Source organism: Mongoliibacter ruber, from assembly GCF_003003005.1.
In the GTDB taxonomy this organism is placed as follows: Bacteria; Bacteroidota; Bacteroidia; order Cytophagales; family Cyclobacteriaceae; genus Mongoliibacter; species Mongoliibacter ruber.
This window is the reverse complement of the sequence record NZ_PVTR01000011.1, coordinates 57672-159458: the sequence shown is the minus strand read 5'-3', so window position 1 is coordinate 159458 and position 101787 is coordinate 57672. Positions and strand designations below refer to the sequence as shown.

General features: G+C 40.0%; 66 protein-coding genes, 1 pseudogene and 1 riboswitch (1 of these 68 cut by a window edge). Of the genes and pseudogenes, 37 read left to right on the top strand and 30 right to left on the bottom strand.

Annotated features, from left to right (window positions below; genetic code table 11):
* A pseudogene (locus CLW00_RS17270) lies at nt 1-188 on the bottom strand (transketolase); the annotation flags it as partial.
* 190 nt (nt 189-378) lie between these two features.
* On the bottom strand, nt 379-2223 hold the full coding sequence (locus CLW00_RS17265; protein ID WP_170073242.1) for a 7TM-DISM domain-containing protein: 1845 nt from the start codon (nt 2221-2223) through the stop codon (nt 379-381).
* A gap of 856 nt (nt 2224-3079) precedes the next feature.
* Here CLW00_RS17265 and CLW00_RS17255 point away from each other — a divergent pair.
* The 15 genes from CLW00_RS17255 (at nt 3080) to CLW00_RS17185 (ending at nt 29630) form a co-directional block, all read left to right on the top strand.
* Nucleotides 3080-6151: a SusC/RagA family TonB-linked outer membrane protein gene (locus CLW00_RS17255; RefSeq protein WP_106134938.1), complete on the top strand. Its 3072-nt coding sequence runs from the start codon at nt 3080-3082 to the stop codon at nt 6149-6151.
* Between the two features lie 24 nt (nt 6152-6175).
* The gene (locus tag CLW00_RS17250; RefSeq protein ID WP_106134937.1) at nt 6176-7699 is read left to right on the top strand and encodes a RagB/SusD family nutrient uptake outer membrane protein; all 1524 of its coding nucleotides are present in this window, start codon (nt 6176-6178) and stop codon (nt 7697-7699) included.
* Nucleotides 7700-7907: 208 nt separating this feature from the next.
* On the top strand, nt 7908-11456 hold the full coding sequence (locus CLW00_RS17245) for a VCBS repeat-containing protein (protein ID WP_106134936.1): 3549 nt from the start codon (nt 7908-7910) through the stop codon (nt 11454-11456).
* 154 nt (nt 11457-11610) lie between these two features.
* A complete protein-coding gene (locus tag CLW00_RS21445; protein ID WP_106134935.1) occupies nt 11611-11832 on the top strand; it encodes a hypothetical protein in 222 nt (73 codons plus the stop codon).
* Between the two features lie 338 nt (nt 11833-12170).
* Entirely contained in the window at nt 12171-14096 is a 1926-nt protein-coding gene (locus CLW00_RS17235) for a 7TM diverse intracellular signaling domain-containing protein (protein WP_106134934.1), read from the top strand.
* A gap of 419 nt (nt 14097-14515) precedes the next feature.
* The gene (locus CLW00_RS17230) at nt 14516-17500 is read left to right on the top strand and encodes a SusC/RagA family TonB-linked outer membrane protein (RefSeq protein ID WP_245917353.1); all 2985 of its coding nucleotides are present in this window, start codon (nt 14516-14518) and stop codon (nt 17498-17500) included.
* Nucleotides 17501-17504: 4 nt separating this feature from the next.
* Entirely contained in the window at nt 17505-19049 is a 1545-nt protein-coding gene (locus tag CLW00_RS17225) for a RagB/SusD family nutrient uptake outer membrane protein (protein ID WP_106134933.1), read from the top strand.
* Between the two features lie 15 nt (nt 19050-19064).
* Complete coding sequence (locus tag CLW00_RS17220) at nt 19065-20150, top strand: LamG domain-containing protein (RefSeq protein WP_106134932.1); 1086 nt, start codon at nt 19065-19067, stop codon at nt 20148-20150.
* 45 nt (nt 20151-20195) lie between these two features.
* Nucleotides 20196-22154 carry a glucoamylase family protein gene (locus tag CLW00_RS17215; RefSeq protein ID WP_106134931.1) on the top strand — a complete coding sequence of 653 codons (1959 nt, stop codon included), beginning with the start codon at nt 20196-20198 and terminating at the stop codon, nt 22152-22154.
* A gap of 5 nt (nt 22155-22159) precedes the next feature.
* The gene (locus CLW00_RS17210) at nt 22160-23521 is read left to right on the top strand and encodes a glucoamylase family protein (RefSeq protein WP_106134930.1); all 1362 of its coding nucleotides are present in this window, start codon (nt 22160-22162) and stop codon (nt 23519-23521) included.
* A gap of 148 nt (nt 23522-23669) precedes the next feature.
* Nucleotides 23670-25964, top strand: coding sequence for a beta-glucosidase BglX (gene bglX / locus CLW00_RS17205; RefSeq protein ID WP_106134929.1), 2295 nt, complete (start codon nt 23670-23672; stop codon nt 25962-25964).
* A 6-nt stretch (nt 25965-25970) separates the two neighbouring features.
* On the top strand, nt 25971-26810 hold the full coding sequence (locus CLW00_RS17200; RefSeq protein ID WP_106134928.1) for an endonuclease/exonuclease/phosphatase family protein: 840 nt from the start codon (nt 25971-25973) through the stop codon (nt 26808-26810).
* Between the two features lie 204 nt (nt 26811-27014).
* Nucleotides 27015-28436 carry a tagaturonate reductase gene (locus CLW00_RS17195; protein ID WP_106134927.1) on the top strand — a complete coding sequence of 474 codons (1422 nt, stop codon included), beginning with the start codon at nt 27015-27017 and terminating at the stop codon, nt 28434-28436.
* Nucleotides 28437-28830: 394 nt separating this feature from the next.
* The gene (locus CLW00_RS17190; RefSeq protein WP_106134926.1) at nt 28831-29085 is read left to right on the top strand and encodes a hypothetical protein; all 255 of its coding nucleotides are present in this window, start codon (nt 28831-28833) and stop codon (nt 29083-29085) included.
* A gap of 107 nt (nt 29086-29192) precedes the next feature.
* Nucleotides 29193-29630 (top strand): CBS domain-containing protein, encoded by a 438-nt coding sequence (locus CLW00_RS17185; protein WP_106134925.1) that lies wholly within the window; start codon nt 29193-29195, stop codon nt 29628-29630.
* 336 nt (nt 29631-29966) lie between these two features.
* On the opposite strand, the gene CLW00_RS17175 is transcribed toward CLW00_RS17185, so the two are convergent.
* The 6 genes from CLW00_RS17175 to CLW00_RS17145 all read right to left on the bottom strand — a co-directional run bounded on the left by CLW00_RS17175 (nt 29967) and on the right by CLW00_RS17145 (nt 36897).
* A complete protein-coding gene (locus tag CLW00_RS17175) occupies nt 29967-30383 on the bottom strand; it encodes a DUF4174 domain-containing protein (RefSeq protein WP_106134923.1) in 417 nt (138 codons plus the stop codon).
* Between the two features lie 837 nt (nt 30384-31220).
* Nucleotides 31221-32474 carry a metallophosphoesterase gene (locus CLW00_RS17165; protein ID WP_106134921.1) on the bottom strand — a complete coding sequence of 418 codons (1254 nt, stop codon included), beginning with the start codon at nt 32472-32474 and terminating at the stop codon, nt 31221-31223.
* Between the two features lie 250 nt (nt 32475-32724).
* Nucleotides 32725-33561: a transglutaminase family protein gene (locus CLW00_RS17160; protein WP_106134920.1), complete on the bottom strand. Its 837-nt coding sequence runs from the start codon at nt 33559-33561 to the stop codon at nt 32725-32727.
* Nucleotides 33558-34304: a proteasome-type protease gene (locus CLW00_RS17155; RefSeq protein WP_106134919.1), complete on the bottom strand. Its 747-nt coding sequence runs from the start codon at nt 34302-34304 to the stop codon at nt 33558-33560. Before CLW00_RS17155 ends, CLW00_RS17160 begins: the two co-directional genes overlap by 4 nt.
* Nucleotides 34301-35278, bottom strand: coding sequence for an alpha-E domain-containing protein (locus tag CLW00_RS17150; RefSeq protein ID WP_106134918.1), 978 nt, complete (start codon nt 35276-35278; stop codon nt 34301-34303). Before CLW00_RS17150 ends, CLW00_RS17155 begins: the two co-directional genes overlap by 4 nt.
* Before the next feature lie 191 nt (nt 35279-35469).
* Entirely contained in the window at nt 35470-36897 is a 1428-nt protein-coding gene (locus CLW00_RS17145; protein ID WP_106134917.1) for a circularly permuted type 2 ATP-grasp protein, read from the bottom strand.
* 229 nt (nt 36898-37126) lie between these two features.
* Here CLW00_RS17145 and CLW00_RS17140 point away from each other — a divergent pair, with 229 nt between their 5' ends.
* The gene (locus CLW00_RS17140) at nt 37127-37642 is read left to right on the top strand and encodes a hypothetical protein (RefSeq protein WP_106134916.1); all 516 of its coding nucleotides are present in this window, start codon (nt 37127-37129) and stop codon (nt 37640-37642) included.
* Nucleotides 37643-37974: 332 nt separating this feature from the next.
* On the opposite strand, the gene metG is transcribed toward CLW00_RS17140, so the two are convergent.
* Together metG and CLW00_RS17130 are read right to left on the bottom strand one after the other, a co-directional pair.
* Nucleotides 37975-40035 carry a methionine--tRNA ligase gene (gene metG, locus CLW00_RS17135; RefSeq protein WP_106134915.1) on the bottom strand — a complete coding sequence of 687 codons (2061 nt, stop codon included), beginning with the start codon at nt 40033-40035 and terminating at the stop codon, nt 37975-37977.
* A gap of 43 nt (nt 40036-40078) precedes the next feature.
* The gene (locus tag CLW00_RS17130; RefSeq protein WP_106134914.1) at nt 40079-40711 is read right to left on the bottom strand and encodes a TetR/AcrR family transcriptional regulator; all 633 of its coding nucleotides are present in this window, start codon (nt 40709-40711) and stop codon (nt 40079-40081) included.
* 147 nt (nt 40712-40858) lie between these two features.
* On the opposite strand from CLW00_RS17130, the gene ligA reads away from it, so the two are divergent.
* The 6 genes from ligA (at nt 40859) to CLW00_RS17100 (ending at nt 47081) form a co-directional block, all read left to right on the top strand.
* Complete coding sequence (gene ligA / locus CLW00_RS17125) at nt 40859-43318, top strand: NAD-dependent DNA ligase LigA (protein WP_106134913.1); 2460 nt, start codon at nt 40859-40861, stop codon at nt 43316-43318.
* Complete coding sequence (locus CLW00_RS17120) at nt 43315-43821, top strand: DUF6913 domain-containing protein (RefSeq protein ID WP_245917351.1); 507 nt, start codon at nt 43315-43317, stop codon at nt 43819-43821. Before ligA ends, CLW00_RS17120 begins: the two co-directional genes overlap by 4 nt.
* Complete coding sequence (gene dapA, locus CLW00_RS17115) at nt 43815-44672, top strand: 4-hydroxy-tetrahydrodipicolinate synthase (RefSeq protein WP_106134912.1); 858 nt, start codon at nt 43815-43817, stop codon at nt 44670-44672. The genes CLW00_RS17120 and dapA overlap by 7 nt, the downstream gene beginning before the upstream one ends.
* Nucleotides 44673-44741: 69 nt before the next feature.
* On the top strand, nt 44742-46058 hold the full coding sequence (xseA, locus tag CLW00_RS17110; protein WP_106134911.1) for an exodeoxyribonuclease VII large subunit: 1317 nt from the start codon (nt 44742-44744) through the stop codon (nt 46056-46058).
* Complete coding sequence (xseB, locus tag CLW00_RS17105) at nt 46048-46242, top strand: exodeoxyribonuclease VII small subunit (protein WP_106134910.1); 195 nt, start codon at nt 46048-46050, stop codon at nt 46240-46242. The genes xseA and xseB overlap by 11 nt, the downstream gene beginning before the upstream one ends.
* A gap of 140 nt (nt 46243-46382) precedes the next feature.
* The gene (locus tag CLW00_RS17100; RefSeq protein ID WP_106134909.1) at nt 46383-47081 is read left to right on the top strand and encodes a hypothetical protein; all 699 of its coding nucleotides are present in this window, start codon (nt 46383-46385) and stop codon (nt 47079-47081) included.
* A gap of 576 nt (nt 47082-47657) precedes the next feature.
* On the opposite strand, the gene CLW00_RS17095 is transcribed toward CLW00_RS17100, so the two are convergent.
* From CLW00_RS17095 to CLW00_RS17070, 6 genes are all read right to left on the bottom strand, one after another.
* Complete coding sequence (locus tag CLW00_RS17095) at nt 47658-48074, bottom strand: hypothetical protein (protein WP_106134908.1); 417 nt, start codon at nt 48072-48074, stop codon at nt 47658-47660.
* A gap of 172 nt (nt 48075-48246) precedes the next feature.
* Nucleotides 48247-48747 (bottom strand): UpxY family transcription antiterminator, encoded by a 501-nt coding sequence (locus CLW00_RS17090; RefSeq protein ID WP_106134907.1) that lies wholly within the window; start codon nt 48745-48747, stop codon nt 48247-48249.
* Nucleotides 48748-48903: 156 nt separating this feature from the next.
* On the bottom strand, nt 48904-52311 hold the full coding sequence (locus CLW00_RS17085; RefSeq protein WP_106134906.1) for an efflux RND transporter permease subunit: 3408 nt from the start codon (nt 52309-52311) through the stop codon (nt 48904-48906).
* Between the two features lie 3 nt (nt 52312-52314).
* The gene (locus CLW00_RS17080; RefSeq protein WP_106134905.1) at nt 52315-53445 is read right to left on the bottom strand and encodes an efflux RND transporter periplasmic adaptor subunit; all 1131 of its coding nucleotides are present in this window, start codon (nt 53443-53445) and stop codon (nt 52315-52317) included.
* 31 nt (nt 53446-53476) lie between these two features.
* Nucleotides 53477-54862 (bottom strand): TolC family protein, encoded by a 1386-nt coding sequence (locus CLW00_RS17075; RefSeq protein ID WP_170073241.1) that lies wholly within the window; start codon nt 54860-54862, stop codon nt 53477-53479.
* Nucleotides 54846-55469, bottom strand: a complete 624-nt coding sequence (locus CLW00_RS17070; protein ID WP_106134904.1) for a TetR/AcrR family transcriptional regulator — start codon at nt 55467-55469, stop codon at nt 54846-54848. Before CLW00_RS17070 ends, CLW00_RS17075 begins: the two co-directional genes overlap by 17 nt.
* A gap of 250 nt (nt 55470-55719) precedes the next feature.
* Here CLW00_RS17070 and CLW00_RS17065 point away from each other — a divergent pair, with 250 nt between their 5' ends.
* Nucleotides 55720-56535, top strand: coding sequence for an alpha/beta fold hydrolase (locus CLW00_RS17065; protein WP_106134903.1), 816 nt, complete (start codon nt 55720-55722; stop codon nt 56533-56535).
* Between the two features lie 744 nt (nt 56536-57279).
* Here CLW00_RS17065 and CLW00_RS17060 read toward each other — a convergent pair.
* Entirely contained in the window at nt 57280-58620 is a 1341-nt protein-coding gene (locus CLW00_RS17060) for a S41 family peptidase (RefSeq protein WP_106134902.1), read from the bottom strand.
* Nucleotides 58621-58669: 49 nt separating this feature from the next.
* A complete protein-coding gene (locus tag CLW00_RS17055) occupies nt 58670-59059 on the bottom strand; it encodes a Dabb family protein (protein WP_106134901.1) in 390 nt (129 codons plus the stop codon).
* A gap of 71 nt (nt 59060-59130) precedes the next feature.
* Between CLW00_RS17055 and CLW00_RS17050 the strand changes: the two genes are divergently transcribed.
* The 4 genes from CLW00_RS17050 (at nt 59131) to CLW00_RS17035 (ending at nt 62697) form a co-directional block, all read left to right on the top strand.
* Nucleotides 59131-60117: an aldo/keto reductase gene (locus CLW00_RS17050; RefSeq protein ID WP_106134955.1), complete on the top strand. Its 987-nt coding sequence runs from the start codon at nt 59131-59133 to the stop codon at nt 60115-60117.
* Between the two features lie 44 nt (nt 60118-60161).
* Nucleotides 60162-61469, top strand: a complete 1308-nt coding sequence (locus CLW00_RS17045) for a glycosyltransferase family 4 protein (RefSeq protein ID WP_106134954.1) — start codon at nt 60162-60164, stop codon at nt 61467-61469.
* A gap of 343 nt (nt 61470-61812) precedes the next feature.
* On the top strand, nt 61813-62265 hold the full coding sequence (locus CLW00_RS17040; protein ID WP_106134900.1) for a hypothetical protein: 453 nt from the start codon (nt 61813-61815) through the stop codon (nt 62263-62265).
* 24 nt (nt 62266-62289) lie between these two features.
* The gene (locus tag CLW00_RS17035; RefSeq protein WP_106134899.1) at nt 62290-62697 is read left to right on the top strand and encodes a DUF4332 domain-containing protein; all 408 of its coding nucleotides are present in this window, start codon (nt 62290-62292) and stop codon (nt 62695-62697) included.
* A gap of 188 nt (nt 62698-62885) precedes the next feature.
* Here CLW00_RS17035 and metF read toward each other — a convergent pair whose 3' ends face one another.
* The 3 genes from metF to CLW00_RS17020 are packed head-to-tail and all read right to left on the bottom strand — an operon-like array spanning nt 62886 to nt 67589.
* A complete protein-coding gene (metF, locus tag CLW00_RS17030; RefSeq protein ID WP_106134898.1) occupies nt 62886-63839 on the bottom strand; it encodes a methylenetetrahydrofolate reductase [NAD(P)H] in 954 nt (317 codons plus the stop codon).
* A gap of 2 nt (nt 63840-63841) precedes the next feature.
* Entirely contained in the window at nt 63842-66553 is a 2712-nt protein-coding gene (metH, locus tag CLW00_RS17025; RefSeq protein ID WP_106134897.1) for a methionine synthase, read from the bottom strand.
* Nucleotides 66546-67589 carry a homocysteine S-methyltransferase family protein gene (locus CLW00_RS17020; RefSeq protein ID WP_106134953.1) on the bottom strand — a complete coding sequence of 348 codons (1044 nt, stop codon included), beginning with the start codon at nt 67587-67589 and terminating at the stop codon, nt 66546-66548. Before CLW00_RS17020 ends, metH begins: the two co-directional genes overlap by 8 nt.
* Before the next feature lie 58 nt (nt 67590-67647).
* Nucleotides 67648-67747: riboswitch (SAM riboswitch) on the bottom strand.
* A gap of 185 nt (nt 67748-67932) precedes the next feature.
* On the opposite strand from CLW00_RS17020, the gene CLW00_RS17015 reads away from it, so the two are divergent.
* Entirely contained in the window at nt 67933-68487 is a 555-nt protein-coding gene (locus tag CLW00_RS17015) for a RidA family protein (protein WP_245917349.1), read from the top strand.
* 4 nt (nt 68488-68491) lie between these two features.
* On the opposite strand, the gene CLW00_RS17010 is transcribed toward CLW00_RS17015, so the two are convergent.
* Nucleotides 68492-69799, bottom strand: coding sequence for a hypothetical protein (locus CLW00_RS17010; protein ID WP_245917347.1), 1308 nt, complete (start codon nt 69797-69799; stop codon nt 68492-68494).
* A 64-nt stretch (nt 69800-69863) separates the two neighbouring features.
* On the bottom strand, nt 69864-74192 hold the full coding sequence (locus tag CLW00_RS17005) for a PAS domain S-box protein (protein ID WP_106134895.1): 4329 nt from the start codon (nt 74190-74192) through the stop codon (nt 69864-69866).
* Nucleotides 74193-74308: 116 nt separating this feature from the next.
* On the opposite strand from CLW00_RS17005, the gene CLW00_RS17000 reads away from it, so the two are divergent.
* The 4 genes from CLW00_RS17000 (at nt 74309) to CLW00_RS16980 (ending at nt 84052) form a co-directional block, all read left to right on the top strand.
* Complete coding sequence (locus CLW00_RS17000; RefSeq protein ID WP_106134894.1) at nt 74309-76474, top strand: S9 family peptidase; 2166 nt, start codon at nt 74309-74311, stop codon at nt 76472-76474.
* Between the two features lie 5 nt (nt 76475-76479).
* Nucleotides 76480-79428 carry a S9 family peptidase gene (locus CLW00_RS16995; RefSeq protein WP_106134951.1) on the top strand — a complete coding sequence of 983 codons (2949 nt, stop codon included), beginning with the start codon at nt 76480-76482 and terminating at the stop codon, nt 79426-79428.
* Between the two features lie 425 nt (nt 79429-79853).
* The gene (locus CLW00_RS16985; protein ID WP_106134892.1) at nt 79854-81521 is read left to right on the top strand and encodes a sulfatase family protein; all 1668 of its coding nucleotides are present in this window, start codon (nt 79854-79856) and stop codon (nt 81519-81521) included.
* A gap of 80 nt (nt 81522-81601) precedes the next feature.
* Entirely contained in the window at nt 81602-84052 is a 2451-nt protein-coding gene (locus CLW00_RS16980; protein ID WP_106134891.1) for a TonB-dependent receptor plug domain-containing protein, read from the top strand.
* Between the two features lie 73 nt (nt 84053-84125).
* Here CLW00_RS16980 and CLW00_RS16975 read toward each other — a convergent pair whose 3' ends face one another.
* From CLW00_RS16975 to CLW00_RS16960, 4 genes are all read right to left on the bottom strand, one after another.
* Nucleotides 84126-85580 (bottom strand): TolC family protein, encoded by a 1455-nt coding sequence (locus tag CLW00_RS16975; protein ID WP_106134890.1) that lies wholly within the window; start codon nt 85578-85580, stop codon nt 84126-84128.
* A complete protein-coding gene (locus CLW00_RS16970; RefSeq protein WP_106134889.1) occupies nt 85577-88732 on the bottom strand; it encodes an efflux RND transporter permease subunit in 3156 nt (1051 codons plus the stop codon). The genes CLW00_RS16975 and CLW00_RS16970 overlap by 4 nt, the downstream gene beginning before the upstream one ends.
* A gap of 12 nt (nt 88733-88744) precedes the next feature.
* Entirely contained in the window at nt 88745-89836 is a 1092-nt protein-coding gene (locus CLW00_RS16965; RefSeq protein WP_106134950.1) for an efflux RND transporter periplasmic adaptor subunit, read from the bottom strand.
* Between the two features lie 159 nt (nt 89837-89995).
* Nucleotides 89996-90361, bottom strand: coding sequence for a hypothetical protein (locus CLW00_RS16960; RefSeq protein WP_245917345.1), 366 nt, complete (start codon nt 90359-90361; stop codon nt 89996-89998).
* A gap of 117 nt (nt 90362-90478) precedes the next feature.
* Here CLW00_RS16960 and fmt point away from each other — a divergent pair, with 117 nt between their 5' ends.
* From fmt to CLW00_RS16940, 4 genes are all read left to right on the top strand, one after another.
* Complete coding sequence (gene fmt / locus CLW00_RS16955; protein WP_106134888.1) at nt 90479-91411, top strand: methionyl-tRNA formyltransferase; 933 nt, start codon at nt 90479-90481, stop codon at nt 91409-91411.
* 132 nt (nt 91412-91543) lie between these two features.
* Nucleotides 91544-92491, top strand: a complete 948-nt coding sequence (locus tag CLW00_RS16950) for a DUF4412 domain-containing protein (RefSeq protein ID WP_106134887.1) — start codon at nt 91544-91546, stop codon at nt 92489-92491.
* Between the two features lie 129 nt (nt 92492-92620).
* Nucleotides 92621-93121, top strand: a complete 501-nt coding sequence (locus CLW00_RS16945; RefSeq protein WP_106134948.1) for a dihydrofolate reductase — start codon at nt 92621-92623, stop codon at nt 93119-93121.
* Nucleotides 93118-93903 carry an SDR family oxidoreductase gene (locus tag CLW00_RS16940; protein WP_106134886.1) on the top strand — a complete coding sequence of 262 codons (786 nt, stop codon included), beginning with the start codon at nt 93118-93120 and terminating at the stop codon, nt 93901-93903. The genes CLW00_RS16945 and CLW00_RS16940 overlap by 4 nt, the downstream gene beginning before the upstream one ends.
* Nucleotides 93904-94612: 709 nt before the next feature.
* Here the strand turns inward: CLW00_RS16940 and CLW00_RS16935 are convergent.
* The 3 genes from CLW00_RS16935 to CLW00_RS16925 form a co-directional block, all read right to left on the bottom strand.
* Nucleotides 94613-95023 carry an RrF2 family transcriptional regulator gene (locus CLW00_RS16935; RefSeq protein ID WP_106134947.1) on the bottom strand — a complete coding sequence of 137 codons (411 nt, stop codon included), beginning with the start codon at nt 95021-95023 and terminating at the stop codon, nt 94613-94615.
* Nucleotides 95024-95095: 72 nt separating this feature from the next.
* Nucleotides 95096-95962 (bottom strand): sulfite exporter TauE/SafE family protein, encoded by an 867-nt coding sequence (locus CLW00_RS16930; RefSeq protein ID WP_106134946.1) that lies wholly within the window; start codon nt 95960-95962, stop codon nt 95096-95098.
* A gap of 63 nt (nt 95963-96025) precedes the next feature.
* Complete coding sequence (locus tag CLW00_RS16925) at nt 96026-98584, bottom strand: TonB-dependent receptor (protein WP_106134885.1); 2559 nt, start codon at nt 98582-98584, stop codon at nt 96026-96028.
* A 317-nt stretch (nt 98585-98901) separates the two neighbouring features.
* On the opposite strand from CLW00_RS16925, the gene CLW00_RS16920 reads away from it, so the two are divergent.
* A protein-coding gene (locus tag CLW00_RS16920) for a TonB-dependent receptor (protein WP_106134884.1) crosses the window boundary here: on the top strand, nt 98902-101787 show its 5' portion. Its footprint extends 360 nt past the window's final position; the window shows 2886 of its 3246 coding nt (coding positions 1-2886); the start codon lies at nt 98902-98904; the stop codon falls past the right edge of the window.

Sequence of the window (101787 nt, the reverse complement as noted above, 5' to 3'; positions counted from 1 at the left end):
AGGTCTTCACCTTTGCCTTCCATTTTGAAATCACTGTTGTGCTCCATTTCATTGAAATAAAGCGCTACAACATATTCGCACATGCCAAGGGCTGCACCGGGATGGCCGGACTGTACGGCGTGGACCATACGCAGACAATCCCTCCTTACTTGGGAACTGATTTGTGCCAATTCATTTATTTGCATCATCCAAATAATTAGGTTTGTAAATATTCATTTTTAAAATCTCAATTTAAGTGTAAAAAATACATTTAAAAAGTTAATCACTTATATTTTAACAATTTGAGCCTATCCTTTTCAAGAAAAGCAGCCTAACCAAGTGATTGGAAACTACCTGACCTTTGCGCAATCGATTGGGATTATACTTTTTTGGGTAGGATCAGATTTCCTTGTCACTCTCCAAGTCTACCAAAGCCAAGGTTTCCCAGCCATTGAGTTCACCATTGAAATCGATTTTTTCTTTTGAAGCTTCAATCTTATTCTTAAACGCCCAACACGTTTCTCTCCTAAGCTCAATTATCTCAGACAATTCATTTAGAGTCAAGCTTACATCCTTTCTGTTGGATAAATACAACATGTAAAAAGCCTTTTCAATAGGAAATTTAATCTTGTGAAAAAGTGTATTGCTGGTTGCAGACTCATTGTAATTGCAATTTCTACACCTCCTCCCAAAAGCTTTTGTACTGGTAGCTTTATTGTAGCCACATTTCCGACAATGAAACCCATTGGCCCACTTCAACTCGGATAAAAATTTGCAACAAGCATCTCTATCAGGGAAAATCTTTTGGAACTCCCCGAAATCAAACCCTTTCATCAACACCATCGCTTGGGTGGTTTTTTCAAGCCCTTCTCTCAATTCAATGTTACTAAGGCTTAGGGTTTTATTTTCCGAAATTACCTGTTCGTTTAATTGCCTGAGCTTATTGTTTGCTGTAAGAAGCTGACGGTTTTTTAAAGACAATTCATTCGCCAAGTCATTGATTTTTTCGGTACGTTTCTTTACACGCTTCTTCAATTTGTTGTTGAGTTCATCCTGAAGCCTGTTTTTTTCCCTCAAAACAATGTTCAGGTCTCTATCCGCCTCTAAGCCCTTTTTCTGTAAGTATCCAATTTGATTAAAGATGGAGATTGAAAAGAATATCACTTCTGCAAAAATGACAGGGTTAGCGAAATACCAATTGACGATGGCATTGTCAAACAAGTCAAAATTTGCCTCGCTCGCATATGATTGAAGGATCACGATCAACATACAGACAAGCGCAAAAGAATGTGCCCAAGAGATTTGATTAATCCTGATTAAAGCTCTGACCATCAAAATTATGGGAACCAAAAGAACCAGCGTAATCAAAACCAACACAAGTTGATCATTGATCTTCATTCCTAATTCTTGGTTGATGGTTAGCAAAATGATCAAGACAATCGCTGACCAAGTAGAACACTTAACCCAGAGGTCCTTAGCGAGTTTCTGGACAAAATGATTGGCAAACAACAAAGCTGAAACCACCAAAAGAAGCTGTGTAAGGATTCTTTTGGTCAAAAGATTAACCTCTGGAATATTGGGCCATAAATATTGGAAGCCCAGTCCATCCCTCCCCAAAGAATACCAGATACAGGAAAAAAGAAAAAATGCAAAATATGCGTAAATAGGCTCTCTTTGCTTCATCAAGAGGTAAATCGTAAAAAACAACACTATTGAGAGCACACCATAATATATACCAAGGAAAAAATATTCATTTGTAGCATGAGAAATAAACTGATCGTGTTTTCTGACATGAAAGCTAAACCCCATCAAATAGTTTCTGTGCACCCTCAGGTAAAAAGTTTTGCTCTCCCCTGGCCTTACATTGATTAATTGATTCAAATTTTTATGCGGGAAGGCTCTGGTATCAAAAGGAAGTCCATAGCCGGCCTCATTTTCATAAAATACTCCATCCCTCTCAGGAATATAAAAAGTCACTTTTTCGATATCAAAGCCCCAGGATTCAAAAATCCAAGCCTCGTTTTGGACACTCCTGTCATTTTTAATTCTTACACGAACCCACAGTACAGCATCGACATTATCAAAATCGGTATATGGATTATCTGATTTTTGAAAACCACGCTGAATTGATTCGGTAAGAATGTTATCTATAGAAAGTTTTCCTGTTGGATCCTCCAAATATTCAACCTGATTGGTGATATAGTATTGCTCTTTTTCATTTGATAAAGTAATGGGTTCAGACACAGTAAAAAGGCTTTCCGCAGAAAATAAGGGAAAGATGCAATACATCTGTATGGTAAAAACTAAAAAGATATTTCGTATTAAGAATATATTCACAGGCCTAACAGTAAATTACAATTGGTTTGAAACTTATACAATATTAAATATAACATTATACTTACTAGGATTACTTATTTAGAATTAATAAATCAAATCTCTAAACTATAACCATTCTATTTTTTGCTTTTAATCAATTTTTAAAGATTTTAAAAAACACCTTTATCTACTTGTTTTTCATATACTTACATCTAAGCGCTATATGATTCAATTTGGGAATTATTATTTTTCAATTAAAGCACCTAAAAAAGCTCGTTTCTTTTCATAAATCAGTGTGTTAACTGCTATCTATTCATATTTTTCTTTGATCACTAAGCGAAATTAAATATATAAATAGCTGATTTTGAAGGTTTTTATAAGTGTATAAATAACATTTTTTTTATAGATTTAATTCCCATTCAAAGCAATGAAGCAAGCTTATTTGGTCATAGTCAGGTTAAGTACTTGATTTTTATGTCATGATAAACTTGCCTTACCATTTGATTTGATAGTATTCAATAAACCCAAAGAAAATGAAAACTTTCACTCTATTTTTCAAAAAGTCTGCACCCTACATTGCATTCTGCAGTTTTTCTCTTGGCCCATTTTTTCTTCATAATAAAGAAGTGAATGGTTTCCTTAAATCGACCTTTTCCCTGAGCAAGTATTTAATCTTATTAGCTCTATTTAAAAATAATTCACTTGGAGCCGGTTTTTCCGGAATCTGCCCTGAGTAAGGAAAACTCAAAATCAAATCTATTTAAATCTCAAACAATCAAACCCTATGTTAAAAACTATTTACAAAAAACAAAAAGGAAAATGGAGTCAAAGCGCAAGCTTGATCTGCTTGATTTTCCTTTGGCTGACCTTGTTTCCAATGGAATCAGGGGCCCAAACTGATAATCAACTCATCGATGTCTCTGGTACAGTGATGGCCTCCGATAGTGGAGAAAGCTTACCTGGAGTCAATGTATTGATCAAAGGTACTACTTCTGGTACAGCAACTGATATTGATGGGAATTTTACGCTTCGATCAGTGTCCCCAAATGATGTATTGGTGTTTTCCTTTATAGGATATGCACCCATAGAAAGACGGGTCGGCAATACCAGTACCTTCAACGTTACGATGGATCCTGATCAGAGCTCTCTTTCCGAGATTGTGATAGTGGGCTATGGTACTCAAGAAAGGGCCAAAGTGACAGGAGCAATATCCTCCATTACTTCTGAAAATATCAGAGAACTTCCTGTTCCTAACCTGGCTTCTGCAATACAAGGCCGTGCTGCTGGCGTAAATGTCACCAATACAGGAGCACCAGGAACCAATCCCGTAGTCAGAATACGAGGTGTAGGAACTGTAGGCAACAATGATCCTTTGTATGTCATAGACGGTGTTCCCGCAGGCGGTCTCAATCAAATCAATACCGCAGATATTGAATCTATAGAAGTATTGAAAGATGCATCCGCTGCGGCGATCTATGGTTCAAGAGCAGCCAATGGGGTTATCTTGGTCACCACCAAAAAGGGGACTAAAGGTAAACCTGTGGTCACAGTGGATTCTTATGTAGGTACTCAGGCAGCTTGGAGAACGCTGGATTTGCTAGGTAGAGAAGATTACCTGGCATTTGGCAGAGACTTGTTGGGAAATGCAGGTGATCCACCTCCTCAAAGGTTTGACAATCTTGGCGATTTGGCCAATGTAGAGACAAATTGGCAAAATGAAATGTTCAGAACCGCCAGCATACAAGACCACAACGTCGGAATATCAGGAGGGAATGACAACGTACTTTACAATGTTTCTGCAGGCTATTTTGCTCAAGAAGGTATCATGAGAGGTACAGATTTCGAGAGATTTTCATTCAGAAGCAATACAGAGTTTAAAATAAGCAACAGGGTGACAGTTGGACAAACCCTGACAATTGCATATTCCAACAGGAATAATGAACCATTCACGGGAGGAAGAACGCAGCTTGAACATATAGTAAAGCAAGTGCCTTATATTCCTGTGCGGGATGAAAGCCGACTTGGTGGATTTAGGTCTCCTGACAGAGTAGATGGATCAGATCCGGAAAACCCTGTATTGAATGCAGATCTGAGGACCAACAATACTCAGGATTATAAAATTCTGGGAACAGCCTATCTTAAGGTAAATATCCTTGATGGGTTGGATTATAAGTTTTTGGTTGGTACAGATCTGGCAATGGGAACCACCAATGAGTATACCCCGAGATTCAGATCAGGAGATTTCCATGAGCAACCTTTTGCTGTCATTGGTCAAAACAGGTTCAGTTTCTTTTCCCCACTTATTTCCAACCAACTGAATTATCAAAAAACTATCAATAAGCACAGTTTTGATGTACTGGCAGTTGCAGAACAACAGAGTTTCGTGAGCACTTCTTTGAGCGGCAGTGGTCAGAACTTCCTGACCAACGAAATCCGTGAATTGCAAGGAGTTCAGAATATGACGACAAGTAGCAATAGAATAGAATATGCAATCCTTTCATTTTTGGGAAGATTCAATTACGATTATGATCAGAAATACCTATTCAGCGCTTCTATCAGAAGAGATGGAGGCTCCCGTTTCGGACCTGCCAATAAGTGGGGTACTTTTCCTTCAATATCTGCAGGTTGGAGAATCAGTGAAGAGTCATTCATGCAAGGCTTGAGTGGTGTCAGTGATTTGAAAATCAGGGCTAGTTATGGGGAAACAGGAAATGATCAGATTGGTGACTATGTCTATCAAGCGACTATAAACAGCAACTTCTTCTATCCTGTAGCTGGTAGCCTGGAGTCTGGAAGTACAATATCAGCCTTGGCCAACACCGACCTGAGATGGGAAACTACCATCATGAAAAACATAGGGATTGATCTAGGCTTGTTCAACGACAGTTTCAATATGTCATTGGAGCTTTTTGACAACAGGACAGAAGGGATGATACTTGGAGTACCTATACCTCCATCACTTGGTTATGATGGCGCTCCAGTAGCCAATGTAGGAACTGTTTCCAACCGTGGTATAGAACTAGCGCTTGGATACAGAAAGTACAGTGGAGATTTTCAGTTCTCAGTTGATGGAAACATTGGTTTTGTTCAAAATGAGTTGGTTTCATTGGGATCAGGAAATACGATATTCGGCCCTGAATTCCAAGGTGATCCCTTGACATTTACCGAAGAAGGCAAGCCAATAGGCTATTTTTACGGATGGCAGACCGATGGACTTTTCCAACAAGGTCAAGAGTCCAGCCAACAGCCAAATGCATCTCCAGGTGATATTCGCTTTGTAGATGTGAATGGAGATGGAACCATAGATGCCAATGACAGGACTTTCTTGGGCCATTACTTACCTGACTTCACATATGGTCTAAACTTTAGTGCCAATTATAAGAATTTTGATTTCTCTATGTTTGTCCAAGGTGTCTACGGAAATCAAATATTCAACTTATTGAGATTCCATACCGAGGGAATGACGCGATTGTTCAATGCAAGTGAGGTAGTATTGGACAGATGGACTCCTGAAAATACCAACACGGATGTTCCTAGAGCGGTAAATGGTGATCCAAATAGAAATGCACGTGCTAGTTCGAGATGGATTGAGGACGGCTCATATTTGAGAATAAAGAATTTGAGCTTGGGATACAATGTGCCTACTCCATTATTAGATCAAATCAGTAAAGGATCAATCTCAAAAGTAAGATTATATGTAGCAGCCCAAAACTTATTAACAATTACCAATTACACTGGCTATGATCCAGAGATTGCGGCAAGAACAGGTATCAATACAACCCTAGGTTTAGGTATTGATTATGGACAGTACCCAGCACCAAGAACATTTACAGGTGGAATCCAGCTTTCGTTCTAATTCAAAAATTTAAAGTATAAAAAGATGAAGTACAGAATATTATTAACGGCAACTTTGATTTTGATTGGGTTCGTCTCTTGTGATGAAGAGAGACTAGAACCGGTTAACCCAAATGAATTGTCAGTGGAAACCTTTTTTGTTTCCGGACCGCAATTAGAAGCAGGTGTAAACTCAGTTTATGCAGCCCTGCAGGGCCTTGACTTATACATTAGAGAGTACTTCTTTTTACAAGACTTGCTTTCAGACGATGTTGAATCAGGAGGAGGACAACTGGAAGCCCATAGAAACCAGGTTGCCCAAGGAGTAATTGACCCTTCCAATCCATTGATCATTTCTAACTGGAGAGGATGGTACAGGGTAATTCATAGGGCAAATATCGTGATTGATAATGCAGACAATGCAACCGAGGAAATCACTGAAAACTTAAGAACCCGTATTTTAGGCGAAGCCTATTTCCTGCGTGGTTGGGCATATTATGAGTTGGGTTCCCTTTGGGGAGGTGTTCCGTTGATGACTGAAATGGCAACTTCTGTCAACAGTGCACTGCCAAGGTCTTCCCAGGAAGAAACTTACCAACAAGCCATATCAGATCTTAACGAAGCCATCAACCGACTTCCTTCCAAAAATGAATACAGCAATGCAGATTTAGGCAGAGCTACTTCAGGTGCGGCGCAGGCAATGCTTGCAAGGGTTCATATGTTTAAAGGTGACTTTGCAGCTGCAAAACCATTATTGGAAAACATTGTCAATTCCGGTCTGTATAGCCTTGTTGATCGTTATTTGGATAATTTTGAAGAAGAAAACGAAAACAATGCAGAATCTCTGTTTGAGGTTCAGTTTACAAGGGATTTTGGAGATGCTAATGTATGGGATGGAGACGGATCAGGTATTTCGTTTACCACATTCCGTGGACAGGAATATAGCCCTACTGCTTGGAGAAACTTAATTCCAAACACTTCACTGGTCAATGCTTTTGAAAAAGAAGCAAATGGCGCAGCGAAGGACGATCCTCGTTTTTCATACAATTTCTACGTAGTAGGTGATACCTACAACAATGGGAACAACGTACTTACCCCTGATGGTGTTCAAGGCGACAACTCCAAACCAAGCTGGAGAAAGTACACCATGATCTATAAGCAGAGTGCTGAAAACATGCAATCAGGAATCAACTTCAGGGTGATAAGATATGCGGAAGTTTTGTTGATGTTGGCTGAAGTTGAAAATGAACTGGGCAATACAGCCGGCGCACTTCCATACCTAAATGCGACCAGAGAAAGAGCGGATGTAAATATGCCCCTCTACCCTACCCTACAATACCCTGTAGGCACACAAGACGAAATGAGAAGGGCTATACAGCATGAAAAACGTGTGGAATTCCCTGGTGAGCAAATAAGAAACAGAGACATCAGAAGATGGAGAAGGATGAATGTATTGGATGGAGAACCATTGCCAAACTACAGTCCTCATCATGATTTGCTGCCTTTACCTTTTGCTGAAATTGATAACAATGCCGCTTTGACCAACTCTGACCAAAACCCAGGGTACTAATCAAGCTGTCATATCGAATGTTCTAAATACGGGGCTATCCTTCACAGGATAGCCTCTATTTTATAAAATCAGATACACCTTAATTGATTACCTTTCAAATCCGAAAACTCTATTCAAACATGGTCTTTGGGTTTCTTTTTAAGTATGTCTATATTTCAAAATAGCTGAAAACTAAATTACCAAGATCAATCACCCAAACTCCCACAGGATGAAAAGCCGTTTTTTCAACAGGAAGTCAAATTTCATTTTACTTCCAATCTTATCAATCCTTTTCTACTCTTGTAATCCTACCCAAGAGGAGAATACACTTTTTAAATTATTACAGTCAAAAGACACAGGTCTTGATTTCAATAACAAGGTAGATATTGACGAAAATTTCAACATTCTGGATTTTGACTACATCTATAATGGCGCAGGTGTTGCCGTTGGGGATTTTAACAATGATGGTTTACCTGATATTTTTTTCACAGGAAACCAAGTCTCGTGTAAGCTATACCTGAACCAAGGGGACTTAAAATTTACAGATATCAGTGTTCCTGCCAACATCAACACAAATTCTTGGACCGAAGGAGTGACCCTTGTAGATATCAACAACGATGGCCTTTTGGATATTTATGTCAGTGTTTCTAACAGGGAAGAAAATTATCCTGATGGAAACCTGTTATTTGTGCATCAAGGTATGGATGAAAATGGCATTCCTGTTTTCAAAGAAATGGCAGCTGACTATGGGATAGATGATAAAGGTTACAATACACAAGCTGCATTTTTCGATTATGATCAAGATGGATTTTTAGACCTCTATATTCTATCCAATGCTTTGGAAACATTCCAAAGAAATACATCAAGACCAAGGGAGACTACAGGAAAAGGAAAGAGCAATGATAAGCTGTACAAAAACAATGGTGATGGTACATTCAGCAATGTCACCCAAGAAGCAGGAATTCTTATTGAGGGTTATGGGCTTGGTCTTGCCATCAGCGACATTAATAGAGATGGCTTCCCTGATATCTATGTAGCGAATGATTTTATCACCAATGATGTGATCTACATCAATAACGGCGATGGTACATTTTCCAATGAGATTGACAATATGCTTAAGCATCAAAGCTTCAACGCCATGGGTGTGGATATTGCTGATTTCAATAATGATGGTTTGGTAGACATTTTGGTACTGGACATGTTTCCTCCTGACAATGAGAGGCAAAAAACCATGTTTTCACCTACCGAAAATTATGACCTTTACATGAGTAATTTGTCTAGAGGATATGAACCACAATATGTCAGGAATACCCTACAAGTAAACCGGGGCAATGGACTTTTTAGTGAAATTGGTTTCTTGGCAGGTGTGGCCCAGACAGACTGGAGCTGGTCACCTTTGATGGCTGACTTTGACAATGATGGCTTCAAAGATTTATTTATCAGCAATGGTTATGGCAAAGACGTAACAGACCTTGACCATATCAACTTTACCCAAAACCTTGGCCCTTTCTCAACTCCTGAAGACCGAAGGGCTCTATTGTATGAAGGAATTTCAAACCTCAAGGAGGTCAAAATGCCCAACTACCTCTATAAAAACAACAGGGATTTAACATTTTTGGATAAAAGTAAAGATTGGGGAATGATACATGCTTCAATTTCAAATGGAGCAGCCTATGCAGACTTAGACAATGATGGGGATTTGGATTTGGTAGTCAATAACCTAAACGAAATGGCCTTTTTGTATCAAAACCAGCTGAGGGAAAAATTTCCAGAACAGTCAAATTATTTGAAAATAAGTCTGACCGGTCCAGAAAACAATTCCATGGGTTTGGGCGCTATTGTAGAATTGGAGTATTCCCAACATGATGAGACATTCAAACAATTTTATGAACATTACCCCACTCGCGGATACAAATCTTTTGTCGAACCCATGGCCCATTTTGGGCTAGGTGCTGAATCACAAGATCTAAGATTAACTGTCACTTGGCCTGATGGAAAACAACAGCGCCTGAGGGATTTTCAAATCAATACCAAAATCAACGTAAGTTATACAGATGCAGAGTATCCCGAGTATATGGAAGAAACTGAGCATTTCTATTCATATTCAGAAATTTCACAGCTTTTGGGTTTGGAACACACGCATCAGCACAGGACATACAATGACTTCAACAGGCAGGTTCTTTTACCACACAAACACTCTGAAAACGGCCCAGGACTGGCAGTAGGCGATGTCAATGGAGATGGTCTTGATGATCTTTTTGTGGGGGGATCTGCTGGATTCCCAAGGGCTTTGTTCATCCAAAGAGCGGATGGGACTTTTATAAAAAAAGAAGTACTTGAAGGCGATCAAGCCGATGACATGGGATGTCTTCTTATTGATATTGACAATGATGGTGATCTGGACTTGTATATTGTAAGCGGAGGCAGTAGATACCCTGAAGGGGACGAATCTTATCAAGACCGAGTGTATTTAAATGATGGTAAAGGCAATTTTGAAATCTTAGAAGCTGCCCTGCCCTCAATGAATTTCAGCGGCTCAATTGTGACCGCTGCAGATATAGATGGAGATGGTGAAATGGAGATTTTTGTCGGTGGTAGAGTGAGACCTGGCAAGTACCCCCTACCCCCAACATCAGCCATCCTAAAGTTTGTCAATGGGAAATTTGAAGACCGGACAAGTGAATTCATGCCTGATTTAAACCATTTAGGCATGGTAACCGCAGCCTTGTGGACAGATTTCGATCAGGATGGTTTAGTGGATTTGATTGTGTTGGGTGAATGGATGCCAATAACCTTCCTAAAACAAGAAAGAGAAGGTAACAGCACGGCATTCAAAGACGTATCAAAAAAAATTGGGCCTGAAAATTCTACCGGATGGTGGAACAGTATAAGTGCTATAGGTACTGATGAACATGGAAAAGTACAATATGTAATGGGTAATGCAGGGTTGAATACACGCTGGAAAGTCAGCCCAAAGACGCCGCTTGTCCTGATTGCAGATGATTTTGATAAAAATGGCAGTATTGACCCTATCATGTTTACCCATCTTATAGACGGCTTGTATCCTGTTGCCGGTCGGGACAAATTGGTCAATCAAATTCCATCTTGGAAAAACCGCTTCTTAAAATATAATGTCTTTGCAAAATTCAAACTCGAAAACTTTTTTGATGACAATCAAAGACAGGAAGCACTTGAGCTTGAGGCCCGGGAATTTTCAAGTTCTATCATGAAAATGGATGATTCGGGCAAGTTTGTACTCACTCCACTTCCCATAGAGACTCAATTCTCTCCGATTTATGGAACTTCCTATGATTTTTCCCAAGATCAAATTTTGTTGATTGGGAATTTTTATGGCAATGAAACAGTAACTGGCCGATACGACGCTTCCATTGGAAGTGTACTCAGTCAAGATGGTAAAGGAGATTTTTCAATCCATTTGCAAAACACTGGATTTTTGCATGAAAGTGAGGGACGCGCTTTGGTAACTTTGACTACTGCAGAGGGAAAAGTATTGTTTATTTCAAGTTCTCATCAAAACGATTTAAAAGCCTTTTACTCAAGGGGAACTACTGCCAAACAAGGTGTTTTTGCCTTAGAAAAAGGAGATTTTAAGGTCACATTTGTACTAGAAAACAGGCAAAATAAAACATTTGAATTCCCTTATGGGTCAGGCTACTTATCACAATCTACCCGTAAAATCCCTATCCCTAAAGACTGCAAACTGATTGAAGTAACACAGTTTGATGGCAGTACAAGGTCAATAACTCTTGATGAATAGCATCAGAATTGCAATTTGGCATTGCCTGCCAAACCAAAGTGTAGCTTCTAAAAATGAGCTGTATACGTAATTGATTTTAACCCTCAAAAAAGCTTCTGGGAGAATTTCGGTCTGATAATTGGATAGTAATGGATATAAATCAAACACAAAATCCATGAAAACGAAATCTTCAAATTCGCAAAATGGGCAGATCCTTGATGCGCCAACAAAACCTAAAAAAAAATCCAACAATAATGAGTTTTCGATCTTCGCCAAAATCTTCCGTTTTTTGGTAAGAGGCTATATCAAAATTTTAAAGTACACAGTACTGGCAATTATAGAGATCTTTAAAGAAATACTAAGAATACCATTCGGTAAAAAGAGCAAGAAGTCATAGGGTTTTTGATGACATTCATTCATAGATTGGACTGCCCTAATTCAGAAAGTCATTGAATTTTTCGAAAATAAGCAATTATGTTAGGCTTTTTTTAGAATATCAACATGATTCCAAAGCGATATTTCCAAAGCTAGGTGAATTTCATTTGGTGTTCAAAATCAATTTTTAGACTTGTTGGAACCTTTGGTTTAAAATCAGGGCATGGTTCATTTTGAAATTCCTTGAACTTGGAAAAAATAATTCAAGCTTCGAATTAAAATGTAACTTTGATATTTCTAATACTGTTGCTATAACTGCAATTAAACTTTATTTTATTTAATAAATGTTATAAAATCAGAATGCTTTCCAGCGGTTACCTTGAATTTAAACCAGACGCCATCAAAAAATATATTCCCATATCGAAGCTTATTTATTTCACTTTCATTCTTTATTTTTTCAGCCCAAGCGTAAATGCAGAGAGTGAAAAAATTGATTTAACTCAAATAAGTGATGAGCTTATTATTTCCATTGCTGATCTGTCATTCATTGAGGACCGTGACAACAACCTGAAATTCGAAGATATCATAAGTGGAAAAGCTTCGGACAAATTTACAAGACAACCCGATTTCACAAAAAACAACTTCAACCCTGACTTTACTTATTGGGTAAAACTCTCTTTTGATCCTACCCTAAAGAGTGAGAAAATATGGCTTATTGAATTTTATGACCAAAGTATAAGCTTCATTGAAGCATATATTCCTAATGGAAACGGGACATACAAGCAATCTCAAATGGGAAGTTCTTTACCATTTCAACAAAGAACTTTCAGCCACAAGAACTTCCAGATATTAGTCCCATCAGACTTGAATGATGAGAATATGTTCTTTTTTAAAATAAAGTCCAACCAAAAAGCGGATGTCCGGATTGCAATAAGGTCTTATGATAGGTTTATTTATTATGCCCTGAATGAATACCTTTTTTACGGATTGTTTTACGGAATGATAAGTATAATTGCCTTTTATAATCTCATTGTTTTTTTGGCTGTAAGGGAGTTAAAGTATGTGTATTACATATTTTACTTAATTAGTGTAAGTCTATTTACAATGAGCCTAGATGGTGTGGGGTATCAGTTTCTGTGGCCTGACACTCCAGAATACAATCATATTTCAAATGGGGTGTTTAGCTTTTCACTTATATTCTGGGCAATCCTTTTTACCATTCGCTTTCTCAATACAGCCCGAAGAGCCAAAAAATTACATTTTGCCTTGATTGGTTCTCTTTTGATTAAAACAGGGTACTTTTTATCCGGTTTGTTTATCAATTTAAAGTATTTTGAGATTGGTTACTACGATGTTCTTCCGTTCTCTCTGATATTTATCACAGGTATCTATGTGTGGGTAAAAGGCCACAAAAGTGCAAGACTCTTTGTAATTGCGTATGGAGTGCTATTTCTAGGAGCATTGATAAAACTCTTGGCGAATTTGGCAATAATTGAACACAACACCCTTGTTTACTATAGCCTACATTTTGCTTTTTTACTCGAAATGATATTGCTGTCATTTGCATTGGGTGACCGAATAAGAATCATGAAAGAAATCCGTGACAGGGCCCTAAAAAGAAGTCTCAATCAATACAAAGAAAATATTGCGCTCAAAGAAAAAGTCAATAAAGAGCTGGAGTTAAAGGTAAGAGAAAGAACCTTAGAATTAGAGAAAAAAAACAACCTGTTAGAGACATACAATCAGCAACTCAAGGATATGGATCAACAGATTAAGAAAATGAATTCTTCACTGGATAAGGACAATTGGAAGTTAAAAAGCTCTATCAGAGCTTCATTAAAAGATCGTCTTCGCAAAAAATCCCTTACCTATGAGGAATTCAATAAGATATTCCCTGAGGCGTCTGCCTGTTACAGGTATTTAGAAGAACTCAAATGGGGCAAAGGTTTTACCTGTAGGCAATGTGAGGGCAAAAACTACAGCAATGGCCCTAAAATATTTACAAGAAGATGCTCAAAATGTGGCTTTATAGATTCGGTTACAGCTGGTACAATCTTTCACGGAATCCGATTCCCTATTGAAAAAGCTTTGTTTATTGCCTACTCAGTAATTTCCAACTCCGAACCAAAAACAATTGAAGAATTATCAAATATTTTGGATATAAGGAAAAATACAGTTTGGAGTTTCAGAAAGAAAGTAAATCAAAATTCAGAGTCAACAGAACATGAAATGACATTAGATGACTTGATTATTTTGGCTGAAAAAAGCAGCACCAAGAGCAACTAATATTTTATTTTAAAAAGAATTTGGTTAGCATATTTTCAAACAAATTTTAGATGAATTATAAACTTTGTTAAGAACTATTTAATTAATTAAAACATTGTTGTTCATGCGTTAAATCCACTTCATAAAAGCCTCCAGTTACACATACAAAGGGGTTTTTATTTAGTATTTAAGCGATAAAAAGTTCTAGAAATTTCAGTGATTTTTCAGGTAATATTTAGCCTTTTTCTAAGTGAAAGGAGCTTTACACTTTTTTAAATTTTAATTTTTCAGAGGGAATAACTACAAACGGTAGGCCTTACTAATCTTATTTCAAATTATTAACAATTATGCCTAAAAATTTACGAAAAAAGTTGACCACGCCAGTCATGCTTAAAAGGAGTTTTTTAATGATTAAAATCCTTTTATTAAATCTGGTATTCATGCAGCAGCTTACAGCGCAGCAATCCACTGTCACGGGAAATGTTACTGACCAAAATGGAGAATCTTTTCCCGGTGTCACCATACAAATTAATGGAACGACCAGAGGAACGGTTACCGATGTAGACGGGAATTATAGTATTGAAGCAGGTTCGGAGGAAGTACTTGTTTTCTCATTTGTTGGATTCACTAAGGTTCAGCGTGCAGTTGGTAACCAAAGTGTCATCAATGTATCAATGGAGGAAGACACCCAATCTTTGGATGAGGTGTTGGTAATTGGATATGGTACCCAAAGAGAGCGAGACCTAACGTCCGCAATTTCTACCGTAAAAGCCGACGATATCGCCAAGACTCCCAATGCCCAGGCCATGCAATCACTCCAAGGTAGAGTAGCGGGCGTACAAATTGTAAGTAACGGCGCCCCAGGTGCAGGCCCTACGGTGAGGGTAAGGGGAATCGGTTCCTTTGAAGGAGGTGCAGCTCCACTATACGTAGTTGACGGGATGTTCTTAGACAATATTGATTTTTTAAGTCCAAATGATATAGAAACAATCTCAGTACTAAAAGATGCTTCAGCCGCTGCAATTTATGGTGTAAGGGCTGCAAATGGAGTTGTATTGATTGAAACAAAAACTGGATCTTACAATCAAAAAGGGGAAATTGTATATGATGGATACTATGGCGTCCAAAATCCGCAAAATGTATTGCAAATGGCCAATACCCAGCAATACGTAAACTATGTAAATGAAACAGGTGCTGCAGCTGACATGCAGTTTGTTCAAAATGCCATACAGCGCTATGGAAGGAGCAGAATTGACCCTAATCTTCCTGATGTAAATACGGATTGGTTTTCAGAAATCATGAGCCCTGCAGCCATTCAAAACCATTCTTTGTCTTTTAATGGCGGCAATGAAACCACGCGATTTTCTTTAGGAGGAAGTTATTTTGACCAAAAGGGACTTCTCAACAATACCAGAAATGAGTATAAAAGATTGAACTTCAGGGTAAAATTAGATTCAGACATCAAAGATTGGTTAAATGTAGGCGGTAACCTAAATATCAGTACAGCCCAACAATTTAATGCTGATAACGGAGCATGGTTTACAGGATATTTCGCCGTTCCTATTCAGCCCGCTTTTGATCCAGGGAATGTTGGAGCATCACCAATTGGTTTATCAAATGCGCAACAACTCGGGTATAGAAGCCCACAAAACCCTTTTTACGCTCTGGAGTACAATGACAATCGAAATGATATCTCAAAAGTACTTGGTAACTTTTATGCTGAAGCCAGAATTCTTGATGACAAACTAACCTTTAGAACTCAATATAATTACAACATAACCAGTTTGAGGAACAGGTCGGTAAGTCTTCCTTATAACGATGGTGTCACCGAAAGGCTTTCTGCCCTGGGTAGGAGAAATTCATCCAGTTTCGATCAGATTTTAGACAACTTCCTTACCTACAGGAATAACTTCGGGAAACATAATATCACGGCGGTCCTTGGACAATCTTTCAGAAGCGAAACAGGAGAAAGCCTTTTTGCTAGAGGAGCAAACCTTAACCCATCTCCTGGAAGAGACAATGAACAATTTTGGTACTTGTCAAATTCAACGGACTTTGATTTAAATGGTATTGGAGACAGCGGTTACAATCTGTTTTTCTTATCTTATTTCTCAAGAGTTGCCTATAATTATGATGATAAATACTTGCTTTACGGTACTTTCAGAAGAGACGGAAATAACAAATTCCAAGAAAAATGGGGGAATTTTGCCACTTTCGGTGCAGGCTGGGTAATATCTGAAGAATCATTTTTCAATGTGCCTGCAATAAACTTCTTAAAATTAAGAGGATCATGGGGACAACTCGGAAATGACGGCATAAGGCAGGCTGTAGGTGCACCTACTCTGAATGAAACTACTGCCGCCATTGACAATACATTAAGGATTGGTAGAAGACTCAACCCGACATTTGACCTTATTGACAGGTGGGAAACTACCGTTGAAACCAATATTGGCTTCAATGCCAGGATGTTCAGAGATAGGTTAAGTATAGACGCTGACTACTTTGTCAGAGACACCCGAAACCTATCTGTGGTGATCATTCCACCTGTTATCAGAGCAAGCGAAAGACGTAGCGTCGGTTCTATAAGAAATGAAGGGCTTGAAATTTCACTTAATTGGAGAGATAATATCACTAATGATTTCTCCTACTATGTAGGCGGTAACATTGCAACTTTAAATAACAGCGTGCTTGGTCTTGGAGGTCCTGATGGATTAGATGGAGGATCAGCAGAATTCCGTCAGAGATCAATTATAGGTATGCCATTTCAAGCATTTTATGGTTATGAAGTGGTCGGAGTTTTCCAAAATCAGGCAGATATCGATAATTCAGGATATTCCTCAGAGTTTATACAAAACAATAACCTTCAGCCTGGCGACTTGATTTTCAAAGATCAAAATGGTGATGGAGTTATCAATGATGAAGACAGGGTCGTATTAGGGTCTTACCTACCCAAACTGACATTTGGAGCTAATTTCGGTTTTACCTACAAAAACTGGGATTTTTCAGCATTATTTCAAGGGCAGTCAGGCTTTAGTATTTTAAATAGGAAAAGAGGGGAAATCATCTTTACCAATGATACAAATATTGATGCTGATTTGGCAAATAACCTTTGGCGAGGTGAAGGAACTTCAAACGCATATCCTTCAGCTTCGGGATTGAGAAGAGGCTGGAATCAGAATATGAGTGACTTTTTTGTCGAAGATGGTTCTTATTGGAGAATCCAAAATGTCAGGTTGACTTATTCAATTATAGACAGAGAAATATTTGGCGTGAAAATGCCAAGGACTGCGGTTACAGTTACAGCTGAAAGGCCTTTAACTGTATTTGACTATAATGGATTTAATCCGGAAGTAGCCAATGGTATCGACCGTCAGGTATACCCTATTCCTGCGATTTACACTTTAGGTTTGAATATTAAATTATAATATAATGAATACCCAAAATATATTTCGAGTACTGGCCTTAGTGCCTATTTTATCCCTAATGATATCCTGTTCGGATATGTTAGATGAACCATTGGAAAATGAATTTCTAGTTGAGGGAACAGATTATACTCAATCTGGAAATATGATATTGATGCTATATGGTGCCTATTCGCAATTTTACTCAATGCAATGGGAAACACATCCAATTATCGGAGTAAGAGGTGACGATGTAAATTCTGCTGGCGACCAATTCCCTCTTCAGGAAACTGATATGTACCGATATGATCGTAACTTTTGGATGTATAATTCTGTTTGGTTAAACCTCTATTCTGATCTTCTTTTCTGGCATGGTGCTATCGAAGAAATCAAGAAATATGAAGAAGCTGGAGCAAATTCAGCCAATGCTCAGCAATTCATCGCCGAAATCAAAGTTCTACAAGGCTTTGAATTACTACAGTTAGCCAGACTTTGGGGTGGAATTTTAATCCCAAATCAATCTCAACCATCCCACCTGTTTGATGTACCAGTTTCAACTTTTGATGAAGTCATGGAATACATTTCCAACTCTATGGATGAAGCTATTCCATTATTACCAAGTGTTAGGCCAAATCAGAGGTCTGATGTAAGAGGAGGAGTAACACAGGCCACAGCATTAGCAGTCAAAGCAATGGCAAATTTGGAATTGAAAAATTATGCCGGAGTTGTTGAGGCTACCGATCAAATCATCTCAAGTAACCTATTCACTTTGAATAATGATTTCTATCAATTATTCAAAATTCCTGGCAAATTGGACAATGAGAATCTATTGGAAGCTCAGTATTCTGATTTCGGTCAAGCGAGTGGAACCAACATCAGCTTTAATTTCAGCCCCTATGGACCTGCAAGTTGGACACCTGCAGTTTCTGGAGCCGGTCAAGGATGGGGATTTTGGGAACCTTCTCAAAAATACATCAAGTTCATGTTGAGCAGAAATGAGCAAGTGAGATTGGAAACTTCAGTACTGTTTACCCCTGATGGTATAGCTGCCATTCAGGAAGACCCTGATTTTGCGGAATTGCCTGAATGGATTTCCAATACAACAAGAGATGGTGACAGATTCAATAACCATCCACGATATTTGTTTTTGAGTGGTAAGTTTTATTTACCATCTGTACAGCTTACCCCAGGCAGATTTGGTTATGGAACAAACAATAATTTCCAAGTTATCAGATATGCAGAAATACTGTTAATGCATGCTGAAGCTCTGGTAAATGGAGCTAGCAGTGGTGTGATGTCTGCCGCTGAAGCCGTCAATACCATAAGGCAGAGAGCTGGATTAAGCCCTTTGAGTTCAGTTGATTTGGATGTGGTATTGGACGAAAAATTTGCTGAATTCGGTACCGAGTGGGGCATTCGCTTTGCGGATCTTGTCAGACACGGCAAATATGAGGAGCTAAACTATGAGGGAAGAAATTTCGAGCCTTCCAGACACAGGTATTTGCTATATCCACTTGAACAACAAGACATCATCCCTCAAATCAGAGAAGCAGCCAATCAAAGAGGAGAATAAAAACAATTACAGATTATGAAAAAATTACAATTAATAGCTATAATGTTTGCTTTCAGCTTCACAGCATGTGAGCAATCCTATATTGATGATATTCAGGCAGTAGATCCTGGAGAGGATATGGAAGCACCTTCCATCAGTTTCAACTTCCCTTTGGAAGGTACACAGATTAGAGTAGTTGAAGATATCACCTCTATCAATATTGATTTGGAAGTAACTGATGATATTGAAATCGATTGGGTAGCTTTAACTCTCAATGGAACAGAAATAGCAAGGTTTGAGGAATTTTTAGATTTCAGAAGAGCCTTGCTGGAATTTGAATATGAAAATCTGGGAAATGGAGAACATGTTTTAGAAGCTAGAGCACAGGATTTATCTGGCAAGGAAACAGTTGAAACCGTTAATTTTACAAAAATAGAACCCTACCGTCCCATTTATGAAAATGAAGTTTTTTATGCTCCTTTCGATGGGGATTTCACTGAATTGGTAAGGATAAATAATCCCGATGTTAACGGTACTGGTGTGGGTTTTGCCGAAGGTAAAGTAGGTAGAGCCTATCGAGGTTCTGCTGATGGTTTTTTGGTTTATCCAGCTGATAACTTGACCAATGAAGAGTTTTCTGCTGTTTTTTGGTATAAATTGAATGGTGATCCTAATAGAGCTGGGATATTGGTCATGAGTGCTCCTGATGAGGACAATCCAACTAACCAGAATTATAGGGAAAAGGGATTCAGGTTATTCAGAGAAGCGGCTGGACCTAATCAAAGGTTTAAACTGAATGTAGGAAATGGAAGTGGTGATAACTGGTTCGATGGTGGTCCAGCGGCTGATATTGATCCTTCAGAAGACGATTGGTCACACATTGCCATCACCATCTCTCAGCAAACCTGCACAGTTTATATTGATGGAGAAGTTGTAAGTCATGGGACTTATCCTGGTATCGATTGGGAAAATTGTGATATAATCTCTGTTGGTTCCGGTGCACCACGATTCGTAGAATGGGGTCATCGATCTACACAAAGTCTTATAGATGAACTTCGAATTTTCGATGCTGTATTGAGTCAGGAACAAATCCAAAACATCATGCAAAACGAGATGAATTGATTTGATTATGAAGTTCATTTTTTTGAAAGTCATGAATCAATATGTATGAAATTAAAAACAGTTATTTGTTTATTAGGAATACTTTTCTTCCAGTCCTGTCAAGAGCTGGAGGAAGAGTATTCCTCTTTATATATCATTGCTGCAACCATTGGAATTGAAGAAATACCCCTACAAGGGGACACTTTACTAACAGCACCCATTGATAGACCTATACAATTGGAGTTTTCAAAGCCTCTTTCTTCAGTCACAATTGAAGATAATATAGTACTCAAAACTCAAGGAGAGGTGATCCCATACAATTTCAACTTGTTCTCGAATGGCACTTTAATATCTCTCAGTCCCAGTCAACCATTGAAAACAGGAACACTATACCAAATTCAGATAAATGAAGGTCTCCAAAGCTCTTTGGGACAACAAACAAAAAGCGCTTCTCTATATTTCCAAACAGGAAACAATCCACTGACGATTAACAAAGTTGAATTCATCGATTCAAAGAAATTACTAAATGGCAGAATTACTGATGTAGCCTTGTCTCCAAATATTGAAATCACATTTTCAGAAGAGGTGGATCCAGATCAACTAGAAAAAATGATCAGTATAGAAGGTATGAGTTCGGGGCAGTGGGAAGTCGATAAAAGAGCCACAAATACGTACAACATCTCCTTCAAAGACAAACTCGAACACTTCAAAAAATATACTTTTACCATAAGCAATGAACTCCTGGGACTAGATGGCGCTGCATTTTCAGGGGCATCATTTACATTCTATACTGGGGCAGCCCCTGAATCCGTGATGCCTTTTATGGATGATGAAAGTCTCTTGCACTTGGTTCAAGAAAAAACCTTTGGGTACTTTTGGGAATTTGGGCATGAAGCCTCTGGAATGGCCCGCGAAAGAAACACTTCAGGCAACCTAGTCACAACCGGTGGCTCCGGTTTTGGAGTTATGGCAATGATTGTCGGCGTTGAAAGAGGTTTTATCACTCGAGACGAGGCAATAAAACGCTGGCAAAAAGTCCTGACTTTCCTTGAAAATGCCGACCGATTTCATGGTGCTTGGCCCCATTGGCTAGATGGCAATACAGGCAAAACCATCCCTTTCAGTAACCAAGATGATGGCGGAGACTTAGTCGAAACCGCCTTACTACTACAGGGCTTACTTACGGTAAGAAGTTATCTCAGCGAGAATGTAATCGAAGAAAATGAGCTCAGGGAAAGGATTCTTAATATCTACAAAGAAGTGGAATGGTCTTGGTATACCCGTGACCAAAATGTCTTGTATTGGCATTGGTCTCCAAATGTAAACTGGGCAATGAACTTGCCAATACAGGGCTATAATGAATGTTTAATTACCTACATTCTTGCGGCGGCCTCACCCTCCTACCCTATTTCCAAATCTGTCTATGAAACAGGCTGGGCTAGAGGAGGCGCTATGGTAAATGGTTCTGAATACTATGGAATCCCACTCCCGTTGGGTAAGGATTTGGGTGGTCCACTCTTTTTTGCCCATTATTCATATTTGGGAGTTGATCCAAGAAATTTATCCGACCAATATGCCAATTATTGGGAGCAAAATATCAACCACAGCAGGATCAACCAAGCCTATGTGATGAATAATCCAAAAAGCTTTGTAGGCTATAGTGAGTCTAACTGGGGCCTTACAGCAAGTGATAATGAAAACGGCTACTCTGCTCACTCCCCTCTCAATGACAGAGGCGTCATCACCCCTACTGCCGCTCTTTCATCAATGCCATACACACCGGAGGAATCCCTCCAAGCTTTACGCTTTTTTTACTTCCAACTAGGAGATAGACTTTGGGGAGAGTATGGGTTTTATGATGCATTTAACCTCACGGAGGACTGGTATGCTAGCAGTTACTTGGCTATAGATCAAGGTCCGATAATTATTATGATAGAAAACTACAGATCAGGTCTTTTATGGGACCTGATGCACAAAAATGAAATTTTCCAAAAAGGCTTAAAAGAGTTAAACTTTAACTACTAAAAAAAATGAAGAAGATATATTTACTACTGGCTTGCATTACTGCAATACTTGCAAGCTGTGAGCAAAAAAACACTACTGGATCAGCATCCCTAGAAGAAAGGATCACTGATGACTCTCTTTTCACCCTGGTACAATACCGCACTTTCAAGTATTTCTGGGATGGTGCCGAGCCTAAGTCAGGCTTGGCTCGGGAACGCTACCATGTAGATGGTGAATATCCTCAAGATGACAAAAACATAGTGACTTCTGGAGGTGGCGGTTTTGGCGTGATGGCAATATTGGTTGGGATTGAAAGGGGTTTTATCTCTCGTGAAGAAGGTGTCAAAAGGCTGGAAAGAATTGTGACTTTTTTAGAAAATGCTGACAGCTTTCATGGTGTATGGCCTCATTGGTGGAACGGCGAGACTGGAGAAGTCAAGCCATTCAGCAAAAAAGATGATGGTGGGGACCTGGTAGAAACCTCATTTATGCTTACAGGGCTCTTGACCGCCCGCCAATACCTGATAGATGGAGACGATAATGAAAAAAAACTTGCTGAAAGAATGGATACACTCTGGAAAGCAGCTGAGTTTGACTGGTATACCAAGGGCGGAGAAGATGTGCTTTACTGGCATTGGAGCCCTAATCATGATTGGGATATGAACTTCGCCGTAACTGGATACAATGAATGTCAAATCATGTACATACTTGCCGCATCCTCACCTACGCATAGCGTTCCCGCCTCAGTATACCATAAAGGTTGGAATAGGGATGGGGAAATAAAAAACGACAAGGATCATGAAGCCTATGGACATCACCTAGCTCTACGACATAATGGCACTGAACAATACGGGGGTCCATTATTCTGGGCTCATTATTCCTATGTTGGTTTGGACCCTAGAGGGCTCAAGGATCAATATGCTGATTATTGGGAACACAACACCAACCATACTTTGATCAATAGAGCTTGGTGTGTAGATAATCCATTAGACTTTAAAGGTTATGGAGAAAACAGCTGGGGTTTGACAGCAAGTTATTCCGTAAACGGCTATTCTGGACATGCACCTGGTGAAAAACGAGATAAAGGTGTAATTACTCCTACTGCAGCCCTTTCATCCTTCCCCTACACGCCTGAATATTCCATGCAAGCTATGCGTCATTGGTATGAAACATTTGGCGACAAACTCTTTGGCGAATATGGCTTTTATGATGCTTTCAGTGAGACGGATGATTGGTTTCCCCAAAGGTATCTAGCTATTGATCAAGGTCCAATAGTCGTCATGATGGAAAACCACCGCACGGGATTGCTTTGGGATCTATTTATGAGTGCTCCTGAAATTCAGCAAGGATTAAAAAAGCTTGATATAGAGAGTCCTCAGGTAGAATAGCATATATTGAAGTATACAAAAGAGTGAACAGGAAACAGAGGAAATAAAGCCTATACTCACGGTTTCAGTATCAGCTCGTAAGAATTGCTTTACACTAAAAGTATGCAATGAATATTCAAAAAAACATCATTTTATAACAGCAGAAAAAATGAAATACATAGCTATTGTTCTGTTCATATTTGGAGCATTTTTCTCAGCAAAATTTTCCAATAATCCTGATAAGGATATCGACAAATATTACCAGCAAAAAGCTGATTCCATCATGGCCTTGATGACTTTAGAAGAAAAAATAGGTCAGTTAAACCTTCCCGCAGCGGGTGATATTACCACCGGTCAAGCTAGCAGTTCTAATATTGCAGAAAAAATAAAGGAAGGACAGGTTGGAGGATTGTTTAACCTGAAATCAGCAGAAAAAATCCGTGATGTCCAAAGAATAGCAGTTGAAGAAAGCAGGTTAGGTATTCCTCTTTTATTTGGCATGGATGTCATTCATGGTTATGAAACGATATTCCCCATTCCCCTCGGATTGTCAAGTACCTGGGATATGGACTTGGTAAGAGAGTCTGCAAGGATTGCCGCTAGAGAAGCAGGTGCAGATGGGATCAATTGGACATTTTCTCCGATGACCGACATTTCAAGAGACCCTAGATGGGGAAGGGTGTCTGAGGGTAATGGAGAAGACCCTTTTCTAGCTTCCAGGATAGCTGAAGCCATGATTCAAGGTTACCAAGGAGATGATTTAAGTTTGGAAAACACCATTTTGGCATGTGTCAAGCACTTTGCCTTATATGGTGCTGGGGAAGCCGGCAGGGATTACAATACTGTCGATATGAGTCGGGTTAGAATGTACAATGAATATTTCCCACCATATAAAGCCGCAATTGAGGCCGGTGTTGGCACCGTGATGACAGCCTTCAATGAGGTAGATGGGATTCCGGCAAGTGCCAATAAATGGCTAATGACTGATGTATTACGGGAAGAATGGGGCTTTGATGGGTTTGTGGTGACAGATTACACTGCAATCAATGAAATGGTAGATCATGGAATCGGTGACCTTCAGCATGTATCAGCATTGGCTTTGAAAGCAGGAGTAGATATGGATATGGTCGGAGAAGGTTTTTTAAACACCTTAAAAAAATCTTTAGAGGAAGGTAAAATAACCGAAAAGACAATTGATGCTGCCTGCAGGAGAATTTTGATTGCAAAGTTGAAACTTGGACTGTTTGAAGACCCCTATAGATACGCCAACCCAGAAAGATCGAAAAAAGAAGTATTTAGTGAAGAAAATAGGCAAAAAGCAAGAGAAATAGCATCTGAATCTTTTGTTTTGATGAAAAATGAGAATCAAACACTTCCTTTGAAAAAGGGAAGCACCATTGCTCTAGTAGGTCCTATGGCAGACAATACAGAAAATATGACTGGAACTTGGTCAGTGGCTGCAAATTTTGAAAAGTCAATTTCGCTTCGAAAAGGATTAGAAAATGCTATACCTGACCCGTCAAAGGTTCTTTATGCCAAAGGGTCTAATATTGTAGCCGATTCACTATTGGAATCAAGGGTAAGTATTTTTGGAAAGCCAACGTATAGAGACGACCGGTCAACAGCCGTCATGATAGAAGAAGCACTGGAAGTCGCACAGCGCGCTGACGTCATTGTCGCAGCTATGGGAGAATCAGCAGAAATGAGTGGTGAGGCCTCCAGTTTAAGCAATATTGAATTACAAGAAAATCAAAGAGAATTGCTTGAGGCACTTCTGCAAACTGGAAAACCAGTAGTCGTGGTATTATTTACAGGAAGACCTTTGGCTTTGGGATGGGAAAAGGAGAATATCCCTGCAATACTAAATGTTTGGTTTGCAGGATCTCAAGCAGGAGACGCCATTGCTGACGTCCTGTTTGGTGAAGTCAATCCTTCAGGAAAATTGAGCATGACTTTTCCTCAAAATGTTGGTCAGATACCTATATATTACAACCATAAGAATACAGGCAGACCTTTACCGGAAGGGGAATGGTTTCAAAAATTCAGGTCAAATTATCTCGATGTTTCAAATGAGCCTTTATTTCCTTTCGGATTTGGCATGAGTTATACTACATTCGAATATGGGGAAATGACACTGGATAAAGCAAAACTCAAAGGTGAAGAGAAGTTGATCGTCAAAATCCCTGTAAGGAATACAGGCTCGGTTAAAGGTAAGGAAGTGGTACAACTGTACATCAGAGATAAAGTGGCAAGTATCACTAGGCCTGTTAAAGAGTTGAAAGGGTTTAAGAAAATTTCAATTGATCCAGGGCAGACTGTTGAAGTGAGTTTTGAATTGACTGTTGAAGACCTGAAATTTTATGGATACGACCTTTCTTATGACTGGGAGCCTGGGGAATTTGAAATCATGGTTGGTGGTGATTCACAAAATTTAATAAAAGAAACTGTTAACTGGGAAAAATAACCACAAATGAAATATTTAACTACTATCTTAATTACTAGCCTGTTCCTCATCAGTAGCCAAGAGATTGTTGCACAAGAATTCAACATAGCAACCTATAATATACGGTTTGATAATCCAGGTGATGAGGGAAACCTTTGGAAAGACAGGGCACCTCATTTGGCTTCAATAATCACATTTCACGATATCGCATTGTTTGGCACCCAAGAGGGGTTACTTAATCAGCTTGAAGATTTAGAGAATATGTTGGGCTACACCTTTGTGGGTAGCGGAAGAGATGACGGTAAAAAAGGAGGCGAACATAGTGCTATATTTTATGACCCGAGTAAATTTGAATTGCTCGAATCAGGTGATTTTTGGTTGTCAGAAACTCCAGATATTCCAAGCATAGGTTGGGATGCAGCCATGAATAGAATTTGCACTTATGCTAGGTTTAAAAGCCCGGAAGGTTTGTCCTTTTGGGTGTTCAATGCACATTATGACCATGTAGGACAAGAAGCCAGAAAAGAGAGCAGTAAACTGATCATGAAAAAAATCACTGAACAGGTGCAAGAAAATGAACAGGTCATTTTTATGGGTGACCTGAATGTTACTCCTGAAAATGAAGCTTACAAAACTATAACAGATGCAGGTTGGCTGCTGGATAGTTATAAAATCACCAAAAGCAAAGCACATGGCCCTGAAGGAACCTTCAATGCATACAACTGGGATATGATGCCTGACAGGAGAATAGATTATGTTTTTGTAAGCAAGGGAATTTCAGTAGAAAAATATGGCGTACTTTCTGATAACTATGGCAAAAAGTACCCATCTGATCACTTTGCTGTTTTGACTAGGTTGAAGTTTTGAAAGAAATAAAGGGAGGAATATTTTGGTCAAAATACGACAGTCAATATCTTCCATTTTCATTTCATGAATAGCTCAAAAATAACTTTCAATGCCAGATGAATTTGGTTAAGGCTGTAGTTTTTGATCCATAAAGATGCTATGGAAAAACGACTCAAAGCAAAAGAATACTTACAATTTAAGTAATTCTCCAAACCCAAAACAATTATGAAAACACTGAACAGGTCAAATGCATCATCCCTAAAGGAAAGACCTATAAAAGTCTTACAATTTGGTGAAGGAAATTTCCTAAGAGGATTTGCTGACTGGATGTTTGATATCTTGAATGAAAAAACCGCTTTTGATGGTGACATTCAAATAGTACAACCCCTGAAAAATGGGCTTGGTGAGATGATCAACCAGCAAGATGGCCTATATCATGTGTTACTTCAAGGCATTTTGGATGGCGATACCATCAATGAAAGTAGGCTGATTTCTTGCGTAAGAGGAGTGATCAATCCCTATGACAGTTGGGATAATTACCTCAAACTGGCAGAAAATCCTGACCTAAAATTCATCATATCAAATACCACAGAAGCTGGGATAGAATTTATTGCAGAAGATGTGGTTTTTGAATCTACTCCCATCACCTTTCCTGCCAAACTCACAGCCTTGCTATGGAAGAGATATAACTTTTTTAATGGATCTAAGGAAAGTGGGTTTGTTATCATCCCTTGCGAACTTATAGATCAAAATGGTAAAAACCTGCTTAATTGTGTGTTGCAATACTGCAAATTATGGAAATTACCCGCAGCTTTTGCAGATTGGGTAGTGTCAAGCAATGTGTTTTGCAATACTCTGGTAGATAGAATAGTACCGGGTTTCCCAAAAGATTCCATAGATGTAATTCAAAAAACCCTTGGCTACACGGACAACTTGGTAGTCAAAGCAGAACCATTTCATCTATGGGTAATAGAAGGGCCTGAAGAATTAAAAACCCTATTGCCAGTAGATAAGGCTCAATTGAACGTAAAGTTTGTAGATGACCTGACACCATACAGGCTCAGAAAAGTAAGGATACTCAATGGAGCCCATACGGCAATGGTTCCATTGGCCTATTTACAAGGATTGAGAACAGTAAGAGAGTGTTTGGAGGACAAGGAGTTCAACAGCTTGTTAAATGATTTGATTTTTAAGGAAATCACCCCAACTTTAAACTTGCCTGCGGAAGAATTAAATCAATTTGCCAATGATGTGCTCGATAGATTCAGAAATCCATTTGTCAAGCATGAATTGTCTTCCATTGCCTTGAACGCAATCTCAAAATTCAAAGTAAGGGTCTTGCCAACTATCATTGAGCACCATGCTAAATTCGGAAAGCTTCCTAAAAACCTGACTGCCTCTTTGGCTGCACTTATCCTTTTTTACAAAGGTGAATTCGATGGCGAAAAGATGCCTGTCCAAGATGATAAGGATACCGTGAGATTTTTCGATTTGACATGGAGTGACGAAACTAGTTTAAGTAAAAAAATCAATGTCATCCTATCGAACCAATCATTATGGGATACCGATTTGAGTGGTATCAGTGGTTTTGCTGAAGCGATCGAAAAGGAGATGGAACTGATAATGACCACAAATGCAAAAGATTAAAGGTGGTTTCGAGAAAAATGCGTTCAAAAAGAACCTAAGTTGAAATTAAAAAACGTAAGAGATACATTTTTTAATTTATAAAAAATTGGGGTAATACCCTACCACAATGTCACCAAAATGTACCAAGTATGGTATTCTTTAAAAATGTAAAGAACCTCAAATCTAGAGGATTTAACTTTTTTAATTATCACCTAATCAAGAAAGCTTTTTAACCCGAAACCATGCTCCTATCCATTTAAAACAAATAAAAATATGATGTGAAAAAATATTTTAAACCCATAAGCTGATTGAAAGATGGGCCAATTTTGAGGTTCTACCTCCCTTTCCCCAACACGGTATTGAATTTGGACTACCCCATTGACACAATTTATGTCAGATTTAAATATAAAAGATTATGAAAAGCACTGCCTTGATTACAATGATTTCACTTGTAGGATTTTTGATGTTCACCTCTTGTGGTAAGCAAAGACACAATACACAACAGGATACCAATGATGATTATGATGACAATCGAGATACCACTAGTAGAGATAGCAGAAATGGGCCGTCAGGTGAACTTGTTCCAATTGAAAAGGATTTGAACAGTGATGACTTTAAGTCTTTAGAAGCGCTTAATTCATCTCAGTTTAAGGAAATGCTTGAAAAGTAAACTTTGAAGTTATCTCTTTTAAACTTTCACAGATATAATGACTTTCATCAGGGTTTAACTTTTGCAATTTGGCTACATTAGCTATTCGAAATCAAAATTCAGAAACCATGAAACTCGACAGAAAAGTATCTGAGATTATGACAAGAGAAGTAGTCTCAGTAGAAAGCAAACAGACACTTCCTGAGATATTGTCATTGTTCAGAAAAAACAGAATCCGTCATATCCCAGTCTTGGGTGACAAGAAAGTGGTTGGAATTATCAGCCGATCAGATATAAACCGTCTTACTTTTGGAGCATTGTTTGACAATCAGGACAGTACGGATGAACCCATTTTAGAAATGTTGTCCATTGCACAGGTAATGAGTGCTGACCCGAAAGTTGTCTCTACCGATGATAGCCTTCGAAAAGTGGCGGAAATCTTTGCTGAGGAAGAATTTCACGCATTACCTGTTGTAGAGGAAGGAAAATTGAAAGGCATCATTACTACAACAGACCTTATCAAACAATTGCTTCTTGACAATGACGATTCATCCAACTTTGTTTGATCGCTTGATTTTAACACTTGCCTCTTTCCCATTACAAACAGGACATAGGCATGCATTGGGATTAGCATGTATTGCTTTGCGCAAAGCTTCCTTGCCATTGTTAAAAGGGCCAATGTATTCACGCTTCTCCGGGTCTGGTAAATGGTCGCAGTCTCTATGATGGACTTCATAGGATGCATCGGAATTACTTACTGTAGAAATATAAAAAAACTTCATTATCGGGGATTTTATTAAGTCAAAAATACCCTATGTATCAATAGAAAAAAATACCCAATAAGGGGTATTTTTTTTGTTAAAAATACGGAATAATTACATTTGAATACGCTAAATTTCAATTTAGCCTCGACCCTTACGTCTGATCTCTGATTGCCTCATAGGCATAGCATCTATGGTTTTGAAAATATAGCCCCAATCAAGCAATTCTTCCTTCCTGACTTTTGCTCCACCATCCAAACCTATCAGGACCCAAGAAGAATTCTTCGTACCCATCTTGTACTTACTGCTAATACTCTTAATATAATCAGGTGTGAATTCTATTTCTGCATTGGAAATGAGAGAATCTGATACTACAAAATACTTGATCTTTCGCTCTTCTATCATTTGTTTGAGACTGTCGTCGGGACTTGTCCAAAGGCTAGAATTTTGGGGAAAATATAGTACAATCCTATTTTCCCAGCGAAAGTCGTCGAGGGTTTTTGGCTTGTCCTGTGCCATGAAAATAATAAAGAGCAAAAATAGAAACAGCGGGTTCATAACATGTTAACCAATTCAGCACCAAGTAAGTTTGAAGAACACGTATAAATGATTTCTGGATGACAAGGTGAAGCCAATTCGATTAATAATTACAAATGGTAAAAACTTGAATTCTGTACCTCATTGTGGCAAAGTCTGGTAGAATTTCCATCGCATTTATGCGGTGGACTAGCTCTAAAATAAGGAGCAAAGGCTTCAGCCGAATCCATTTTTGACTAAAGTCTGGTTACACTCAAATTCAACTTTCACCACCGGCTAAAGCACGGTGGAAATTAAAGGTTACACAATTCATCAACCAAGTCAGTTTGAAGAACACGTATAAATGATTTCTGGATGACAAGGTGAAGCCAATTTGATTAATAATTACAAATGGTAAAACCTTGAATTCTGTACCTCATTGTGGCAAAGTCTGGTAGAATTTCCATCGCATTTATGCGGTGGCCTAGCTCTAAAATAAGGAGCAAAGGCTTCAGCCGAATCTATTTTTGACTAAAGTCTGGTTACACTCAAATTCAACTTTCACCACCGGCTAAAGCACGGTGAAAATTAAAGGTTACACAATCCATCAACCAAGTCAGCACCAAGTCAGTTTGCCAATTAAAAATCTTAAATCTTAGATTTTTGGGTTGATGGATCATGCGTCTAGTCGAAGGATAACTTTTAACCATTTGATTGGCTTCCCAACCTACGGCACACAGTTAATCAATTCCCCAGTTCATCAATTCATCAGTTCACCAGTTCATCAATTCCTCAGTTCCTCAGTTCGTCAGTTCACCAGTTCATCAGTTCCCCAGTTCATCAAAAAAGCGCAAAAGCCTCGTAAATCATAAATCAAAATCACCTCGTCTTTCTCAACTCAATCACTGTGATCTCAGGCCATATACCTACCCTGCCGGAAAAAGCATGAAATCCAAATCCTCGATTCACATATAAAAACCTGCCCTTTTCTTCAGTCAGGCCCGCCCAATTCGGATACCTATACTGAACAGGACTCCAGCGAATAAGTGGGGTCTCAATTCCAAATTGCATCCCATGGGTGTGTCCTGAGAGCGTCAGGTGTATGGGGCTTTCATTTCGCTTTACCTCTTCATCCCAGTGTGAGGGATCATGCGATAAGAGTACTTTGAAATCTTCTTTACCAGTACCATTTAGTGCTTTGGCCAAGTCCCCCTTTTTGGCAAAACCCACGCCCCAATTTTCAACTCCAAGTATATGGATGCTTTGACCATCTTTTTCAATCCTGACATGTTCGTCAAGGAGCAATCTATACCCCATCCGTTCATGCTGTCGTTTCAATTTTTGGAAGTTCTCTTCTTTGGCAGTACTGCTTGGCCAACTGATATAATCTCCATAATCATGATTCCCCAATATGGAATACTGCCCGTGGGCTGCTTTAATTTTGGAAAATTGATCTAAAAAAGGTTCGATTTCCTCAGCCTTGTGATTGACCAAGTCCCCAGTGAAAACAAATAAATCAGACTGCTGTTCTATGGCTAGGTCTATTCCTTTTTGAACTCCTTCCAGGTCTTTGAAACTGCCTGAATGGATATCTGAAAGCTGCGTAATCGTAAAACCATCAAAGGCCTCTGGAAGGTCTTCAAAGTAAATCACCTCCTTATGTACTTTGAAATTATGCTTACCATAGGTGACCCCATAGATAAAACTGAAGAAGGGGAAAGCGGCCGCTGTAATCGCCAATACACTTACCCAGGTATTTCTGGTTGGAAAGGTAAACTCCTTAGTTCCGCTCAACACAAGGCTGAATCCTGCTTGAATATTCCTAAAAATATCCTCTCCAAAAAGAATCAGTACCACCACCAATTGTGTCACCAAAACCGTAAGAAAAACATTTAACACTGATTGTGTAGAAGTGGTAATTTCTCCCGCTGAAAAAATCCTGATAAATGTCAATACTACCCAGATGGAAATCCCACTGAAAATCAACCAATATCCAATATTGATGCTATTTCGGATTTTTTCGTTGTCCAGGTTTGTGGTCAAAGTCTTCACTGCCTGGAATACATACCAGTTAAGGAATGTGGTGAACAAAAAAACAGATACAAGAAATATAAGACTACCTAAATTGTTCATAAGCTTTTGCGAATCATTGTGACATATACAGCGATTCAATCCATTTGGTTCTGGAAAAGAGGGAATAATTCACAGCAGGCTCTTGGATAGGTAAAATAGGCTTGTTTCAAAAGTGAATTTTATTTTTATACCACCAAGTTGATTTGGACAATGAAGAAAGTTCGTTGATTTGTTTTTGGTAAGCCTTCAATAATTTAATCGCTATTCAACAAACTTGATTTTTAAAAACATCAAGTGGAAATTAACCATCTCAGAGACTTTTTATTTTCACATCTGTAAAAAACTCAGATTTGGCTGTTCCACCATATGTTCCTGCAATAGGTAAAGTATTGGTTGGGTGGAAACTGCTGGCCAGAGGGATATAATTATGGTCTGCAAAAAGCCCCAAACTTGGGTCAATTCCTACCCAGCCTGCCCCAGATAAGTAAACTTCTACCCAGCCATGCAGTTCATGGCCTTCGTGCAATTCAGGATTAAAGGCATAACCACTGACAAATCTGGTAGCCAAGCCTATGTTACGCAACATCTGCATCAGCATCCACGACAAGTCCCTGCAAGACCCTCTCCTATTCTCAAAAGTATCCATGGGCTCAAGCAATCCCGGCTCATAACGCAAATCATGTGACCAGTCTTTATGTATGACTGTCAGTAAGGCTACTAGAAAGGACACTATATCTTGATTTTCGGACATTAATTTCAAAGCAAAATCCTTTAAATGAGGTAAATCTTCAGCGTCTTGGTAAATCTTCAAAAACTTCCCTGTACTGCCCCTATATTCAAATTGCACAAAAGGATACTTGTGCTCAGCGATGATAAATCCATAAGGGTTGAAGTCATATGTTTCCATTTGAAAACTCAGTTCGACCTCTAAGAAATCTGTTGGGGCATTGAACCAAACCTGAAAAAATGGATTTCCTTCTGCGTTTATCCGTTGGCTTTTACCCATTGGTTCCGGCCGGATTACCCAATCCGCTTCAAACAAACGGTAATAGGTCCGCTGTTGCGGAATCAAAAAGAGCTGATGGGTATTGAGTGGCACTTTTTCTTCGTAGGTATAGCGGGTCAGGTGAGAGATCGATAACTTCATACCTCTGCTCCTTGCGGGATCTCCTCGTCAAAAAATGCCTTTTGCAGAATTTCTGCAGGAAGTTCTTTCACCGCTTCTTTGAGTCTTTCATTCCAAAAAGTAGAAATATGTTCCAATTCCTTGTGTTCAAAACGACGCTCTACGATATGGTATTTGTCATTTTCCAACACAATCGTATCAATGGGATAATCCACATCATTTGCTGAAATCCTTGTCGCGTCAAAGGCTAAAAAAGCACATTTCAAGGCATAGTCCAAGGATTCATCATAGCTTAATGAACGCCTCAAAACAGGACTTCCCGAACCGGAATTCCCGATGATAACGAAGGGCGTTCCCCTCCGGATTTCAATCCAGTTGCCTTGCGGATACAAAAGATAGAGTTTTGGTGTCTTGTCATCCTCTAATTGTCCGCCTATGATTGAAAAAAGATTGAATGAGAGACCCGCCTCTTCCAAATACTGCTTGTCCTCCTTGGCTACTCTTTTGATCTGATTTCCAAATTCATTCACAGCCTTATAAAGCTTATTGAATTCAGAATCCTGGTCTTCTATAACTTCTGTAAAATAAGTTATAGCCTTATCCCTAACGGACCTTAGTCCAGAAGTCATGATGAAAAAAGAGTGTTTTTCCCTATTTACGGTATATACTTTTTTGGAAGTGGTCGTCTCGGTACCAGATGTAATCCTGGTATCTGAGAGCCCAATAAGGCCATATTTGGTTTTTATTCCTAAGCAAAAGGTCATTCTTGAGTTTGGTTTTGTGTCATAACGTTCTCCTTGATTTGAAAGAAGTTTTCGTTTATGCTGTTTGAAACATTGTTTATTTTCAATTGCAAATCGTCTAAGTATTCATGTAGGCCCTTTGACATAATTTCATTTACATCATCAAATTCTAATTTGGATCTCAAAGCACCTATTTTTCTTTGCGCACTGTTTATTTTCCCATCCCCGTTTCCCGAAATTTTATTCAGGCAAATTTCCGCTTCTGACAAGCAATAAAAAACAGACCTTGGAAAATATTTATTCAGCAACAACAGATTCACCACCTTGGAAGGCTCTATATTCCCATACAACCTCCTGTAAGTATTGAAAGCTGTCACTGACTTGAGCAATGCTGTCCAATGCAGAAAATCTAAGGGAGTTCCTACCATAGATGCAGACGGCAGCAATATATGATACTTTACATCAACAATCCTGCTAGTCTTGTCGGCACGCTCAAGATAAAGTCCAAGTTGCCTGAAATACCAACCTTCAGTCCTGGCAACCGTACTTTCACCAAGCCCATACAATAACAAGATCTGATTTTTCACATCTTCGAAAAACTGTCTCGGATCTCCATTTAGCCAGGATTTCTTGGTCGCTCTTTTTTGGACAAAATGATACAATTCATTGAGCTTTTCCCATGTTTCTTTGGTAAGATTTTCTCTGATCACTCTGGCATTCTCCCTTGCAAAAGAAATAGAGGAAATAATAGAATTGGGGTTGTCTGTATCAAATGTCAGGAAAAAAATCACATCTTTCCTGTCAAAACCCTTATACTTTGTGGTGTACAATTCCTGATCACCTGTGGCAAAAATCAAGGGTTCCCATTGCTCCTTAAGGTCTGGCGGAAGATCCAACATCAGGTTGAAATTTACATCTATAAATCTGGCATAGTTCTCAGCCCTTTCCAGGTACCTTCCCAGCCAATATATGGAGTTCGCTACTCTACTTAACATATTTTTATTATTTCTGCTTAATTAAAAGTCTATGATTTATTCTTGCTTTAATGCTCTAGAGGTTAGTTCTGTGATATTTGTAGATATTAAATTGATATTTATGGATATTTTATTTCCACATTATTTCTATTAATATCGATCAATATCCAATATCAATGAATATCAGCCAAGTCTTATAACTACTTACAAAATTATTTATAAAGAACCCAAGTATCTTTACTTCCCCCACCTTGTGAACTGTTGACAACCAATGAACCCTTTTTCAAAGCTACCCTGGTAAGGGCACCGGGAATCACTTCTATTTCTTCACCATACAGAATATAAGGTCGTAAATCCACATGTCTGCCTGCCAGTCCCTCATCAGTAAGAGTTGGCACCGTGGAAAGCGACAAGGTGGGCTGCGCTATGTAGTTATTTGGATTGTTTTTAATGAGATTTCTGAACTTTGCATGTTCTTCAACAGTAGCTTTCGGCCCGATCATCATCCCATATCCACCAGCAGCATTGGTTTCTTTGATCACCAACTCCTCAATATTTTCCAAGACATAGTTTCTGTCTTTTTCTTCTCTGCAGAGGTAGGTAGGCACATTGTTTAAAATAGGTTTTTCGTTCAAATAGTATTCAATAATACGAGGAACATAGGCATAGACGGCTTTATCATCGGCTACTCCTGTACCCGGTGCATTGGCAATGGCTATATTTCCAGCTTTATACGCTTCAAATAGCCCAGGAACACCCAACATGGATTCGGGATTGAAGACCTCTGGATCCATAAAAGTGTCATCTATTCTTCTGTATAGGACATCGATTTGTTCCAAACCCTTGGTGGTCTGCATGTATACTTTTTTATCTTTCACGATAAGATCCACACCAGAAACCAGCTCCACTCCCATTTGCAAAGCCAAATAAGAATGCTCGAAGTAAGCAGAATTATAAATTCCTGGAGTCAGCACACCGATTACAGGATTTTCCTTGTCTGAAAGAAACTGCAGCATTTTGAGTAGTTTCACAGGATAATCCGATACGGGCATGACTCCAAGCTGATTAATCAAGTCCGGATAGGCCCGCTTGATAATCTCCCGGCTTTCTAGCATATAGGATACACCTGATGGACATCTTAGATTATCTTCAAGAATATAATATTCTCCGCTTTTGTCTCGAACCAAATCTGTACCTGTAATGTGGCACCATATTCCTTTTGGGGGTTTGAGACCTATACAGGGCTCTAGATAATCCTGACTTTTCAAAATCAAATCTTCCGGAACTACTTTATCCTTGAGGATTTTTCGCTCATTATAAATATCATCCAGGAAGAGATTCAGGGCTTTGATCCTTTGCTTTAAGCCTGCCTCAAGATGTTCCCATTCTTTTCGCGGAATAATCCTGGGAACAATGTCCAAATGAAGAATTTTCTCAGTTCCCTGATTATCATGATAGACATTGAAAGTCATCCCCATAGCTACCTGCGTCTTATTTGCAGAAAACTGCAATTGGGACATCTTTTTTGGACTGGTTTTTTTTACTTGGTCAAGAAATTCAGAATAATGGGGTCTACACTGACCCTCTTCGGTGAACATTTCATCAAAATTCTCACCGGACTGGTAATTTTCAGTATTCATAGATTAAAAATTATGCTTGTTAAGAGGTTTGTTTTTAAGTTACTCAAATTGTCGGGAAATATGAAACAGGAGATGAAAAATCTAATCCTTACCTTAAATAATATTAGTTCTTTAAATAAGAAATAGTGAAGTTATTAAAGGATTTTTTCATATAATCATTTAAATAACCCTTCAAATTAACTAACTTAAGTTTTAGATTTTAAGATGTTGATATGATTAAAAAGTTTTTTTGTTTCTTCTACTTTTGACCTCAAATCAACTCTTTGGACAAAGTTCATTTCTGGAGAATTTTGAAATTGGTGTTTTTGGAGGAGCAGCTCTTCCTATTGGGAATTTCAGCGCGGTAAATGTAAAAAATTCTCTCGTGCTAAATTCTTCAGAAGATCGTCCTGGAAGTTTTCGGGGATTCCCAAAAGACAAAGGTGGCCAAGCACAAATCGGATACAATTACGGCTTAAAATTGACGTACACGATTGATCCCTCATTTTTTGTTAACCTCAATTACATAAGTACAAATAACAGCATCAACACCAATCCGCAACAGCAGTATTATGATGAGAATTTCCGTTTTCTTATAGATTTTTGGGGAAATGAATTCGTATTCCCTGGTTTTTTAACCAGCGACAATTACCAAGCAAATCTGATTTTTCTAGGATTTGGGCATAGTCTTAAAATTAAAAATTTTGAGTTTTCTTTTGCCGGACTAATGGGGCAAAACGCCTTAGAATTCCCTTTTTACTCTTAGGATTATGACCCAATTCTCTTTCGTCCCGCACCACTTGCCGACAACTCGGTCCCAGGAAGGCTAAACGCATTGGTTTACGGTTTAGATCTTAAGGCTTCATATCCACTCTATCAAAAAACCAACGCATTTTTATCCTTCAGTTACCTAAGGTCCGACCATCCACATCAATACTGGACTTTGGCTAGAGGAGCTTCTTACGGTTATTTTATAGAAGATCTGATTGATTTCAGAATTATCTTAGCAAATTTTGGCATTGCATTAAGCCTATAAAAAAACAGGCAGGAAACACAATCGTTCCTGCCTGTAAATGACTAAAATTCAAATCAATTTATTTACGAAATGGTAGACCCATCCGCAGTAGCCTCATGGGGTTGTAGCAATTTCAGGCTACCATCCTTATCCTCTGCCATCAAAATCATGCCCTCAGAATCTATTCCCATCATTTTTCTCGGAGCGAGGTTGATCAACATGACAACTTGCCTACCGACTAAATCCTCCGGTTTGAAATGCTCGGCCACACCGGAAAGCACTGTTCTTTTTCCCAAACCTGTTTCCACGGTAAGTTTGAGTAATTTTTTGGACTTCGGCATGGCTTCAGCAGTCAATACTTTGACTACTCTCATGTCCAGTTTCACAAAATCATCATAAGTGATAATCTCTTTCATAGGTGCTGCTTTGGCGTTGGCCAATTCGTTTTGTTTTTTCGATTCCAATAATTTATTCACTTGTGCTTCCACCACATTGTCTTCTATTTTTTCAAATAAAAGTGCAGCTGGATTAATTTTGACTCCTGACTGAAGAATATCTATCCTTCCGGCATCAGCCCATTTTAGATCTTCCAGACTGAACATCTCGAATATTTTCTGAGAAGTGAATGGCAAAAACGGCTCTCCTACCACCGCAAGATTAGCTGCGATATTCAAAGCAATATTAAGTATTGTGCCTGTTCTTTCTTTATCTGTTTTGATGGTTTTCCAAGGTTCTGTATCTGCGAGGTACTTATTGCCCGTTCTTGCAAAATCCATCACAATAGACAGCGCTTCTCTAAACCTGTACCTTTCAATTGAAGCCGCTATTTTCTCAGGAAAGGCCTTGATCTCTTCCAATACGTCTTTGTCAATCCCATGAAGATCTCCTACATCCGGCACATTTCCATCAAAAAACTTATGGGTCAGTACTACTGCCCTGTTCACAAAATTACCATAGATAGCGACCAACTCGGAATTGTTCCTGGACTGAAAATCCTTCCAGGTAAAGTCATTGTCTTTGGTCTCAGGCGCATTGGCGGTAAGTACATACCTCAATACATCCTGTTTACCTGGGAATTCCTCTAGGTACTCATGCAACCATACCGCCCAGTTTCTGGAGGTGGAAATTTTATCTCCTTCAAGGTTTAGAAATTCATTGGCAGGCACATTTTCGGGAAGTACAAACTCCCCATGTGTCTTGAGAATCGCAGGAAAAATGATACAATGAAACACAATATTGTCTTTCCCGATAAAATGAACCAGCTTGGTATCCTTGTCTTTCCAATAAGGCTCCCAGTCAATCCCTTTCTCCGCAGCCCATTCTTTAGTAGAGGATATGTATCCAATAGGTGCATCAAACCACACATACAATACTTTTCCTTCGGCACCTTCGACTGGGACAGGAATTCCCCAATCCATATCTCTGGTCATTGACCGAGCCTGCAAGCCTTCTCCGGCTTCCAGCCAAGAGCGGCATTGGCCAAGTACATTATTTTTCCAGTCAGACTCATGTTCTACCAAAATCCAGTTTTTCAGGAATTCGGTGTACCTGGCCAAATCCAAAAACCAATGCTTGGTTTCTTTCAAAACAGGTGTGCTACCTGACAATTTGGAAATGGGGTTGATCAGTTCTGTTGGGCTCAAAGAAGAACCGCATTTTTCACATTGGTCACCGTAAGCGCCTTCATGGCCGCATTTTGGACAAGTGCCTTCAATGTACCGGTCAGCCAAAAACTGCCCTGCCTCCTCGTCGTAATACTGTTCGGTGGTTTGCTCCAAAAATTCCTTTTTATCATAAAGGTCTTTGAAAAACTCAGAAGCTGTTTCATGATGTATTTTGGCCGAAGTCCTGGAATAGTGGTCAAAACTGATTCCAAATTCACCAAAACTCTTCTTCATCATGTCATGATACCTGTCTACCACTTCCTGTGGGGTGATACCCTCTTTTCTTGCTTTAATGGTAATGGCAACACCATGTTCATCTGAGCCGCATACATAAGCCACATCTCGGCCCATGGACCTAAGATACCTCACATAGATGTCTGATGGAATATAGCAGCCCGCTAAATGACCAATATGTAATGGTCCATTCGCATATGGAAGTGCCGAAGTAACTGTATATCTTTTGAATGATTGGTTTTTCATAAATCAAAAAGGAAATCTGGTAATTAAGTAAATCTTGAAGTGATTAAGTTTGTTGGTATTCTTCTTTGGCTTCATCTGTAAGGATACCTTGATAAATGATCTGAATAGCTTGATCGTATATTTCTGAAGTTTTAAGTCCCATTTTATCCCTCATTTCTTTAGGGAATTGTGAAAGAAACTTGGGGTCAATAAGATTTTGGATGGCAGATGCATAGAGAAACACCACCAAACTGATGTTGACATGACTTGCAACATACCCCTTTTCCATTCCTTCCTGAATCAATTTACTGAATCTCAGATAGGCCGCTTCTCTGATATATTCCTGCAACTCTTTCCAAACTTCCGGAGCATGATCACGCAAATCTTCCAAGAGTTCAGGATTGATGGGTGCCAAATCAGTAGCCACTACAGTCAAGAGTGATTTGAGCTTTGCAGCAAATGGAATATACCTATTGTCCAACAATGTCTGGACCTTGATTGCCAACCTGGTTTTGAGTACATCAAATGTGGCCGAAAGCAATTCCATTTTACCGGGAAAATATTTATACAGGGTTTTTTTACTCATAGAAAGTTCCTGCGCAATATCATCCATGGTGGTGTTTTTATACCCCTGCTTCAAAAAGAGCTGGTATGACACCACCAAAATCCTATTTTCTATATCTGCTTTTTTACTCATAGTTGCCGAATGGGAGGCAAATATAATTAATCCCATTTACAAACTGACCAAAGCATTAAAATGACTTCCCATGGAATCTTTCCTTTGTGTTTGTTTACACAAAGCTTAATTTTGACTTATTGTCAATCAAGACTCTTTTGAAATTTTATGACTGCAGAACAGGCCCAAGCCCGAATCAAAGAATTGACCCAGCAAATCAATCACCACAATCACCTTTATTATCAGGAAGATAGGACGGAAATTTCCGATTTTGATTTTGATAAACTGTTAGAAGAACTGGTCCGCCTGGAAAGCGAATTTCCCGAATACCTGGAAGCAGATAGTCCCAGTCAGCGGGTTGGTGGAACCATTACCAAAGAATTTGAGACTGCTCTTCACGGATCTAGGATGCTTTCTTTGGGCAATACTTATTCAGATGAGGAACTTTTGGCATTTGATGAAAGGGTAGCCAAAGGGCTTGAACATAGGAATTACGAATATTTCTGTGAAATGAAGTTTGATGGTGTCGCAATTAGCTTGGTCTATGAAAACGGCAAGTTGATCCGTGCCGTGACCCGTGGGGACGGAACAAAAGGAGATGTAGTAACCGAGAATATTAGGACCATAAGAAATATCCCCCTTCACATTAAAGGAGATAATATTCCTGACTTTTTTGAGGTAAGGGGTGAAATCTTCCTGCCAAGAAAAGAGTTTGACAAAATCAATGCAGAAAGAGAAGCCGCTGGTGATGCACTATTGGCTAATCCTAGGAATGCCGCCTCTGGCACAGTCAAAATGCAGGATAGCAGCATCGTTGCCAAAAGAAGGTTGAACTGCTATTTTTATCAGCTCTTGGGGGATGAAATCGGAGTAGATACCCACGAAGAAGCGATCAAGTTGATAGAAAAATGGGGTTTCAATGTATCCCAGACCTATTCCAAATGTGACTCAATAAAAGAAGTGCTTGCTTACATAGAGGCATGGAGGGAAAAACGTTTTGAACTTCCACTGGACACAGATGGAGTTGTGCTCAAGGTCAATAATTATGATCAGCGAGAAGAACTGGGCTTTACTGCCAAAATACCACGCTGGGCCATTGCCTACAAATACAAAGCTGAAAGTGCTGAAAGCAGGTTGCTTTCTATCACCTATCAGGTAGGCCGGACGGGTGCCATTACTCCTGTGGCCAACTTGTCTCCCGTTCACTTGGCAGGGACCACGGTCAAAAGGGCCTCCTTGCACAATGCAAATGAAATTGAGCGATTAGGCCTGCACGAAGGGGACGCTGTCTTGGTAGAGAAAGGCGGAGAAATCATACCCAAAATCACCGAAGTAGTTGAAGACAGTAGACTCGATGGAGCTAAACCCATTCAATACATTGACCATTGTCCGGAATGTGGTACCGCACTTGAGAGGAAAGAAGGAGAAGCAAAGCATTTCTGCCCAAACACCAAATCCTGCCCGCCACAGGTTTTGGGTAAAATCGAACACTTCCTCCACAAAAGAGCCATGGATATCGACTCTCTAGGCACAGAAAGAATCCGAACGCTCATAGACCAAGGTTATATCAAAGATCCAGCTGATCTTTATGATTTGGAATCAAAGGCTGATGAATTGCTCGGACTTGAAATGAGTCAGGATCAATACCAAAAGAGTGATGAGGGTATTTTATACATCTCCCTGACAAAGGCACTTTTCGCTTTGACAGAAGGTCTTGCTCTTAGTGCCATCAGCAAATTTCTAGAACAAAATACAGCATTCCCATTGGAGGAAGTTTTGGTCAGGTTTCAGGATTTCATCAGGAAGGCAAACAAAAAAACAGCCCAGAATGTCGGCAGTATTCAAAGATTGATTGATAGCCTTGGACAAGCAGGCTTTCCAAAAATTGAAGAATTCCTTCCAGTTCCTGTGGTATTGTACCAATTGATCGGCAATTATGTAGACTTGGAAAAAATCGCTAAAGCCTCCCTCAAGGAAAATACCATACACCGAATTATGCTCAAGCTGAACCTCCCTATCAGTGGTGAAATAGAGGATAGAATCAAAAAACTCAAGGCCAATACTTTTCAGGAAGGTGTTATTTCCAATATGATGAGCGGTATCAAATCATCCAAGACACAACCTTTTGAAAAGGTGCTATTTGGGTTGGGCATTAGAAACGTAGGGGAAAATACAGCCCAGATTCTTGCTCGTCACTTCAAAAGTCTGGAAAACCTTAAAGTCGCCACCACCGAGCAGTTGATTGAAGTGAATGGAGTGGGTGACACGCTGGTAACCAGCATTTTTGACTATTTTGCAGATGAAGAAAACCTAAGGATGATAGAAAGGTTGAAATCACATGGGTTGAATTTTGAGGTAATAGAAGATGAAAAAGAACTTCAATCCAATGCTCTTGATGGAATGAAAATACTTGCATCGGGAAAACTCAATAATTTTAAGCGAGACGAAATCATAGACTTTGTAGAAGCCAACGGCGGACAATATGTGAAATCCGTTTCCAAGGCATTATCCTTTATCATAGAAGGCGAAGACATGGGACCAAGCAAAAAAGAAAAAGCACAAAAAATGGGTGTCAAACTGATTTCCGAAGAAGAATTCCTTAAAATGTTAGGCAAAAATACAGCATGATGAAATGGCTCAAAGACATTCTGATAGAATGGCAACTCGACAAACTACTCAAAAATCTACCTAAAAGAGACATTCAGGTTCCCCAGGAGTTTAAGTGCGTAGGTGTTTTATCCAATTCAGAGGAAGACTTTCTGATTACCAAAGAACTTTTAAGAGATCTATGGGGGTATAAAGTAAGAATCATCGGCCTTTTCTACACTGAAGAGGAAAACAGGATGGTTGAAGGTATTTCTCACAAAAACTTCAATTGGTTGGCATTGCCTTCCGAATATTTCAATGAGTTTTTACTCGAAAAAATGGATTTTATTCTTATCCCTTCTTTAAAGCTTAATCCTTATTTACGTTATTTGCTCCTCCAAAATCAGAGTGGGTTTACCATAGGTCTTTTCTCAGAAGAAAATAAGCCATATCTAGACCTGATGCTGACAGCTGAAAGTGATGATCTCAAAAGCAATGTTCATCACCTTATAGATTACCTTAAAAAAATCAAAGAAGCATGTTAAAGTTCAAAGGCACAGGTGTCGCCCTTATCACTCCTTTTCACGAAGATTTATCCATAGACTTTGATGGCCTCAAAAGGGTAATCAACCATGTCATTGAAGGGGGGGCTGATTATCTGGTAGTGCAAGGTACCACAGCAGAAAGTGCTACACTGAGTAAAAATGAAAAAACTGCGGTGCTGAAGGCTGCTCTCGAGTACAACGCAGGCCGTCTACCCATCGTATATGGTCTCGGTGGTAACAACACCCAATCCGTACTTGAAGAAATCGCAACAACGGATTTTGCAGGCATAGATGCAATCCTATCGGTCAGCCCCTATTACAACAAACCGAGTCAGGCCGGGATTCTTGCACATTATACCGCCATTGCAGATGCCAGTCCGGTACCTGTCATCTTATACAATGTGCCTGGAAGAACCATGTCTAATGTATCTTATCAGACTACACTTAGCTTGGCCCAGCACCTAAACATCATTGGCATGAAAGAGGCAAGCGGGGACTTGTCTCAATGCATGAGAATTGCTTCCAAAATGCCTGAAGATTTTCTTCTGATTTCTGGAGATGATATCCTTACTCCCTCCATGAATGTGATCGGAGGTTCAGGTGTGATTTCAGTATTGGCAAATGCTTATCCGGGACTTTTCAAAATCATCTGTCATGGAACTCCTGAAAAGTCCAAAGAGGCTGCATTTAAGTTGTTGGATATCAATCCATATATGTATGAGGAAAGCAATCCCGTAGGACTTAAATGTCTGATGAATCTTTTGGGAATCTGTGGAGATGCTGTAAGGCTTCCCTTGGTAAAAGCTTCTAAAGGTCTAAAAGAAAACATCCAGGCCAATATGATCAAATAAGTAACACCCCTTCAGGCTAGCAAATTGAGCCTGAAGGGTTATTTTTAAATTTGAAAAGAACAAATCATTATGTCGCAGCCCATTTCACTTTTAGCTCTCAATGAAATTATAAGGGATACGGTGGACAGGTATCTTGAGCCTCATTATTGGGTGATTGCGGAAATTGCCCAATTGAATTTTGGCACCCAAGGACATGCCTACATGGACTTGGTAGAAAAAAGCGGGAACAAGATAGTTGCAAAAACCCGTGCCAACTGTTGGGTCTATGCCTACAGAACTATCTCAGGGAAATTCTTTGAAGCTACAGGCCAGCAATTAAAATCAGGAATGAAAGTATTGGCCTTGGTATCAGTGACTTTTCATGAACTGTATGGATTTAGCCTCAATGTGAAAGATATTGACCCAAATTTTACATTGGGGGAAAGGGCGCGAAAAAGGCAGGAGGTGATAGATAGACTACACCGAGAGGGAATGATGGACATCAACAAAGGCTTAAAGCTTCCAACAGTACCTCAAAAAATCGCTGTCATCAGTTCTGTAACTGCAGCAGGTTATGGTGATTTCACCAACCAAATCGATCATAATAGGTTCGGCTACCGCATTGAACACACACTATACCAAGCAACACTACAAGGTGCTGAAGCTTCAGCGACACTAAAAAAAGCATTTGAGAGCATTGAAATTGACTTGGTTCAGAAAAAATATGATGCCATTGTGCTCATCAGAGGTGGTGGTGCACAATTGGATTTGGATTGCTTTGACGATTATGGCTTGGCAATAAGCATTGCAAACAGCAAAATACCAGTCATCACAGGCATAGGGCACGAAAGGGACGAAACAATCGCTGACTTGGTGGCACATACAAGGATGAAAACACCAACTGCTGCTGCCGAATTTATCCTTTCGGGATTTCAAGCCTTCGAAGAAAACCTTATCACCCTACTCAAAGGGATTGACAGGCATTCTCAGCTGATTCTAAAAAGGGAAGAAGGAAATCTATCCCAACTCATGTCAAGGCTCCAATTGGCAACAAGAGCAACCTTACAACAACAGCATCATTTTCTTGATCATAAGAAGGAGCAGCTTCTATCGAAGTCAAGGCATTTGATTTCATTTGAAAAATTGAAATTGGACAATTATGGAAAAGCCCTGAAATCAACTGTCAATACCAAACTACAAAAAGCACAGACGCGTCTTGACCAATTGGAAAAAGATATCAGGACGTTGAATCCTGAAAGTTTTTTCCAAAAAGGATATACAAGATCTGAAATTGGGGGCATTCCGTTACACTTGACTCAGCCTGAACCGGGAAAAGAACTGATGACATTTACAAAGAGTGAAAAAATATCAAGTACAATCAATAAAGTAGAGAAACATGGAAAATAAAGCAAACAGCTATGATGATGCGGTTTCAAGAATAGAAGAAATCGTAGAGCAGTTAGAAAGTGGTGAAAAGGGAATGGACGAGCTATCCGAATTGGTTAAGGAAGCTTCTTTACTGGTAAAAAAGTGTAAAGAAAAACTTAGAAAAACTGAAGAAGAGATACACAAAACATTAAACGAAGATTGAATTTTACTATAATTTTAATTAAAATTGTCAAAAATTACCATAATAAAGACTTTAGATACATTTTTGAGCTTAATTCATTTATCACGGCCAAGTTGGCACTTTTGTGGCTGATGATTGATTTAGATGTTTGATAATATACGATGAATACAAAAACAATTTTACTGGCAGCCCTATTTTTCTTTTTAGTGTGTAGCGTGGATGCACAGAACTTTTACAAAGAAAAAATACCGAAAACAGAGGTGCTATCTATTGGGATAGGACCCTCATTCATCTATGCCGACAATGGTGGCGCGTATAGATCTTTCAACTTTCCCTGGAATCCGGCGGCCTCTATTTCTTACACCAAAAGATTCCATCCGCATTGGGGTTTGAAAGCCACAGCGGGTATTCAATGGCTTGAAAGCGGTGGAAATCCATCTCAAAAGGTACAAGATCACTGGAATCTTTATGGAAGTGCTTTCCAATTTTCAGGAGAAGCTTACCATGCAGATGTGATGCCTATATTTTATCTTTTCCCTTATATCAATCATATGAACAGGTCATGGGTCAACCTATATTCTGGTCTAGGGATTGGGGTAATGCATGTGGAAAGAAAAGAAGCTTTTTCATTGGAGCCAGATGCTCAGTTTACCAGAGCCAATGTAACAACAGGGTATGTTCCCTTCAGGGCCGGGATCAGTTTCAGACTTGGAGACTTATCTGATATTGCTTTGGAAGGAACGATGCTTTTCACCTTCTCTGACAATATTGACGGCAATGAAAACTTTAACAGGTTTGGAGATCATTTGGCCCAAGCCCAGATTGTTTATAAAAGATTTTTGGCAAGAAAAAAGAGGTGAATTAGTTTCATAGGATATAAGACATCAGATTGGATATGGTTATTGTTTATCTCTTAGGTAAGCTTATTCGCCTTAACTTTGACACTGGGTACTCATAAGAAAATTTGAAAGTTTTAGATAATAGTTTTTGTTTTTAAGATCAAAGTTAGTCTTTTGGCAGTCCTTAGGGAATTTTCAACCACAAAGTGATAAAGAAAACAAAAGAATAAATACTATTTTGAATGTACGCTTCTTTGCCAGTAACCCTATATCCTATCACAGGCAAGACGGAAGACCGAAGTACCGGACACTTTAGGGTCCTGCCATGAATTATATTGAATTACAAATTTTTACAGTTTTGAAAATTAGATTAATATTCCGGGAAAAAGACTGCCTTCAATAGCTTTTGTGACTTTTGCTTATTTTTGTGGTAAATTATTTCCCTCTATGTTCCAGGATTTAAACAACTCACGCTATATAGTATACACTAATTTCAAAATTTTCAGATTACCATGTGGATATCCCTGTATCGAGGTCAGGAAAAAGTAGGTTAGTATCATTTGAACTGTCTGCAATCTTATATATTTCAAATTGCTATTAACATTCTTCTTTCTTAAAAGTACTTCCACTTTTACTTACTAGGTTTCCAGGAAGTATTGGTTTTAAATGCAAATCACAATTTGAGTATGATTCAATAAAGTATTTGTAAGTAGCTATTTTTTCCAGATCGTTAATAACCAAAGTATCCTGAATAATATACCAAAGCCCTATTTTGTCAATAATTTCTTCGTTTTTTAAATCCTTGAAATAAACGGTATCACTTTTAAAATTTAAATCAACACGTTCCATGTACAAATCATACATTTTTAATGCTCTTATTTGTTGCTCATTGTCCATGTTTTGAAAATTTTTTGATGCAATTATATTTTCAAAACTTATAAACCTTTCTATAATCCACCTTCCTTCCAAAATTGGATCATTTAATGCAAGTATGACAATTAAAATAATGAACATGATCTTGATCTATCTTAAATTGAATTAAAAATGTTATTTGTATTAAAACTAATAAAATAATTCAATAATAACAATTTGACTTTGACACTGGGATACCAAGAAAAAAATTTGAAAGTTTAGAAACGAAGATTATAACCTATGTCAGGAAAAACTCTCCCTTTCCAATTCATCCCTACCCTATCACCTCCAGATACTTCCTTGGTATATTGACCATCACATTTTGATGAATTCCGGGCACACGAATGATAAAGTAATCTTTATTTCCTTTGTTGACACATTCTCCTTCCATACCTTCAAGTGGACCACCCAGAATTTTCACCTGCTCCCCACTTTCTATTTCGGAATTGTCGGTTTCTACCGCTACACCAGTTTCTAAAATCCTTTGGATAGTATCTATTTCAGTCTGTCTGACAGTCGCGTGCTCGCCCGCAAAATGCACAAACTTCACAGCACCGGGAACCTGCAAGGCTTCCCACAAATTGGTTTTGGAGGTTTTCACAAAAAGGTAGCCGTTGAATAATGCCTTTTGCACTTTCTTTTTTCTATCAGACCATTGTCTCAATTCTTCCACCATCGGCAGGTACACTTCCAGTCCTTTTTCTCTCAAGCGCTGCGCAACTTTCTTTTCAGCTCTTGAAGTAGTGTACATGACAAACCACTGTAAATCATTCATGTTTCTCAGATAATTTTGATTTCAAAAATACGAAATAAATGTAGCCCTCTGAGCATACCAATTGGAATTTTGGATATCATAGGACATTAAAAAACCCTTGAGGTAGAGCCTCAAGGGTTTACACATTTAAAAACCACCAACCTTTATTTAATCATGCTACTTCATTCTACGAATCAACATGTTTAATTTATCTGCCATTAAATACATGACAGGTACGATGACTAACGTAAGGAAAGTAGCAAAGGTTAACCCAAATATTACAGTCCATGCCATCGGCCCCCAAAAATCTGCATTATCTCCTCCCACATAGAATTGGGCATCAAACGAACTGAGCAATGTTGCAAAATTAATATTCATACCAATAGCCAATGGAATCAATCCAAGTACTGTAGTAATGGCAGTCAAAAGTACTGGTCTAAGCCTCGTCTTTCCACCCAATACAATACTGTCCAACAATTCATTGTATGGTAAATATTCATCTTCTTGGATATTGAGTTCTTCTCTTCTTCTTTCCCTGACCAAATTGGTGTAATCAATCAGTACAATGGCATTGTTCACCACCACACCAGCTAGAGATATGATACCGATCCCAGTCATGATGACTACGAAATCCATATTGAATATCAACAACCCCAAGAATACACCAATAGTACTCAAAACTACCGAAGCCATGATGATAAATGGTGTAGTTACAGAATTAAACTGAGCTACAATGATCAGGAATATCACCGACACCGCGATAAAGAGTGCTCGCATCAAAAACTCAGTAGATTTTGCCTGCTCTTCTTGTTCACCGGTAAACTTAACCGTAATACCATCCTGCTCTTCAAATTCCGCGCTGAGCGCCTTCAATTGGTTATTGATTTCGGTTGGGTTGTAGCCATCCGTGACATTGGAGAATATCGTGATTACTTTATCCAAATCCTTTCTTTTAACAGAACCATAAGTAGAACCATATTCCAATTCTGCTACAGCTGAAATTGGCACTTCTTTCTTATTACCGAATTTGTCTCTGAAATTGATTTTCTTATTGATCAAAGAGGTCATATCATACCTTTGCTCATCTTTCAATCTAAGCTGAATAGGATAATCATCTTCTCCTTCTTTGTATTTGGACACCTCAAGACCAAAAAGCGCCGTACGCAATTCATTGGCAATGGTAGAGGTGGAAAGCCCAAATCTCCTGGCAGTTTCTCTATTGATATTCAAGACCACCTCAGGACTACCCAATTCCAGATCAGATTTCAACTCCTCTATACCAGGAACATTTGAATTGGATAAAAATTCTCTGAATCTCGTGGTGTAAGCAATCAATTCTTCGAAATTCTCACCACTTACTTCAATGTTGACGGCCTTACCTACAGGAGGTCCATTCGTTTGTTTATCCACTGTAGCCAATACTCCAGGGTACTTCTCTACCAACTCACGCATTTCCTCCATGATTTTGTTGGTGTTCACTCCCTGTCTGTATTGATACTCCACAAAGCTAATGGTCACTTTTGCTTTATGTGGCGTAGGTGTATTGCCCATACTTGACATCTGATCACCTGTACCTTCACCTACCTGAGTAATGACAGCTTCTATGATATCTGAATAAGGCTCCAATACATCGGCCAAGTCATTCTCCATCTGCTTCATAAATGTATTGGTCGCCTCAGTATCTGTCCCAATTGGATTTTCGATAAAGATATTGACCAATGCAGGCTGATTATCAGGGAAGAAAAGTACTTTCGGAGACCGTATACCCAATAATACCACACTAAGGACTAACAAAAGGACAGTACCTCCAAAAAACAAATATGGCTTTTTGCCTCTTAAGGCAAATTTCAATGTTGTCTCATATAAGTTTTCCAAATTCACCAAAAACACATTCTGAAACCACCTGATGGCTTTTCTCATCACTAACACATTGAAAGCGGTCAGCAATGAAGCCAATGCAAAGAGATTTCCAAAGGTGATGGAACCTGCCAAGTAACTGATTCCTGCCATTACCATAAGGAATAGCGCAACCAAAAGAGCTTTCTTTTTAGGCTTTTCCTTATCCACATCCTGGACCTTCATCAGCAAGGAAGTCAATACAGGATTGACAACCAATGCCACGAAAAGCGATGAGGATAAAACGATGATCAAGGTAATTGGAAGGTATTTCATGAACTCCCCTATCAAGTCATCCCAAAATGCCAATGGCATAAATGCCGCCAATGTGGTAGCGGTAGAGGTAATAATCGGCCATGCCACCTCTCCTACTCCTTCCTTGGCTGCCCTGACTGCTGACTTGCCTTCCTGCATCAATCGGTAGACATTTTCCACCACTACGATACCATTATCCACCAACATGCCCAAAGCAAGAATCAATGCAAAAAGCACCATTAGATTCAATGTGATCCCCAATGCATTGAGCACCAAAAAGGAAATAAACATGGACAGAGGAATGGCAATCCCCACGAACAAGGCATTCCTGAATCCTAAGAAAAACATCAAAACCAATACGACCAGAATCACACCGAAAATGATGGAGTTTTCCAAGTCATTTACCTGGGAACGTGTCTGTTTGGATTGATCATTGGTAATGGAAATCTCTAAATCATCAGGAAAACGGTTAATTTTAGCATCAGAAATGATCTCTTTGATCTTATCAGAAGCTGCAAGTAAGTTTTCCCCACTTCTTTTGACCACATTGACAGTGACAACGGGAAGTTTATTGCTTCTGGCATAACTGGTTCTTTCCTTATATGTATCAGATACCTCAGCGACATCGGCCAAGTACACGATCCTGTTTTCTTCGGTCTTGATGATGATATCCTTGAGCTCATCAGGATGATCAAATTCACCTGTGATCCTCAATGAGCGTCTGAATTCACCTGAAAGGATATTCCCTCCAGAAATGGTCACGTTCTCCTGGGAGATGGCATCAGAAATATCACTGAATGCCACGCCCAAAGCTTCCATTTTATAGATATCAGCATCTACTCTTATTTCTCTCTCCACAGTTCCCCTGAGTTCCGCTTTGGAAACTTCAGGAAGTTTCTCAATCTCATCTTCCAAAAATTCACCAAATTTCTTTAGCTCCTGTTCTGAATAATTCCCGGAGATATTGATGTTCATGATCGGGAAATCAGAGGTGTTGATCTCCAACACGTCCGGGTCTCTATCCAAATCGGTAGGCAATTCACTTTTGGACTTATCTACCGCATCTTTGACATCTTGAAGCGCTTTCGAAATCTCCACTCCCGGATTGAACTCCATCACGATCGATGAGAAATCCTGCACAGAGGTAGATTTGATACTTTTGACATTATTGATGGATTTCAACTCCTTTTCAATAGGCCGTGTGATGAGGTTTTCCATGTCCACAGGGGAATTTCCCGGATATGAAGTCCCTACATAGACCGTGGGGATTACAATTTCCGGAAAACTTTCCTTAGGCATTGTCCTATAGGCCAACATTCCCAATACCGAAATGATGAGCACCAATATCACCACAGAGGTTTGGTTATTGACAGAGAGTGAACTCAGCCCAAACTCTCGGATGACTCCTTTTTTATCTTTTTTTTCTTCGCTCATGATTTATTGCTGGGCAATGTTTACACTGAAACCATCTCCTACTTCTCTGAATCCTTTGTCAACCAACACTTCTGTACCGTCCAAACCTTCGGTTATTTCAGTCTCTTCACGATAAGTTTTACCTCTTTGAACATACCTTTTCTCACTTTTCCCATCCTTCACCAAGAATACGTAGTCCCCCTTGGTGTCCTGTAAGATCAAATAATTCGGTACTGTCACTGCAGCTTCATTTTCATAATCCTTGATTTTCAAAACAGAAATCATGTTAGGCTTTACATTTTGCATTCTTGGCAAAAACACTTCCACCTTGAAGGTTCTGTTATTCGGATTGATGATCGAGCCTACAGCAGAAACTTTGGTTTTGAAAGTTTCATTGATTGATGGGAAAGAAATATCTACGGAGTCCCCTCTGCTGACTATACCAATATGCCTTTCGGACACATCAGCTTCGATGAACAAATCAGAATCACCTACAAACTGAAACAAAGGCGTTCCCGGTTGTACCAATTCTCCTAACCTGATGGTAACAGTTTCAACAGTACCCGAAAAAGGTGCTCTGATCAACGTTCTTGATTCTTGTGTTTTGAGACTGGCAAGGTTTTTTTCCAGTGATTCAATCCTGTTTTTGGCTTCCAAGTATTGGATCTCTGTACCTATTTGTTGGTTCCAAAGCCTTTCTTGCTTTTCGAAAATGGTTCGGGCAAGCTCCATTTGCTTTTCTACCTCTTCTATATTTCTTAGGATAGATTCTGCATCCACCCTTGCCAAAACCTGTCCTGCTTTGACCTGCATGCCTTCCACAGCGTTTATTTCCTGAACCCTTCCGGATACTTCACCACTGATACTTACATTTTTTTTGGATAGCACTGATCCGGTAACTTCAATATAGTGGTCAAACTGACCCAACTTTGAATTGATTGTAGACACCAGAACAGACTTTCTGTTTTCTCTTGCAAAGTCAGGGTCCATTTCAGCAATTTCTTTTTCAAGAGCCTCAATTGAAGTCCTTAAGGCTGCTGCCTCTTTTTTCTTTGACTCAAGGTTTTCTTTTTTGGCCTCCAAATCATCCTTGGATCCACAGGACGCCACTGTCAAAATCAATGCAGCGATAATAAATGGAAAATATGTTTTCATATGTTTCTTGTAAATTCTTAAATGATAGTTTTTAAAGTATACCCAATGCTTTTTCCAATTCGACTTTGGCGATCAGGGCATCATAAAGGGCCGAGAAATAATTGGTTTCTGCTTCTTTCAATGCAGAATCAGCCTCCACAACTTCAAGGTTGGAGCCTACACCTTCTTGGTATTTGATTTTGGTCATTTCAAAGACTTCCAAAGCCAATTCTCTGTTTTCTGACTGTACATTTAAAGTCTTAATGGCATTTTGTAAAGTGGTTTTTGCCTGAAAAATCTCAAGTTCAATATTCTCTTCAATAAAGTATTGTTGATTTTCAAGCTGTCTGATCTGTACCCTGTTTTGTTGGACTCTATAACTTTTATTTAATCCGTCAAAAATTGGTATATTCATCCTAAGTCCTACAAATGAAGTGGAAAACCATCTATCAGTGTCTAAAATAGTGTTAAATGCCTGAGCACCGGTCACTCTTTGGAAAGTCCCAAATGCTGAAATGTTTGGAATATATTGAACCTGATTGTTCTTCATATCCAATTTTGTCAGATCTAAGTTGGTCTTGATCTGATCGATTTCAACCCTCCTATAACCATTATTACCGAGCAGGGTTTCCAATTCGTCAACCGAATGGATGTCTAATATTTTCTGATTGACCTCTATATCCAATTGGAGTGGCATTCCTATTTGAAGTTTCAAAAGCTGCTTACTGATTTCTTCGGCCGCTTCTATTCTATCCAACTCCGTCTGAATATTATTTAGCTGCACTTTCACCCTACTTACATCAAGCTTTTCTACAAAACCTTCGTTATATAAAGCTTCAGTTTCCTGTAAAAGAACTTTTACCCTATCGAGATTTGCAGAGACCAAGACTTTTCTTTCCTTATTGATCAACACTGTAAAAAAGGCCTTCTTGGTTGCTTCTATTACATCAATTTCCGTCTTCTCTTTGTCATATTCTGTCAGCGATTTTAGCGTTTTGGCAGCTTTCAACCCAACAAAGTATGATCCGTTGAAAATCATCTGCTCTAAGTTTATGCTTAGAGATGACTGATAATTTACCGCAAATGGAATTACAGTAATGTCTCCAGGAGAGCTACCTTGACCGGGAGGGCCATCATCACCACCTATCACCCCACCTGCTTCGGCTGGAAGGATCAATAAGGGAGGTTGAAGGTTTTTTGTAAATTCCAGATTTCCTGTTATCTGCGGTAGACCTGCTGCTCTATTTTCTCCTATGATTCCTTTCGAAATCAAGACTTCCAACTGTGCATTTTTTGCATCTACATTGTTTTCAAGCGCGTATTTTAAGCTTTCTTCCAAAGTCAATTCTACTACTTGTTGTGCTTGGGTAGCAAAGACTGCAAAAACCGCCATCAGGAGTGTCAAAATTCCCGATTTCTGTTTAATTGTGGTTTTCATGTTGCTTTGTGTTTTTTTGGTTTAGGTATGCTTGTTTTCCTTTTTCAGTAAAAATCCCATAAAGAAAGTGTTCGAAGATTTCCAATTGTAATTCAAGAATATTGAATCTGGAAGGTGGAAATTTGATCGGATCAAAACTTAACATCATCTGTTCCAATCTGAGTAAGCCCAAAATTTCAGAATTGATTTCTGGCCTGAAATAGCCTTCTTTTTTGCCTTCCTCCAGCAATTCAATGACATCTTTTAGTACATAATCCTTTTTGAAATCCTCAAAAAGTTGCCAGCTTTGTGGGAAATACCGCTGGATTTCGTTCAGCACCAATGGATTGATATCCGTAAAGCGTTCTCTGATATAAGCAGACAACTCTACCAAATGACCAATTACCCCTGACTTTGAATTTGGAAATCGCTGTAAAGAACATTTATCTGTTTCTATCGCGACCTTGAAGGTTTCATAAACCAACTGATTCTTGTCAGAAAACTCCTGATAAATGGTCTTTTTGGACACTCCTGCTTGCCGGGCAATATCATCCATGGTGACTGACCTTACCCCATAGCGCATAAACTGCTCTGTTGCGGTCTCGATTATTTTGTCTTTTGTCTCCAATTTGATTTTAATTTGAATGCAAAACTCAGGAAACTTTCCAATAGTTCAAAGTTTCTAAAGTTTTTTATAGAATTTTATTAAATATTTATTGTCACCAATCAAACATAATACTGTAACCCTGTTCAAATACGACCAAAATGAAATTTAATTCGTTCGATAATGGACAATGCACCTTGATGTTTTGTGAATAGATTCAAGAAAGGATTTAAAAAGAGTACATTTATACTGTACCAAGCGCAGATACATTCACATGAAATTTTTAGAGACAACGTTGGGGCGTTTAGCTTATGAAAGACAGGGCAATGGGCCAGAGGTATATTTGTTTTTCCATGGATTTGGTCAAAATCGAAAAATCTATCACCCCTTTTTACAAATCAGAAAAGAAAATCAAAGCTTCCTATTCATTGATATTTTTTATCACGGCGAAAGCAGCTGGAGATCAATTACCAATAAATTGACCAAGGAAGCATGGAAGGATATCCTTCTTCAATTGATGGCAGATGAGTCTTTCAAAGAATTTCACCTGATAGGATATTCCATGGGCGGAAAATTCAGTTTGATCACCTATGAGCTTTTCCCAAATTACATCAAGTCACTTCTTCTAATGGCTCCTGATGGTATAAAAACAGGATTTTGGTACAATATGGCTACTTTCCCCGGTATCTTGAACAGAGTTTTCAAACATGTGGTCTTTCATCCCGACCGCTTTTTCAGAACCATAGATGGCTTGTATAAGATTGGCCTATTACAAAGTAGTTTGGTGAAATTTGTCAAGTTTCAGATGCAGACCCGAACCAAACGCGCTCAGGTATATTTTACTTGGAATGTATTCAAACCTATGCAGCCTGACTTGGGGTCGATTATCAAGATGCTTAGGCTTCATCAGCAACCCATCATCTTGATCACAGGAACTTATGATAAAATGGTTACCTCAGAAAATCTCGATCGTTTCAGTTCCAAAATTCCTCATCTTAAAAACTTAGAACTTCCCAGTGGTCACAATACACTTGTAGAAGACACATTTGACTTCATCAAAAATTCAGGAGAGATAAGGGATATTTTTTAAATTCAATGCGTAAATTCACTTTACAATAGATAATTACAGCACCAAGGTTCTTTGGGGCTTTGATGGACACATGGCTTATCCTATGAATGCCATGCTGCTTGTAATGGACATGGAAAAAATGATTGGTGATGATTTTGAGACCGGACTACAAAACTTCAAAAAGATACTGGAAAGCAAATAAAAAACCAGCGGAATTGCATCCGCTGGTTTTTTTGTTTTTTTCACGCAGAGATCGCTAAGAGATTCGCGACGATCACAACTAGGGATATACTTTAAATGCGGATTTATTTTTTTCGCTGCGGGCGCTGCGTTTATCGTTGCGTCCGTTGCGTGAAACCTTTAATCATTTCACTTTTAGGCCTTCGGGGTTCTGAACCCCAACTATCGGGGCTCAAAGGTCAGGTGGCTGCCAACCTTTGAGGTCTTTTTTGACCTCGAAGGTTTTTGTTTTTTCACGCAGAGAGCGCTAAGAGATTCGCGACGATCACAACGAGGGATATACTTTAAATGCGGATTTATTTTTTTCGCTGCGGACGCTGCTTTTATCGTTGCGTCCGTTGCGTGAAACCTTTAATCATTTCACTTTTAGGCCTACGGTACTTTGAAAAAACACACTTGATATTTAAACCCGGCAATAAATTGCCGGGCTATTATATCTGTCATGCCGATGGCATTTCGTCTTGTCTTGACAGGTGTTTCTCGACTCTCGCTTCTCGCTTCTAATCTCTCGCTTCTCGCCTCTCTTTAAAACATCGGGAATTCTTTTTCTAAACCTTCAAACTGGTCTATCATTTCCCATTTTGGTTTGTAGTATGTATTAAGCATCCTTGCCGATACATTACCATTAACTATAAAATTAAGGGCAGCTGCAAATCTAGCCTCTTCGGTATCACCCCAATTTCTGGTAAGGTCATCACCTACCATTTGATTGGGGCTAAATCCTTCAAAGAAATCAGCCTCTCCTCGGGCATTTGCCAACGAGAAAGTTACCGGTACCACCTCTACGTTATTTTCTACTAAAGTCCTGCTGAATGAGGAAAGAGGAAATTGACCTACAGGTTTACCATACGTATTGTCCCCAATCACTACTACTGTCATGTAGGGTCTAAGACTATTAATAAGCAACTCGGAAGCTGATGCGGAACCTCTAGAAGTGATGACTACTATTCTATCTAAGGACAGACTACCATTTTTTGTAAAATTAGTCGTCCTGTTGTTGGTTGACTGTTTTTCATTGTACCTGTATGTATAGGCTACTTTTCCATCCCCACTCGCAGGTACGATATAATTCAGGATTTGCAAAGCCACGTCTACAGAGCCTCCTCCATTGTACCTCAAGTCAATGACCAATTCATCGATATCCTGAGCCATAAACTTCTGGAAGGATTCTTCAACTTCTAAACTTTTCGTTGGCGTTACATTTGGACTAGCTCTGAAGTTTTCATATACCCAATAACCGATTTTTTTACCTTGAATTTCATATACATCTTCAAAGGCTACTGAATTAGCTCCAAAAGACTGTTTGGTAATGGTGCGGGAAGTCTCGCTACCGTCAGGAAGTTTGAATTTGAATGTATTTGATACACCTACATCATTTGGACCTGTGTCAATCCTGTAGCCTGTAGAAGTTCTGAATTCACTAATTGGCTTACCATTGATTTCAAGGATTTGCCAACCTCTTTGCCAGCCATCCTGTCCCGCAGGACCTGTTTTGATGACAGAGGCTATAAACAGCCTTTCTTCTGCGTCCATTGCCATTCTGAATCCATGAGCGCCACTTACCTGACCTGTAAATGCAGCCCTGAAGGCTTCTTGTGTGGTAATATATGTCCATCCCTGCCTGTCCAATCGGGTATACCTGAGTTGCTCAAGAAATTCTTGATTACTCATATTGCCAGTAAGGTCTACGTTTGGAGGCATATTGAGATTCCATAAATACCAGTCATTCATGACATCATAGATGGCCTTGTGGACAACATTTTGAACTTTTGTGGGATTTACATCCTCATCATCTGGATTACAGGAAACCAACACCAGCATCATGGCCAGCATCAGGCTCCAAAGGGGCAAGCGGAAATTACTCATTCTTACTATTTTTATTTAACCTATGAACGTATCAAAGTGCGGGTTCGGTTCATATCACGGTGTCATAAACCTTGACAGATGACCATTTTGTAGAATTTTTCTCTATAAAGGCCAAGTGTTGTGGGTCTACTTGGTATTCGTTTTGATCTTCGATACTATCGAAAAACAACGTACAAGCTACCTGATAACTGTGATCAACTACATCCCTTGCTTCTGTGGGCGCAGGAGTACCTATATAAAACTTTCCAACTGATTTACATTTTCCCAACGCCGATGCTTCTTTGATAAAATCTTGCGTATCCACACCGGAGTTCAGCCAAAAGTAAACCTGATGAATCATTTTTTGTTTTTTGTTTTCTTGTGCCATAATTGAAATAGGTAAAGTAGCCGCTGCACCTGCAACGGTTAAGGTTTGGAGAAATTTTCTTCTTGATTTCATGGTGATATTATTAAAGGCATTAAATATAAAAATTTAAATTGCTTCCTGAAATTTTAGCGAATACTATTATGATGAAGCATAGGAAGTTTGGAAAAACAGATTGGAAAGTATCAGAGGTGGCCTTAGGCACTTGGCAAGTCGGGGGAGGCTGGGGAGGCACATTTGACCATCAGGCAGCAAGCAAAATTATCCATTCAGCCATTGATCAAGGTATTAATTTTATAGATACAGCCGATGTCTATGATGCCGGACTAAGTGAGGCTGCTGTTGGAAAAGCAATCAGGGAGAGGTCTGAATATATATATGTGGCTACCAAATGCGGACGACAGATCAACCCACATGTCAATGAAGGTTACACGCCACAGGTATTGAGAAAATATGTGGAAGCATCTTTGAAAAATACAGGATTGGACACCATTGACCTCATCCAACTTCATTGTCCTCCAAGCTCCGTTTATCAGAGAGATGAAATATACAGGCTGTTTGAAGACCTAATCCAAGAAGGTAAAATTCAGGCCATGGGCGTCAGCGTGGAAAAAGTCAGTGAAGCGAAAACGGCCATGAATTATGAAATCGTGTCAAGCATTCAAATCATTTTCAATATGTTCAGGCACAAGCCAGCCGAAGAGTTATTTGTGTTGCCTGAGCTGAAAGATTTTGGCGTCATTGTAAGGGTGCCTTTGGCAAGTGGTTTACTTACAGGGAAACTCACTACCAATTCAATGTTTGACCCAGAAGACCATAGAAGCTTCAACCGCAACGGCGAAGCCTTTGACAAAGGCGAAACCTTCTCAGGAATTGACTTTGAAAAAGGGTTGGAAGCAGTAGAACAATTGAAAGAACTATTTGAAGGCAATGAAAGCTTGGCTTCATGGGCTATCAGATGGGTTTTGATGTTTCCTGAAGTGAGCACTGTCATTCCCGGTGCTTCTAAAGTTGAGCAGGTTTCAGCAAACCTAAAGGCAATGAACCTTCCCTCTATTTCCGCAGAAAAAATGGCAAAGGTAAAGGCAATCTATGACCAATACTTCAGATCCGAAATTCATCCCAACTGGTAATCTCCCAAATATAAAACCCTTCTTGCCCCTAACCCTCCTTGACTTTGAGCACAAAACCAAACAAACGTGTCCTGATCATCACTTACTACTGGCCTCCTTCTGCAGGATCAGGTGTTCAAAGGTGGCTGAAAACAGCAAAATATCTACCAGAATTCGGTTGGGAACCTGTTATTTTCACTCCGGAAAACCCCGACTTTGCGCTCAAAGATCCTAGCCTTCTGGAGGAAGTTTCTCCTCAGATGGAAATTTTAAAATTTCCTATTTGGGAGCCTTATGGTTTGTTTCGCTCACTTAAAAAAAACAAACTTGAACAACCAGAAAAAATCCTGGAAAAAAAAGACAAGTCGGTAACAGATCGGTTGGGACTATGGGCTAGGGCCAATGTATTGATTCCGGACCCAAGGATTTTTTGGGTGAAGCCATCTGTAAACTTCCTGGTGGATTTGATCAAAAAAAATCAGTTTCAATGCATCATCACCACAGGACCACCCCATAGCATGCACTTGATTGGTCTTCAGCTGAAGGAAAAGACAGGTATTCCATGGATTGCTGACTTTCGTGACCCGTGGAGCAAATGGGAATTCTTAGACACCCTACCTATGACTAAATGGGCAAGGTCTAGACACATACGTTTGGAGCAAAAAGTATTGTCAAAAGCTGATGAAATCCTGACTATCTCACCGACGTTTCAAAAAGAGTTCGAAGACCTTTCCCAAAGAAAAATCAGATTACTCACCAACGGTTATGATGAATCTGATATTCCGGTTGATTTTTTTGATAAGAGCAATGAAAAATCTGAAACAATAGAAATCCTATATACAGGGGTGATAGATGCCATCAGGAATCCTATCCCCTTTTTAAATGCATTTCGGTCAGTATTCGAATTGAGTGAAAAAAAAGCCATTCTACGCTTTGTGGGGAAAGTATCTGAGGAGGTTATCCAATATGTAGAGGCCGATATTTGGCTAAAAGAAAAGGTGGTATTTGAAGGATATGTCAGTCATAAAGCTGTTTTTGATTTTTATCAAAAGTCTCACTTGCTTTTGCTGATTCTGACAGATACAAAAAATGCAAAAGGGAATATTCCCGGAAAGCTTTTTGAATATATGGCGACAGGAAGACCTGTTCTTGCCTTAGGTGATCCAAAAGGGGATAGTGCTCATATTTTGAATGAAAGTAAAGCTGGACAAGTATATTCACATCAAGATATAAAGGGTATAGAGGAATATTTAAATGCCTTTGCAATTCCCGGAAGGTTTCAATTGTCTCCCTCAATCCTTAAATATTCCAGAAAAAACCTCACAGCTGATCTATCCAAACTCTTGGACCAACATGAATATTCCTTCTCTTGATTTGATATTGAATGCTTATTTGAGTTGAAGTCAATCTTGAAATCAAGTTTTGGTTATGCTCCAATGAGGTGTTTTCTCACCCGGAAAGAAAACTGGCTTTTTAAAGACAATAAAACTTTTTGAACCTGGAAGTATGTTGTTAACCACTGATTTTAAACCAATCAAAACTACTTTGCTTTTAAGGATCCCACAAGATTTAAAAACATTTTTAGTTGAGTAGATATGCGTATTGGAAAATACTGCTAGACATCCTCATTAAATTAATATTGTGTATTGAAAATGAAAAGCTGGTGATTATCACTGACTTCATTTAAAAAACTATTTCAATATAAATATCAATAAAATGATTCAAGAAGTAATCAGTAGCCTTGCTCCCCAACTTACAACGGGGCTAACAGATAAATTCAACCTAACCAGTGAAGAAGCATCTGGGGCTATTTCCACGACTAAAGATACTCTACTGAGCTCCCTCACAAGACAATTTGGATATGGTGATGTAAATGGGATCTTGGGCATGCTCAATCAAGGCCAAAACCTTTCCTCAAATGCTGTATACACTGGTTTTATCTCAAACTTGACTTCGTCCTATTCAAGCAAACTAGGTTTATCTCCAGAGAAATCATCAATGATTGCAAATTTTGTATTACCAAAAATTTTATCGGCAATAAAAGGTGACAGATCAAAAGATTTTGACAAAACAGATTTAACAAAGATGCTGGGATCTGCGCTAGGAGATGGAGTCAAATCAAGTGCAGCTGACGCAATCAAGAAGGGGATTGGAAGTTTCTTTAAGTAATCACAAATTATAAAAATTCAAAAAATGGCAAAAACAATCACAGATATCGAAGGTATCGGACCAGTATTTAAGGAAAAACTAGGTCTGGCAGGCATCACTACTGTGGGAGCACTATTAGAAAAAGGAGCCTCCAAAAAAGGAAGGAAAGAAATCGCTGAAGCTTCAGGACTAGATGAAAGTAGAATCCTTGTTTGGGTAAATATGGCCGACCTTTTTAGAATCAAAGGCGTTGCTAGTCAATTTGCAGAACTTTTGAAAGCAACAGGAGTGGATACAGTAAAAGAATTGAGAAACCGAAACCCAGAAAACCTTCATAAAGCTTTGACAGAGAAAAATGCTGAGAAGAAACTTACAAGAGTAGTACCTGCTCTTTCTCAGGTTGAAAACTTCATTAACCAGGCGAAAGAATTACCCCCTGTAGTTACGCATTGAGATATCGTATATCTCTCAAAATGGAAAAAGAGCCTTGTTACGAATTCGTGACAAGGCTCTTTTTTGATATAATATTAAGCTACTTTTCCGATAATCGCCTTCATCCAAATTTATATCCAGAGTAGGACTTTGTGTAAAAACAGACGAAACACCTTATTCACATGTTATCTTGTTTTAAACCCTAACAATCAAAACACCTCTTTAGCGATTTTATAAGTAGTGTCTGCCTTGCTCATAGTATAATAGTGTAAAACAGGAGCACCATTGGCAATCAATTCTTTACTCTGTTGTATTGCCCATTCTATACCTACTTGCTTGACATCAGCATTGGTTTTACACTTCATTAAATCATCCAAAAGATCATCCGGAAGGTCAAGGAAAAATGTTCTCGGCAACATGGTAATCTGCCCAATCGTTGTAATTGGTTTTAAACCCGGTATAATAGGAACGTCAATACCTGCGGCCCTGACTTTTTTAACAAAATCAAAATATTTCTCATTGTCAAAAAACATCTGAGTGACGATATATTCCGCACCTGCATCTATTTTTTCTTTCAGGAATTTCAAGTCAAACTTCATGCTTGGTGCCTCAAAGTGCTTTTCGGGGTAACCCGCCACTCCTACACAAAAATCAGTATGAAAACTGGTTTCTGTTTCCTCATGCAAGTACTTACCATGGTTCATCCCTATAATCTGCTGTACTAATCCCGTGGTAAACTCATGCCCCTTTGGTTCGGGAACAAACTTACCCTCATTCTTTGGAGCATCTCCTCGAAGGGCAAGCACATTTTGAACTCCGATAAAATTCAGGTCAATAAGTGCATTTTCCGTTTCTTCTTTGGTAAATCCACCGCATAGCAAATGAGGCACTGCCTCTACATGAAACCTGTTCATGATAGCCGCACAGATGCCTACCGTGCCCGGGCGTTTCTTGGTACTTACTTTTTCCAAGAGACCATTTGGATGTTTTTTATAAATAAACTCCTCTCTATGATAGGTAACATCCACAAAGGGTGGCTCGAACTCCATCAAGGGTTCTATTCCCACCAAGAGGTCATTCAGGCTTTGGCCTTTAAGCGGGGGTAGGATTTCAAATGAAAACAGTGGCTTGTCAGCCTGATTGATATATTCTGTGATTTTCATGGTCAATTTTCTTGTACTACTAATGATGGATTATATGCTAGATTGGGAGACAGCCACCTTTCGGCTTGGGCTTGCGATACTCCTTTTCTCAGTGCATAGTCGATGACTTGATCCTCTCCTATTTTTCCCAATCCAAAATATTTGCTTTCCGGATGGGCAAAGTAAAATCCACTTACCGAAGAAGTTGGATACATGGCAAAGCTATCCGTGAGGGTGATTCCGGTTTGTTTTTCTACCTGAAGCAATTCAAACAAGGTCTTTTTCTCTGAATGTTCTGGGCAGGCAGGGTACCCTGGTGCCGGTCTGATTCCACGATAAACTTCCTTGATCAAATCTTCATTTTGCAGATTTTCATCAGAAGAATAGCCCCAAAGCTCCCTTCTGACAAGGGAGTGAAGGTATTCAGCTCCAGCTTCTGCCAGACGATCTGCTAATGCCTTGAGCATGATATCTTGATAATCGTCGAAGGTCTCTTGGAATTGCTTCAATTTATCTTCAATACCCCAACCTGCAGTCACGGCAAACCCCCCCATGTAATCAATGGCCTCAGGATGAAGGTAATCTACCAAAGACCTGTTTGGCACTCCCTTTCCTTTTTTGCCTTGTTGTCTTAAAAAATGAAACGAAAACGCTGTTTCATTTTCTTCTAAATCCAAAACCCTGACATCATCTCCAACTCTTTTTACAGGGAATAAACCGACAACTGCCTTGGCCTGAAGCCATTTTTCTGAGATAATTTTATCCAACATAGCATTGGCCTCTTTGAAAAGGCGCTGAGCTTCAGTACCTACAACCGAGTCTTCAAGAATTTTGGGGTATTTACCACTCAACATCCAAGTACTGAAAAACGGAGTCCAGTCTATATATTTTCTCAAAACCTCCAAATCCAATTCTTGCATATCTGTCAAACCCAAAATGGCTGGTTTGGCTGGTTGGTAATTTTCCCAATCAATATACACAGGATTGGCTTTTGCATCCTGATAGCTCACCAATTGCTTGACCTGTTGCTTCGCCTCATGCTCTACCCTGAGTTGCAAATAAGTTTCTTTGATCTTTTTATGATAATCATCTCGTGTTTCCTCACTGATCGATTCCCCTGCGATCGGAACAGACTTGGATGCATCTGTTACGTGGATCACTGTTCCGGAATACACTGGGTCGATTTTTACCGCTGTATGGATCCGTGAAGTTGTGGCACCACCGATCAACAATGGGATCTTTAGCTCCTGTCTTTCCATCTCAGAAGCTACATAGACCATTTCATCCAAAGATGGCGTAATCAATCCACTCAAGCCGATGATATCTACTTTGTTCTTGATGGCTTCATCAATGATCGTCTGGGCATCTACCATTACACCAAGATCGATGATTTGATAGCTGTTGCAGGCCAAAACCACACCTACAATGTTTTTCCCGATATCGTGAACATCACCTTTGACGGTGGCTAAGAGGATCTTTTTGATACTGCTTTGTTCTGCATTGTAATCTGCATCACCGATTTTGGGCATAAATGGTTCTAAATAAGCAACAGCTTTTTTCATTACCCTTGCAGATTTTACCACTTGGGGCAAAAACATTTTACCTTCCCCAAAGAGGTCCCCTACCACATTCATACCGTCCATCAGTGGCCCTTCTATTACTTTTAGGGGATTTTTAAACTGCAATCTTGCTTCTTCAGTATCTTCAATGATATGGTCTATAATGCCTTTAACAAGGGCATGCTCTATTCTTTTTTCTACCGGATCTTCACGCCACAGCTCCGAAACAGCTTCTTTCTTGCCGGTCTGCTTGACTGTCTCCGCAAATTCCAATAATTCCTCAGTGGCATTTTCATGACGGTCAAAGAATACGTCTTCTACTTTTTGTAAAAGATCTTTTGGTATGTCATCATAAATCTCCAACATGGTCGGATTCACAATTCCCATATCCATCCCATGACGGATCGCATGATACAAAAAGGCAGCATGCATGGCTTCCCTTACTGTATTATTTCCCCTAAAAGAAAAACTCACATTACTCACTCCCCCACTGACTTTAGCGCCTGGAAGATTCTGTTTGATCCATTGTGTGGCATGGAAAAAATCAAGTGCATTTTTCCTGTGTTCGTCCATCCCTGTAGCTACAGGGAAAATATTTGGATCAAATATGATGTCCTGTGGATTGAAACCCACTTGATTCACCAATAGGTCATAGCTACGCTTACAGATTTCGATTCTTCTCTTGTATGTATCTGCCTGTCCATTCTCATCAAATGCCATCACAACCACAGCTGCACCAAATTTTTTGATGGTTTTGGCCTGATGGAAAAATTCTTTTTCTCCATTTTTAAGACTGATGGAATTGACTATACCTTTTCCTTGGACACACTTCAATCCTGCCAGGATTATTTCCCAGCGGGAACTGTCGATCATAATGGGAATTCGGCTGATTTCAGGCTCTGAAGCGATCAAGTTCAAAAACTTCTCCATAGCAGCTACACCATCGAGCATTCCTTCATCCATGCAGACATCCAATATCTGGGCACCTCCACGGACTTGATCCAAGGCCACTTCTAGCGCTTCATCGTATTGGCCATTCAATATTAGCCGGGCAAACTTTTTAGAGCCGGTCACATTGGTCCTTTCCCCTACATTTACAAAGTTCAGCTCAGGCGTAAACACCAGAGGCTCCAAACCTGAAAGTCTTAACGTATTATGTTTTTGGATTTTACTCATCTCCTATATTTTCTAGTTCCACAGTGCGGGGCTTATATTTCGCAGCTGCATTTGCTATGGCCGAAATATGCTCAGGTGTAGTTCCACAACAACCTCCGAGGATATTCACAAAACCTTCTTTAAGAAATTCTTCTACTTGTGCAGCCATCTCTTCTGCACCTTGGTCATATTGTCCAAATTCATTGGGCAATCCTGCATTAGGGTATGCAGAAACCAAAAAAGGCGCATTGTCTGAAAGCACCTTCAAATAAGGTCTAAGTTCCTTTGCTCCCAAAGCACAATTGAGACCAACACTAAAAAGGGGTACATGCGACACGGAAATCAGGAAAGCTTCAGTAGTCTGGCCTGAAAGTGTCCTACCAGAGGCATCAGTAATAGTACCTGAAATCATCACAGGAACTCCCCCTTCTTCTGGATTTAATGGGATTCCCCTTTCTTCAAATACTTCCTGGATAGCAAAAAGGGCAGCTTTTGCATTGAGTGTGTCAAAAATTGTTTCTACCAGAAGCACATCCGCCCCGCCATCTAGAAGCCCTTTTACCTGCTCCTGATAAGCCTCTGACAACTGATCAAATGTAATCGCTCTATATCCTGGGTCATTCACATCAGGGGATATGGATGCTGTCCTGTTTGTTGGCCCTATAGCACCTGCAACAAACCTAGGTTTATCTGGATTTTTCTCGGTATAAACTTCTGCAATCTCTCTGGCAATTTTGGCAGATTCAAAATTGATGGCATAGGCCAAGTGCGGAAGTGCATAATCTTCCTGGGCAATGGAGGTGCCACTGAAAGTGTTGGTTTCTATAATGTCAGCCCCTGCATCAAGATATGCAGCATGAATGGCTTTGATTATTTCAGGCTTGGAAAGTGACAACAAATCATTGTTTCCTTTCAAAGCTTTTGGGTGATCTTTGAGGGCAGGAGTGCGAAAATCCTCTTCTGTCAACTTGTAACGTTGAATCATGGTACCCATGGCGCCATCAAGGATAAGTACTCTTTTCTTGGATGCTTTTAGTAATTGCTCGCTTCTATTCATCAATTTATATATTAAAAAGCCTATGCGAGACAACTGGTCGAAAAAGAAAAAACTCTTTCGCTCATCTTTTTCCGGCTTTTCCGGAATGGGAGTTAGCACCTTGGATTCAGGTTGCTAAGACTTCAACGGGCCCTTCCCTCAGTCTTTCTCGATAAGCAAGTTCAAATGTAAAGCCTTTAAGTGAATTATGTCAAGTTTTTTCAAAAATCTTCTCTTTTCCTATTCATTTATATAAAATTGAGATAGATACATTAAGGATTTTCCATTTACACCCATTCTAATTTGATTTACCAAATTCTGACAGTACTTTATGTTTGAATTCATAAACCTTCAATTTTCAGTCATGATAAAAAAAATGTTCCCAATCCTGCTATGTATCGTTTTGGCCTCATGTAATTTCTCCTACAAGGAAGGAGACACGGTAAATGACGGCTACTGGGATGCCGAAAAGAAAATAAAAGAAATGGGTATCACACTTCCCAATCCCAGTGCACCTGTTGCCAATTATGTAAATGCAGTGCGAACAGGAAATCTGCTTTTTCTGGCAGGTAAAGGTCCTAGCGAGGCTGACGGCACTTATATTACCGGAAAAGTCGGAAGTGATTTGACTATTGAAGAAGGACGGGAAGCTGCCAGACTGGTAGGTTTGGCACAACTCGCTGTCCTCAAAGCCGAATTGGGTGACTTGAATAAAGTCAAAAGGATCGTAAAAGTTTTGGGTATGGTGAATTGCGATTCCGATTTCAAAGACCAACCTCAGGTCATCAATGGCTTTTCCGATCTCATGGTCGAAGTATTTGGAGAAAAGGGCAAACATGCAAGATCAGCTGTAGGAATGAATGCTTTGCCTATGGATATCTCGGTAGAAATAGAATTAATTGTTGAAATTGAGGAATAGCAACTTAAGGCCTGATACCTAAGGTGAATTGTAGGTAGGGATTTGCCATATATTTAAACATAGGCAAGCCTAAGAAATTATATGGTGTAAGTGGTAACTCATAACCTGCATGCACACCAAATATTATGTCGTAAAAGTTGCCCCTATTGGTAGGCAAGGCATAAGTCACCATCAGCTCAGGTTTGCCCATCAAACCGGCGGACCTGACATATCCGTCAAAATCAGGCTGCTCAAATAGGCTTGGAAAGTCGGGCTTATTAGGCGAATACAAGGTGTAACGAAGATTCCCATATCCCAATCCACCTAATACACCAACCTCAATATTTCTCAAGTCAAATAGTATCAAGCCGGCATTTCCATAAATCCTTACACTATTGAGGTTATGGTTCATGGTTTCATTTGCCTGCCCAGAAAGACCGAGATTATAGAAATCCACACCGTAGAGTTTATTTCTGTTGAATCCCAAAATCTTCAATCCAATATTATTTGGTCTTCCACTAAAAGGTTGTAGGCCATTTTCTTCAAGATTACTGTTCAGTGCATCAGGCGTGGTAAAATTCAAACCATAAATCAAATGGGCTCCAATCGAAGCATCACGATAAAAGAAATTATGATCAGGTAAGGTTATACCAGCTCCTACCCTAAAAAATGCACCTGCCTGTGCAGCACCGAAATTAATCCCGTTCAAGTTCCAAGAATCTTCAAATGGGCTAAAAGCATATCCAAAACGGGCCAGTATTTCCAGTGACTCATCCCTGCCAGGAATCGGGAAATCATAACTGGTATGGAATCCAATCTCTGTGAGAAACCCAGTCATGTTGAGCGAACTCTTCTGAATATTGCCATCACGGAGAATAAAACCTTGCTGTGGCTGCTGAAGAAATGCATCTATGGAGTTGGCGTCTGACTCGCGTAACATCTGGAAGTTCAAAGACCCTGAACCTATAGCCATATAATGAATCAGTTGAAATGGGCCCTCTTCCGTAAATGAAAAACCAACATTCAACAAAAATCTAGTAGACCTATAATCAATTTCGTATCCGTTGAAATTGGAGGCGGGGCCGGAACTTTGTAATACTTCCAAACCTAATATAAAATCATTGAATCGGGTTTGATAACCAAAGCCAAAATTTGAATAGCTCTTTCTCATTGGGGTCAAGCCTTTATCTTGTAGCATAAGGTTGAACTCCCTGAGATTGGCTCCCGTCCTCCCAAAGTTGACGTACATGGAAGATCTCGTAGCCCTTTCAAGCTGAGCTTGCGCTACTTGCGAAATCAAAAGTAAAAACAGAATAAGTGCTGGAAATCTCATAAGTCTCATTGCGGAATCAAAAATAAGGCTAAACCTATGAATGAACAGATGATTTGAAGAAAAATTATAACCTGAGGTATTTGATGATTTTAGAATAGAGGTAATCAGGGTTGAATGGTTTGGGTATAAAATCATCCATACCTACTTCTTCAAGCTGATCTTTCACATCAATCAAAGATGAAGCTGTCAGTGCTATTATAGGTGTCAGTCTTTTTTTCAAATTTTCTACATTCCTGATATGTCTTGCCACTTCAAAACCATCTACATGTGGCATCTGCAAATCCAACAGGACAAGATGAAAATCACTCTGATCGAAAGCACTAATCGCTTCAATTCCATCGGCAGCTATCACAATGCTGCCCACTCCCCATCGGCGCAGGAATTTCTTAATCATGATCTGATTGACAAGGTTATCTTCGGCTACGAGAACCTTAGCTTTATTGAGGTTTCTGCCCAATTCCCCACTATTGTCCAAGACTACGCTTTGGTTGGCCTCTACTTTTTCAAATTCCACATCAAAGGTAAAGAGACTTCCACCCTCCTCTCTTTTTATGGCTTTGATCTCTGAATCAAATAATAGTACTAACCTTTTCACTATAGCCAAGCCAAGTCCCGTTCCTCCAAACTTCCTGGTAGTTTCTGTACTTGCTTGGGTAAATGCTTCAAAAATTGACTCTAACTTATCCTCCGGAATTCCTATTCCAGTGTCTTCAAAATCAAATCGAACCTTAATTTTTGTAAAATCATCTTTTAATAGAGTCAACTTTATCCTAACAAAGCCAGACTCAGTGAATTTTATAGCATTTGAAATCAGATTATTGACAATCTGTCCCAAGCGGACAGGGTCTCCCAGTATCTTCTTGGGTATGTTGGCATCAAACTCAAAGCGTATATCCAGGGACTTCTCTCTAGCCTGATAAGAGTATGAGTGAATGATTCTATTGATTACATTTTTAAGGTCAAACTCAACGTTTTCCAGCTCAACTTTACCTGAGTCAATCTTAGTGTAGTCAAGGATATCATTGATCAAACCCAAAAGGTTTTCAGCAGAAAATTGTAGTGTTTTAAGATTTTCCATCTGATCAGACCGTGGATTGTCCTCTAATAGTAAATGCGACATCCCGATTACTGCATTCATTGGAGTCCTGATTTCATGACTCATGATCGAAAGAAATTGGGACTTCACCATTGAGGCCTGTTCTGCTTTTTCCTTGGCCAAATACAGGTCTTTTTGAGCCATCCTCAATTTGGTGATATCCCTCGCAATACCATTATAGTACACTTCCCCTTCATCTGTTTCTACCAGCTTCCCATTGGTGCTAAAAACCCTGTTTTCTCCATCTTTCCTCCTAAGTTTGAACTCCAGGTATTGGTTGTTTTTCAAAAATTGGATTTTATCTTTTTCGAACTCCTCCAAGACTTTGCTATCCTCCATATTGAGGAAAACTTTGAGGCTTTTGTTTATGACTTCACTCACCTCATATCCCAAAAACTGCTTGACGTTGGGTGATACATAGGTGAACTCCAGGTCAAGGTTAATGGAGAAAATAATTTCAGTAGACTCCTCTACAAGCTTTCTGTATTTTTCCTCATTTTTCTTTAGGTTGGTTTTAGCTTCATATTCTTCATTGATGTCTCTCAGGATACCTAAAGCGTATTCCACCTCTCCTCCATAAAAAATTGGCCTAACGGTCATTTCATAGACCCTACGCCTATATACCATGTTTTTTTGGATGATTTCTTTTTTCAAAAGTGCGCGAGTCACCGCAGGCTGAATTTCTTTGAGATTTTTGACGTGTACTTCTGAGAGTGTTTTGCCTTCAAAATCTTTCGGTGTCATTCCCCATGCAGATAAAGTGGTGCCTTCTGCCACTATATACTTCAGGTCTCTATCTATCAGAAAGACCGAAGTAAGTGGGATATTGGACGCCAAAACCCTGTACCTTGATTGACTTCTGATGATTTCTTCACGTGATTTTTTTCGCTCTGTAATATCCTGAATCAAACCTTCATGGAGCAAAATACTCCCTTGATCATCTAAAATTTCACTTGATTTGTCCTCCACCCAGCGATAGGTGCCATCTTTTCTTCGTAGCCTGTATTCACCGGAATAGGCTGGAATGCCATTTTTCTTCTTATTGTTGATATGCTCGTTCAATAAGTCCTCTACATCATCCGGATGTATCAAATCCATGATACTAACCCGATGGTGTATCAGGTCTTCAGCATCATATCCAAACTGCCTGATGTTTTCAGAAACATATACAAGTTTGAAATCATCATTTGGATCCACTGTAAATAAAACCGCTGGACTGTTTTCTACTACCATTTTGGCCCTTTTGGCCAAGGCTTCTTGCTTGTGCAGTAGAGACAAATTTCGAATCACAAAGGAGTAGCCTATTTTGACCTGTTCGTCATTCATAAAGGCCTGAACGGAAACTTCATAAGGCTGAACCTTTCCATCCCTTGACTTGAGGTTGAGCTCCTTTTTATATACTTTGGTGAGTTTTAGTTTTTGAAGCGTCTTCTTGACATTGGTGTTTTCTGAACTCAAAAACTCATATAAATCGAATATTTTTCCTGAAAAATGCTCTGTGGTTTTGATCTTACACTCGCTTTTGGCAGCCCGATTCATGTACAGGATGTTCCAGTTATTGTCTGTCACAAAAATAGGATCATCCACCTGGGCCAAAATTTGGGATTGTAGTTTGAGGTAGTTTTCCGCATCTCTTTTATGGGTTATGTCAGAACAATACCCATAGATTTCAATTTCTCCAGACTCGTTTATATCCCTTACCTGAATACTGTAATTGATATATTTCTCTTTTCCCTCATGATTGACAATACTGAATTCCCCTGAAGTGGTAGCCATGGTGGTCTTGGCTAGCTTTGTGTTCTCGAGAATTTGTCTTTTATGTTCGGAAGAGAGTCTTTGCAATAAGTCTCTGGGCTTGGATGCATTGATGTTTTCATCCAAGTCAAAAATCTGGTTGAATCCTTTTGAGAAGTAAATTAGATTTTTTGAATTACTAAGCCTCCAAGATCCCGCTTTGGCTAGTATTTCTGTGCTTTCCAACAACCTTTCATTGCGATCAAGACTTTTCCGGATGGCCCTGTTAATAAAACTACCCGCATAAATATCCCCCAATTGCCTCAAGACATATTCATCTTTTTCGTGCCAATCCCTCTTTTGTTTGACAGCATCCAAACCAAAGAAACCAATCAACCTATTTTCAGAGAAAATCGGAATTAAAATTACTGATTGGATGCCCTGTTGCATGTATACTTCCCTTTCGTGGGCAAAGGCTTCGTCCATCAATTCAACGTCCGGGATAATCAGGATTTCACCTTTCCTGAGTTCCTGCATAGTCATGGCATCTTCATCGATAGGGATGGTCTTTATGTAGGTGATTTGTGCGTCAATCCCATCATTGGTCCATTCGTAAGCATATTCCAGGATCTGTAAATCATCATGCACTAAAAAAATGTAGGTCCTATCCGCTTTTTCAAAATCCCCCAACATTTTGAGCGAAAGGTTGAAAACAGAGTCAAGTCTATTGATGTCAGCATTGACAAATCGGGCTGAAATCTGATTGATCAGTATCTCAAGTTCATACCTTTTTTGCAGGGATTTTTTAGCCACGTAGTAATCCGTCACCTCTCTGGCACTGATGAGGTAGCCATCTATACTGGGTTCTTGAAGCAGGTTTTTGGCATAGCTCTCCAGGAAAATTTTCGAACCGTCATTTTTGGTCAACCAGAAATCAATCTGTATCTCTTTCTTGGATCTTTTTAATGAATTAAAATCTCCTTTGACAAATTCAATAACCCCTTCCTCGATAAAATCATCCAAGGATTTACCAATGATTCTTTCTGGTTTAGTACCCAACTTATCTATAGCCGCTGCACTTATAAATTTGAAAACTCCTTCCTCATCAATGATCGCAAGGATATCATAGCTATTTCTTAGGATTGTATTGACAAAACTCAACTCTTGCTGAGATTCCAGTATCTGATATTGTTGGTTCCCGGAATCCATAAAGGCACTCAGGGGAATATGGTGTCTTCCTTTTGCAAGGCAATACCGTACATCAGTATTTGATGAAAGATTGACAAAAGACCAATGGAATTTATGCAAAATACCATTTTTGTCCTTCAGCGTTCTTATAAAGTCTGCTTTGGGACTGACACCACTCAGGAAAAAGCGGTAAAGTTCATTTTGGCTCGCACCGCTGTTAACAAATTCCTGCCATTTGTTTACGCCAAAAAAGAAGTTGTCCAGCCAATACTTGTTTACAAAAACAATCTGCTCCTCACTAAAAACCATCATTGGATCCTGTACCTCGTCGAAAAAACTGAACACAGAAATGTCTAACTTCTCAAAATACGCCATGCAATCCTGTAAAACTAAGTGGAGGTTTGATTAATTATGGTTTTATTTAGGGGCAATGTTGAAATAGCAATCTAAAAATATTCATTGGAATTCCATAACACAATTAAAAATTTAAGATGATAAGAAAAAATATACCTTTATTCCTAGTGATGATGTTTTTGGGCCAGATTGTACTGGCACAAAACCCTGAATTGGTAAATATCACTGACCTGACCAAAATCGTCAGTACCAGTTCTCATGAAATCACCCCCGATGGCAAACAAGTCATTTATGTTAAAAATTTTATTGACGAAAAAAGCAAAGAAGATTACGCTTACAAGAGCCAACTTTGGATCAGCGATTTGGCCGCCCCTTTTGAAACCAAGCCGCTGACTTCCTCAGAGTACAATATCTCCTCTATATCCCTTTCACCGGATGGTAGCAAAGTAGCTTTTGTCAGGCCAAAAGACGGTAAAGCACAAATCTGGATTCTACCTCTAAAGGGAGGAGAAAGTCAGGTAGTGACTTCGGAGAAAAACGGAGCCTCTAGCCCAGTGTGGGCTCCCGATGGCAAAAAAATCCTTTTTTCCTCTACACATCCTATTTGGCAAATTGATGGAGAACCTACCTGGGAAGTACAAAGACCAGGAAGACAACACAACGATGAACCCAACTACAAAGCCATAAATGCCGGTCTGGCCAAAGAAGAAATCTCCCCAAATCCAGATGGCTCATTAGAGGAATTGAGGGCTTATTTGGCTAAAAACAACTCCAAAGGTGACCCAAAAGTCATTGACAGGTTGAACTTCCTTGGCGAAAGAGACCTCAGTCCCGAGTTAAGTTTTTCTCACTTGAACATCCTTGACCTTGAGACCGGAGAAACCGAGCAAATCACAAATGGCTTCCAGAGCTTCTTCGGAGGGAGCTGGTCACCTGATGCTTCTTATATTCTCGCATCCAGCTTGGAAAACAATGAGCATCCTGACTTAACAAGGACCACTGAAATATGGAAAATCAATTTGAATGATAAGTCCACAGAAGTATTCTTTTCCCTGGATGAACACAGTGTAGGTGCCCCGAATTTCTCGCCAGATGGCAAGTGGATAATTTTTAGAGGTCAGAATGTAGAAGAACCTTCTTATAACATGTCCATGCTTGGAGCCATCAAGCCTGACGGCAGCGGCTTTAAGTGGTTGACAGAATCCCTTGACAGAAGTATAGGTTCAGGAAAATGGGCTTCTAATTCACAGGATTTTTATTTTACAGGTGCCAATCAGGGAGGTTTCTCCCTGTGGAAAGTAAGTGTGTCCTCCGGGAAAGTTGATCCAATCATCACCGGACCACAGGGAGTGACGAGCTTTGATGTCAAAGGACAAAACCTTGTCTATGCGCTTACCAAAATCGAAAATCCTTCTGAGGTCTACCATGCAGACCTTGCAAATAAAAACGCCAAACAAATTACCAAAAACAATGAGTCTTGGTTGGCAGGAAAGAAAATTTCCAAACCAACAGCACATCAGTTGAAAACAGAAGATGGCTTTACGGTAGATTATTGGGTGATGGAACCCAGTGTCAGAAAAGAAGGCAGCAAATATCCTACTGTAGTAAATATGCATGGAGGCCCTTCAGCCATGTGGGGACCGGGTGAAGCTTCTATGTGGCATGAATTCCAAGTGATGGCTGCCAAAGGATATGGTGTGGTATATTCAAACCCAAGAGGTAGTGGTGGTTATGGAAAAGTTTTTCAGAAAGGAAATTTTCAAAATTGGGGAGATGGACCAGCAGCAGATGTATTGGGTTCACTAGATGCCGCCATGGAACAATATGACTGGATAGATGGAGACAACTTGGTACTTACAGGAGGTTCTTATGCAGGATATCTTACTGCTTGGATAGTGGGCCACGACCACAGGTTCAATGCTGCATTTTCTCAAAGAGGCGTTTATGAACTGACTTTTTTCATGGGTGAGGGCAATGCCTGGAGATTGGTACCAAATCACTTCGGATATCCTTGGGAAGATGGTGTCAAAGAAATTATGGATTACAACAGCCCACAAACTTATGTCCAAAATATCCAAACACCTCTTTTGATCAAGCATGGTGATCAAGACTTAAGAACTGGAGTCAGGCAGTCCGAACTGCTTTACAAAAGCTTAAAAATCCTAGGTAAACCTGTAGAATACGTCAGGTACCCAGAAGAAGGACATGAAATGTCAAGATCCGGCGCTGTTCACAGGAGAATTGACAGAATGGCGAGAATTATTGAATTTTTTGAACGCTATGTAGAACACCCTAATAATTGAAAAAAATGATAAAGTACAACACCCTAAAAGGGATATTCAGTCTCATTGTCATTTCCTTATTTCTTGCAAATGGGGGAATGGCACAAGACCAAAAACCCATGTCTTGGAAAGATGTGCCCTCATGGAAGTCCATTTCTCAAGGCTCTGTCCAGTTCTCCAAAGATGGAAAATGGATGGCATACGGCATGGTCCTAGTGGAAGGTGATGGAGAAGTCATCATCCAAAAAGTAAATGATCCCGAGAGCAAAAAATCTTTCCCAATAGGTTCTTCCAGCAATCCAAGCATCTCTTTTTCAGATGATGGGAGATGGGTAGCATTCAAAGAATATCCAAAAGAAAAGGATAAGAAAGCCGCTTCCAAAAACGGAGGAAAAAACCTCAAAGAAAAGCTTGTTCTCATAGACTTGCAGCATGACTACAAAAAAACTGAATACGATAATATTGCCTCCTTTTCATTCAATGGCAAATCCTCAAGCCACCTGGCAATCAACCTCAGCAAAGAGGGAGCCAATGGGGATGCAAAAGGATCTGACCTATTGATCGTCAACCTTTCCAATCTCAAATCCCATAATATCGGAAACGTATTGGAATTTGCTTTCAATAAAAGCGGTGAATATTTGGCTTATACCATTGATGCTGCCAATAAAAACGGCAATGGCCTACACCTCTACCAAGTAGGTTCAGGCAACATCAATATCCTTGAGACTGACAAAGCAACCTACAGGTCAATCAACTGGACTGAAAAAGGTGATGCTTTTGCCTTACTCAAAATGGTGGATGACAAAGCATTTAAGCAAGATCAGGGTAAAGTCATAGGCGTAAAAAATCCCAATAAACCCGAACTCGTGCTCTACGATCCGAAAGCTGATAGCACCGGGTTTCCTAAGGATTTTACCATCAGCCCCAACAGAAAGCCTATGTGGTCTGAAGACCTGAGTAGGTTGTTCTATGGTATTCATCCGCTTGTTGCAGAAAAAAAGGATGATAAAAAAGAAGAAAAAAAGGAAGAGAAAACCGAAGACAATGAGGCTGATAAGTTGGGCAGAATTATGGCCGACACAACAATCAAGTCCATTTCCGACCTTCAAAGCGCTATCGCAAAGCTAGACACGGGAAAAACAAAATCCAGCACCTCCAAGGGTGATCCTTCAAAGCCCGACATGACCATTTGGCATTGGAAGGACAGCAGGCTGCAATCCAGGCAACAGGTATTGGAAAATCAGGACAAGAATTACAGTTTCTGGGCAATGTACCAAGTATCAGATGCCAAGCATATCGCTTTACAGGACAGCAGCATGAAAGACCTTCAGTTACTTCCAAAACAAAAATTCGCACTGGGTTCAGATTTGAAGCAATATGAATTGGACATTAACTTGGATGGACAAAACTACTATGACTATTACGTAGTGGATTTGAGCACTGGGGAGCGAAAAGAATTGTTTACAAAATTCTACCAACCGAATTACAATTCGCGTCCAAGGCCTTCTGAAGATGGTACTAAATTGTTGTATGCAGAAGATGGTCATTTTTACCTATATGACATTCCAAGTGGCAAAAAATCCAACCTTACCGAGAAAATCGCAACTACATTTGTGAATGTAGAGGACGATAGAAATGTAGAAAAACCGATGAATGCTCCATTGGGGTGGAGTTCGGACAGCAAGTTTGTTTTATTAAGGGACAATTGGGACATCTGGCAGGTCCCTGTCAGCGGGACTACCACTGCCACTAACCTTACGCAAAACGGAAAAACCGACAAAATCAGGTACCAAAGCCGTTTTTCTTTAGATCCTGAAGAAAAAGGCATAGACCTAAGTAAAGGCCTATATGTCCGTCTTTATGGTGAAAACAACAAAATGAGCGGTATCGGAAAGATCAACTCCGGTAAAAACGGTCTGAACCCTGGTGTGGAAAAGCTGATCTGGGAAGAGGCAAACATCAACAGGCTGAGCAAAGCAGAAAATGCCGATGTGTATTTCTTCACTAAAGAAAAATTCAGCACACCAACAGATTATTTTGTCACTGGACCTAAGTTGGAAAATCCTAAAAAGCTCACTTCCAATGCCCCTAATGCTGACAAATACGCTTGGTCTTCAGGCGTCCAACTCGTAGATTATGTCTCAGACAAAGGAGACAGCCTTCAGGCAGCTTTATTCTTACCAGCTGGTTATGAAGAAGGCAAAAAGTACCCAACCCTTGTGTACTATTATGAAAAGCTTTCCCAGACCCTTCACAACTACTCCAGTCCTGGATTTTCGGGCACAGGATGGAATCCTGGCATATATACCAGCAACGGATATGCTGTCTTGATTCCAGATATCGTGTACACCCTTGATGATCCGGGGATGTCCGCTGTGTGGTGTGTCTTGCCTGCGGTAAAAGAAGCCTTGAAAACAGGTGTGATAGACGAAAAAAAGATGGGTTTACATGGTCACTCTTGGGGTGGCTATCAGACCTCATTCCTGATCACTCAAACAGACATGTTCAAAGCGGCAGCTGCTGGTGCACCTTTGACCAATATGGTCTCCATGTATGACCTGATTTATTGGAATACCGGTGGTGGTAATATGGCGATTTTTGAAGCTTCTCAGGGAAGATTCAGAGGTGGACCATGGGAAAATTGGGATTCATATCTCAGAAACTCACCAGTCTACCATGTCAAAAATGTGAAAACACCATTGCTGATGCTCCATAACGACAAAGACGGTGCTGTAGACTTTACACAAGGCATAGAATACTACAATGCCTTGAGAAGGTTAAAAAAGCCAGTCATTATGGTTCAATACAAGGGAGAAAACCATGGTCTTTCCAAGTTGGAAAACAGGAAGGACTATAGCGTCAGGATGATGGAATTTTTCGATCATCACCTCAAAGGAAATGATGCACCACAATGGATATCAGAAGGAGTTGACAGACTTAAATTGGATACACATTTAGAGCAACGAGTATTTTAATTCAGAAAGTTACACACTAGTAAACATGAAATATCATTGCAATAATTATAATAATCCAATAAATTAAACTTAAAAATACCCAATATTGGGTATTTTTTTCACCAAAAAAAAACTGTATACTTGAAGTATCTTTTAGAGTTTTCTCTAAAGTGTTTAAGTTCAAAAAGGGTTATCCCGAAAAACAAAAGCCTCTGTATGTAACAGGGGCTTTTTTGGTTAGGTGATATCCCACTGCCCTCCTGAGATTTCAACACTGACCGTATCCTATTTATTTCCGCTCCATCATCCTCTATCTTTCCACAAAGAGCATGGCTGAAAGGCAAGAGGAAATTCACATTCAGAGAGCTCAAATCGAGCTTCCCTATCTTTTTTGAGTTATTCCTTATTTTTTCCCAAATTGAACAAAACATCATCTCCACTGACCCATGACCTATCAAAAAGCCTTTCCCCTATTTATCGCTTTATTCCTATATGTTAGCCATGCAGCCTTTTCTCAATCCGCGGAAAAACCCAATATTTTATGGTTATCGGTCGAAGACATCAGCCCTATGTTGGAAATGTATGGTGATCAGAGTATCAGTACCCCAAATATAGACCGTTTGGCCAAGGAAGGAATCACCTACAGCCGCGCCTATGCTACGGTAGGGGTATGTGCCCCAAGCCGAAGCAGCATCATCACGGGAATGTATCCAGTCAGTATCGGTTCCCACAATATGAGAACTGGGCCTCACTATGCCTACCGTGAACCGGAAGACGAAACCTACAGGGATTATTATGCACAAAAAGACATCAAAGGGAGAAACGTGCCCGAATATGCCACTGTACCACCCCCTTTTGTCAAATGCTTTACTGAATACCTGAGAGCCGAAGGGTATTATACCAGCAACAATGCCAAGACTGACTATCAATTCAATTCTCCCCTTACAGCATGGGATGAGATTGGAAGAGAAGCTACCTACAAAAACAGGAAAGTAGACCAACCTTTTTTTGCGGTATTCAACCATGAAATCACACACGAATCCAGGATTTTCATGAAGAAGGAAGATCCCATGCTGGCAGACAAGAACAAGGTCACACTTCCAGAATACTTTCCTGATATTCCTGTGGTCAGGCAGGATGTGGGAAGAGCATATTCCAATATTATGGAACTCGATAAGCAAATAGGTGATATGCTCAAAGGCTTGGAAGATCAGGGATTGTTGGACAAAACGATTATTTTCTTTTGGTCAGATCATGGAGGACCCTTATTGAGGCAAAAAAGAGCAGTCGGCAATTCAGGTTTACATGTTCCGCTGATCGTGAGAATGCCCAATGGACAGATGGGAGGGACTAAAATTGATGATATCGTTTCTCTGATGGACTTAGGGCCTACAGTAATGTCCCTTGCAGGTATTGTACCACCCGATTATATGCATGGAAAAGCGTTTTTGGGACCCCATAAAACCAAACACCCGCATCAATATGCTTTCGGTTCAGCGGACAGGTTTGATGAAGCCTTGGATATGAGCAGATCGGTCATTGACGGAAGGTATGTCTATATCAGAAATTTCCGGCCAGAGCTGCCTTTAATATATCGGAACGAATACCGTGAACAGATTGACATGACCAAGACCTTGGTCGAAATGGACCAAAAGGGAGAACTCACAGGCGGTGCAGCGTATATTTTCATGAAAACAAAGCCTTTGGAAGAATTGTACGACCTCAGTACTGATCCAGATGAAATCCATAACCTCTCAGCTGCTCCTGAGCATCAGGCCAAACTTAAGGAACTCAGAAATGCTTTATCTGCTTGGCAGCTGGAAATCGGAGACTTGGGCTTTGTACCTGAGTATGACCTGGTCAATATGATGTGGCCGGGCATGGTACAACCTGAAACGGCCCCTGTGGAATTTGTGTCCGAAGACGCCATGCTTGGCTTGTCATCCAAAACTGAGGGAGCCAGCATTGCTTTTCAAATCGATTCGGAAATTGGCGGAAAATATTGGAGCCTTTACACTGAACCCCTAAAATTGGAAAAAGGCCAGAAAATCGCTGCCAGAGCTGTAAGAATAGGGTATAAAACCTCTGACATCGGGACATTTACCAATCCATAAGGAGAGTTTAACGTATGATAAATAGGACTCTTTGATTCCTGACAGCTGAGGAGGGTTTAATTCATTAAACCGAAATACCTATGTGTACCATAAATTTGATAAAAAAAACTTCCTTTCTCTTTTTACTAATTTTTCTGATTGCAGCTATAGGACCGACAGAAAAATTGGCGGAAAAAATAAAGGAGAACCTGAAATCCTTTCAGTTATATTATTCCCCTGAAAAAGTCTATCTCCACCATGACAAACCGTATTATATGGCAGGTGAACTGCTATGGCTGAAAGCTTATGTGGTGGATGCGGCAAGCTTACAATCCACTAATAGAAGCGGAGTATTGTACGTAGACCTGATTGATTCCAGTAATCAGGCCATTGAAAGGTTGACCTTACCTATTGAAGAAGGCCAAGCCTTTGGTGACATCTCTTTACCCGACAATCTGGATGAAGGAATTTACCGCCTTTCGGCCTTCACCAGCTGGATGCGCAATTTTGGAGAGGAAACATTTTTTCAAAAAGACATTTATATTTTGGGTTCAAAGGAGGACCCAAGGCCAAAAAGCACTGGTAGCAATGCTGGGTTTGACCTTCAATTTTTTCCGGAAGGAGGAGATTTAATACAAGGCCTTCATCAAGAGCTTGCCTTTAAGGCTTTGGACTCAAATGGCTATGGTATTTCATTCTCTGCAACTGTGATTGACGATACCGGAAATGAAATTCTTGACATCAAAGACCAGCACGCAGGAATGGGGTCATTCAGCTTTACACCTGAACCGGATAAACAGTATTTTGTCAAACTGGATCAGGAGGATGGCAGTGATGCAGAATTCCCTTTGCCAATAGCCAAAAAACGTGGGTATATCCTGAGTGTGGATGAAGTAAGCGACCCTGAAAACATCCTCCTAAGGGTAGCAACAAATATTGAAGAGCAGAGACCTTTACACATTTTTGGAATCTCACAAGATCAATTACTCTATGATGAAGCTGTGCTTACACATGCTTCCAAGACATTTGAGAGCAAAGTCCCAAAATCCGATTTTCCCACAGGAGTTGTGAGATTTACTTTGGCCCTTGAGGATGGCGAACCTTTGGCAGAAAGGCTGGTATTTGTCAGGCATCCTAAAAAAAACAACTTAAAAGTCATCTCAGAGAAAGATGCCTACTTTACCAGAGAAGAAGTAAAATTATCCATTCAATCAGAGGGAGGAGCAGAAATCTCCCATATTTCAGTTTCAGTAACTGCTAATACCTTGGTAAACCAACCCAAGCACCAAGAAAATATCGAAACTTACCTCTTGATGAGCTCAGATTTAAAAGGCTATGTAGAAGATCCCGGGTACTATTTTGAAAATAGGGAAACAGAAAAACAATCTGCACTTAGAACCCTGATGATGACACAGGGCTGGAGAAGGTTTGGTTGGGATGATTTGGTGTCCGACCGATTCCCTATCATCCGCTTCCAAAATGAAAGAGACCTGAATATCAGGGGCAGACTGGTGGATAACAAAGGGAATCCAATTAGTGAGGGTGAAGCCCTTCTCTATCTAAAAGACAAATACACTACATTTATGATTGCCCCAACAGATGACAAAGGTTATTTCACGTTCAAAGGTTTCTATTTTAAAGGTAATATTCCAGTGGTAGTCCAAGGGACAGATAAACGTGGAAGAAGGGATAATGTAGAGGTTCAGATGCTCGGCATGGATGATATCCAACCAACAATTGATAAGGGGATTTCCTTGTCACCCCAATTCATACAAGCCTTACCAGATCACTATATCAGTTATACCCAAGAACAGTTTCAAAGCATTGAAACAGAGGTTTGGGGAATGGAGCTTGATGATTTGCTTTTGCAGGAAGTGGTAGTAGAAGGAAGAGCCGAGGTATTTAAGCCCTTCAAGTTACATACCCGTGCAGACGCAGTCATTTACCAGAGTCAGCTTCCTGTGGCGCCTTCCGGGAATGTGTTGGAAGTGCTTCAGGGCAGGGTTGCAGGTTTACAGGTGATGCCGGACGGGATGAACCAGTTTCGCGCTGTCATCCGTGGACAAGGCCCCCCTCTCTATCTTTGGGATGGCATCCCCATAGGTGAAAGTACATTACAAAGTATCAATCAGTTTGATATTGAGAGAATCGAAATACTGAAAGGTCCTGGAAGTGCAGGCATATATGGAGGCCGAGCCGGAAATGGAGTCATTGCATTTTTCAGTAAAAGTGGACTGGATGAAGAAGAAGTGGACTTGGAGTCAGGCAAACACATCACCCTACATCATGCTGCCGGGTTTAACCGGACAAGACAATTTTATTCTCCCGTGTATGAGACAAGCGAATACTACGACCTGCCAGACCTAAGAAGCACCATTTACTGGAATCCTACTGTCCCGATCATGAAAAATTCGGTTAGAGAACTCCGGTTTTTCACTTCGGATACCCCGGGAACCTATCAGGTCACCATAGAAGGGATTACGGATAGCGGTGAACCATTGTATCAATCTTTCACTTTAGATGTTGGAAACGATACCTTGGAAGAAAATTAAAAAAAGCCTCTGTTTAAAACAGGGGCTTTTTTGGTTCCTTAGATACATTCCTGATTTTTAAATTCAAAACTACTTACATCCAACCTCCTCCCAAGGCCACATATAATCTCACATTGGTTTGCAATTGTTCCTTTTTGATGGCTATCAATTCAATTTCAGATTGCAGGGCACGGCTCTGTGCATTCAGTACTTCCAGATAATCTGCATAACCTACCCTAAACATCACATTGGAGTTTTCCACAGATCTCTTTTGAACCTCCACTTCATAGGATTTGAGCTGGAGTTGTTCATCATAAGTCTTGAATTCATTGATCAGATTCAGGATTTCCAGATAGCTCTTGAAGACCGTTTGTTCATAATCCAGGTATGCGATTTTTTGCGAAGCCTTGGCTGTTTCCATTTCCATCCTTATGCGGTTTCGGTTAAAAATCGGTGCGGTCAATCCCGCTCCTATTTGATATACCATCGAGGCCGGACTGAAAAATAGCTTCCCAAAGTCAAATGCATTGTAACCAGCCATTCCATACAGGTTCAAACTTGGAAAAAAAGCAGCCCTGGCAGCATTTACATCAGCTTTTGACGCAATGAGTTCACGCTCGGCAATCCTGATATCCGGCCTGTTGCGCAGCAGTTCGGCAGGAAGCCCTAGTTCTGCCAATTCAGACGCATCAAATGTATCATCAAGGGTAGTCCTTTGATGCTCCATTGCATATTTGCCCAATAAACGCGTCAGGTGAAGCTCCGTAGTCCTGAGTTGCCTTTGCCTTTCGATCAACAATGCTTTTGAGTTAAGCATCAAGGCTTCAAATTGATCCACAGCCAATTGGTTTTCTTTCCCTGATTCCTTAAGGTCTTTGGATAAATTCACCGCATTTTCCTGCAAGGCTATATTGGATTCCAAGATCCTAAGCTCTTCATCCAAGGCGATAAGTTGGTAATAATGCGTCACCACCTCTCCTATCAACCAGGTTTTGATGTAATTTGCCATTTCTTCTGAAGCCAGATACCTTTCGAAGGCAGCCCTTTTTCGGTTTTTCAACTTACCCCAGACATCTATTTCCCAACTGAACTGCGCACCTATGATAAAATCCCTATAAGGATCAGGAATCAACTTATCTTCAGGTACAGTCGGTGAAAGGTTGGAGTCAGTATTACCGACACCATCCATGGTATACTCACCAAACCTCCTTGACATGGCACCGGCGATACCGTCTATTTCCGGAAGCAAACCACCTCTTGCTATACCCAGATTAGCCCTTGCAATCTTGATTTTTTCAAGGGTTTTCAGGTTATCTTGGTTATTTTCCAACGCTATTTGAATAAGCGCTTTGAGATGCGGGTCATCAAAATAGTTTTCCCAATTGATCGAGGCAACACTAGACTGAGAGACTTCTTCACTGGAATCAACTTCGTATTTTTCAGGTAAATCTTCAAGTTGGACTGAAGGTATCTCTGAAACTTTGCAGGAAAAAAGAAGACACACCATCAATCCTCCAAGCAATATTTTCGATTGATATACTATTCTCATGATGCTGTGACAGTTTTAGATGCTTTGATTGATTTTTTTTCCTTGATTTTGGCTGAAAGGGTTTCAAAAACCACAAACAAACCTGGTATCAGAAATATTCCAACAATGGTTCCTATCAACATTCCACCCGCAGCAGCAGTACCTATGGTCCTGTTTCCCACCGCTCCTGCACCGCTTGCAATGGTCAATGGAATCAACCCTGAAATAAATGCAAATGAAGTCATCAAAATCGGTCTCAACCTTTCCACTCCACCATTGATGGCTGACTTGAGAATGGAGTAACCTTTCTTTCTGTTTTGCAATGCGATTTCAATAATCAGGATGGCATTTTTCCCCAATAGACCAATGAGCATCACCAGCGAAACCTGGGCATAAATATTATTCTCCAAGCCTGTGATTTTCAGAAACAGGAATGAACCAAATATCCCTGCAGGAAGTGACAGCACTACTGGAAGCGGAAGGAAATAGCTTTCATACTGGGCCGCCAGAAGCAAGTACACAAACACCAAGCAAATGATAAAGATGTAGATGGCTTGATTTCCGGAAGCAATCTGCTCTCTTGTGATACCCGACCAATCGATATCATATCCACGTGGCAAGGTTTGTAGGGCCACTTCTTCCACCGCTTTGATAGCATCACCGGAAGAATATCCCTCCGCTGCGTCACCATTGATCATGGCAGAAGTAAACATATTGTAGCGTGTAATCTGTTCTGGACCATACACCCTGGTAAGGGTTAGAAAGTTGGAGTAAGGCACCATTTGTCCACGCTCATTTTTGGTATACATACTCAAGATGGATTCTGGGGAAGTCCTAAATTCCGGAGAAGCCTGAATCATGATTTTGTACATCTGTCCGTACCTGATAAAATTACTGGAGTAATAACTTCCCACATAGCTCTGAAGGGTTTCCATGGCGTCAACTACTGATATACCCAGTTTTGCAGCCTTGTCATGGTCTACATTGAGTACATATTGTGGAAAATTGGCTTCGAAGCTCGTAAAAACCTCCTTGAGTTCAGGCCTATCGTTGAGTTCTTGAACAAAAGACTGACTGATATCAGCCGTCTTGTCCAAGGTACCGCCTGTTTTATCCTGCAACCTCAATTCAAATCCCGAGGCATTACCGAAACCCGGCACAGGTGGTGGTGCAAAAAACTGAATTTCAGCACCTTTGATATGAGACACCCTGTCCTGATAAGACAATATGAGCTCATTGACACTTTGATCTCTACTTGCCCAATCGACCAAATTGATCATCCCCATTCCATAAGAAGCACCAGCTGTTTCGGTCAACAAACTATAACCTGCCAATGTGGAAATGGTCTCTACCTCTTCGAGCGGAAGTAGACTCGCCTGGACCTGATCCATGATTTCAGAAGTCCGCTCCACTGTAGCTCCTGGAGGAGTGGTCACATTCACATAGAGCATTCCCTGATCTTCATTTGGGATAAATCCAGTCGGCACCACTGCCAAACCTCCATAAGTCAAGGCCAAAAACAAGACCAAAATGCCCATGGTAATAGACCTTCTATGTGCTATCACATTTAGGATACCTGCATACCTTTTAGATAGCGCATCATATATTTTATTGAATTGAAAAAAGAATTTCTGCAATGGGCCCTTTTTGGGATTGTGTTCTACATCAGCAGGCTTGAGCAACATGGCGCAAAGGGCCGGTGATAAGGTCAGGGCATTGATACCTGAGATGACAATCGCAATCGCCAAAGTCAGGGAGAATTGCCTGTAAAATATCCCCACGGGACCTGAAAGGAAACTCACAGGTACAAAAACAGCTGACATTACCAATGTGATTGCTACAATTGCTCCGCCGATTTCCTTCATCGCAGCAATGGTAGCATCCATGGCATTCATCTTCAGGTCGTGCATCTTGACGTGGACCGCCTCCACCACTACTATGGCATTGTCCACCACTATTCCAATGGCCAAAACCAAAGCGAATAATGTCAGTAGGTTGATAGAAAAACCGAACAGCTGCATGAAAAAGAAAGTACCGATCAAGGATACAGGGACAGCTATGGCCGGAATCAGGGTCGATCTAAAATCCTGAAGGAATATAAAAACTACCAAGGACACCAAAAGGAAAGCCTCAATAAGTGTTTTTACTACTTCATAGATAGAAGCATCCAAGAATCTTGACACATCATAAGACACATTGTACTCCATTCCCGGAGGGAAAGAACTGACTTGGAGCTCCTCCATTTTGTCCTTGATGTTTTGGATAACCTCTCTTGCATTGGATCCTGGCCTTTGTTTGATCATTATAGAAGCAGAAGGTCTTCCATCCGTCATGGATACCATGTTGTAATCCTGCGAATCAAATTCTACTTCTGCTACATCTTTTAGCCTCAACAATGAACCATCAGGGAGGGATTTCAAAGTGATGTTTTCAAAATCTTCTTCTTGGTTAAACTTCCCTGTGTATTTGAGTACATACTGCAAAGCTTGCGGATCTCGATCAGATGAAATACCGGATTTTCCCGGAGCAGCTTCTACATTTTGCCTCCTTATGGCATCTGAAACGTCTTGTGGAGTGAGGTCATAGGCCACAAGTCTGTCGGGGTTTAACCAAATACGCATAGCATAGTCCCTTGAACCCATTATCTGAGCGAAACCTACACCATCAATCCTTTTGAGTTCGGACAGGATATTGATATCTGCGAAATTGAAAACGAACTTTTCATCCTGTGTGCTGTCTGATGTCATCAAATTGAGGTAGAGCAACATGGAATTGACCTCTTTTTCGGTCATTACTCCAGCCCTGATCACCTCCTCAGGCAATTCATCGATGACTGTGGCTACCCTATTTTGGACATTGACGGCGGCTTGGTCAGGATCCGTTCCTACTTCGAAAATGATATTGATCAGACAGATCCCGTCATTGGTATTGACGGAAGTCATGTAACTCATTCCGGGAACCCCATTGATGGCCCTTTCCAGAGGGGTAGCCACAGCTTTGGATAAAACCTCAGCATTGGCTCCTGTATATTTTGCTGTGACGGTAACACCTGGTGGTACAATTTCCGGAAATTGGGTGATGGGCAATGAGCTCAAAGACAACAAACCCAATAGCGTGATAAAAACCGAAATCACTGTAGACAGTATCGGTCTTCGTATAAATAATTCTAGCATGGTATGGGAAAATTAAACTTTGGCTAAAGTGTCGTAAACCTCAATCTCGGGTGTCAGCTCAGGAAAAATCTCCATGCCGTCTTTTACCTGTTGAATACCTTCATAAATGATGCGGTCACCCTCTTCAAAATCATCCGTGATATAAAACAAGCCAAAGCGTTGCAAAGGCTTGAAGCTCCTTACTTTGACTTTATTGTCTTTATCCACCAAATACACATAACTGTAATCTTGGATTTCAAAAGTTGCCTTTTGGGGAATCAAAAATATACCCTCCAGCTTATTTTCTGTTTGGACTTTTCCCGAAGCCCCATGTTTGATCAATTGATCAGGGTTTGGAAACCTTACCCTGAAAGCGATAGATCCGGTTCCCCTTTCAAAATCGGCTTCCATAGTCTCTAACTTTCCAGCATATGGATAAACTTCTCCATCTGATAAAATCAGGTTTAGATCTTTTTCCAGTGACTCATTTTCTATTTTTTCACGCATATACTGCAGGTACTCATTTTCATTGACCTTGTAATAGGCAAATACTTCTGAGACATCCGTGATATTGGTCAATAAATCCCCTGAGGTGACCAAACTCCCTGTTTTAAATGGTATCCTATCCACTATCCCATCAAAGGGCGCTTTGATGGTAGTGTAGGAAAGGCCTGTTTGGGCATTTTTCAGCATTGATTCAGCTTCTGTAATTGCAGATTGCGCTACAGCCCTACGTGACCTTGCCAGTTCCAATTCAGAGCTGGAAATGATGTTTTTCTCCACCAAGGTCTTGAGCCTATCGACTTCCAATTGGGCTCCCTGGGCCTCAGCACGGGCTTGCATGAGTTTGGCTTTTGCAGAATTCACTACCTCATTGAATTCATTGGAGCTTAATTGGAAAAGATTTTGACCTTTTTGGACAAACTCTCCTTCGTCCACATAGATCCTATCGACAAAGCCTTCCACTTTTGCACGGACTTCTACAAACTGAACTGCCTGAATATCGCACACATAGGTCTTAGGGACAATGACATCCATTGCCTTGAGCTCGACGATAGGTACAGCTATTGGTTTGGTATTTTGATTTTTACCAGTACCGCTGCTACATGCAGATTGAATCAGCATGAGGCTAATAATTGGTATTACTACAGCAATAGACTTAAATGCAGCATTACCTGCAAAGCCTGCTTTGAATTGATTGATTTTCATGGTATAAGAAATAGTGAATAACCTTTGGGAAAAGGTTATTTTGGGTTTAGAACATAAAACGAGTCAAAAAACTACTCAAGGAGCATTACTGCTGATAGATTTCCCTATCAATATGTCTAAACTTGAAAAAATCTCTATAGGAATATAAGTCAGGCATTGGACAGGCTTGACTTCAAAACGGATAACACTTAGAAAAAAATCATAAATCCTGACCAACTCTATTCTCTGGACTTTTGAAGTCGAGTTACTCGAAGGACGGGAGATGGAAGTTGGGAAATCAACATAGTCGAAATCAGCTTCATCCAAAAAATGCCCTTCATACTCTATGTCCTCTTCAACCTCGAAGCCATCAAATACCGCCAAAACCACGAAAAATAATGCCAGCATACAGGCAAGAAGCCTGAATTGCTTAAACAGAAAATTTCTTAGGTTTTGAATCATGCTGCAAAATTAACTTATTCTTTGATTAACATTCATATTATTGGAAGATTTCACATAAATCTGAGATTGATGGTAATTTAATTCCATGAACTCGTTCAGAATTTAGACATTTGTAAAATGAACAAGCAAGATTTACGCATCATATATATGGGTACCCCGGAGTTTGCGGTACCCTCACTTGAGGTATTGATCCAAGATGGATGGAATGTAGTCGCAGTGATTACAGCACCTGACAAACCAAAAGGAAGAGGTCAAAAATTAATCCCTTCACCGGTCAAAGAGACGGCAGTAAAACACAACATTCCGGTGTTGCAGCCGACCAATTTAAAGTCACCTGAGTTTTTGGAAGAACTGAAGTCATATCAGGCAGACATTCAAGTAGTGGTAGCCTTCCGCATGTTGCCCGAAGCCGTCTGGAACATGCCTCCGCAAGGCACATTCAACCTGCACGCTTCCCTCTTGCCCAATTACAGAGGTGCTGCACCCATCAACTGGGCCATCATCAACGGTGAAAAGGAAACTGGCATTACTACCTTTTTTCTCAAACATGAAATAGATACCGGAAGTATTATTTTTCAGGAAAAAGAGCCTATCACTCCTGAAGATAATGTGGGTACACTATATGAGAGGCTGATGCAAAAAGGGTCCAAGCTTGTGTTGAAAACCATCGAGGCGGTAGCTGCTGGACAAATCAACCCGACTGTACAAGATGAAAGCATGTTCAAGCATCATGCACCCAAAATTTTTAAAGAAACCTGCGAAATAGACTGGAATAAATCCTCCCTTGAAATCCACAATCTTGTGAGAGGACTCTCCCCCTACCCCGCTGCCTGGACTACTTTGGAAGGCAAAAACTGTAAGATTTATAAAACCCAAATTGAGGAGGAACAAAACGACAAACTCAAGCCGGGAGAATTCGAAACTGATGGAAAAAGTCACCTGACATTTAAAACAGGCTCCGGCAAAATATCAGTGCTTGAATTGCAGTTGGAAGGTAAAAAGCGGATGGCCATTACTGACTTCTTGCGTGGTTACCAATTTAAGAATTGATACCCTTTTCCATTCTACAAAAATTCTCATCCAAAAGCTGGTTATAATCACTCAAAAAAAGCTTAACATCATCGTATTGGTCAATCTCTTTTATTTTTCATAACTTGTTAAATAAATAAAAACTAGCCTCTTATGAAAAATGTATGTAAGTTTTTACTGGTATTTTTTCTGATGATTCCATTTATCTCAGAAGCCCAGATTATGAATAGGCTTCGAAATGCCGCAGAGCGTGGAGTCAGCCGGGCGATAGAGAAAACAGTCGAAAACGAAGCCGAAAAACTGGCCCAAAGACAGCTTCAAAAAGCATTTGCAGGGCTGTATGGCGAAGATGGAATGCCGGGGATGGATTGGGATAAAATCCTGAGCGGTATAAGTTCAGATGTGGAAGTTGCAGACCAATATGCATTCACCGGATTTACACTATTGGAGATTACGGGAAAAGATGACAAAGGAAAAGACATTGAACCCATGAAAATGAAGGCATTCCTGACAGAAGATGTACAGGTAATGGGCATGGAAGTGGATATGGATCAGGGTAAGAAGAAAAAAGAGGATGGTACCGCCATTATGATCTACGATTTTGCACGAAATGCTTCCATCATCCTGATGGAAAGTGATGGCCAAAAACAAAGGATGGCTTATGGCATTGATTTGGTCAAAATGGCTGAAGCGGTGGAAGTAGCAGATACTGAAGCTGATGATGATAATCAGGCCGCAGATGATTATACGCTCAAAAAAACCGGCAACACCAAAACCATCAATGGATACAGCTGTGAAGAGTACATGTTTGATTCAGAAGAAGGCACTGGGCAATATTGGGTCACCAAAGAGCCTATCAAAGGTAAGAACACATTTTGGGGTAGTGACAACCCTTTTCTTACTGCCAAAATGAAAAATGAAAATCCTTCCTATTTGAAAGACATGCCCCAAGGAAATATGATGGAAATGAATTACGTGAGCAAAATCGACAAAAGTGTGATGGATATGAAAGTCATTGAAATCAATGACAGTCAAAAACAAGTATTTAATATGAGTGATTACCCTAGTGTGTTTGCAGGAATGCAGGCAGATAAAGATTGAACTTAAACAATTTCCCTTTTTCCAATCCCGAAATGGTATTATCCAATTCGGGATTTTTTTTATTCAATGCTGATTTGATTGCCATTCTACCCCTATGAGTGTTATATTGTAAGCCAAACTATCAATATTTTGAAAATATCCATCATTGTAGCCAAAGCGAAGAACAATGCCATAGGCAAAGACAATCAGCTGATCTGGAAATTGTCTTCAGACTTGAAGCTATTCAAACAAATCACATCCGGCCACCACATCATCATGGGAAGAAAAACCTATGAATCAGTAGGGAAACCTTTGCCCAACAGGACTTCAATTGTCATTACGAGAAACCCTGATTTCAAACTCCCAAACGGTCATGTTGTGTGCCATTCCCTTCAGGAAGCAATTCAATTGTGTATAGGCAAACATTTGGACCAGGTGTTTGTCATTGGAGGTGCGGAGATATACAAGCAGGCCTTAGGGCTTAGCGACGAACTCTTGGTGACTGAAGTAGATGCTAGTCCAGAAGCTGATGTCTTTTTCCCTGCGATTGATCCTGATCATTGGAAGAAAGTCTCTTCCGATTCCTACCGCAAGGATGATAAAAACGAATACAACTTTGAATTTGTGACTTACAAAAGAGTGAAGCCATGAAATCGAAAATTGTTTGGATCACAGGTGCTTCTTCAGGCATAGGAGAGGCATTGACCAAAACATACCTTGCAAATGGTCACAAAGTGATCATTTCTGCGAGAAAAAAGGAGGTATTGGATCAAATGAGGTCAGACAGTAGCTCACCTGAAAACATCTTTGTCTTGCCTTTGGACTTGAATGAAGCGGCTGAAATGGAAGAAAAAGCCGAAGCAGCGATTCAAGCGTTTGGCAGAGTAGATGTTCTCATCAATAATGGAGGCATTAGTCAGCGGTCACTTGCGGCAGACACAAGTTTGGAGGTAGACAGAAAAATCATGGAGGTGAATTTCTTTGGGACAATTGCCCTAAGCAAAGCCCTCTTGCCTCATTTCATAGCCAATAAATCAGGTCATTTTGGTGTAGTCAGTAGTTTGGTAGGGAAGTTCGGTTCCCCTTATCGCTCGGCCTATGCAGCGAGCAAACATGCCTTACACGGTTTTTTTGACTCCTTAAGGGCAGAACATTTCAAGGATAATATCGCTGTCACGATGATCTGTCCAGGATTTATCCGTACTCAAGTTTCCGTCAATGCCCTCACAGGTGATGGCAGTCCACTCAACGAAATGGATGAAGCTCAAGCAAAGGGAATGTCCGCAGAAGATTGTGCGAAAGTTATTTTTAAGGCTATGGAAACCGGAAAAGAAGAAGTATTGGTTGGGGGCAAAGAAAAATACGCTGTGTACCTCAAAAGATTGCTTCCTTCCATTTTCTCGAAAATCCTCAAGAAAGCAAAAGTGAGGTAGGAGAAGAGATGAGTGTGTTCAGGGGACTCAGTTAAAAAGGTTAATGGTTGGGTGGATTGTGGGTGTAGGATTTTTGACGAACTGACGAACTGGGGAACTGGGGAATTGACGAACTGACGAACTGACGAATTGATGAATTGATGAACTGGGGAACTGATGAACTGAGACCAGAACACCAAACCTTCAACTCAGTATTAACCCCAATCTGAAATCTAAGATCTACACTCTACAATTTTGGTGTTAAAGGTTAAAAATGTTAAAAGTTGGGTGGATTGTGAGTGTAGGGAATTGATGAATTGACGAATTGACGAATTGACGAACTGAGACCAGAACACCAAACCTTCAACTCAGTATTAACCCCAATCTAAAATCTAAGATCTACAATCTACAATTTTGGTGTTAAAGGTTAAAAACGTTAAAAGTTGGGTGGCTTGTGGGTGTAGGGAATTGATGAATTGATGAATTGATGAACTGATGAACTGACGAACTGAGACCAGAACACCAAACCTTCAACTCAGTATTAACCCCAATCTGAAATCTAAGATCTACACTCTACAATTGTTGTGTTAAAGGTTGGGTGGATTGTGGGTGTAGGGTTTTTGACGAACTGACGAACTGGGGAACTGAAAACTAGATCGTTAAAGGTTAAAAATTGCCCCTGTGAATGTTTTTTTTTTGGGGGGGGGGTAAAAAGGTTAAAAACTCGTCTTTACATATTGGACAACTGCACTATTGATTTATCCAAGACATGAACCATCTCAGTCCTTAATTCTGCAAAAAGTTTCCTGATCCTACAGGTTTCTTCGTCTTCACATTCTCCACAGGATTCATAAAATTTTTCTGAAACGCAGGGAATCAATGCTATGGGACCGTCAATGACACGCATCAAATGTGCTACTGTGATTTCGTTGGGATCCTTTCCCAAAGTGTAACCACCCTCAGCTCCTCTATTACTTTTGACAATCTGATGTGATTTGAGATCTCTAAGGATATTTTCTAAAAATTTATAAGGAATATTCTCTCTTTCTGAAATCACTTTCGCTGAAATAGGTGACTTGGAAGGATTATCATGTAGAAATAATATAGTCTTAATTGCGTATTTGGCTCTTTTCGAAAGCATATAGTTATTTTTTGAAAAGCCAAAGTACATAAATTCGAGTTGATTTTCATAAGCAAATAGTCCTACCAGTTGTTATAATGACAAATAAAATGTTCGGATGCTTAAAAAAATAATCAAAACACCCACCATGACTAAAAGTATTTTGGGGTTTAATTTTTTACAAATATAAGCCGCGAAGGGTGCCGCAATGACTCCGCCCAATATCAACCCCAAGACGGGTGCAAGACTCAGGTCTTTTACAAAAAACACAAAAGTGCTGGCACTTGCCAAGGACACAAATATTTCTACAAAATTGCCCGTCCCAATGGCATAACGGGGAATGTGACCTTTGCCCAGAAGCGTGGAGTTGACAATCGGACCCCATCCTCCACCTCCGATGGCATCGGCAAAACCACCAACACTGGCAAGATAGGGCAGGCTTTTATCCTGCTTTTTGACCGTCTTCTTTTTGTATTTGATGACTTTGGAAAGGATAATACAACCCATAACAAACAAATACACTGCGATAAAAGGCTTGATGGCATCCCCATCAACATTGGATAGAAAAATGGCTCCGATAATCGCACCACATACACCGGGAATAAGGATTTTTTTCGCCAAATGCCATTTTACATTCCCAAGTTTCCAATGTGAAAATCCAGAGGCAAGACTGGTAAATACCTGTGCAAAATGCACCCAAGCACTGGCAGTAGCAGGTGGAATCCCAATACCTAACAAAATGGAATTCGAACTTACCCCATAAGCCATCCCCAAAGCCCCGTCTATTGTCTGTGCCACAAATCCCACCAATAAAAACCAGAAAAACATTTCGTAATCCATGGCCGAATCCAACATGGGAGGGAAAGTTTTAAAAATTACAAGAGCCAACACAACTGCTGAAAAGACAAAAAATGCCATCCAGTAAGGTTCTTCTTTTATTTTTATGATTAACCTTTCCATATTCATGAACTCAAAAATACCCTACCAATATTATAATTCCTATCTTTTATATATGATTTAATCTCAAAAAGATTCATCAGCGATTTTAAACCTTACAGAAAACCCATAAGTCCTAGGATCACCCAATACTGCGGCAAAATGCCCTGCATTGCCTGCACCTGGAAGTAATTGTTCAAAATATTGGCTGTCAGTCAGATTTCTGCTCCATAAAAATAGAGAAGTCCCATTTGGAAATCTTAGCCCCATTCTGGCATTTACCAGTGCATAACCATCTATATTCAAGTAAGCAGATGGCGAAGGACTTGATGAGAATTCTGATCGATAAAAAATTTCAGAGGCAAAAAAGAATTTGCCTTCGGTATTTTTGAATTTCAAATCTTTGGTCCATTCACCTCCCAAAGAACCTGCCCATTTGGAAATTCCCGGTAATCTACCTCCTGAAACATCCTTAAAGCTTTCTCCTCCTACTTCCTCCAAGGGGACTGGTGCGTTGGTAAACTCAATGTACCTGCCATCTGTGAAGGCAATAGCGCCAAAAACAGATACATTCTTATGAAACTTTGTGGTTGCGTCCAATTCTACTCCTTTGACATTGACCCGTTCCGCATTGGCCAGATAACCTCTGTTCACGGACAGATCAGGGGTCTGCACCAATGTCTGAAAATTAGTGATGTCTGTGTTGTGAAGCACAAGGTTTACAGTAGTTCCTCTGGCAGGAGTGGTTTTGATACCAAACTCATAGTGAGAAACAAATTCAGGTTCTATACGCGCCAGCTCTGTCATGGTCCGGCCATTTTCCCGGGGAAGACCTCCCAAATTGATTCCGACTGGCTTAAAACTGGTTGAGTAAGTCCCAAAAGTGTTCACCTTATTATTAACTTTGTAAGCAAGTGTCAGCTGTCCGGAAAAATTGGATTCTACTACTTCTGCTTCAAATTCCTGATCGTTGTAAACGGAGTTTTTCAAAGCTATCAGCTCCGGATCATCTGTTTGAAGACCACCATAACTGGTTCTCTGGAAAAACACGCTTTTCTGGTCATAATTCCACCTCAAGCCAGGCAAAACACTGAACTTCTCTGTCACTTTCCAGTCCAATTGACCAAATACTGCTCCTGAAAAACTCTTTAAACTATTCCTGGTCCTGATACCATAGCCCTCCAATAATCCGGGGGTTTCCCATAGTGGATTTTGATTGTTTTGGACAAACCTCCACTGATGCATTCCTGATTCTTCAGAATGAAAAGGGGTAGACCTTAAATCCTGCCAAAGGCTGTATACACCGACCACTCCCGAAAGTTTTGAATTGAAATCTCCCGCATAGCGGATCTCCTGAGAAACCTGATCATGTTTGGATGGAGCCTGGGATAAGGTCAATGCCTGCAATCCTGTGAAATCCCTGTCATTGGAAGGATCCCAATTCCAATATCTCCAAGCTGTGGTTGATGTCAGTGTTCCTCCACCGATTTTAGAATCCACATTGACGGAGACACCTCCCATGTCATTACCTGACCTCCATGGAGTATCATGGTCAATTAACCTGTCAAAAGGATTGGCAGATGGAAGACTGTAACCTAAGTCATTGATGATACTCCCAAACTGCCTAAAATCTGCTCTTTGCGTCTGTACCACTCCTGCCACTACCTGTGCATAACCGTCGGGCCTCTGTCTTGTAAAATCTCCGGCAATGAGTATTTCTGTTTTTTCGGAAGGTAAATACAACAACTGTCCTCTTATTCCAAGGTTATTAAGATCATTAGTGAATTTTTGTGTATTGGTATTGTATATAAGCCCATCTCTTTTGGTTCCTGTAAAAGATACCCTTCCTGCCAATTTTTCTGTTATAGGTCCAGTCAATGAACCTCTGGTCTGTACAAAGCCATAGTTGCCCATGCTGCTTTCAAGTGTGAGCTCATTTTGAAATCGTGGTCTTTTCGTTGTAATGTTAAATGCACCAGCTGTCGTATTTTTACCGAAAAGTGTTCCTTGCGGCCCCCTTAGTACCTCAATTTGCTCCACATCAATAAAATCCAGGGATGTCACAGCAGGTCTTGCATAATATACCCCATCGATGTAAAAACCCACTCCCGGATCAATCCCATCATTGGTCAGACCAAAGGTGGATCCCAAACCGCGGATATTCAGTGTTGTATTCCTGGGATTAGAAGAATATAGCTGCACAGAAGGTACCAATTCTTTGAGTCGGTTGACATTGAAAGCCTGCGCGTCTTCCACCAAAGCCCCGGAAACCACACTAATGGGAATAGGTACTGCCTGGATTTCTTCCTGCCTTCTTCTTGCTGTGATGACGATTTCAGAAAGCAGGTTATCTTCTTCCAAGGCAAGTACAATCGGTGCGGTAGGCTTATTTGACAATTGAATTTCGAATGTTTCAAACCCAACTGCACTAATGGTGATTTTGAAAGGATATTCTATTTCTGGAGTAATGGAAAAGTTGCCCGATTCATCCACCAAGGTAAACTGTTTGGCAGATTTAATGGCAACCATAGCATCAGGAATGACTTTACCTGTTGGATCTGTAATTGACCCTGTGATCTGGTCTTGGGCAGTGACACTGTGGACTGCAAAGACTAAAAATGCCGCAAAGAGTAGATTTAATTTCATAAGAGATAATTGAAAGATCTTTAACAATACCTAACTAACCCTATCATTTAGATAGGAATTACCGCAAATGTATGGAATAAGTTTTAAATTTTACCAAGCTTAAAATAAAATCTAATTCAACTAAGCAAAAACATCCAATTCAGGTAAAAACCGGAGAAAGGATTAATGTGTACCATTTCTACACTTGGGTATTTTTTCTACAATATTAGAACCAACTTTTAATCTTTTTTCACCCTTGAAAGGCCCTATGGGCTTCATAAAAATGAGGCATAATCTTAGGTATCTTTGATTAAAACCTCATTAACCGAGTATTTCAAATGAAAAAATCTTTTACATATCTGATTACATTACTGATTGTTTGCTGCTCTTTACTCACAATCCAAAATTCCTATAGTCAAGGAACAACAACCTCCGGTTTGACTGGATTGATTACAGATGATATGGACGAGCCATTACCTGGCGCTACCATCCAGGCCAGACACACACCCTCCGGTACATCTTATACAACTGTCACCCAACCCAATGGCCGATATACCATTCCAAACATGAGGACTGGAGGACCATATACAATAGAAATCTCATTTATTGGTTTTGAAACTCAAGTTTACAATAACATTACACTCCGCCTAGGACAGCGATTTGTATTAGATGCCCAAATGAGTGATGAGGATTTTGCATTAGATGCTATCGAAATCAGGGGCTTTAAAGACAATCTCCTGAATGATGAAAGAACTGGTGCAGCCACTACAATCAACAGAGAAGCCATTACCACCATGCCCACACTGAGCAGAAGCGTTCAGGATTTCACCAGGTTGACACCTCAATCCTCCGGTGATTCCTTTGCGGGTCAAGACCCAAAGGCCATCAACTTTTCTTTGGATGGTAGTATTTTTAACAATTCTTTTGGTTTATCGGGCTCTATTCCTGGAGCACCTACCAATTCTACCCCAATTTCTTTGGAAGCGATTGAAGAGATTCAGGTGAACATAGCACCTTATGATGTGACCCAAGGGGGCTTCACCGGTGCTGCCATCAATGCCATCACCCGATCAGGGGACAATGAATTCCGTGGTTCCGCTTTTATCAACAACAGGAATGAAAGATTTGTAGGCAGCAATGCCAGAGGTTCTGAAGTAGTGACAGACGATTTTAATGTTCAACAATTTGGATTCAGGTTAGGTGGGCCAATTATCAAAGACAAACTTTTCTTTTTTGTATCAGCAGAATCTGAAAGAAGATCCGACCCAAACTCTCCATTTATAGCCGATGGCCCGGGAAGATCCGGCGCTAATGTCACTCGGGTACAGCAATCTGATATGGATAATATGAGGGACTTTTTGGTTTCCAATTACAACTATGACCCTGGCATGTATGAAGATTATAACTTGCCGACCATCTCTGATAAATTTCTTATCAAATTAGATTATAACATCAATGAAAACCACCACCTAAGTGCTAGATTCAATACGCTCTTATCCTCAAGGGAACGTCCTGTAGCCAGGACCTCCCTTGGGTTTGGGGGCAGAAATCAAAACTTGTTTTCATTGAATTTCCAAAATTCCAACTACCTCCTAAATGACAATATCTATTCTGGTATTGTGGAGTTGAATTCCTCTTTCGGCAATAGGTTTTCAAATGAACTCAGGTTTGGTTTGACCTCCAATAGAAACTTCAGAAGTTGGGAAGGCGGAAACTTCCCAATGGTCGACATCTTGGAAGGTGGAAGAAATTACATGTCTTTCGGAACAGACCTACTTTCACCAAATAGGGCTCTAGAGACAGATACCTGGCAGTTTCAAAACAATTTTTCAGCATATTTGAATAATCATACCCTTACAGCAGGTGTCAACTTCGAGTATTTCAACTTCAACTACACCTTTACTCCTACTTTCTTTGGGCATTATGTGTTTAACTCGCTTGATGATTTTTATGCCAGTGCTGGAGGAGAAGAGGTAGAACTGAGGAGATTTCAAAGAGGGTTCTCCGCATTGCCTGGAGGGGATATTCCTACTGCCAATACACAGGCATTTATAGCAAGTGCCTATGTACAGGATGAAGTGAATGTCACCAACAATTTAAAAGTTACTTTGGGTTTGAGGTTAGATGTGCCTTTCTATAACCAGACAGCGAGATTCAATCCTCAAGCCGCAGAATTGGATTTTAGAAGGCCAGATGGAAGTCCGATCCAAATAAATACTGACCGGCTTCCTGATCCACAATACATGTGGAGCCCTAGAATGGGATTCAATTGGGATGTCATGGGTGACAGGACTTTTCAAGTTCGTGGTGGAACAGGCCTTTTCTCAGGAAGACCTATTTACATCAATATTTCCAACATGGTCAATACCAATGGGGTATTGCAGGGTCAGGTCAGAGAAGACAACACGACAAATTTCCCATTTAGCCCTGACCCAAATGCCTATATCCCTCAAAATCCAGGAACACCTGAAACCTATGATTTAGCCTATATTGATCCGGGATTCAGAAATCCACAGGTTTGGAGAAGTAACCTTGGAATTGACAAAGAATTGTTTGCCGGTATTGTGGGTACTTTTGAAGGTATTTATACCGCTCAGGTTTCCGATTTATTGTTTTACGATTCCAATTTGAATCCTTCCACGAGAAACCTTGCTGGTCCGGACAATAGACCGCTTTATGGGTTTTCTGATGAAGCCAATAGAAGAAACCAAAATATAACCAATGCAGTAGTGCTTGACAACACTTCTCAAGGATATTCCTACAGTTTGACTTTTCAGCTAACAAAAAACTTCGACAATGGACTTCATGCCATGGCTGCCTACAACTATGCTGTGGCCAAAAATATGGTCGATGGAAATACCCAACATTTCCTCTCCTATGAGAATATCCATTCTGTCAGAGGAGGTAATTTCCCTGAATTGGGCTTTTCTTTGGACGACCAAAGACATAGAATCATCAGTTCGGTAGGTTATAGAAAAGAATACGCGAAAAACATGGCATCCACCATTTCTTTATTCTATGAACTGAGAAATCAAGGTGTTGAGTCTTATGTGTATAACACAGATGTCAATGGAGACCAGATCGTAGGAAATGACTTGTTGTTTGTTCCGACAGAATCACAGCTTCAGGAAATGCAATTTGAGCCTTTGACTGTAAACGGTACTACCTTCACCCAAACGGATCAAAGGGCCCTATTTAATGATTTCATTATGCAGGATCCGCAC

Coding starts and splice junctions, on each gene's coding strand:
- CLW00_RS17255 (WP_106134938.1), top strand. CDS start 3,080: ATGTTAAAAACTATTTACAAAAAACAAAAAGGAAAATGGAGTCAAAGC.
- CLW00_RS17250 (WP_106134937.1), top strand. CDS start 6,176: ATGAAGTACAGAATATTATTAACGGCAACTTTGATTTTGATTGGGTTC.
- CLW00_RS17245 (WP_106134936.1), top strand. CDS start 7,908: ATGAAAAGCCGTTTTTTCAACAGGAAGTCAAATTTCATTTTACTTCCA.
- CLW00_RS21445 (WP_106134935.1), top strand. CDS start 11,611: ATGAAAACGAAATCTTCAAATTCGCAAAATGGGCAGATCCTTGATGCG.
- CLW00_RS17235 (WP_106134934.1), top strand. CDS start 12,171: ATGCTTTCCAGCGGTTACCTTGAATTTAAACCAGACGCCATCAAAAAA.
- CLW00_RS17230 (WP_245917353.1), top strand. CDS start 14,516: ATGCAGCAGCTTACAGCGCAGCAATCCACTGTCACGGGAAATGTTACT.
- CLW00_RS17225 (WP_106134933.1), top strand. CDS start 17,505: ATGAATACCCAAAATATATTTCGAGTACTGGCCTTAGTGCCTATTTTA.
- CLW00_RS17220 (WP_106134932.1), top strand. CDS start 19,065: ATGAAAAAATTACAATTAATAGCTATAATGTTTGCTTTCAGCTTCACA.
- CLW00_RS17215 (WP_106134931.1), top strand. CDS start 20,196: ATGAAATTAAAAACAGTTATTTGTTTATTAGGAATACTTTTCTTCCAG.
- CLW00_RS17210 (WP_106134930.1), top strand. CDS start 22,160: ATGAAGAAGATATATTTACTACTGGCTTGCATTACTGCAATACTTGCA.
- bglX (WP_106134929.1), top strand. CDS start 23,670: ATGAAATACATAGCTATTGTTCTGTTCATATTTGGAGCATTTTTCTCA.
- CLW00_RS17200 (WP_106134928.1), top strand. CDS start 25,971: ATGAAATATTTAACTACTATCTTAATTACTAGCCTGTTCCTCATCAGT.
- CLW00_RS17195 (WP_106134927.1), top strand. CDS start 27,015: ATGAAAACACTGAACAGGTCAAATGCATCATCCCTAAAGGAAAGACCT.
- CLW00_RS17190 (WP_106134926.1), top strand. CDS start 28,831: ATGAAAAGCACTGCCTTGATTACAATGATTTCACTTGTAGGATTTTTG.
- CLW00_RS17185 (WP_106134925.1), top strand. CDS start 29,193: ATGAAACTCGACAGAAAAGTATCTGAGATTATGACAAGAGAAGTAGTC.
- CLW00_RS17175 (WP_106134923.1), bottom strand. CDS start 30,383: ATGAACCCGCTGTTTCTATTTTTGCTCTTTATTATTTTCATGGCACAG.
- CLW00_RS17165 (WP_106134921.1), bottom strand. CDS start 32,474: ATGAACAATTTAGGTAGTCTTATATTTCTTGTATCTGTTTTTTTGTTC.
- CLW00_RS17160 (WP_106134920.1), bottom strand. CDS start 33,561: ATGAAGTTATCGATCTCTCACCTGACCCGCTATACCTACGAAGAAAAA.
- CLW00_RS17155 (WP_106134919.1), bottom strand. CDS start 34,304: ATGACCTTTTGCTTAGGAATAAAAACCAAATATGGCCTTATTGGGCTC.
- CLW00_RS17150 (WP_106134918.1), bottom strand. CDS start 35,278: ATGTTAAGTAGAGTAGCGAACTCCATATATTGGCTGGGAAGGTACCTG.
- CLW00_RS17145 (WP_106134917.1), bottom strand. CDS start 36,897: ATGAATACTGAAAATTACCAGTCCGGTGAGAATTTTGATGAAATGTTC.
- metG (WP_106134915.1), bottom strand. CDS start 40,035: ATGAAAAACCAATCATTCAAAAGATATACAGTTACTTCGGCACTTCCA.
- CLW00_RS17130 (WP_106134914.1), bottom strand. CDS start 40,711: ATGAGTAAAAAAGCAGATATAGAAAATAGGATTTTGGTGGTGTCATAC.
- ligA (WP_106134913.1), top strand. CDS start 40,859: ATGACTGCAGAACAGGCCCAAGCCCGAATCAAAGAATTGACCCAGCAA.
- CLW00_RS17120 (WP_245917351.1), top strand. CDS start 43,315: ATGATGAAATGGCTCAAAGACATTCTGATAGAATGGCAACTCGACAAA.
- dapA (WP_106134912.1), top strand. CDS start 43,815: ATGTTAAAGTTCAAAGGCACAGGTGTCGCCCTTATCACTCCTTTTCAC.
- xseA (WP_106134911.1), top strand. CDS start 44,742: ATGTCGCAGCCCATTTCACTTTTAGCTCTCAATGAAATTATAAGGGAT.
- xseB (WP_106134910.1), top strand. CDS start 46,048: ATGGAAAATAAAGCAAACAGCTATGATGATGCGGTTTCAAGAATAGAA.
- CLW00_RS17100 (WP_106134909.1), top strand. CDS start 46,383: ATGAATACAAAAACAATTTTACTGGCAGCCCTATTTTTCTTTTTAGTG.
- CLW00_RS17095 (WP_106134908.1), bottom strand. CDS start 48,074: ATGTTCATTATTTTAATTGTCATACTTGCATTAAATGATCCAATTTTG.
- CLW00_RS17090 (WP_106134907.1), bottom strand. CDS start 48,747: ATGAATGATTTACAGTGGTTTGTCATGTACACTACTTCAAGAGCTGAA.
- CLW00_RS17085 (WP_106134906.1), bottom strand. CDS start 52,311: ATGAGCGAAGAAAAAAAAGATAAAAAAGGAGTCATCCGAGAGTTTGGG.
- CLW00_RS17080 (WP_106134905.1), bottom strand. CDS start 53,445: ATGAAAACATATTTTCCATTTATTATCGCTGCATTGATTTTGACAGTG.
- CLW00_RS17075 (WP_170073241.1), bottom strand. CDS start 54,862: ATGAAAACCACAATTAAACAGAAATCGGGAATTTTGACACTCCTGATG.
- CLW00_RS17065 (WP_106134903.1), top strand. CDS start 55,720: ATGAAATTTTTAGAGACAACGTTGGGGCGTTTAGCTTATGAAAGACAG.
- CLW00_RS17060 (WP_106134902.1), bottom strand. CDS start 58,620: ATGAGTAATTTCCGCTTGCCCCTTTGGAGCCTGATGCTGGCCATGATG.
- CLW00_RS17055 (WP_106134901.1), bottom strand. CDS start 59,059: ATGAAATCAAGAAGAAAATTTCTCCAAACCTTAACCGTTGCAGGTGCA.
- CLW00_RS17050 (WP_106134955.1), top strand. CDS start 59,131: ATGAAGCATAGGAAGTTTGGAAAAACAGATTGGAAAGTATCAGAGGTG.
- CLW00_RS17040 (WP_106134900.1), top strand. CDS start 61,813: ATGATTCAAGAAGTAATCAGTAGCCTTGCTCCCCAACTTACAACGGGG.
- CLW00_RS17035 (WP_106134899.1), top strand. CDS start 62,290: ATGGCAAAAACAATCACAGATATCGAAGGTATCGGACCAGTATTTAAG.
- metF (WP_106134898.1), bottom strand. CDS start 63,839: ATGAAAATCACAGAATATATCAATCAGGCTGACAAGCCACTGTTTTCA.
- metH (WP_106134897.1), bottom strand. CDS start 66,553: ATGAGTAAAATCCAAAAACATAATACGTTAAGACTTTCAGGTTTGGAG.
- CLW00_RS17020 (WP_106134953.1), bottom strand. CDS start 67,589: ATGAATAGAAGCGAGCAATTACTAAAAGCATCCAAGAAAAGAGTACTT.
- CLW00_RS17015 (WP_245917349.1), top strand. CDS start 67,933: ATGATAAAAAAAATGTTCCCAATCCTGCTATGTATCGTTTTGGCCTCA.
- CLW00_RS17010 (WP_245917347.1), bottom strand. CDS start 69,799: ATGAGATTTCCAGCACTTATTCTGTTTTTACTTTTGATTTCGCAAGTA.
- CLW00_RS17005 (WP_106134895.1), bottom strand. CDS start 74,192: ATGGCGTATTTTGAGAAGTTAGACATTTCTGTGTTCAGTTTTTTCGAC.
- CLW00_RS17000 (WP_106134894.1), top strand. CDS start 74,309: ATGATAAGAAAAAATATACCTTTATTCCTAGTGATGATGTTTTTGGGC.
- CLW00_RS16995 (WP_106134951.1), top strand. CDS start 76,480: ATGATAAAGTACAACACCCTAAAAGGGATATTCAGTCTCATTGTCATT.
- CLW00_RS16985 (WP_106134892.1), top strand. CDS start 79,854: ATGACCTATCAAAAAGCCTTTCCCCTATTTATCGCTTTATTCCTATAT.
- CLW00_RS16980 (WP_106134891.1), top strand. CDS start 81,602: ATGTGTACCATAAATTTGATAAAAAAAACTTCCTTTCTCTTTTTACTA.
- CLW00_RS16975 (WP_106134890.1), bottom strand. CDS start 85,580: ATGAGAATAGTATATCAATCGAAAATATTGCTTGGAGGATTGATGGTG.
- CLW00_RS16970 (WP_106134889.1), bottom strand. CDS start 88,732: ATGCTAGAATTATTTATACGAAGACCGATACTGTCTACAGTGATTTCG.
- CLW00_RS16965 (WP_106134950.1), bottom strand. CDS start 89,836: ATGCTGATTCAATCTGCATGTAGCAGCGGTACTGGTAAAAATCAAAAT.
- CLW00_RS16960 (WP_245917345.1), bottom strand. CDS start 90,361: ATGATTCAAAACCTAAGAAATTTTCTGTTTAAGCAATTCAGGCTTCTT.
- fmt (WP_106134888.1), top strand. CDS start 90,479: ATGAACAAGCAAGATTTACGCATCATATATATGGGTACCCCGGAGTTT.
- CLW00_RS16950 (WP_106134887.1), top strand. CDS start 91,544: ATGAAAAATGTATGTAAGTTTTTACTGGTATTTTTTCTGATGATTCCA.
- CLW00_RS16940 (WP_106134886.1), top strand. CDS start 93,118: ATGAAATCGAAAATTGTTTGGATCACAGGTGCTTCTTCAGGCATAGGA.
- CLW00_RS16935 (WP_106134947.1), bottom strand. CDS start 95,023: ATGCTTTCGAAAAGAGCCAAATACGCAATTAAGACTATATTATTTCTA.
- CLW00_RS16930 (WP_106134946.1), bottom strand. CDS start 95,962: ATGGAAAGGTTAATCATAAAAATAAAAGAAGAACCTTACTGGATGGCA.
- CLW00_RS16925 (WP_106134885.1), bottom strand. CDS start 98,584: ATGAAATTAAATCTACTCTTTGCGGCATTTTTAGTCTTTGCAGTCCAC.